General features: G+C 62.4%; 83 protein-coding genes and 2 pseudogenes (2 of these 85 cut by a window edge). 27 read left to right on the top strand and 58 right to left on the bottom strand.

All coding sequences use genetic code 11. The features are described 5' to 3' along the window. The 7 genes and pseudogenes from BCHO_RS06290 to BCHO_RS09785 form a co-directional block, all read left to right on the top strand. Positions 1-2,512 carry the final stretch of a fibronectin type III domain-containing protein gene (locus BCHO_RS06290; RefSeq protein ID WP_024541105.1) on the top strand. It extends 3,476 nt beyond the left edge of the window, so the window shows 2,512 of its 5,988 coding nt (coding positions 3,477-5,988); its start codon lies off the left edge, out of view; it ends in the stop codon at positions 2,510-2,512. Positions 2,513-2,612: 100 nt separating this feature from the next. After that, positions 2,613-4,103, top strand: coding sequence for an AAA family ATPase (locus tag BCHO_RS06285; protein ID WP_024541106.1), 1,491 nt, complete (start codon positions 2,613-2,615; stop codon positions 4,101-4,103). A gap of 130 nt (positions 4,104-4,233) precedes the next feature. Next, positions 4,234-5,460 (top strand): DUF58 domain-containing protein, encoded by a 1,227-nt coding sequence (locus BCHO_RS06280; RefSeq protein WP_024541107.1) that lies wholly within the window; start codon positions 4,234-4,236, stop codon positions 5,458-5,460. 2 nt (positions 5,461-5,462) lie between these two features. Next, positions 5,463-7,991 carry a transglutaminase TgpA family protein gene (locus tag BCHO_RS06275; protein ID WP_162146637.1) on the top strand — a complete coding sequence of 843 codons (2,529 nt, stop codon included), beginning with the start codon at positions 5,463-5,465 and terminating at the stop codon, positions 7,989-7,991. Positions 7,992-8,027: 36 nt separating this feature from the next. Next, on the top strand, positions 8,028-9,215 hold the full coding sequence (locus BCHO_RS08845) for a PP2C family protein-serine/threonine phosphatase (protein ID WP_024541109.1): 1,188 nt from the start codon (positions 8,028-8,030) through the stop codon (positions 9,213-9,215). A 330-nt stretch (positions 9,216-9,545) separates the two neighbouring features. Further along, positions 9,546-9,773: pseudogene (locus tag BCHO_RS09745) on the top strand (variant leucine-rich repeat-containing protein); the annotation flags it as partial. Between the two features lie 132 nt (positions 9,774-9,905). Next, complete coding sequence (locus BCHO_RS09785) at positions 9,906-10,394, top strand: variant leucine-rich repeat-containing protein (protein ID WP_474844304.1); 489 nt, start codon at positions 9,906-9,908, stop codon at positions 10,392-10,394. Positions 10,395-10,934: 540 nt separating this feature from the next. Here the strand turns inward: BCHO_RS09785 and BCHO_RS06255 are convergent. The 5 genes and pseudogenes from BCHO_RS06255 to BCHO_RS06235 form a co-directional block, all read right to left on the bottom strand. Then, positions 10,935-11,720, bottom strand: a complete 786-nt coding sequence (locus tag BCHO_RS06255) for an FHA domain-containing protein (RefSeq protein WP_024541111.1) — start codon at positions 11,718-11,720, stop codon at positions 10,935-10,937. 185 nt (positions 11,721-11,905) lie between these two features. Next, positions 11,906-15,934 carry a DNA-directed RNA polymerase subunit beta' gene (locus BCHO_RS06250; RefSeq protein WP_024541112.1) on the bottom strand — a complete coding sequence of 1,343 codons (4,029 nt, stop codon included), beginning with the start codon at positions 15,932-15,934 and terminating at the stop codon, positions 11,906-11,908. A 53-nt stretch (positions 15,935-15,987) separates the two neighbouring features. Next, on the bottom strand, positions 15,988-19,548 hold the full coding sequence (gene rpoB, locus BCHO_RS06245; protein WP_024541113.1) for a DNA-directed RNA polymerase subunit beta: 3,561 nt from the start codon (positions 19,546-19,548) through the stop codon (positions 15,988-15,990). A gap of 262 nt (positions 19,549-19,810) precedes the next feature. Further along, complete coding sequence (locus BCHO_RS06240; protein ID WP_051354902.1) at positions 19,811-20,530, bottom strand: hypothetical protein; 720 nt, start codon at positions 20,528-20,530, stop codon at positions 19,811-19,813. 117 nt (positions 20,531-20,647) lie between these two features. Continuing rightward, positions 20,648-21,494, bottom strand: a pseudogene (locus BCHO_RS06235) (HhH-GPD family protein). A gap of 261 nt (positions 21,495-21,755) precedes the next feature. Between BCHO_RS06235 and BCHO_RS06230 the strand changes: the two are divergent. After that, positions 21,756-22,355 carry a tRNA (cytidine(34)-2'-O)-methyltransferase gene (locus BCHO_RS06230; RefSeq protein ID WP_237743054.1) on the top strand — a complete coding sequence of 200 codons (600 nt, stop codon included), beginning with the start codon at positions 21,756-21,758 and terminating at the stop codon, positions 22,353-22,355. Positions 22,356-22,429: 74 nt separating this feature from the next. Here BCHO_RS06230 and BCHO_RS06225 read toward each other — a convergent pair whose 3' ends face one another. The 7 genes from BCHO_RS06225 to BCHO_RS06195 all read right to left on the bottom strand — a co-directional run bounded on the left by BCHO_RS06225 (position 22,430) and on the right by BCHO_RS06195 (position 30,256). Then, the gene (locus BCHO_RS06225) at positions 22,430-23,794 is read right to left on the bottom strand and encodes a PFL family protein (RefSeq protein WP_024541117.1); all 1,365 of its coding nucleotides are present in this window, start codon (positions 23,792-23,794) and stop codon (positions 22,430-22,432) included. Positions 23,795-23,859: 65 nt separating this feature from the next. Then, on the bottom strand, positions 23,860-24,132 hold the full coding sequence (locus tag BCHO_RS06220) for an ACT domain-containing protein (protein WP_024541118.1): 273 nt from the start codon (positions 24,130-24,132) through the stop codon (positions 23,860-23,862). A 177-nt stretch (positions 24,133-24,309) separates the two neighbouring features. Further along, positions 24,310-25,440, bottom strand: a complete 1,131-nt coding sequence (locus tag BCHO_RS06215) for a class C sortase (RefSeq protein ID WP_237743051.1) — start codon at positions 25,438-25,440, stop codon at positions 24,310-24,312. A 213-nt stretch (positions 25,441-25,653) separates the two neighbouring features. Further along, on the bottom strand, positions 25,654-26,904 hold the full coding sequence (gene galK, locus BCHO_RS06210) for a galactokinase (RefSeq protein WP_024541120.1): 1,251 nt from the start codon (positions 26,902-26,904) through the stop codon (positions 25,654-25,656). Positions 26,905-26,977: 73 nt separating this feature from the next. Then, positions 26,978-28,237, bottom strand: a complete 1,260-nt coding sequence (gene galT, locus BCHO_RS06205) for a galactose-1-phosphate uridylyltransferase (RefSeq protein WP_024541121.1) — start codon at positions 28,235-28,237, stop codon at positions 26,978-26,980. Positions 28,238-28,242: 5 nt separating this feature from the next. Beyond that, positions 28,243-29,067 (bottom strand): DeoR/GlpR family DNA-binding transcription regulator, encoded by an 825-nt coding sequence (locus BCHO_RS06200; protein ID WP_193345753.1) that lies wholly within the window; start codon positions 29,065-29,067, stop codon positions 28,243-28,245. A gap of 190 nt (positions 29,068-29,257) precedes the next feature. After that, the gene (locus BCHO_RS06195; RefSeq protein WP_081707976.1) at positions 29,258-30,256 is read right to left on the bottom strand and encodes a glycosyltransferase; all 999 of its coding nucleotides are present in this window, start codon (positions 30,254-30,256) and stop codon (positions 29,258-29,260) included. A gap of 246 nt (positions 30,257-30,502) precedes the next feature. Here BCHO_RS06195 and BCHO_RS06190 point away from each other — a divergent pair, with 246 nt between their 5' ends. Beyond that, the gene (locus BCHO_RS06190) at positions 30,503-31,651 is read left to right on the top strand and encodes a quinone-dependent dihydroorotate dehydrogenase (RefSeq protein WP_024541124.1); all 1,149 of its coding nucleotides are present in this window, start codon (positions 30,503-30,505) and stop codon (positions 31,649-31,651) included. Positions 31,652-31,743: 92 nt separating this feature from the next. Here BCHO_RS06190 and BCHO_RS06185 read toward each other — a convergent pair whose 3' ends face one another. From BCHO_RS06185 to BCHO_RS06120, 13 genes are all read right to left on the bottom strand, one after another. Continuing rightward, entirely contained in the window at positions 31,744-32,895 is a 1,152-nt protein-coding gene (locus BCHO_RS06185; protein ID WP_024541125.1) for an NADH:flavin oxidoreductase/NADH oxidase, read from the bottom strand. A 174-nt stretch (positions 32,896-33,069) separates the two neighbouring features. Beyond that, positions 33,070-35,361: a transglycosylase domain-containing protein gene (locus BCHO_RS06180; RefSeq protein ID WP_420306632.1), complete on the bottom strand. Its 2,292-nt coding sequence runs from the start codon at positions 35,359-35,361 to the stop codon at positions 33,070-33,072. A gap of 136 nt (positions 35,362-35,497) precedes the next feature. Then, positions 35,498-36,208: a Crp/Fnr family transcriptional regulator gene (locus BCHO_RS06175; protein WP_024541127.1), complete on the bottom strand. Its 711-nt coding sequence runs from the start codon at positions 36,206-36,208 to the stop codon at positions 35,498-35,500. Between the two features lie 123 nt (positions 36,209-36,331). Beyond that, entirely contained in the window at positions 36,332-37,510 is a 1,179-nt protein-coding gene (locus BCHO_RS06170) for a lipoate--protein ligase family protein (RefSeq protein ID WP_024541128.1), read from the bottom strand. A 10-nt stretch (positions 37,511-37,520) separates the two neighbouring features. Beyond that, the gene (locus BCHO_RS08840; RefSeq protein WP_024541129.1) at positions 37,521-38,363 is read right to left on the bottom strand and encodes a TM2 domain-containing protein; all 843 of its coding nucleotides are present in this window, start codon (positions 38,361-38,363) and stop codon (positions 37,521-37,523) included. Positions 38,364-39,105: 742 nt separating this feature from the next. Beyond that, positions 39,106-40,143, bottom strand: a complete 1,038-nt coding sequence (locus BCHO_RS06160) for a 3-isopropylmalate dehydrogenase (protein ID WP_024541130.1) — start codon at positions 40,141-40,143, stop codon at positions 39,106-39,108. 141 nt (positions 40,144-40,284) lie between these two features. Beyond that, positions 40,285-42,720 carry a S9 family peptidase gene (locus BCHO_RS06155; RefSeq protein WP_024541131.1) on the bottom strand — a complete coding sequence of 812 codons (2,436 nt, stop codon included), beginning with the start codon at positions 42,718-42,720 and terminating at the stop codon, positions 40,285-40,287. A gap of 654 nt (positions 42,721-43,374) precedes the next feature. After that, complete coding sequence (locus tag BCHO_RS09265; RefSeq protein ID WP_152595924.1) at positions 43,375-44,517, bottom strand: hypothetical protein; 1,143 nt, start codon at positions 44,515-44,517, stop codon at positions 43,375-43,377. 910 nt (positions 44,518-45,427) lie between these two features. Continuing rightward, positions 45,428-46,852 (bottom strand): App1 family protein, encoded by a 1,425-nt coding sequence (locus BCHO_RS06140; protein ID WP_024541134.1) that lies wholly within the window; start codon positions 46,850-46,852, stop codon positions 45,428-45,430. Between the two features lie 136 nt (positions 46,853-46,988). After that, a complete protein-coding gene (gcvH, locus tag BCHO_RS06135) occupies positions 46,989-47,399 on the bottom strand; it encodes a glycine cleavage system protein GcvH (protein ID WP_024541135.1) in 411 nt (136 codons plus the stop codon). 197 nt (positions 47,400-47,596) lie between these two features. Next, positions 47,597-48,664, bottom strand: coding sequence for an NAD(+) diphosphatase (gene nudC / locus BCHO_RS06130; protein WP_024541136.1), 1,068 nt, complete (start codon positions 48,662-48,664; stop codon positions 47,597-47,599). Between the two features lie 247 nt (positions 48,665-48,911). Then, positions 48,912-49,781 (bottom strand): alpha/beta fold hydrolase, encoded by an 870-nt coding sequence (locus tag BCHO_RS06125; protein WP_024541137.1) that lies wholly within the window; start codon positions 49,779-49,781, stop codon positions 48,912-48,914. A 56-nt stretch (positions 49,782-49,837) separates the two neighbouring features. Next, positions 49,838-50,473, bottom strand: a complete 636-nt coding sequence (locus BCHO_RS06120) for an NUDIX hydrolase family protein (RefSeq protein WP_033491333.1) — start codon at positions 50,471-50,473, stop codon at positions 49,838-49,840. Between the two features lie 213 nt (positions 50,474-50,686). Here BCHO_RS06120 and BCHO_RS06115 point away from each other — a divergent pair, with 213 nt between their 5' ends. Together BCHO_RS06115 and BCHO_RS06110 are read left to right on the top strand one after the other, a co-directional pair. Then, positions 50,687-51,085 (top strand): thioredoxin family protein, encoded by a 399-nt coding sequence (locus BCHO_RS06115; protein WP_024541139.1) that lies wholly within the window; start codon positions 50,687-50,689, stop codon positions 51,083-51,085. Positions 51,086-51,403: 318 nt separating this feature from the next. Then, positions 51,404-52,462 (top strand): aggregation-promoting factor C-terminal-like domain-containing protein, encoded by a 1,059-nt coding sequence (locus BCHO_RS06110; protein ID WP_024541140.1) that lies wholly within the window; start codon positions 51,404-51,406, stop codon positions 52,460-52,462. Between the two features lie 101 nt (positions 52,463-52,563). On the opposite strand, the gene BCHO_RS06105 is transcribed toward BCHO_RS06110, so the two are convergent. The 5 genes from BCHO_RS06105 to rfbB all read right to left on the bottom strand — a co-directional run bounded on the left by BCHO_RS06105 (position 52,564) and on the right by rfbB (position 58,841). Then, a complete protein-coding gene (locus BCHO_RS06105) occupies positions 52,564-53,037 on the bottom strand; it encodes a hypothetical protein (RefSeq protein ID WP_024541141.1) in 474 nt (157 codons plus the stop codon). A 211-nt stretch (positions 53,038-53,248) separates the two neighbouring features. Continuing rightward, positions 53,249-55,192, bottom strand: a complete 1,944-nt coding sequence (locus BCHO_RS06100; RefSeq protein WP_051354891.1) for a DUF4012 domain-containing protein — start codon at positions 55,190-55,192, stop codon at positions 53,249-53,251. A gap of 191 nt (positions 55,193-55,383) precedes the next feature. Continuing rightward, the gene (rfbA, locus tag BCHO_RS06095; RefSeq protein ID WP_024541143.1) at positions 55,384-56,274 is read right to left on the bottom strand and encodes a glucose-1-phosphate thymidylyltransferase RfbA; all 891 of its coding nucleotides are present in this window, start codon (positions 56,272-56,274) and stop codon (positions 55,384-55,386) included. 11 nt (positions 56,275-56,285) lie between these two features. Then, positions 56,286-57,734 (bottom strand): sugar nucleotide-binding protein, encoded by a 1,449-nt coding sequence (locus BCHO_RS06090; protein WP_024541144.1) that lies wholly within the window; start codon positions 57,732-57,734, stop codon positions 56,286-56,288. An 87-nt stretch (positions 57,735-57,821) separates the two neighbouring features. Next, positions 57,822-58,841, bottom strand: a complete 1,020-nt coding sequence (gene rfbB, locus BCHO_RS06085; RefSeq protein ID WP_024541145.1) for a dTDP-glucose 4,6-dehydratase — start codon at positions 58,839-58,841, stop codon at positions 57,822-57,824. A gap of 108 nt (positions 58,842-58,949) precedes the next feature. Between rfbB and BCHO_RS06080 the strand changes: the two genes are divergently transcribed. Continuing rightward, on the top strand, positions 58,950-59,918 hold the full coding sequence (locus tag BCHO_RS06080; protein WP_024541146.1) for a glycosyltransferase family 2 protein: 969 nt from the start codon (positions 58,950-58,952) through the stop codon (positions 59,916-59,918). Between the two features lie 2 nt (positions 59,919-59,920). On the opposite strand, the gene BCHO_RS06075 is transcribed toward BCHO_RS06080, so the two are convergent. The 9 genes from BCHO_RS06075 to BCHO_RS06035 form a co-directional block, all read right to left on the bottom strand. Continuing rightward, positions 59,921-61,411 carry a flippase gene (locus tag BCHO_RS06075; protein WP_232513826.1) on the bottom strand — a complete coding sequence of 497 codons (1,491 nt, stop codon included), beginning with the start codon at positions 61,409-61,411 and terminating at the stop codon, positions 59,921-59,923. A gap of 10 nt (positions 61,412-61,421) precedes the next feature. Beyond that, complete coding sequence (locus BCHO_RS06070; RefSeq protein ID WP_024541148.1) at positions 61,422-62,315, bottom strand: glycosyltransferase; 894 nt, start codon at positions 62,313-62,315, stop codon at positions 61,422-61,424. Then, on the bottom strand, positions 62,312-63,400 hold the full coding sequence (locus BCHO_RS06065; protein WP_024541149.1) for a glycosyltransferase family 2 protein: 1,089 nt from the start codon (positions 63,398-63,400) through the stop codon (positions 62,312-62,314). The genes BCHO_RS06070 and BCHO_RS06065 overlap by 4 nt, the downstream gene beginning before the upstream one ends. After that, positions 63,397-64,293, bottom strand: coding sequence for a glycosyltransferase (locus BCHO_RS06060; RefSeq protein WP_024541150.1), 897 nt, complete (start codon positions 64,291-64,293; stop codon positions 63,397-63,399). The genes BCHO_RS06065 and BCHO_RS06060 overlap by 4 nt, the downstream gene beginning before the upstream one ends. A gap of 49 nt (positions 64,294-64,342) precedes the next feature. Then, positions 64,343-65,107: a DUF4422 domain-containing protein gene (locus tag BCHO_RS06055; RefSeq protein WP_024541151.1), complete on the bottom strand. Its 765-nt coding sequence runs from the start codon at positions 65,105-65,107 to the stop codon at positions 64,343-64,345. Between the two features lie 11 nt (positions 65,108-65,118). Further along, a complete protein-coding gene (locus tag BCHO_RS06050) occupies positions 65,119-66,003 on the bottom strand; it encodes a glycosyltransferase family 2 protein (protein ID WP_024541152.1) in 885 nt (294 codons plus the stop codon). 254 nt (positions 66,004-66,257) lie between these two features. After that, positions 66,258-67,172: a capsular polysaccharide synthesis protein gene (locus BCHO_RS06045; protein ID WP_051354892.1), complete on the bottom strand. Its 915-nt coding sequence runs from the start codon at positions 67,170-67,172 to the stop codon at positions 66,258-66,260. A 100-nt stretch (positions 67,173-67,272) separates the two neighbouring features. Then, positions 67,273-68,517, bottom strand: coding sequence for a nucleotide sugar dehydrogenase (locus tag BCHO_RS06040; protein ID WP_024541154.1), 1,245 nt, complete (start codon positions 68,515-68,517; stop codon positions 67,273-67,275). A 56-nt stretch (positions 68,518-68,573) separates the two neighbouring features. Continuing rightward, positions 68,574-70,109, bottom strand: a complete 1,536-nt coding sequence (locus tag BCHO_RS06035) for a sugar transferase (protein ID WP_024541155.1) — start codon at positions 70,107-70,109, stop codon at positions 68,574-68,576. 359 nt (positions 70,110-70,468) lie between these two features. Here BCHO_RS06035 and BCHO_RS06030 point away from each other — a divergent pair, with 359 nt between their 5' ends. Together BCHO_RS06030 and BCHO_RS06025 are read left to right on the top strand one after the other, a co-directional pair. After that, a complete protein-coding gene (locus BCHO_RS06030) occupies positions 70,469-70,969 on the top strand; it encodes a hypothetical protein (RefSeq protein WP_024541156.1) in 501 nt (166 codons plus the stop codon). Positions 70,970-71,015: 46 nt separating this feature from the next. Further along, positions 71,016-72,701: an MDR family MFS transporter gene (locus BCHO_RS06025; protein WP_024541157.1), complete on the top strand. Its 1,686-nt coding sequence runs from the start codon at positions 71,016-71,018 to the stop codon at positions 72,699-72,701. A 9-nt stretch (positions 72,702-72,710) separates the two neighbouring features. Here BCHO_RS06025 and BCHO_RS06020 read toward each other — a convergent pair whose 3' ends face one another. The 5 genes from BCHO_RS06020 to BCHO_RS06000 all read right to left on the bottom strand — a co-directional run bounded on the left by BCHO_RS06020 (position 72,711) and on the right by BCHO_RS06000 (position 78,631). Continuing rightward, complete coding sequence (locus BCHO_RS06020; RefSeq protein ID WP_024541158.1) at positions 72,711-74,063, bottom strand: Nramp family divalent metal transporter; 1,353 nt, start codon at positions 74,061-74,063, stop codon at positions 72,711-72,713. 91 nt (positions 74,064-74,154) lie between these two features. Then, the gene (locus tag BCHO_RS06015; RefSeq protein WP_024541159.1) at positions 74,155-74,901 is read right to left on the bottom strand and encodes an HNH endonuclease family protein; all 747 of its coding nucleotides are present in this window, start codon (positions 74,899-74,901) and stop codon (positions 74,155-74,157) included. Between the two features lie 49 nt (positions 74,902-74,950). Continuing rightward, positions 74,951-76,063 carry a LacI family DNA-binding transcriptional regulator gene (locus tag BCHO_RS06010; protein ID WP_024541160.1) on the bottom strand — a complete coding sequence of 371 codons (1,113 nt, stop codon included), beginning with the start codon at positions 76,061-76,063 and terminating at the stop codon, positions 74,951-74,953. Continuing rightward, positions 76,063-77,460 carry a Maf family protein gene (locus BCHO_RS06005; RefSeq protein WP_024541161.1) on the bottom strand — a complete coding sequence of 466 codons (1,398 nt, stop codon included), beginning with the start codon at positions 77,458-77,460 and terminating at the stop codon, positions 76,063-76,065. Before BCHO_RS06005 ends, BCHO_RS06010 begins: the two co-directional genes overlap by 1 nt. A 277-nt stretch (positions 77,461-77,737) precedes the next feature. Next, on the bottom strand, positions 77,738-78,631 hold the full coding sequence (locus BCHO_RS06000; RefSeq protein WP_024541162.1) for a hypothetical protein: 894 nt from the start codon (positions 78,629-78,631) through the stop codon (positions 77,738-77,740). A gap of 677 nt (positions 78,632-79,308) precedes the next feature. Here BCHO_RS06000 and pdxS point away from each other — a divergent pair. Then, positions 79,309-80,184, top strand: a complete 876-nt coding sequence (pdxS, locus tag BCHO_RS05995) for a pyridoxal 5'-phosphate synthase lyase subunit PdxS (protein ID WP_024541163.1) — start codon at positions 79,309-79,311, stop codon at positions 80,182-80,184. Between the two features lie 12 nt (positions 80,185-80,196). Next, positions 80,197-80,847 (top strand): pyridoxal 5'-phosphate synthase glutaminase subunit PdxT, encoded by a 651-nt coding sequence (gene pdxT / locus BCHO_RS05990; protein ID WP_024541164.1) that lies wholly within the window; start codon positions 80,197-80,199, stop codon positions 80,845-80,847. Between the two features lie 85 nt (positions 80,848-80,932). Here pdxT and BCHO_RS05985 read toward each other — a convergent pair whose 3' ends face one another. Next, complete coding sequence (locus tag BCHO_RS05985) at positions 80,933-84,553, bottom strand: thiol reductant ABC exporter subunit CydD/CydC (RefSeq protein ID WP_024541165.1); 3,621 nt, start codon at positions 84,551-84,553, stop codon at positions 80,933-80,935. 259 nt (positions 84,554-84,812) lie between these two features. Here BCHO_RS05985 and BCHO_RS05980 point away from each other — a divergent pair, with 259 nt between their 5' ends. Beyond that, entirely contained in the window at positions 84,813-86,633 is a 1,821-nt protein-coding gene (locus BCHO_RS05980) for an AMP-dependent synthetase/ligase (protein WP_024541166.1), read from the top strand. Between the two features lie 40 nt (positions 86,634-86,673). On the opposite strand, the gene BCHO_RS05975 is transcribed toward BCHO_RS05980, so the two are convergent. The 5 genes from BCHO_RS05975 to BCHO_RS05960 form a co-directional block, all read right to left on the bottom strand. Then, positions 86,674-87,051: a hypothetical protein gene (locus tag BCHO_RS05975; protein WP_024541167.1), complete on the bottom strand. Its 378-nt coding sequence runs from the start codon at positions 87,049-87,051 to the stop codon at positions 86,674-86,676. Positions 87,052-87,426: 375 nt separating this feature from the next. After that, complete coding sequence (locus BCHO_RS05970) at positions 87,427-87,846, bottom strand: hypothetical protein (protein ID WP_024541168.1); 420 nt, start codon at positions 87,844-87,846, stop codon at positions 87,427-87,429. Then, positions 87,843-88,853, bottom strand: coding sequence for a glycosyltransferase family 2 protein (locus tag BCHO_RS09075; protein WP_160271592.1), 1,011 nt, complete (start codon positions 88,851-88,853; stop codon positions 87,843-87,845). Before BCHO_RS09075 ends, BCHO_RS05970 begins: the two co-directional genes overlap by 4 nt. 27 nt (positions 88,854-88,880) lie before the next feature. Then, positions 88,881-89,978 carry a glycosyltransferase gene (locus BCHO_RS09070; protein WP_081707978.1) on the bottom strand — a complete coding sequence of 366 codons (1,098 nt, stop codon included), beginning with the start codon at positions 89,976-89,978 and terminating at the stop codon, positions 88,881-88,883. 2 nt (positions 89,979-89,980) lie between these two features. Then, entirely contained in the window at positions 89,981-91,432 is a 1,452-nt protein-coding gene (locus BCHO_RS05960; RefSeq protein ID WP_024541171.1) for a lipopolysaccharide biosynthesis protein, read from the bottom strand. 256 nt (positions 91,433-91,688) lie between these two features. Between BCHO_RS05960 and BCHO_RS05955 the strand changes: the two genes are divergently transcribed. The 6 genes from BCHO_RS05955 to BCHO_RS09065 all read left to right on the top strand — a co-directional run bounded on the left by BCHO_RS05955 (position 91,689) and on the right by BCHO_RS09065 (position 97,936). Further along, the gene (locus BCHO_RS05955) at positions 91,689-92,834 is read left to right on the top strand and encodes an acyltransferase family protein (protein WP_024541172.1); all 1,146 of its coding nucleotides are present in this window, start codon (positions 91,689-91,691) and stop codon (positions 92,832-92,834) included. Between the two features lie 100 nt (positions 92,835-92,934). Beyond that, complete coding sequence (locus BCHO_RS05950; RefSeq protein WP_237743050.1) at positions 92,935-94,029, top strand: glycosyltransferase family 1 protein; 1,095 nt, start codon at positions 92,935-92,937, stop codon at positions 94,027-94,029. A 33-nt stretch (positions 94,030-94,062) separates the two neighbouring features. After that, entirely contained in the window at positions 94,063-95,175 is a 1,113-nt protein-coding gene (locus BCHO_RS05945) for a glycosyltransferase family 1 protein (RefSeq protein ID WP_029675572.1), read from the top strand. Then, positions 95,168-96,262: a glycosyltransferase family 4 protein gene (locus tag BCHO_RS05940; RefSeq protein ID WP_024541175.1), complete on the top strand. Its 1,095-nt coding sequence runs from the start codon at positions 95,168-95,170 to the stop codon at positions 96,260-96,262. The genes BCHO_RS05945 and BCHO_RS05940 overlap by 8 nt, the downstream gene beginning before the upstream one ends. A gap of 16 nt (positions 96,263-96,278) precedes the next feature. Continuing rightward, positions 96,279-97,373, top strand: a complete 1,095-nt coding sequence (locus tag BCHO_RS05935; RefSeq protein WP_152595879.1) for a hypothetical protein — start codon at positions 96,279-96,281, stop codon at positions 97,371-97,373. Next, a complete protein-coding gene (locus BCHO_RS09065; RefSeq protein ID WP_051354895.1) occupies positions 97,370-97,936 on the top strand; it encodes a hypothetical protein in 567 nt (188 codons plus the stop codon). The genes BCHO_RS05935 and BCHO_RS09065 overlap by 4 nt, the downstream gene beginning before the upstream one ends. A 93-nt stretch (positions 97,937-98,029) precedes the next feature. Here BCHO_RS09065 and BCHO_RS05925 read toward each other — a convergent pair whose 3' ends face one another. Continuing rightward, positions 98,030-99,220, bottom strand: a complete 1,191-nt coding sequence (locus BCHO_RS05925; RefSeq protein ID WP_024541177.1) for an acyltransferase family protein — start codon at positions 99,218-99,220, stop codon at positions 98,030-98,032. A gap of 312 nt (positions 99,221-99,532) precedes the next feature. Between BCHO_RS05925 and BCHO_RS05920 the strand changes: the two genes are divergently transcribed. Further along, entirely contained in the window at positions 99,533-100,993 is a 1,461-nt protein-coding gene (locus BCHO_RS05920; RefSeq protein WP_024541178.1) for a flippase, read from the top strand. Between the two features lie 6 nt (positions 100,994-100,999). On the opposite strand, the gene BCHO_RS05915 is transcribed toward BCHO_RS05920, so the two are convergent. Next, entirely contained in the window at positions 101,000-102,817 is a 1,818-nt protein-coding gene (locus BCHO_RS05915; protein ID WP_051354896.1) for a DUF4012 domain-containing protein, read from the bottom strand. A gap of 151 nt (positions 102,818-102,968) precedes the next feature. Between BCHO_RS05915 and BCHO_RS05910 the strand changes: the two genes are divergently transcribed. After that, positions 102,969-103,793, top strand: coding sequence for a DUF4422 domain-containing protein (locus tag BCHO_RS05910; protein ID WP_024541180.1), 825 nt, complete (start codon positions 102,969-102,971; stop codon positions 103,791-103,793). A gap of 26 nt (positions 103,794-103,819) precedes the next feature. Here the strand turns inward: BCHO_RS05910 and BCHO_RS05905 are convergent, their stop codons facing one another. Continuing rightward, the gene (locus BCHO_RS05905; RefSeq protein WP_024541181.1) at positions 103,820-104,749 is read right to left on the bottom strand and encodes a glycosyltransferase family 2 protein; all 930 of its coding nucleotides are present in this window, start codon (positions 104,747-104,749) and stop codon (positions 103,820-103,822) included. Between the two features lie 137 nt (positions 104,750-104,886). Between BCHO_RS05905 and BCHO_RS05900 the strand changes: the two genes are divergently transcribed. After that, positions 104,887-105,450, top strand: coding sequence for an arsenate reductase/protein-tyrosine-phosphatase family protein (locus BCHO_RS05900; protein ID WP_024541182.1), 564 nt, complete (start codon positions 104,887-104,889; stop codon positions 105,448-105,450). Positions 105,451-105,617: 167 nt separating this feature from the next. Next, positions 105,618-106,724 carry an EpsG family protein gene (locus tag BCHO_RS05895; RefSeq protein ID WP_024541183.1) on the top strand — a complete coding sequence of 369 codons (1,107 nt, stop codon included), beginning with the start codon at positions 105,618-105,620 and terminating at the stop codon, positions 106,722-106,724. Positions 106,725-106,750: 26 nt separating this feature from the next. Here BCHO_RS05895 and BCHO_RS05890 read toward each other — a convergent pair whose 3' ends face one another. The 5 genes from BCHO_RS05890 to BCHO_RS05870 all read right to left on the bottom strand — a co-directional run. Continuing rightward, entirely contained in the window at positions 106,751-107,770 is a 1,020-nt protein-coding gene (locus BCHO_RS05890; RefSeq protein ID WP_024541184.1) for a glycosyltransferase family 2 protein, read from the bottom strand. Further along, positions 107,767-108,813 (bottom strand): polysaccharide pyruvyl transferase family protein, encoded by a 1,047-nt coding sequence (locus BCHO_RS05885; RefSeq protein WP_024541185.1) that lies wholly within the window; start codon positions 108,811-108,813, stop codon positions 107,767-107,769. The genes BCHO_RS05890 and BCHO_RS05885 overlap by 4 nt, the downstream gene beginning before the upstream one ends. Then, positions 108,810-109,742: a beta-1,6-N-acetylglucosaminyltransferase gene (locus BCHO_RS05880; protein ID WP_081707980.1), complete on the bottom strand. Its 933-nt coding sequence runs from the start codon at positions 109,740-109,742 to the stop codon at positions 108,810-108,812. Before BCHO_RS05880 ends, BCHO_RS05885 begins: the two co-directional genes overlap by 4 nt. A gap of 25 nt (positions 109,743-109,767) precedes the next feature. After that, the gene (locus BCHO_RS05875; protein ID WP_033491326.1) at positions 109,768-110,727 is read right to left on the bottom strand and encodes a capsular polysaccharide synthesis protein; all 960 of its coding nucleotides are present in this window, start codon (positions 110,725-110,727) and stop codon (positions 109,768-109,770) included. A 180-nt stretch (positions 110,728-110,907) separates the two neighbouring features. Then, on the bottom strand, positions 110,908-115,343 hold the 3' portion of the coding sequence (locus BCHO_RS05870; RefSeq protein ID WP_081930123.1) for an Ig-like domain-containing protein. The gene runs 376 nt beyond the window's last position; the window shows 4,436 of its 4,812 coding nt (coding positions 377-4,812); its start codon lies beyond the right edge, outside the window — the gene reads right to left on this strand; the stop codon is at positions 110,908-110,910.

The following is a 115,343-nucleotide window of genomic DNA, read 5'->3' as shown; positions in this document are numbered from 1 at the left end:
GGCGCGCGCCGTGCCGTACACGGTCACGAACACCGAGCACGGCATCACGTCGACGGCCTTCATCATGGTGCCCGCCTACGGCGTCTTCCCGCCGCAGCTGCGCCCGAAGGCGCCGCCGCTCAACGTCAACGCCGGCTCGTCGATCACGATCAACATCGCCGACTACGTGCGCGTCGGCGTCGGCAAGACGGCCGTCGTCGGGAAGGACTCGGTCAGCGCGACGAAGGCCGCGAACGACGACCTCTACGTCAACGACCAGACGCTCAAGTTCACGGCGGCGAAGGACTACGGCGGCCCCGCGTCGATCACGTTCACGGTGACCGACGGCAAGCGCGAGGGCAAGGGCAACGTCAAGATCGTCAATTCGTCGGTCATCACACTGCCGATCACCGTCATCGGCCATGAGATGCCGGCGCCGACATTCTCGTCGACGACCGTCGACGTCGTCGCCGGCGAAAGCCCGACGACGATCGACCTGCGCGAGCTGACGCACACGACCGAATCCGATGAGGACGCGAAGTTCAAGTATTCGGGAGGCACGAACTCCGGCGGCATCACGGCGAGCGTCACCGCCGACGGCAAGCTCACCGTGAGCGCCGAGACGACGGCGAAGCCGGGCGCGACGGCGTCGGTGCCGATCTCGATCGCCTACGGCAGCAACGGCGGCGTCGTGCAGGCGGGCGTCACCGCGCGCGTGACGGCGTCGACGCGGCCGCTCGCGCGCGTCAACGGCACGACGACGCGGATCAAGGCCGGCGAGACGAAGCATGTCGATGTGCTCGCCGACGCCTACAACCCGTTCCCCGATTCGCCGCTCAAGATCGTCTCCGCGTCCTCCGACGACGGCGGCAAGCTGTCCGTGTCGGTCGACGGCTCCCGGATCGCGGTGACGGCGGCGAAGGACATCGGCGCATCGTCGACGCGCGTCCTCGTGACGGTCGGCGACGCGACCGGCAGCGCCGACCGTCAGGTGACGGCCACCTACACGTTCTCGGTCGTCGACAGGCCGGGAGCGCCGATCCTGTTCCCGATCACGGGACCGAAGCAGGACGGCGCCGTGACATTGTCGTGGACGCCGGGCGACGCAAACGGCAGCCCGATCACTGACTACGAAGTCAGCTGGGACGGCGGCAAGAAGTTGTGCGGCGCCGTGACTTCGTGTCAGATCACCGGTCTGAAGAACGGCACCGACTATATGTTCACCGTGCGTGCACAGAACGAGGTCGGTTGGTCCGACAGCTCACATGCCGAAAAGGGCACACCGGACAAGACGCCGGAAGCCCCCGAGGTGCACGCCGACGGTGGTCATGACGAGATCACCGCGACTTGGAGCCTGCCGGCGAAATCCACCGGATCGTCGACGACCGCCTTCTACGTGTCACTCGATGATGGAGCCCCGGAAAAGGTGGGGCCCTCCACGACGAAGAAGACCTTCCGCTTCGAGGACATCCCCAATGACGGCGAAACCCATGTCGTCACCGTGCAGGCCGAGAACAAAGCCGGCATGGGCGAGGTCGGACGAAGCAAGAGCATCCAAGTCTATGGTGATGTGGACAAACCCGTCGTTGATGCGAAGCATGACGGAGACAAGGTCAAAGTCAGCGTGAGCGTCGCCAATTGGCATGGAGCAGGCTGCACATCCATCGACGTGTCGCTCAACGGCCAGACCAAGCCGGTGGCGTGCCCGGGCGGATCCACATCGTTCGACGTACAGGATTCGATGTATTTCAACACGTATTCGGCTACAGCCACGGTGCATCCGAGCAAGGGTTCCGCCGTCAGAGCCGAGTCGAAGCCGGTGGAGATCGGCGTGAATCAGGAGAAGCCCGATGTGAGCGTCCATCTGAATGGCTCTATCTGCGAATATGCGTGGGCGGCCAAGGGCAAGGCGGATGCCATGCAGGTGAGCTACGCCGACAAGACCTCGACTGCCCTGAGCGGCAAGGACTCGATTCCGGCCAAGCCATGGAAGCTCTGCCCGGCCATCACGGCCCACTCGTCCTTCAAGAACCATCCAGGTCCGGAAAGCTCCGCTGCAGGCGATGTTGTCTATGAGGTTCCTGCGAAGGTCGGGGACTGGAATCAGGTGAGCGTCATGTGGAACCCCTCGGAACGCAACGAGATCATCATCGACATGAACGGTCAGGTGGACTCCTATGGCGAGAAGACGGACTACTTCGTCACGCTGAATGGCCAGCCCGCTCCCATCGTTACCAACGGAGGCAGAATCACGGTCAAGGCGGACGATCATACGCCGGACGATTCGAACGTCAGGATCACCATCAAGATCGGCAGCAAGGAAACCTCTCAGGACAAGCATGTGACCGGCACACGCAAGGAGGCGGAGAAGAAGGAGGAGGACAAGCCTTCGGATCAGCCGAATCCATCGGAGAGCCCCGACGCGCATCCAAGCGCGTTCCTGCTGCCCGGCACACACTGGGGCAGGATGCCGACGTTCTGGCTCGGGACAAACCAGCCGCTGCCAGCATCGCGGAGCCTGCTGTTCCGCTGATCCGCCCGCAACGCAACACATCATCAACGAGCAACTACATCACAATCCAATCCACACGACAACTCAATCCACCCATCGAACCAACACAAGGAGTCAGCAGATGACGAAGCACAACGAGACACCGCAGGAGCAGGACATCGACGAGGAGACGGTCCTCGCCGGCGCCCATGAGTCGGCCGTCGAGGACGCGGCCGCCGCGAGCGCCGACGAGACGGTGCTCGCCGGCACGTCGATGCCGAAGCCGTCGGTGCCGCATGTCGTCATGCCGGATCTGCCGACGCGCGAGATGTTCGAGCACACGCATACGACGAACGACGGCGACCTCGACGACGAAGGCACGGTCCTCGCCACGTCGTCGGTCTCGACGACGTCGACTTCGACGTCGACCGCGACGTCCGCTTCGACTTCGTCGTCCGCTCCGGTGAGCGTCACCGAGACGATCGTCGCCGCAAGCGAGACGACGACCACGCCGGCCGTGCACACGCCGTCCACGCCGACGACGTCGTCCACGCCGTCCGTCTCGTCGATGCCGAGCATGTCCTCCGCCTCCCACTCCCCCGCGCTCGGCGGCACGGCGTCGACGGTGCACACGCTGCCGCCGATCGGCGCCGTCGCCGACGCCGGCACGGCGAGCAACGAGGAGATCGCCGACTTCCGTCGCCACTTCTCGGCGATCGTCGACAACGTCTCGCAGGCCGTCGTCGGCAAGGAGACGCCGATCCGCCAGTGCGTCACCGCGCTCGTCGCCGGCGGCCACGTGCTGCTCGAGGACAATCCGGGCACCGGCAAGACGCAGCTGGCGCGCGCGCTCGCGAACTCGGTCAGCGTCTCGTTCAAGCGCATCCAGTTCACGCCGGACCTGCTGCCGTCGGACGTCGTCGGCGTCACGTTCTACGACCAGAAGACCGGCGAGTTCAGCTTCCGCGAAGGCCCGATCTTCGCGTCGATCGTCCTCGCCGACGAGATCAACCGCGCGTCGCCGAAGACGCAGTCGGCGATGCTCGAGGTCATGGAGGAGCAGAAGGTGACCGTCGACGGCCATACGCATCCGGTGCCGCAGCCCTTCATCGTCATCGCGACGCAGAACCCGATCGAGCAGCTCGGCACCTACAAGCTGCCCGAGGCGCAGATGGACCGTTTCCTGATCAAGACGACGATCGGCTACCCGTCCACCGAGTTCAGCCTCGACATCCTGCGTCAGGTGAACATCACCGACCGCGCCGGCGAGCTCGCGGCCGTCGCGAGCGGCGACGACATCCTCGCGATGCGCACGATCGCGAACAAGGTCAGGGTCGCCGACGCGATCCTCGAATACGTCATGCGCATCGTCGAAAGCACGCGCCACGACGAGTCCATCGCCGTCGGCTCGTCGATGCGCGGCGCGCTCGCGCTCACGCGCTGCGCCCGCGTCTGGGCCGCCGCCGACGGCCGCGGCTACGTGATCCCCGACGACGTCAAGGCGCTCGCCGTGCCGGTGCTCGCCCACCGCATCCTGCTGACGTCGGACGCCGTGTTCACGTCGAACACGCCCGAGGACGTGCTCACGCGCATCCTCGGCGAGATCCCCGCACCGCAGCTCGACGTGCACTGATCGCCGCATTGTGCACCGATGTGGATTGCGCGGTGGACGCCCGCCGCACACAATCCACATCGCCGTCGCCGTTCCGTCCACCGTCGTCACATCCACCGTCATTTCGTCGTTCCATCGGAAGGTTCATCCCATGACCGATTCCGCACTGCGCGCCAGGGCGCGCAAACGTGCGTTCATACGCGGCTGGAGCCGTTTCACGCGCCGCGTGCGTCACCTCGTCACCGCCTACGTCTCGCCGCTCGGATGGACGGCGCTCGCGCTCGCCGTCGCCGGCCTCGTGCTCTATCTCACGCTCGGCTACGTGGAGATGCTCGCGCTGTGCCTCGTGCTCGTGACGATGCTGCTCGCCGCGCTCGTGCTGTCGATCGGCAACACGTCCTTCGACGCGACGATCGAGGTCTCCGACCGCCGCGTCAGCGTCGGCGACGAAGTCAAGGTGCAGGTCGACATCGCCAATCCGGGCACGACGCCGACGGCGAGCGCGCGCGCCGACCTTCCGCTCGGCGACGAACACGAGCGTTTCCCGATCCCGCTGCTCGCGCCGCACCAGTCGAAGCACACGACGGTCACGTTCCGCGCGATCTCGCGTTCGGTGCTGCCCGTCGGCCCGCTGACGATCCGCAAGGGCGACCCCTTCGGCCTGATGCGGCACGAGCATGAGCTCGCCGACCATTTCAACGTCTACATCCATCCGGACATCGTCATGCTCGACTCGCTGCACGCCGGCATCCCGCGCGACCTCGAAGGCAACCCGAGCGGCGACATCGTCGACGACGACCTCGACTTCTACGGCCTGCGCGAATACGAGCCCGGCGACGACGTACGCCACGTCCACTGGCTCTCCTCGGCGCGCACGCGCACGTTGATGCTGCGCCAGTACGAGGCGACGCGGCGCACCGACACGTCGGTGACGCTCGACGTCAACCCGGACGACTATCTGAGCAAGGACGAGTTCGAACTCGCCGTCAGCGTGCACGCGTCGATCGGCGTGCAGGCGCTGCTCGAAGACCGTCCGCTCTACACGCATGTGGCGCGCACGAACCTCAACCCGCGCAATCCGATGGAGCTGCTCGACGCATGCAGCGCGATCGAGCCCGACTTCCGCGACCGGCGCAATCTCGCGCAGGAGGCGCTCGCCGCGACGCCGGACGCGTCGTTCTACTGCTTCACGGTCGGCCATGCGAAACCGCTCGCCGACATCCGCCGCATGATGATGGCGCTGCCGCCGAGCGCGACCTGCCTCGTGCTGCAGACGTCGCCGACCGAGCCGCGCACATTGCGCCGCTTCCCCGACTTCACGTTGGCGACCGTCAATACGCTCGACGACCTTCCGCAGATCATGGGGGCACTGAGATGAGCATGGCACCGACTTCGCTTTCCGACGCGTCGCTGACGACCGGCGGCACGCAGACGTCGACCGAGACCGGCTCGTGGGCGATGACGACGCATTCGGTCATCTGGTCGACGAACACCGGCTCGCCGTCGCACCGCGTCCTGCGCGAGCGCACCGAGGCTCGCCCCGCGCTCGTCTCGTGCGCCGTCGTCGCCGTCGTGACGCTGTTGTGCGCCGCGAACCTGATCGACGTCTACGGTTCGGCCGGCGCATGGGCGCTCGCCGCCGTGCCGGCCGCCATGCTCGGCGCGCTGATCGCCTTCGCCGGCGTCCTGCCGCCCCTGAGACTGTGGTGGCAGCTGTTCTTCCTCGTGTTCGCGCAGTGGATCGTCGGCCCGGTCGTCTGCCTCAACGACACGACGATCGGCCATGTCATCCCCTCGTTCGAGACGCTGCGGCTCGGCTGGCGCGAGACCTTCGGCTCCTTCAAGTACCTGATCGCGATCGAGCCGCCGGTCGGCAACGCGCAGGGCGCGCTGCTCGCCGTCTGGACGCTGTGCCTGTGGACGGCGGCGATCGCCGGCTTCTTCGCATTGCTCGACGATGCGCGCTGGTCGGTCGCCGTGATCGCGCTCGAGATCGCCGCGATGGTCGCATGCGCGCTGCTCGGCACCGCCCACGGCGTCATGCGCGGCCCCTGCGGCATCGTGTTCGCGCTGATACTGATCGTCTGGCTGTCGTGGCGGATGCGGATGTTCGAATCGGGGCGCTGGATCAGTTCGCTCGTCATCGTCGTGCTCGCCGCGGCCGTCGCCTTCGGCGGCTGCCTGCTGCTGCCGGCGCAGCGCACGATCCTGCGCGACCACTACGAGCCGCCGCTGAGCCCGAGCGACTACACGAGCCCGCTGAGCACGATGCGCGCCTACATCAAGTCGTACAAGGACACGACGGTGCTCACCGCGCAGAACCTGCCGGAGGGCTCGAGCGTGCGCCTCGCCGTCATGGACCGCTTCGACGGCAACGTCTGGAACCTCTCCGATTCGAGGGAGTCGAGGGATTCGGCGAACTACACGCGCGTCGGCACGGCGATCGGCAACGACATCCAGGGCAAGCCGTTCACGGCGAAGTTCACGGTGCGCGACGGCCTCGGCGACGACTGGCTGCCGCTCGCCGGCGCCGCGACGGCGGTGCGTTTCGGCAACGAGAAGAACGCCGAATCCTTCTACTACAACGTCGGCACCGACTCCGGCCTGCTGCGCGGCGGCGTGAAGAAGGGACTGACGTACACGGAACGCGGCGTCATCCCCGACGAGCCGAGCGACAAGCAGATCGCCGAGGCCGAAGCGGCGCGTATCGACCAGCCGAAGGCCGAGGACGTGCCGAACGAGGTCGGCAAGCTCGCGTCGGCGACGGCCGGCGGCAAGTCGCACGGCGGCGAGGCGGCGCAGCAGCTCGTCGCGATGCTGCGCGAGCAGGGATGGTTCTCGCACGGCCTCGCCTCCGACTACCCGTCGAGCCCCGGCCACGGCAACCACCGCATCACGCAGCTGCTGACGCCCGACGGCGCGATGGTCGGCGACAGCGAGCAGTACGCGTCGGCGATGGCGCTGATGGCGCGCGAGATCGGTCTGCCCAGCCGCGTCGTGCTCGGCTTCTTGCCGAAGGACAAGGACGGCGACATCTCGAACGCGCGCACGAAGGCCGACGGCGACGGCACCGTCATCGACTTCACCGGCAACGACGTGACCGCATGGGTCGAGATCAACCTCGAAGGCTACGGCTGGGTGCCGTTCTACCCGACGCCGAAGGAGACGAAGACGCCGGACGACGACCAGAACCTGACGCCGCCGAACCCGCAGAACCTCGTGCGCCAGCCTCCGCTGCCGCTGACCGACCCGCTGCGCGACGAGACGAACACGACGAGCCAGTCGTCCTTCGGCGGCACCGAGGCGGTCGAGGCTCCGGAGCCGTCGAAGTGGGCGCAGGCGGGACGCGTCATCGGCAAGGTCGCGCTGTACGGGTCGCCGGTGTGGATCGTGCTGCTCGCATGCGGCGCGATCCTGCTCGGCAAGGCGATCCAGCTCGCCGTGCTGCGCAAGCGCGGACGCCCGCAGATGCGCATGGCATCGGGCTGGCAGTCGCTCGCCGTGCTCGCGCGGCAGAGCGGCATCGACGCGCACGGCACACGCCGCGAGCAGTCGCAGCAGATCGCCGAGCAGCTCAGGCTCGATCCGACGGCGATGCAGTCCGCGTGCCGTCAGGCCGACTACGCGACCTTCTCCGGACAGGACGTCAGCGACGAGCAGGCGACGTCGTACTGGAAGAGCATCGACGAGCTGCGCGCGGCGATGCTCGCGACGCTGCCGCGCATGCGCCGCTGGCGCACGAGGCTGTCGCTGCGCGGCGTACGGCAGATGAGACCGGTCGATGTGACGGTCGGGTATCATAAGGCCGAGGCGGCCGGCGAACAGCAGACGGCGCCACGTCGCGCCGGCGAGTCCGGATCGGCGAACAGCAAGCACAGGACGTTCCGTTTCCCCCGTGCGCGTCACTGACGGCGGGCACATCGGCAACGGGTAGGAAGGATGCGCATGCAACAGGCAGTCATCAGTGTCGCTGCGCTCACCGACATCGGACGCAAGCGCCGCACGAACCAGGACAGCTGGCTCGCCGAGCGCGGCGTCTACATGGTCTGCGACGGCATGGGCGGCGAATCCGGCGGCGAACGCGCGAGCGCGATCGCCGTCGAGGAGCTCGCCCAGCTCGCACGGGAGGCGACGCGCACGCGCGCGTCGATCGAGGAGACGCTCGAACGCGCGCAGTCGCGCACGCGGGCGCTCGGACTGACGCTCGGTGGCATCGCCGGCACGACGGTCACCGGCGTCGTGCTGCCGCAGTGGTTTGCGGCCGCCGACGAGCTCGAATGCGGCTGCGCGGACGGGGCGACGCATTTCGCCGACGCGCACCGCAAGCCGACGGCGACGCATCATCCGAAGCACAGCGCGCAGTACAACGCGATCGCGACGCTCGGCGCGATCGACGAGCTGCGTCCGCTGTCCGGATTCGGCGACGATTGGGACGCGACGCAGCCCGGCGCGGACGCGCTCGACGCGGCCATCGACGACATGGCCGGCGGCGCGCAGGCGGCCGACGCGAACGCGGCGGCCGACGCGACGTCCGACATGGCGCGCTTCGGCGAGCATCGCGCCGACATCGCGCCGGACGCATGGTCGATCGCGATCCGGCAGCTGCTGCCGGACGCCGAACCGCACATGTGCTACGTCGTCAACGTCGGCGATTCGCGCACCTACCATATGAACCTCGGTTTCGACGGGCATTGGGACGCCGCCTCGCTCACGCAGATCACGCACGACCATTCGCGTCGGCAGGAGGCGATCGAGTCCGGCGAGATGACGCCCGAGGAGGCGGAACGTTCGATCGCGCGCAACGTCATCACGCAGTGCATCGGCTCGCCGATGGGCATCCGGCCGGACCTCTTCATGGCGGACGCGGCCGGACGGTTCATCATCTGCTCCGACGGCTGCCATGGCGAGATCGACGACGCCACGATTGCACACGTCGCCGCGCAGCACGATATGGCCGACGCTGCGGCGCGCGCATTGATCGACGCGTCGCTGGCGGCCGGCGGCGGCGACAACGTCACCGTCATCGTCGTCGACATGCCATGGGACGCGACGCGCACCGAGGCATGGCACTGCGAACGGCTCGAGATCGACGAAGATCTCTCGGATATCGACGATGCAACCGTGCAGACGTGAGTCTGCACGACGGCGGGCGCAGCGCAGCCGTGGGTCCGCACGCGAGTGTACGCAACGCAGCCGTGAGAACGACTGCACGCAGGTGTCGTGAGTCTGCACAGCGGCGCACACTGTGCGGGCATGCACACGGTTGCATGTCGATATGCACTATACTCACGCATACAGGCGCACGCTGGTGTGCGAACGTGAGCAGTACGCGCGCGACGGACGTGAGACGGCGCTCCGTCGGCGGGCACGACAGACGATAAGGTAGGAACAAGGACACGGTTTCGCCACCTCCCGGCGCGTTGTGCGCGGGCCGGGGACGGCGAGGGAAAAGAGGAACACATCATGGTCAGTTACGACGACGCGGTGGCGATCATCCAGGATCCGCAGGCCGACCCGGTCACGCTCGCGAAGGTCGCCTACGAGAATCCGGAATTCGGCGCGAACGTGGCCGCGCATCCGCGCGCTTATCCGGGACTGCTGCGCTGGATTGCGCAGTTCGGCGACGAACGCGCGCGTGCGACCGTCGCGCAGCTCGGCTATCATTCGCAGCTCGGCGCCGTCGAGGACCGTCAGGTCGATGCCGCGGCAATCGACGAGGCCGCCGCGATCGCCGCGGCGATCGACGCCGCGCAGGCGAACGCCGCCTCTCGCCCGACCGCGGCTGCGTCCCCGGCTGTGGACAATGTGGCCGGCGGTCTCGTCATGAACGCCGCGACCGCCGGCGACGAGGCGCAGCCGATCGCATCCCAGACCGGCACCGTCGAATACGCGAGCGTCGAGGCGCAGCCGGTTTCCTTCGAGCCGGCGCAGCAGACCGGCGTCGACATGCTCAGCGAACAGTTCAACAACATCGGCATGGACGCCTCGCAGACGAACATGGACGCCTCGCAGTCCGCAGCGGCCTCCCCCTCCGTCGCCGCGCCCGACATGGCGCAGCAGCCGATGATGGATCAGGCGCAGCCGGCGGACGCCTATGCGCAGATCCAGGCGACGAACCCCTACGGCTTCACGGCCGAGGTCGCGATGACGACGCCGGACACGACGGTCATGCAGCAGATCGCGCAGTACGCGCCCGAACTGCATCCGGCGCTCGCGCAGAACCCGTACATCTATCCGGAGCTGCTCAGCTGGCTCGGCATGCTGGGCGAGCCGGCGACGAACGCGTCGATCGCCCAGCGTCAGCAGCAGTAGGCCCATGCATATGCCTGCGGGCTGCCCCCATCTGCAACAGTTAGTTGGGCGTGGCCTGACCGAGCCCGCGCATATTGCCGGCGGGGCGGGAATCTCACGCGGATTCCCGCCCCGCCGGCATATATGATGCGTCCCACGCCGGTCTGCAATCGTCCTGTATGGGCGATGCACCCGTCACGTTCGCAAACCGACCCTCCAGCGACCATGGCGGGCGCACTGCGTACCAAATACGTTCGCGGATCGCCGCTTTCTGATCGCTCCAGATGTAAAGCCACCCCATCGCGATCGCAAAGCCGCTCCGTTGTGATCGTCCCGGTTGCATCCCCCGCCCCGAATGGTCGCAACGAAGCGACCGCAGGGATGCGATCGGTTGGTTCCGTCCCATTTTCCCACCGATGTCAAGCAACCCGGATGGGACCGGGCTGCTTGTGGTGTCCGACTTTCCTACGGCGGGCAGACAATCCGGACGAAATCGGTCTGCCCTGAGTCCGGGTTCCCCGCAACCTGGGGGTAACCCGGATGTGTCGCCGCATATGCCGACTATTCGGCGGCGTCCTCGAAATCGAAGACCTGGTCGCCGATGCGCACCTTGCACGGCGCGGTGAGCCGCATCGGCGTGCCCTTGACGACCTGACGCTCGCCTTCGTCGTCGATGACGTAGGTGCCGTTGAGCGAACCGTAGTCCTCGATCCACAGCGAGCCGTCCTGATCGAAGCTGATCGCCGCATGGTTGCGCGAGACGGTGCGCGTCGGGTCGACGAGCCGTACCGACTTCGCACCCTGCGGGATGTCCTGCGACGGCTTGCGTCCCATCAGCACGCCCATGTCGACGAGGATGTTCTGCCCAGTGACCTCGTTGACGAGACGGTAGACGTGGCGCGGCTCCTTCTTCATGAAGGCCGTCGACAGCACAGTGCCGTCCCATTCCTCGCTGCCTTCGGCGCCTTCCTCGGCCGTGTATTCGAGATCGTCGCCCAGATGCGCGTTGTAGGAGTCGTCCGGGATAAGCGCCGGCTGTTCCGACGTCGTCGCGTTGACGTGCTCCTCCTCATGGAAGGGCTGCGCGGCCGGTTGGGCGGCGACCGATTCGACCGATTCGGCCACGGCGACCGGCTGCGCGTTCATATCCGGCTGTGCCTGCATGTCCGGCTGCATGTTCACATCCGATGACGGCTGCGCGGCGACCGGCTGCGCCCCATAGGCGTCCTGCTGCGGGTTCTGCTGTGCCGCGGCGTCCTTGTGTTCGGGGACGAGCATATCCGCTTCGACGTCATCGTCGGCGTACCATCCCATTTCTGGCGCCGGAGGATACGGTAATTTCTTCATGGTTCAGTCTTAGCACACCGCCTTGGAAAACCGCGCCGTGCCGCCACGGAATGGATGACCCCGATCTCCTTGTCCGCTCATCCGTGCGAAGACGACGAAGGGCGGCTCCCGTGCATGGGAGCCGCCCTTCGCTCAGATTCGCTCAGTCAGCGATGGCCGGCGCAACCGGCGCCGACGATCGTCGCTCAGAACTTGAAGTCGTCGCCGAGATCGCCGCCGAGGTCCTCCTGACCGCCGTTGTCGTCCAGGAAGTCGTCCGGGTTGAAGTCGTCGCCGAGCTTGAGGTCGCCGAAATCGATGTTCGAGAAGTCGACGTCGGACATGTCGCCATCGCCGAACTCGCCGCCGAGACCGTCCTCGCCGAGACCGAAGTTCGGGTAGATCGTGTCGCGGATCGCCTTGTCCGGCTCGACGACGGCGTTGCGGTAACGCGCCAGTCCGGTGCCGGCCGGGATGAGCTTGCCGATGATGACGTTCTCCTTGAGGCCCTTGAGGTCGTCTTCCTTCTCGTTGAGCGCCGCTTCGGTGAGCACGCGCGTCGTCTCCTGGAACGACGCCGCGGACAGCCACGAATCGGTCGCGAGCGACGCCTTCGTGATGCCCATCAGCTCCGGACGGCCCGCCGCCGGCTTGCCGCCGTTGGCGACGGCCGCGCGGTTCGCCTCGGTGAAGCGCGCACGGTCGACGAGTTCGCCCGGCAGCAGCGTCGTGTCACCGGAATCGATGACGGTGATGCGACGCAGCATCTGGTGGACGATGACCTCGATGTGCTTGTCATGGATGTCGACGCCCTGCGAGCGGTACACGTTGTGCACCTCCTCGACGATGTTCTTCTGGGCGGCGTTCGGTCCGAGGATGCGCAGGATCTTCTTCGGGTCGACCGAACCTTCGATCAGCTGCGTGCCAGCTTCGACGTGCTCGCCGTCCTTGACGAGGAGCGGCGCGCGACGCGTCACCGGATAGGCTTCCTCCTCGCTGCCGTCGTCGGGCTTGATGAAGACCTGACGACCGCGTTCGCTGTCCTCGATCCTCACGGTGCCGGCGACCTGCGCGATCGGCGCCTCGCCCTTCGGCGTACGCGCCTCGAAGAGCTCGGTGACACGCGGCAGACCCTGCGTGATATCCGAGGCCGACGCGACGCCGCCGGAGTGGAACGAACGCAGCGTCAGCTGCGTGCCCGGTTCGCCGATCGACTGCGCGGCGACGATGCCGACCGCCTCGCCGACGTCGACGAGCTTGTTCGTCGCGAGCGACCAGCCGTAGCACTTCGCGCACACGCCGCGCTTCGACTCGCAGGTGAGCACCGAACGGCCCTTGACCTCCTCGACGCCGTGCGCGACGAGGTCGTTGAGCACGTCCATCGACAGCGCGTCGCCGGCGTGGTAGAGCACGGTCTTGCCGTCGGCCGGGTCGATGACGTCGGCCGCGAGCAGACGCGAGTAGGGACCGCCATCGGCCGCCTTGACGAGCACGAGGTTGCCGTCCTCGTCGCGTTCGGCGACCTTCATCGTCAGGCCGCGCTTCGTGCCGCAGTCCTCCTCGCGAACGATGACCTCCTGCGAGACGTCGACGAGTCGACGGGTCAGGTAGCCCGATTCCGCCGTACGCAGTGCCGTATCGGCCAGACCCTTGCGCGCGCCGTGCTGCGAGATGAAGTACTCGAGCACGGACAGGCCGTCGCGGTAGTTCGACTTGACCGGTCGGGGGATGATCTCACCCTTCGGGTTCGCCACGAGGCCTCGCATGCCGGCAATCTGACGGATCTGCATCCAGTTGCCTCGTGCGCCGGACTGCACCATGATGTTCACGTTGTTGTCGTCATGGAAGTTCTCGCGCATCGCCTCGGCGACCTTGTCGGTGCACTCGGTCCACAGGTTGATGAGCTCCTGACGGCGCTCGTCTTCGGTGAGCAGGCCGAGGTCGTACTGGCTGTTGACCTTGGAGGCCTCCGCCTCGTAGCCCTTGATGATCTCCTCGCGCTCCGGCGGGGCGACGATGTCCGAGAAGGCCATCGTGACGCCCGACCACGGCGCACGCGTGAAGCCGAGGTCCTTGAGCGCGTCGAGGACGGCGGCGACCTGCTGCGTCGAGTAGCGCGTCGCGATGTCGTCGACGATCTTCGAGAGCTTGCCCTTCGGGCACTGCTCGTTGATGAACGGGTAGTTCACCGGCAGCGTCTCGTTGAACAGGATGCGGCCGAGCGACGTCGCGAACAGCACGGTGCCGTCGGTGAAGCGCTCCTCCTTGACGACGTCCGGGCTGCCCGGCTCCGGGTCGACGACCTTGACCTCGCCCGGCTCCCAGTCCTTCGGCAGCACGAAGTCCTCGGGCAGGCGGATGAGCACCTTGGCCTGCATGTCGATCTCGTGGCGGTCGAGCGCCATCTGCGCCTCGTCGAGCGACGAGAAGACGCGGCCCTGGCCCTTCGCGCCGTCGACGACGGTGCTCAGGTAGTACAGGCCCAGGATCATGTCCTGCGACGGCATCGTGACGGTGTGGCCGTCGGCCGGCTTGAGGATGTTGTCGGAGGCCAGCATCAGCGAGCGGGCCTCGGCCTGCGCCTCGGCGCTCAGCGGCAGATGGACCGCCATCTGGTCGCCGTCGAAGTCCGCGTTGAACGCGGCGCAGGCGAGCGGCGGCAGGTGGATGGCCTTGCCTTCGACGAGGATCGGCTCGAAGGCCTGGATGCCCAGACGGTGCAGCGTAGGCGCACGGTTGAGCAGGACCGGATGCTCGGAGATGACCTCCTCGAGCACGCCCCAGACCTCGGCGTCGCCGCGGTCGACGAGACGCTTCGCGCTCTTCATGTTCTGCGCGTAGTTGAGGTCGACGAGGCGCTTGATGACGAATGGCTTGAACAGCTCGAGCGCCATCGGCTTCGGCAGGCCGCACTGGTGCATGCGCAGCGACGGGCCGACGACGATGACCGAACGGCCCGAGTAGTCGACGCGCTTGCCGAGCAGGTTCTGGCGGAAACGGCCCTGCTTGCCCTTGAGCATGTCAGACAGCGACTTGAGCGGACGGTTCGAGGCGCCGGTGACCGGGCGGCCGCGGCGGCCGTTGTCGAACAGCGAGTCGACGGCCTCCTGGAGCATGCGCTTCTCGTTGTTGAGCATGATCTCCGGGGCGCCGAGCTCGATGAGTCGCTTGAGTCGGTTGTTGCGGTTGATGACGCGGCGGTACAGGTCGTTGAGGTCGGAGGTCGCGAAGCGGCCGCCGTCGAGCTGCACCATCGGGCGCAGGTCCGGCGGGATGACCGGGATCACGTCGAGGACCATCGCCTCCGGCTTGTTGCCGGTCGTCAGGAACGCGTTGACGACCTTGAGGCGCTTGAGGGCGCGGGCCTTGCGCTGGCCGGTGCCGGTCTCGATCTCCTCGCGCAGTTCCTTCGCGGCGGCTTCGAGGTCGAAGTCCTGCAGGCGCTTCTTGATCGCCTCGGCGCCCATGCAGCCCTCGAAGTAGTCGCCGTAGCGATCCTCCATCTCACGCCACAGGTCGACGTCGTTCTCCATGTCGCCCGGCTTGAGGTTCTTGAACTTGTCGAAGACCGCGCCGATGCGTGCGATCTGGTCGTCGTAGCGCTGGCGGATCGCCGCCATGTCGCGCTCGGCGCCGTTGCGCAGCTTCGTGCGGGCGCTGCCCTTGACCTCGCCGTCGGCCTCGAGCTCGGCCAAATCGGCCTCGACCTTCTTCGCGCGCGCCTCGATCTCGTTGTCACGACGGCGCTCGAGGTTCTTCACCTCGTTGTCGAACTCGTCCTGGAGATCCGGAAGATCCTTGTGACGCTGCTCCTCATCGACCTTCGTGACCATGTAGGACGCGAAGTAGATGACCTTCTCGAGCTCCTTCGGCGCGATGCCGAGCAGGTAGCCCAGACGGCTCGGCACACCCTTGAAGAACCAGATGTGCGTGACCGGCGCGGCCAGCTCGATGTGGCCCATGCGCTCGCGGCGCACGCGGCTGCGCGTCACCTCGACGCCGCAGCGCTCGCACACGATGCCCTTGAAGCGCACGCGCTTGTACTTGCCGCACGCGCACTCCCAGTCGCGCGTCGGTCCGAAGATCTGCTCGCCGAACAGGCCGTCCTTCTCCGGCTTGAGCGTGCGGTAGTTGATGGTCTCCGGCTTCTTGACCTCGCCGTAGCTCCAGCCACGGATGTCGTCCGCGGTGGCCAGGCCGATTTTCAGTTTGTCAAATGCGTTGACGTCCAGCACTTACGTTTGTCCTGTCTGTGTAGGTTCTTGTTTCTCTTGAATGACTCGTGTGATTACTTGTATTCAGGTTCATCAACGATTTGGTCGGCCTTCGCGACGGTGTCCGGGCGGGCGCCGATGTTGAAGCCGAGGTCGTTGGAGGAGGAGACCGGATCGTCGTCCTCTTCCTTCATGTCGATCGCGACGCCTTCGGCGTTGAGCACTTCGACGTTGAGGGACAGGGACTGCATTTCCTTGAGGAGGACCTTGAACGACTCGGGGATGCCCGCCGGCGGCAGGTTATCGCCCTTGACGATCGCTCCGTAGACGCGCACGCGACCATCGACGTCGTCCGACTTCGTGGTCATCATCTCGTGCAGCGTGTACGCGGCGCCGTAGGCCTCGAGGGCCCACACCTCCATCTCGCCGAAGCGCTGGCCGCCGAACTGTGCCTTGCCGCCGAGCGGCTGCTGCGTGATCATCGAGTATGGGCCGGTCGAACGCGCGTGGATCTTGTCGTCGACGAGGTGGTGCAGCTTGAGCATGTACATGTAGCCCACCGAGATCGGCTTCGGGAACGGTTCGCCGGTGCGGCCGTCGAACAGCGTCGCCTTGCCGTCGGGTCCGACGAGCTTGTTGCCGTCGCGGTCGGCCAATGTCGTCGACAGCAGGCCCTTGAGCGTCTCCTGGCGCACGCCGTCGAAGACCGGGGTCGCGACCGGGGTTCCCGGCGCGCCCTTCTCGGCGCCCTTCGGCACGTACTGCTTCCATGCGGCCTCGAGGTCCGGATCGAGCGAGATGTCCCAGCCCGCGTGCGCGACCCAGCCGAGGTGCAGTTCGAGCACCTGGCCGAGGTTCATTCGCGAAGGCACGCCGAGCGGGTTGAGCATGATGTCGACCGGGGTGCCGTCCGCGAGGAACGGCATGTCCTCCTCCGGCAGGATGCGCGAGATGACGCCCTTGTTGCCGTGGCGGCCCGAGAGCTTGTCGCCCTGCGTGATCTTGCGGTGCTGCGCGATGTAGACGCGGATCATCTGGTTGACGCCGTTGGGCAGCTCGTCGCCGTCCTCCTCGGCGTCCTCGCGCGTGATCTCCTTGACGGCGATGACGGTGCCGGTCTCGCCGTGCGGCACGCGCAGCGAGGTGTCGCGCACCTCGCGGCTCTTCTCGCCGAAGATCGCACGCAGCAGGCGCTCCTCCGGGGTCAGCTCGGTCTCGCCCTTCGGCGTGACCTTGCCGACGAGGATGTCGCCGGCCTCGACCTCGGCGCCGATGCGGATGATGCCGCGCTCGTCGAGGTTCGCGACCGCGTCCTCGCCGACGTTCGGCAGGTCGCGCGTGATCTCCTCGGCGCCGAGCTTCGTCTCGCGGGCGTCGATCTCGTACTCCTCGATGTGGATCGAGGAGAGCGTGTCGTCCTGGACGAGGCGCTGCGAGATGATGACGGCGTCCTCGTAGTTGTAGCCGTTCCACGGCATGAACGCGACGAGCAGGTTCTTGCCGAGGGCCATCTCGCCCTTCTCGGTCGCCGGGCCGTCCGCGAGGACGGTGCCCTTCTCGACGCGTTCGCCGTCGTGGATGAGCGGGACCTGGTTGTAGCACGTCGTCTGGTTCGAGCGCTGGAACTTCGCGAGCTTGTAGGAGCTCGTCGTGCCGTCGTCGTTCATGACGCGGATGATGTCCGCGGACACGTAGGTGACGACGCCCGGCTTCTCGGCGAGGATGACGTCTCCGGAGTCGACGGCCGCGCGCCATTCCGCGCCGGTGCCGACGAGCGGACGCTCGGACTTGATCAGCGGGACGGCCTGGCGCTGCATGTTGGTGCCCATCAGCGCTCGGTGGCCCTCGTCGTGCTCGAGGAACGGGATCAGCGACGCGCCGACGGAGACCATCTGGCGCGGGGAGACGTCCATGTAGTCGACCATCTCGACCGGGACGTCCTCCGCCTCGCCGGCCGCGTCTCGCACGAGGGCTTCCTTCTCGACGAAGTTGCCGTTCTCGTCGAGCTTCTGGTTCGCCTGCGCGATGACGTGCTCGGCGTCGCGGTCCGCGGTCATGTACTCGACCTCGTTGGTCACGTGGCCGTTGACGACCTTGCGGTACGGCGTCTCGATGAAGCCGAAGGGGTTGATGCGGCCGAAGGTCGCAAGCGAGCCGATGAGGCCGATGTTCGGGCCTTCAGGGGACTCGATCGGGCACATGCGTCCGAAGTGGGACGGGTGCACGTCGCGCACCTCCATCGACGCGCGGTCGCGCGACAGGCCGCCGGGGCCGAGCGCGGACAGACGGCGCTTGTTCGTCACGCCGGCGAGCGGGTTGTTCTGGTCCATGAACTGCGAGAGCTGCGAGGTGCCGAAGAACTCCTTGATCGTCGCGTTGACCGGACGGATGTTGATCAGCGACTGCGGCGTGATCGCCTCGGCGTCCTGCGTCGTCATGCGTTCGCGCACGACGCGCTCCATGCGGCTCAGGCCGGTGCGCAGCTGGTTCTGGATCAGCTCGCCGACCTGGCGGATGCGGCGGTTGCCGAAATGGTCAATGTCGTCGACGTCCACGCGCAGCTCGACGTCCTTGCCGTCGCGCTTGCCCGGGAACGTCGCGGCGCCGGCGTGCAGCGTCACGAGGTACTTGAGCGTCGCGATGATGTCCTCGCGGCTGAGCGAGCGGTCGTTGTAGTCCTTCTCGAGGCCGAGCTTGCGGTTGATCTTGTAGCGGCCGACGCGCGCCAGATCATAGCGCTTCGTGTTGAAGTAGAAGGAGTCGAGCAGGTTCTTGCCGGCCTCCGGCGTCGCCGCGTCGGTCGGGCGGATCTTGCGGTAGAGGTCGACGAGCGCCTCGTCCTGGCTGTCGATCTTCTCGTTGTCGAGCGCGTCGAGCACGAGCGGATAGCCCTCGAAGGCCTCGCGGATCTCGGAGCGCGACATGCCGATCGCCATCAGGAAGACGATCGCCGACTGCTTGCGCTTGCGGTCGACGCGCACGCCGAGGAAGTCGCGCTTGTCGATCTCGAACTCGAGCCATGCGCCGCGGCTCGGGATGATCTTCGCGCCGAAGATCTCCTTGTCAGACGAACGGTCCTGCTGGCGGTCGAAGTAGACGCCCGGCGAGCGCACGAGCTGCGAGACGATGACGCGCTCGGTGCCGCCGATGATGAAGGTGCCGTGCGGCGTCTGCAGCGGGAAGTCGCCCATGAAGACGGTCTGCGACTTGATCTCGCCGGTGTCGCCGTTCTCGAACTCGGCGTTGACGTACAGCGGCGCCGAGTAGGTGTAGTCCTTCTCCTTGCATTCCTGGACCGTGTGGCGCGGCTCCTCGAAGTACGGGTCGGAGAACGTCAGGCTCATCGTCTGCGAATAGTTCTCGATCGGGGAGATCTCCTGAAAGACCTCGTCGAGGCCGGAGATGTGGGCGACGGTGTGCGTGCCCTTCTCCTCGTCCTCGCGCACGCGCTGCTGCCAGCGTTCGTTGCCGATCAGCCAGTCGAAGCTGTCGGTCTGCACGCCGAGCAGGTACGGCACGTCGATGGGTTCGGCGATCGAGCCGAAGTTCACGCGATCCGACGCTTTGTGCAGGTCGATGTCCCGCTGGTCGGCACGCGCGATGATGGAAGTGGTGTTCGTCGTAGTCTCAGACAATGGACGTTCCTTATCGCTGCTTGTTGTTCGTAACTATGCTCACAGTCAGAAGCGCGGTCACCGGCCGCCATATGCCTGGGTACGCGGGCGCTTCGTCTTCGATAGCATGCCCGCCATATGACACACTAGACACGAAATCAATATACTATCGATTCCAACCATCCGACGCAATCGACATTCCGAAAATATGAGCAATCTCACACTTTTTTGACGTCGCCGTCGACGATGCCGAACATCGACGCAGCCGACGCAGCCGCCGGCGTCAGCCGACGGTGATCGTGACCGGTTCGCTCTCCACATGCGTGTCGCCGTCGATGACGAGCTGCGCCGTGTACGTGCCGCGGTCGACGTGCGGCAGCTCCGCGGACGCCTTGCATTCGTCGCCGGAACGCACCGTGTCCCAGACAATCTTCCGCTCGTCGGTGACGCCCTCCATCATCAGCAGCGGACGGTACGCCGCCTCGCAGGCGTCGGAACGCCACACCGTGTCCGCGCCGGACCTGATGACGAGGACGCGCGCGTCGTCGGCACCGTCGACGAAGCAGCCGGCCGGATCGGTGCCGACGTACGTCATCGTCGCCGTGAACTCGAGCGAGCCGCCGAGCGGCACGACGTCGGCCGCCGGCGTCAGCGTCATCTGCAGGTTCTTCGCCGTGCAGTCCTTCACCTTGCTCTTCTTCGGCGGCGCCGGTACCGCCGAACGCGACACGGCCATGCGGTCGGCGGCGCCAATCCATTCGTGCGCGGCGACGGCGCCGCGGATCAGGCTGTAGACGCACAGCACGCACACGATCAGGAACACGAGCAGGCCGCCGAAGAACACGAGGCGGCGCCTGCGGTACATCGCGCGCTTGCGCTTCGACATCGTGCGCTTGCGCGGACGCACGCCGCCCGACGACGCGCGCGACGTCGACGTTCTCGACGACGGCGACGTATTCGACGAGCGGTTCGACGACGTGCGCTGATGTGGTGGCTTCGGCATGCTCACCATCTTATCCACGCCGCCCGCCCAGAGCGCTGCCGCGCGATGACGACGGCAGCATCGACAGCGGTGACGACGACCAGACCGACGCCCCGCGATGCCGGCAGTGCCGCAGCGCTACGCCGGCAGCCGCACGCCGTGGTCGGGCAGGATCTCGATCAGACCGTCCTCGTCGAGCGACGCGATGCAGCGGTCGAGCTGCACGCCGTCCTTCCACAGACGCGCAGCCGCCTCGTGCGACAATACGCCGCGCGCGTCGGCCGGCAGGTCGCGCAGCGCCTGCATGACGATGCCGCGCACCTGACGGTCGGTGCCGGCGAAGCGCTGCCGCGGCCGTGTGCGCCGCTCCCCCAGATGAGGACGGCCGGCGGCGAAGAAACGGCAGCGTGCGCGCAGCGGGCAGTCGTCGCAGTCCGGTTGCTTCGCCGTGCACACGAGCGCGCCGAGCTCCATGACCGCCTGGTTCCACGTCGCGCTCGCCGACGCATCCTTCGGCAGCACGACGTCGGCGAGCGCACGCTCGAGCGCGCTCGCCGAGCCGCCGAGCGACTCCTCGCCGAGGAACACGCGGCTGAGGACCCGGCGGATGTTCGTGTCGATGACGGCGATGCGCTCGCCGTAGGCGAAACTGAGCACGGCGCTCGCCGTGTAGTCGCCGATGCCGGGCAGCGCCGTCAGCGCCGCGTAGTCGCGCGGCAGCTCGTCGCGGCATTCGGCGGCGACGACGCGCGCGCATTCCTGCAGCCGCAGCGCGCGGCGCGGGTATCCGAGGCGCCCCCCATGCCTCGAGCACGTCGGCACGCGGCGCGGCGGCGAGCGCGGCGGCGTCGGGCCATCGTGCCATCCACGCGTTCCAGTACGGCACGACCCTGCCCATCTGCGTCTGCTGGCTCATGACCTCGCAGACGAGCACGCCCCACGGCGACGTGCGGCCGTCGCGCCACGGCAGCTCGCGCGCGTGCATGTCCCACCAGGCGAACAATGCCGAGCGCAGCTGCGCGGCGAGGCGCTGCGCGGCCTCGGCGCGCGAGACGCCGACGACGTCGCATGGGTCGGCGGGTTTCTTCGTTCGGGTGACCATAGCCACGCCATTGTAGCGGAGCGCCGGCGGCGTGGGAAGCGCGCGTCTCGCCGGGGCAATATCGTGTGTCTCGTGACGAATGAAGCAACGAATCCCGCGGACGCCGCGGCCGCCGGCGCCGATCCCGAGGCGCAGGTGGAGCGGATGTTCGAATACGGCTACCGCAAGTCGAACTACGGCCCCGATGAACTCGTGACCGACGCGCACGGCAATCCGATCTCGGTCGTCGACGCGATGATGTCGGCGATGGAGGCGGCGAACACGCCGACGTCGACGCCGCATCTGTGCTACTACTCCCCGCGCATCCCCGGCAACACCGGCTCGGCGATCCGCCTGTGCGCGGTCACCGGCACGATCCTGCATCTGATCGAGCCGCTCGGCTTCAATCTGCGCGACACGAAGCTGCGCCGCGCCGGACTCGACTACCATGACATGGCGCATGTCGTGCTCCATCCGAACTTCGAGGACCTCGTCGAGTCGATGCCCGATTCGCGCATCATCGCGTTCACGGCGCATGCGACGAAGCTGTACACCGACGTCGAATACCGGCCGACCGATATCCTGCTGTTCGGCCCCGAGCCGGGCAACATCCCCGATCCAACCGACATCATGTTCGGCCCGCATGTCGCCGAGCAGGTGCGCCTGCCGATGCGCCCGAGTCTGCGCAGCCTCAATCTGACGAACTGCGCGTCGATCGCGATCTACGAGGCGTGGCGGCAGCTGGGGTTTGACGGGGGCCAATGAATACCCACCCCAATATGCGAGATGGGCGTGCATCAATCGGTTGATGCACGCCCATCTCGCATATTGGAGTGGGGTCAGTTCTTGAAACTGTGGATCGGCGCGGGGATGCGGCCGCCGCGCGTCACGAAGGCCTCGCAGCTCGCCGTGTTCACCGGCATGATCGGCGCGTAGCCCATCAGACCGCCGAAGTTCGCCATCTGGCCGACGGTCTTGCCGACGACCGGGATGACGCGCACCGCCGTCGTCTTCTGGTTGACCATACCGATCGCCGATTCGTCGGCGATGATGCCGGAGATCGTCGAGGCGGGCGTGTCACCGGGGATCGCGATCATGTCGAGACCGACCGAGCACACGCAGGTCATCGCCTCGAGCTTCTCGATCGTCAGGCAGCCGGATTCGGCCGCGTCGATCATGTTCTTGTCCTCGGAGACCGGGATGAACGCGCCGGACAGGCCGCCGACGTACGAGGACGCCATGATGCCGCCCTTCTTCACCTGGTCGTTGAGCATCGCGAGCGCGGCCGTCGTGCCGGGGCCGCCGACCTGCGCGAGTCCCATCTTCTCGAGCACCTCGCCGACCGAGTCGCCGACGGCCGGCGTCGGCGCGAGCGACAGGTCGATGATGCCGAAGGGCACGCCGAGGCGCTTCGACGCCTCCTGTGCGACGAGCTGGCCGACGCGCGTGATCTTGAACGCGGTGCGCTTGATCGTCTCGCACAGGAACTCGAAGTCCTTGCCGACGGCCGCGTCGAGCGCGCGGGAGACGACGCCCGGTCCGGAGACGCCGACGTTGATGACGGCGTCGCCTTCGGTCACGCCGTGGAAGCCGCCCGCCATGAACGGGTTGTCGTCCGGCGCGTTGCAGAACGCGACGAACTTGACGCAGCCGTAGGAGTCGATGTCGGCGGTCGCTTCGGCGATCTCCTTGATGATGTGGCCGAGCATGTCGACGGCGTTCATGTCGATGCCGGTCTTCGTCGAGCCGACATTGACCGACGAGCAGACGATGTCGGTTTCGCTCAGCGCGGCCGGCAGCGAACGGATGAGCAGCTCCTCGGCCGGCGTCATCGACTTCGAGACGAGCGCCGAGTAGCCGCCGATGAGGTCGACGCCGACGGTCTTCGCGGCGTGGTCGAGCGCGTGCGCGATCTTGACGAAGTCGGCGCTCGTCCTGCAGCAGCTCGCGCCGACGAGCGCGATCGGCGTCACCGTGATGCGCTTGTTGACGATCGGGATGCCGAAGTCGCGTTCGATCGACTCGCCGGTGGAGACGAGGTCCTTCGCGTAGGTCGTGATTTTGTCGTAGATCTTGCGGCAGGTCTCGTCGACGTCGGTCGTCGCGCAATCCATGAGGCTGATGCCCATCGTGATCGTGCGCACGTCGAGCTTCTCCTGCTCGATCATCTGGTTGGTCTCGTGGACCTCCATGATATTCAGCATGCTGGTTCCTTCCGGCTGTGGGCTGTTGCGTTCGCATTGGCGGCCGCGGCGCGGCCGGCATGTGCTCAGACGCGGTGCATCTTCGTGAAGATCTCCTCGCGCTGGCAGCGGATGCGCACGCCGATGTCCTCGCCGAGTGCCTCGAGGTCGTCCACGATCGTCTCGAACGCGACGTCGGCGTTCGAGTAGTCGACGATCATCATCATGTTGAAGAATCCGTCGATGATCGTCTGGGAAATGTCGAGCACGTTCGTGTGGTGTTCGGAAAGATACGTGCAGACGCGAGCGATGATGCCGACGGTGTCCTGGCCGACGACGGTGATGATTGCCTTGTTCATGGATCTCCCTGGGTCTCGGGCTGGTTCGCCCTGAAAAGTACCGGCAAGCCCCAAGTATAGGGAAGAGCTGCGCCAAGTTCGCCGGCGTTTCGCATGTCAGAACCCCGCCGGATACGGCGACGGCCCGCGCCGCGTCCCCTGCCGGGGCGCCGCGCGGGCCGTCGGGGCCGTCCGCTGCTACCGCTTCGCGTGGTGCGTCGGCTGGTTGCGCATGCGCCGGCGCTGCACGACGAACACGGCCACGACCGCGGCGACGACGAGCGTCACGATGATCGCCGTCACCGTGATGTCCTGCGTCAGGCCCTCGTCGCGGTACGGCGTGTGCTGCTGCGGCGATTCGGTCGGGATCCGGTGTCCGGTGACGATGAGGCGGTGCGAGTTGACGCCGTACGGCGTGCAGGTGACGAGGCTCGCCAGGTCGCGCCCGTTCTGGATCGCGAGGTCCTTGATCTGGTTCGGCAGCACCGTGTGCGTCGCCTCGACCTCGTAGGTGAGCACCTCGTCGTAGACGGTGATCGTGAACTTGTCGCCCTTGCCGAGCGTGTCGAGCCCGGTGAACAGCATCGCGCTTGGCAGGCCGGTGTGGCCGGTGAGCACCGTGTGCGTCGACGGGCCGCCGACCGGCAGGCTCGAGCCTTCGAGGTGTCCGGCCGCGATCTGCAGGATCGTCTCGTCGGTGCCGTGGTAGATCGGCAGACGCGCCTTGATCTTCGGGATCGTCACGTAGCCCATGATGCCGGTGCCGCTCACGTCGAGGATCGACTCGTAGACCTTCTTTTCCTCGGGGGTCGGCAGGAACCTGGACGTGCCCTGTCCGACGAGCGACTCGTTGTATTCCTTCGCGCGCGCGATCTCCTTGGCGCGGTCCTCCTTCGACGTGTCGGCGACCTTCTCGATGTAGCCGGCGACGGCGCGCGACGCGACATGGCGGTTCCATGCGTCGGCGACCGTCGGGTACAGGATCAGGCCGACGCCGATGAGCAGCAGCGCGCTCATCGCCGCGAGCATCGCGAAGAACCTGCGGTTGTCCTTCTTGCGCTTGGCGGCGAGCTGCTCCGGCGTCAGCCTCGGCTTGCCCGGCTCGTGCGGGTCGATGATGTCGGCGAAGCCGTCGCCGTCCTGCATGTCGGCGCCGCCGTCCGCGTCGCCGCCCTCCCCCGACATATCGTGCATGTCGTCGCCATGCATGTCGTCGTCGTGCATGTCGTCGTCGTGCATGTCGTCGTCGTGCATGTCCTGCCACATGTCCCAGTCGTCGTGGTCGCCGTCGTGTTCGTCGTGGTTGCCGTCGTCCCACCTGTCAGCCATAGCGCGTTCACCCTCTCGCCGTCCGCGTCCACGCCGCGGCCGTCCCTGCAATCTGTTTGTCCGTTTAGAGCATAACCGCACCGACGCGCATCCGCACGCCGCCTTCCCAAACCTTTACGTTTCGCCTGCACGTCGCGCGCAGGACGGCGCGGACGACGACGTCCCCGCCCGCCGGCGAGGCGGTGCGGGGACGTGTACGACGATCGGCGGCGCTCAGCGCACGCGCTGCGCCGCGGCGGCCGCATGGGCCGGCAGCGCGCGCGGCGCGCGGAAGCCGCGGCGCGCGAACTCGTCGGCGATGCGCTGCGCGATCCGTTCGCTCTCGCCGGCGTCGACGAGCGCGATGATCGAGCCGCCGAAGCCGCCGCCGGTCATGCGCGCGCCGTACGCGCCCTCGGCTCGCGCGACGTCGACGGCGACGTCGAGTTCGGGCACCGTCACCTCGTAGTCGTCGCGCAGCGAATCATGCGACGCGTTGAACAACGCGCCGGCCTCCTTCATGTCGCCGCGCGCGAAGGCGCCGATGAAACGGTCGACGCGGCCGATCTCGGTGACGACGTGACGCACGCGCCTGCGCATCGTCCCGTCGTCGAGACGCGCGAGCACGTCGTCGAGCGCCCGCTGCGGATCGTCGGCGGCGTTGACCTCGTCGGCGACCTCGCGCAGGTTCGCCACGCCAAGGATCGCCGCCGCCCGCTCGCACATCGTGCGGCGTGCCTCGTACTGGCCGTCGTTGAGCTGATGCGGCGCGCGCGTGTCGAGCACGAGCAGCTCGAGGCCGTAGCGTCCCAGATCGAAGGGCTCCTGCTCGGCGCTGCCGAGCGCGTCGAGGCCCGGACGGCAGTCGAGGCGCAGCGCGTGGCCCTCGGTGCAGCGCATCGACGCGTTCTGGTCGAGGCCGCCGGTCGACGCGCCGGCCATATCGTTCTCCGCGCGGATCGCCGCGTCGATCAACGTGATGCGGCCGGCGTCGTCGCCGCCGAAGCCGAGCGCGTGCACGTCGTCGAGCGCGAGCGCCGTCGAGCAGGTCATCGCCGCCGACGAGCTCAGTCCCGAGCCGAGCGGCACGCAGGAGACGAAGGCCGCGTCGAAGCCGCGCACCTGGCCGAAGCCGGCGTCGCGCAGCGCCCAGGCGACGCCGACCGGATAGGCCGCCCAGCCGTCGACGCCGCCGGCCGCAAGGCCGTTGAGTTCGGCTTCGGCGACCGTCTCGGGCGCGATATCGGAGACGGCGCGCACCATCGTGTCATCGCGCGCCGCGAGCGCCACGTAGGTGCGGTGCGGCAGCGCGATCGGCAGGCAGAGGCCGCCGTTGTAGTCCGTGTGTTCGCCGATGAGATTGACGCGTCCGGGCGCCGCCCACACGCCTTCCGGGTCGTCGCCGTAGCGTTCGCGGAACAGCGCGGCCGCCCTGCGCGCGCCGTCGTCGTCGCCCATCGCCTCGATGAATTCCACCTGTGCCATAAGTTGTCTTTCCGTAGTTGTTCGTCTGAGTTGCACGTCGTTGTGTGCCGTCCGATGGTGCCTCGGCCGACGTTCAGCCTTCGTCGGCGATGTCGACCGGGCCGAGCTCGTGGAAGCGCGCGGCGATGAGTTCGGGCGTCGTGTCCGAGATCCATGCGGCCATGCCCGATTCGGAGCCGGCGAGGTATTTGATCTTGTTCGCCGCGCGGCGGAACGAGAAGAACTGCAGGTTGAGCCGGTAGTGCTCGCGGCGCTTGTCATGCACCGGTGCCTGGTGCCAGGCGGCGATGTACGGCAGGTCCATGCCGTTGCCGTCGCCCCTGTCGAAGAAGCGGTTGCCGCGTTTGAGCAGCGTCGAGTACATCTGCGCGAGGTCCCAGCGCTCCTGGTCGTCGAGCTGGTCGAGCGTGAGGACGCCGTCGCGCAGCGGCGCGACGTGCACCTCGAGCGGCCAGCGCGCGGCCGCCGGCACATAGGCGACCCAGCTGTGGTTGCGCATGACGACGCGGTGGCGCGCGTCGATCTCGGCGGCCATCAGGTCGTGCAGCAGGTTGCCGCCGGTGCGCTCGAAGTAGGCCTCGGTGTGCTCGAGCTCGGTCTCGAGCTTCGGCGCGATGAACGGGTACGCGTAGATCTGGCCGTGCGGGTGCGCGAGCGAGACGCCGATCTCCTCGCCGTGGTTTTCGAAGGGGAAGACCTGCTCGATGCCGTCGATCGCGCTCAGTTCGGCCGTGCGGAAGGCCCACGCCTCGACGACGGTGCGCAGGCGCGACACCGGCAGGTCGGCGGGCAGACCGTCCTCGTTCGGGTCGAAGCAGATGACCTCGCAGCGACCGGCCGCCGGACGCACCTGCCACAGCGGGTTGCCGTCGACATCGCCGGTCTCGTCGGGCACGCCCGGCACCTGCACCATCGACGGGAAGCGGTTCTCGAAGATGACGACGTCGTAGTCGGTGTCCGGCACCTCGCCGTCCTGGTACGGGTCGCCCGGCTTGCGCGCGGCGAGCGGGTTGCCCTTCGCCGTCGCGCCGGCACCAGCCGTGATCGGACGGTTCATGCGCGCCGTTGCCATCGGGATCCAGTCGCCGGTGAGCGGGTCGCGGCGCATCTGCGGCGCCTGGTAGCGCACCTCGACGCCGTCGGCGTCCAGATGCGGCGCGAAGCGGTCCGGCAGCGGACGCGGATCATCGAGGCGGCGCGTGCGCTCGCCGGAGACGAATTCTGGCTCGTCGTCGAGGTAGAAGAAGTCGCGGCCGTCGGCGAGCGTCGTCGCCGTGATGCGGATGTGCTCCTTCGCGTAGTCGCCGGGTTCGTAGTGTGCATATCGTGACATCGTCGTCATTCGCTTTCTGTGTCGTCGGATGCCCTGTCGTGGGCGAGTACGAGTTCCTTGACGAGGTCCCTCGTCTTCGTCGCCGAGTCGGCGTCGAGGCCGTCGTCGGTGATGACCGTGTCCACCTGGTCGAAGCGCGCGAACAGCGACAGCGACGTGCTGCTCCACTTCGTGTGGTCGGTGAGGATGATCGTGCGGTCGGCGATGTCCATCATCGCCATGTCGGTCGCCGCCTCGAGCGAGTTCGGCATCAGGAAGCCGCGCGGGATCGACACCGAGTGGGTGCCGAGGAACACGGTGTTCACGCGCAGCGACGCGATGACCTTGTCGGCGATCGGGCCGACGAGCGAGTTCGAGCGCGTGATGACGCCGCCGGTGACGATGACCTCGACGTCCTTCGATTCGAGGGCCTGCACGAGTTCGGCGACCGGGATCGAGTTCGTCAGGATCGTGATGCCGTTCGAGTGCTGCGATTCGAGCAGATGCTGCGCGAAGACGTAGGCGGTCGTGCCGCCGCCGATCGCGATGACGTCGCCCGGCGAGACGTAGTCGATCGCCTGCTGCGCGATCGCGTCCTTGAGGCCGATGTCCATCTGCGACTTGACCGAGAACAGCGGCTCGCTCAGCAACGTGCTCGTCGACACGGCGCCGCCGTGCACGCGCCGCAGCAGGCCCTTGTCCGCGAGTTCGGCGATGTCTCTGCGGATCGTCATCGCCGAGACGCCGAGCTCCTTGGACAGCGCGGTGATGCGCACCGCGCCGCGCGTACGCAGCCGGCTCAGGATGAGATGCTGTCGTTGTGAGGAAATCATGCGAACATTATCGCACATTTCCTCCCACTAGACAACCCGAAACAAACATTTCGGCGTGTTTTCCAAACAGAAGCGAACATACATCGACTATTATGCACACGTATGCAGTGCACGACGCGCACACGGAACGCGCGCAGGAGCCGTCGACGGTTGCGCATGCGGTACATGCGCCGCACGGACAGACCGCGACGCACGGCGCACGCAAAGATCAGTCGACGTCCTCGGCCTCGGCCTCGAGTTCGTCGTTGAAATCGTCGTCGGGCGCGTCGGCGATCTGCCGGCGGGCGGCGCGGCGCTCGAGCTCGCGCTCGCGCGGGTCGTGCAGCTGCCGGTGCATGCGCGAGAACCCCCATTTGGTCACCTTGCGCATCGCCTCGTGCACGATCGCGCCGTCCATCTTCGAGACGCCGAGCGCGCGCTCCGGGAACACGATCGGCACCTCGACGACGACGCCGCCGGCCGCGACGACGCGTCGCGTCATATCGATCTGGAACACGTAGCCGTTGTCGTCGATGCCGTCGAGGTCGAGACGGCGCAGGATGCGCGCACGGTAGGCGCGGAAGCCGCTCGTCATGTCGCGCACCTTGAGCCCGAGCATGAAGCGCGCGTAGGAGGAGCCGGCGCGCGAGATGACGTCGCGGTACCACGGCCAGTTCTGCGTCGTGCCGCCGGGCACGCGGCGCGATCCGAGCACGAGGTCGACATGCTCGTCGTCGCGGATGCGCTGCAGGATGCGCCGCAGGTCCTCGGGGCGGTGCGAGCCGTCCATGTCCATCTCGCAGATGATGTCGTAGCCGCGCGCGAGCGCCCATTTGAAGCCCTCGATGTACGCCGAGCCGAGGCCGAGCTTGCCTTCGCGGTGCAGCACATGCAGCTTCGATCCGGTCGTCTTCGCGTTGACGCGGTTCGCGATCTTGAGGTCGGCGGTGCTCACGTTTGCATCGGACAGCAGCGCTGCATCGTCGTCGTCCTTGCAGAACGCGACGTCGTGCGCGATGTCGTTGCTTTTGATCTCGACGCTCAGCCCCGGCGTCATATGCGTGGCCTTCGCGATGACGTCGGCGAGCCGTCCGGTGCCGTCGGGCGAGTTGTCGTCGACGACGAGCACGTCGACGTCCGGGTTGAGCTCGAAGACGCCGCTGAGCGTCGGTTCGAGGTTCGCGCGTTCGTTGTACGTCGGCATGACCACGCATACACGACCCGTCATATCCGCCTCCCGTCCGTCGGCCGCCGCCGGCCGTCTGCTCCCCGACTTTACCGCATGCCGCGTCGGCATCGCGGAATCGGCGCCGCAGCCTCGGATTTCCGTACCGACTGTAGTCAGCGTCCCGCCAGCGCGCATCCCGTGCAGCCATCGGCAAAACCGCGCCGACGGACGGCATATGCGTCTCCTTTCACCGTTTCCCCGCGGTTCGCACGTGCGTTCCGCGGGCGAACATGGCACAATGGAACGATGGCTTACGTTTCCGAGAACAGCTTGCATGACGCAATCAACAAGGCGACGACCGACTTGTTCACCTGCGCCTACAAGAACATCATCAAACCGCATTTCGTCTTCAACAAGCCGCCGGACCGGTCGCACGCCCAGATGATCGGGTTCTGCAAGGTCACGCGCAACATCCCGCCGCTGATGTGGCTGCTGCGCCAGATGCTCGACTACACCGACCCGATCCTCGAAACCTCGGTCATGGGCGTCGACTTCGCCAACCCCTTCGGCCTGTCCGCCGGCCTCGACAAGGACTGCGAGATGGCGACGCTGCTCGACAACGCCGGCTTCGGCTTCGAGACGGTCGGCTCGACGACGGCGCGCCCGTGCGCCGGCAATCCGCGCCCGTGGTTCCACCGTCTGCCCGAATACGATTCGATGATGGTGCATGTGGGACTGGCCAACGAGGGCTCCGACAAGATCATCGCGAAGACCGAGCAGGCGTGGCGCCGCACGCGCACGATGCAGATGTCGGTGTCGATCGCACGCACGAACGATGCCCTCGTCGGCGGCATCGACGAGGGCATCGAGGACTACTGCGTCTCGATGCGCCGCGCCGCCGGGCGCACGGCGATGGTCGAGGTGAACATCTCGTGCCCGAACACGAAGGTCGGCGAGCCGTTCAACGAGGATCCGGAGGCGCTTGACCGCCTGTTCACCGAGCTCGACAAGATCGACCGCCCGCAGCCGACGCTCGTCAAGATGCCGCTCAACAAGACGTGGGAGGAGTTCCGCGAACTCGTCGACGTGCTCGCCGACCACAACGTGCAGGGCCTGTCGATCGCGAACCTGCAGAAGGACCGCAGCGGCATGACGATTCCGCCGTCGTGGCTCGGCGGCCTGTCGGGCGGCCCGTGCACCGTCGAGAGCACCGAGCTGATCCGCCGCGTCTACCGCGACTACGGCGACCGTTTCGCGATCGCCGGCATCGGCGGCGTCTTCACGCCGAAGCAGGCGTATGAGAAGATCCGCGCCGGCTCGTCGCTCGTCATGTTCGTCTCGGCGCTGATGTACCGCGGCCCTCAGCAGATCACCGTGCTCAAGCGCGGCCTCGCCGAGCTGCTGCGCCGCGACGGCTTCGCGCATGTGTCCGACGCCGTCGGCGTCGACGCATAGGCGATCGGCCGAACAGACACGCGCATATGGGGAGGCCCGGGCGTCATCGACGTCCGGGCCTCCCCGCGTTCATACGGCGATCGCCGCCGCGATCACCAGTTCTCGCCGTCGCGCCATGCGCCGCGCACGAGCTGCGGCGGATAGTCGATCTCGTCGCGCGCCATGCCGAGCTTCGCGGCGGCGCGCAGCGGCCAGTACGGTTCGCGCAGGCCGGCGCGGCCGATCTCGACGGCGTCGGCCTGCCCGTGCGTGAGGATCCTGAGCGCCTGACGCGGCTTCGTGATCAGGCCGACGGCCGTCGTCGCGATGCCGGCCTCGTTGCGCACACGGTCGGCGAACGGCACCTGGTAGCCGGGACGCACCGGGATCGTCACTTGCGGCAGCACGCCGCCGGTCGAGACGTCGATCAGGTCGACGCCGTGGTCCTTGAGCGTCCTCGCGAGCGCGACGGCGTCGTCGGCGCCGAATCCGCCCTCGGCCCAGTCAGTCGCCGAGATGCGCACGAACACCGGCATGTCGTCGCGTACGACGCCGCGCACCTTGTCCACCGTCTCGATGAGCATGCGCGCGCGGTTGCGCGGAGATCCGCCGTATTCGTCGTCGCGCACGTTCGTCAGCGGGTCGAGGAACTCGGAGAGCAGGTAGCCGTGGGCCGCATGGATCTCGATCGCCTCGAAGCCGGCCTCCTGCGCGCGCCATGCGGCGTCACGGAAGCAGTCCTCGATGTCATGGATCTCGTCGACGCCGAGCGCGCGCGGTTCGGGGAAGTCGCCGTAGGCGACCGGCGACGGAGCGACGGTGCGCCAGCCGCCCTCGTCGGGAGCGAGGCTCTCCCCCGGCACGCCGATGCCGAAGCAGCCGGTCGACGCCTTGCGTCCCGCATGCCCCAGCTGGATCGCCGGCGTCGCGCCGGCGCGCTTCATGCCGTCGACGATCCACCGGTAGGAGTCGATCTGCCCGTCCTCCCACAGGCCGAGGTCGCATGGCGAAATGCGTCCCTCGGGCGTGACGGCCGTCGCCTCGACGATGATGAGGCCGAATCCGCCGAGCGCGCGGGAGACATAGTGCTGGTAGTGGAAATCGGTCGGCCTGCCGTCGCACGCCGTCACCGAGTACATGCACATCGGCGGCAGCCAGATGCGGTTGCGCACGCTCGTGCCGCGGATCGTCATCGGTTCGAACAGGATCGGAGTCGCCGACGGGCGCTTCGCTGAGGTCTTCTTCTGCTTCTTTGCTTTGCCCATACCGCGCACTGTAGCACACCTGAACGGGCGTTCCGGACGCCTGCGGCGCCCCACCGGGCATCGGCGCATATGCGGCCCGCATGACGGCATACGACGGCATACGAAAAGGGGCGCCTTTCCGCTGGAACATGGCGGGAAGGCGCCCCTCGTCTGCCGCAAGCCGCGGAAGACCGGCTACCGTGTGGTCGTCGTGTTCTGCTGCTGCGGCTGTGTGTTCTGCTGCGGCTGCGACTGTCCGGTCATGCCGTTCTGCTGCAACTGGCCGTTCTGCTGGCTGCCGGGCGCCCCGGTCACATGTCCGGTCGAGTGCATGTATTTGTCGACCGGCTTGCCGTAGTCGTTGTCCATCGGCAGGTTCTTCTTCTCCGCGTAGCTGCTCACGGCCTTGCTGAAGGCCGGGGCCGCGATCGTGGAGCCGTCCCAGTAGCCGTGGTAGTTGCCGTTGATCGCGATGTTCTCGATCGGATGGTTCGTCGGGTCCTGCACGTCGCCGACGAGCACGAAGGTCGCGATCTGCTTGGGGATGAAGCCGCCGGTCGTCACGTACATGTTCTCGTTCGTACCGGTCTTCGCGAAGGTCTTGCGGTTGTTCGCGAGCTTCGCCGAGCCGGCCGCGCCGTCGGGGCGCGTCACGCCCTGGTTCATCGTGTACGCGAGCGTCTGGATGATGTCCTTGTCAACCGCCTGATGGCAGTTCGCCTTCGGCACGTCGAGCTGTTCGCCGTCGGTGTTCTCGACCGACTTGATCGCGATCGGCGTGCACTGCACGCCGTCGGCCGCGTACGTCGCGTACACGTTCGCCATCGTCAGCGGCGAGACCGACGTCGTGCCGCCGATGAGCAGCGCCGGATGCATCGAGATGTCCGAATAGACGTCCTCCTGGCCGATCTTCGCGTTGTGGTAGCCGACGGACTTCGCCGCGTCGGCGACCGCGCACAGGCCGATCTGCGCGCCCATCGCCGCCATCGTCGTGTTGTGCGAGTGGACGAGGCCGAGGAACGGGCTTTCCGGCGAGACCGTGCCGTTCGTCAATGCGTTCGTCACATGCCAGTTGTCGGTGCCGCCGACATAGCCGTTGCAGTTGAAGCGGCTCGTCAGGAAGTCGGTCGGCGCGACGAGCATCTCGTTGATCGACCTGCCCTGCTGCATCCAAGCGACGAGGTTGATCGGCTTCCACGACGAACCGATCGGGAAGCCCTGGCCGCCGCCGTCGACCTGGTCGACGGCGTAGTTCATCGACGATTTCGTCGGATCGGTCGCGGCCGCGTCGGTCGCGTCATAGGTGCGGTTGAGGCCGAATCCGAGCACCTCGCCGGTCCCCGGCTTGACCGAGGCGATGACGATCTCCATGCCGGAGGGGTCGTTCGCCGGGATCGTCTGGTTCGCCGTGTCCATCATCGCGTTGCTCGCGTCGAGGTCGAGCGTCGTGACGATCTTGAGGCCGCCCTCCTGCAGCAGCTTCTCGCGGTCCTCGGCGGTCTTGCCGAACTCCGGAGAGTTCTCGATCTTGTGCACGACGTAGTCGCAGAAGAAGCCGGTGTTGTACTTCGCGGCCATGCATCCACGGCTGACATCGGTCAGGTGCAGCGTGTCCTTGAGCGGCGTATTGACGGCCTCGTCGTATTCCTGCTGCGAGATGAACTTCTGGTCGAGCATCAGCTTGAGCACGATGTTGCGCTGCTTCTGCGCCTCCTCCTGGTTCTCCGGGATCGACGGATCGTACTTCGACGGGTTCTTCGTGACCATCGCGATCGTCGCCGCCTGGACGACATTGAGCTTGTCGGCGGTCGTGTTGAAGTAGCGTTCGGCGGCCGCCTGCACGCCGTAGAGCGAGTTCGATCCGAACTGCGCGATGTTGAGGTAGCCCTGCAGGATCTCCTGCTTCGAGTACTTCTTCTCCATCTGCACCGACAGCAGCATCTCGCGCAGCTTACGCGCGATCGTGTCCTCGGTCGCATGGTATTCGCCGATCGGGTCGTCGCTTTCGCGCGCCTTCGTCGCGAGCACGTTCTTCACGTACTGCTGCGTCAGGCTCGAGCCGCCCTGCTGGTCGCCCTTCTTCATGTACGTCTGCACGAAGGCGCGCATGACGCCCTGCACGTCGACGCCCGAATGCTCCCAGAAGCGCTTGTCCTCACGGGCCACGACGGCCTGCATCATCGGCTTCGAGATGTCCTTGAGCGGCACGACCTCGCGGTTCTGCGCATAGAACTCCGCGATGACGGTCTTGCCGTCGTTCGCGTACATCGTCGATTTCTGCGGCAGGTTCGTCACGTCGAAGTCGATGCCTTCGACCTCCATCGACGGCGACACCGCGCGCGCCACGTTGTTCGCCCCCATGACCGCGGGAAGGAACAGCAGGCACGTCGTCGCACCGCCGGCGACGCACAGCGTGATGAACGCCAGCGCGAGCGCAAGAATGCGCACTCCACTCAGGGATTTCTTCTTCTTCGGCATGCGCACCATTCTATGTTGTCGGCTCTACCGATTCCAGAGGCGCAGGCCGTGGCTTTCGCCACATTCCGCGGCTGAGCATGACGGGCGCCCAGTGATTTCACACGATATTCACAGCGCGCCGCCAGCATCGCGGAGGCGGCTGCGCTCAGCGCTGCGATCGGCGGATGAGCTTGCCCGGCTGGTAGATGATGATCGTGCGCCCCTCGCGCGCGATCCATCCGCGGTTCGCGAAATCCATCAGCGCCTTGTTCACCGTCTCCCTCGACGAGCCGACGAGCTGCGCCATCTCCTCCTGCGTGAGGTCGTGCGGCACCTGCAGCCCCGCCTCGACCGGCTTGCCGAAACGCGACGCGAGGTTGAGCAGCGTCTTCGCGAGCCTCGCCGGCACATCCATGAACACGAGGTCGGCGATGCGTTCGTTGTTCGCGCGCATGCGGTGCGCGAGCACCTGCAACATGTCGACGGCGACGCGCGGGTATCGGTCGAGCCAGCGGAACAGCGCGTCATGCTCGAGCCAGACGAGGCGCGTGTCGTTCATCATCGCGATCGCCGACGCCGTGCGCGGGCCGCCGTCGGGGTCGAAGACCGGGATCTCGCCGAGCAGTTCGCCGCGCGTGTGGATGCTGAGCAGCTGCACGCGGTCGTCGACCGACTTGCGCGTCAGCTTGACGCGGCCGGACTCGATGACGTACATCCGGTGGTCGGTGTCCCCTTCGCGGAAGATGCAGTCGCCCTTCTGCACGGTCTCGTGGTGCAGCGCCGGCAGCAGCTCTTTGGCCTGCTCGGCGGAGACGTGCCTGAACAACGCCGCCTGCAGCAGCGGATTGTCCTTCCCGTACGTCTCGTCCGATGCCATGACCACCTCATTTCACGGTTGTTTCACGCGGCCGTGCGGCACGCGCACCGTCGTCCATTGTACCGTCGTCGCCACGTCGCCGCCAATCCGGAGCGCGGCGCCGACGACCGCCACGCGCGCCGTCTACGAGCCGAAGGAGGTGGCGACCCTCGCCATCGTCGCAACGACGGCGTCGCGCGTCATCGTCGTCTGCGCCGTCATCGGCTCGACGCGCCGGCGCGCCGATTTCACGGCCTTGTCGGACATCTTCTCCGGGTCGACGATGAGCACGTCGCCCATCGCGGCCGCGTCGATCGCGTATGCGAGCGTGACGTGGTGCAGCAGGCAGCCGGGTCCGCCGCCGTGCGCGGGGACGCGCATCTGCGCGGCGCCGCCGATCTTGCCGCCGACATGCGCGGAGCCGTCGGCGTCGACGTGCACGGCGGCGATGTCGTTGAGCCCGGCGTAGCAGGCGCGTACGCCGCAGGCGGCGAGCGCCTCGAGCAGCCACGCATCGCACAGCTGGTAGGTCTGCACGGCGTCGAGTCCGTCGGCGAATCCCAGCGGCGCATACAGCGAATAGGTGATCGTGTCGGCCGGTTCGATGAACATCGCGCCGCCGCCGGTGCCGCGGCGCACGATGTGCACGCCGCGTGCGTGCGCCTCGGCCACGTTCACTTCGTCCTCGATCGACTGGTAGCGGCCGCAGACGACGGCCGGCGCCGCCCATTGCCAGATGCGGACCGTCGGCTCGCGGCCGCCGTCGGCCACCTGCCACGCCCATCGTGGTTCGAGCGCCATCTGCTCCTCGGGCAGGCGCGGCCGGTCGACGACGACATGCGGGCGCAGCGCCGCCCAGCGTGCACGGATCTCGGCATCCGTGATGCGCAGAGGCGACGGCGTCGGCCGATGCTGCGCCGCCTGCCATGAGCGGCGCACGCGCGCCATATGGCGTTCCTCGAAGGCGCGTGCGGCGGGGCTGCCGCCGGCGGCCGCGCGCAGCGTCGCCAACGCGATCGCGTCGGCGTTCGCGCCGATGAGCCGGTCGGCGAGCACGTCGTCGATGCGCCGCACCGTGCGCCGGTACCATGTCTGCACGGCGCGCGCCGTCGCGTCGGCATCGACGGCGTCCGCCGGCGCGCAATCGGCGAACGTCGGATCGAGTTCATGTGCGGCGTCGGCGATGACGGATTCGATGGCGCCGATGATGGCGCGGGCGTCGCCGTCGGCGAAGAAATCGCCGTCGAGACGCGCGCCGGCGGCAAGCGTCACACGGACGAGCTTGCCGCCGGGCACTTTGACGGAACCGGAACGTTCGGTCATCGGCGTGACGTCAGTCCATCAGTTCGACGCCGCGCGCGTCGCGATGTTCGGGCGTGCCGTAGTCGGAGGTGAGGATGCGCACGCCTTCGATCCACGACCAGATCAGCGCGGCGAGCGGTCCAAGGCCGAGCGCGATCCAGCCGAGCACCGTCAGCAGCAGCTGGGCGATGCCGCGGCCGGTGTAGCCGAGGTAGAAGTTGTGGATGCCGAACATGCCGAAGAAGAACGCGAGCAGGCCCGCGAGGATCTTGTTGCGCGCGACGTAGTAGGTCGTCGGCGTCGCATAGGACGGCTGCGGCTGCGCGCCGTAGTTCGGCTGCTGCGCGGAGTTTGCGTCCGGCGCCGCGTAGGCTCCCATCGGCATCGTCGGGGCGCCCGCGCCGTATGCCGGCGCATGCTCGTACGGGCTCGACGTCGACGTCGCCGCATACGGGTTGCCCATCGAATCGACGACCGGTTGTTGTGCGGCGGGAGCGGGCATCTGCGCGTAGGCGGCCGGAGTCGTCTGCGCATAGGCGGCGGTCGACGCGTCAGCGGTCGGCGCGCCGAAGTCGGACGGATTGTCGAAGGCGTACGGCTCGGACGGCATACCGACATTCGTCGTGCCGGCATCAGCGGCCGTGGTGTTCTGAGCCGCGGCATCCGCGGAGGATGCGACGCCCTCGATCGTCTCGGTCACCGTGTCGCCGGTCGCCGGATCGGTCACGCTCGTCTGCTCGAAGGCCACCGTCTGCGGTTCGGTCTGCGGATCCGTGTTCGCGTCGTCCGGGTTGGCCGGAATGGCCGGGTTGATCGGATCGGTTGGATCGGTCGGGTTGGTCGGGTTGGTCGGGTTGGTCTGTGGCTGTGTCATGGTTCCTCGATTCCTCATCGGCATGCGCGCGCACGCCCATGCCGTTGTCCTTTGGCTCTGTTGCCAACGATAGCCGTCCCCGATGGGAGTTGGCTGCAAGTTTCCCGACTTTCAGCGTAACGCACCACGCCGCCGCGCGCCGCAGCTCCAGCCGCCCGTCCCGCTCCCCTTCAGCGGCACTACTCGCGTACCTCACCCACAACATGCCGCCGCACTCCACAGCAACGGCATTATTTAGGTAATCTCACCCACAACATGCCGCCATGCGCTCCAATAACGGCAGTATTTAGGTGGGGCACCCACAACATGCCGTTCCGCATCCCCACAACGGCATTATTTAGGTAACCACACCCACAGCATGCCGCCGCTGGCCGCCTACGAAAAACGGGCGTCCGCACATAGATGCGGGCGCCCGTCGAAAACGTTGAATCGACGCGCTCAGGCGACGTAGACCGGGCCGTACTCGCCCGGGACGTGGGTCGTCGCGATGTACGGGCCCGCGGTCGGACGTGCATAGGTCTGGAAGCCGTTGCTGTAGTTCATCGATGCTTCTTCACAGTTGCAGCACATGATTACCTCATTTCATACGACACATGGAGTGCCGTGATTCGTTACGGGAACCGCTCGCGCGGCTCTTTGCACATACGACGCCCAGTCTACAGCCGAGTGCCGAAGAACGGCCGGTCGTGTTTACGCATCGCGCAAACACGACCGGCCGCATATCCATGCTCCCCGACGGCGCTCAGATGCGCGCGAGGATGTCGCGTCCGACCTCGTCGGTGGAACGCGTCGTCGAACCGAGTTCGGCGATGTCCGCCTCGACGGCCGCGTCGATCCTCGCGGCCGCGTCGTCGAATCCGAGGTGGCGCAGCAGCATCGCGGCCGACAGGATCGCGGCCGTCGGGTTCGCGATGCCCTTGCCGGCGATGTCCGGCGCCGAACCATGGATCGGCTCGAACATCGACGGATATTCGTCGATCGCGTTGATGCAGCCGGACGCCGAGTAGCCGACGCCGCCGACGACGGCGCCCGCCTCGTCGGTGAGGATGTCGCCGAAGAGGTTGTCGGTGAGGATGACGTCGAAGCGCTGCGGATCGTTGACGAGGTAGATCGTGGCCGCGTCGATGTGGTTGTAGTCGTGCGTGACCTCCGGATATTCCTCGCCGACCTTGTCGACGATGCGCTGCCACATGTCGCCGGCGTTGACGAGGACGTTCTTCTTGTGCACGAGCGTCACGTGCCTGCGGCGCTTCATCGCCAGTTCGAAGGCGTAGCGCACGACGCGCTCGACGCCGTAGGCCGTGTTGATCGAAACCTCGGTGGCCACTTCGTGTTCGGTGCCCTTGCGGATCGCGCCGCCGGCACCGCAGTACAGGCCTTCAGTGCCTTCGCGCACGACGACGAAATCGATGTCGCCCGGTTCGGCGAGCGGCGACGTGACGCCCTTGTACAGCTTCGACGGGCGCAGGTTCACGTACTGGTCGAGCGCGAAGCGCAGCTTGAGCAGCAGGCCGCGTTCGAGGACACCCGCCTTGACGCGCGGGTCGCCGACCGCGCCGAGCAGGATCGCGTCGGTCTTCTTGATGGCTTCGAGATCCTCATCCGGCAGGATCTCGCCGTCGCGCAGATAGCGTTCGGCGCCCAGGTCGAAGGGTTCGTAACTGAATTCCGCCACGTCCGCGGCCGCCTTCTCCAGTGCCTGCTGCGCCCACGGGGTGACTTCCTTGCCGATGCCGTCGCCGGGAATGACGGCGATCGTGTACTGCTTGTGTTCGCTCATGACATGCGAGCGTACACGCGCGCGGCCGCCGCGCACGCGGCGCCGTTCATTCCGTGGACAGCGCCGCCATTCGATTCCGCATAGTGGAATTCCGACTGAGACACGGCGCCGGCAGCCTCGCCTCCGACGCCGTCCGCCGCGTCAGCGCACGGCCGATTCGAGCGGTTCCTCGGCGCCCATCGCCTCCAGGCACCACGCGTTCTCGTAGCAGACGTCGCGCCACTGCTTGTAGCGGCCGGTGCCGCCGCCGTGACCCGCCTCGACCTCGATCTTGATGAGCGCGTCGAGCCCGGCCGCCTGCAGCCGCGCGACCCATTTGAGCGGCTCGACGACGAGGACGCGCGTGTCGTTCATCGACGTCGTCACGAAGATCTTCGGATAATGCGCCACGGCCTCGCCGTCGCGCCACACCGCGCGCGTCGCGCCGTCGGCCGCCGGCTCGGGCACCGGCGCGTTCTCGTACGGCGAATAGTCGCGCATGTAACGGTAGGCCTCGGCGTCGTGCAGCGGGTCGCCCCACTCGTCCCATTCGGTCACCGTCAGCGGCAGCGACGGGTCGAGCATCGTCGTCAGCGCGTCGACGAACGGCACGTCCGCCTCGATGCCGGCGTAGCGCTCCGGCGCCATGTTCGCGACGGCGCCCATCAGCAGGCCGCCGGCCGAGCCGCCGTTCGCGACGGTGCGCGCCGGGTCGGCGAGGCCGCAGTCCTGCAGCGCGGCCGTCACGTCGACGAAATCCTCGAAGGTGCGCTTCTTGCGCAGCCGCCGGCCGTTCTCGTACCATGCGCGTCCCATCTCGCCGCCGCCACGCACATGCGGCACCACGTACAGCACGCCGCGGTCGAGCAGGCTCAGCCTCGCGATCGAGAATCCCGGGTCGGAGCTGATCTCGTAGGCGCCGTAGCCGATGACGAACATCGGCATCCGCCCGCGCATCGCGTCGCGCCGGTAGACGAGGGAGACCGGGATGCGCTCGCCGTCGCGCGCCGTCACCCACACGCGGCGTTCGGCGTAGTCGCGCGGGTCGTAGCCGCCGAGCACCGTCGCCTCCTTGAGCAGCACGTCGGAGCCGTCACGCGTGTCGAGCTCGTGCAGCTCGCCGGGACGCGTGTAGCTCGTGAACAGGTAGCGCATGCGCGGCGCGTCGTACGACGGGTTGCCGCTCGTGCCGATCGAATAAAGCCGCTCGGCGGCGCCGTCGAAGCCGTCCAATGCGGGTGCGGGCACGTCCTGCGGCGTCCAGTCGCCGTCGAGCGCCGGCGGCGTGACCGCTTCGAAACGCCACGGCCTGCCGTGGAGGAAGTCGTCGGCGGCCGCCGCCTTGCCCATGACGGCGAGGCGCGGCAGTCCGTCAGCGCGGTAGGACAGCGCGACGAAATGCCGGTGCAGCGCGATGCCGTCGATCGCCAGGCCCCGCACGCCGCGCAGCAGCTGCGGATTGCGCGGATCGTCGAACGGCGTGCCGACCGGCATCGCCGACGCCCCGTCGATGACGGCGTCGCCGAGTTCGCAGCCGTACGGCGAGCCGCACGCGATCATCGTGCCGTCGCCGAGCATGTACGGCGCGCCGTGCTCGCGCATGTCGATGACGTCGATCTCGAAGTTCGGGTTCGTCGCGTTGTGGTAGACGACGGCGACCGGCACGTCCCCGCCGTGCTCGCCGGCGCCTTCGAAGGTCGCGAAGCTCACGTCGTATTCGACGCCCTCCTTGCGCGGGATGAACGTCGTGAACTCGCCCTCCGGGTCGCTCACCGGCAGCATCAGCACCTCGCTCGTCGTCTTCGAACCGGTGCCGATGACCAGATGCCGTTCGTCGAAGGACACGCCGATGCCCGCCCAGAACCGTTCGTCGTCCTCGCGGTAGACGTCCACGTCGTCGGCGACGGCCGTGCCGACCTTGTGCCGGCGGATGAGCCACGGCCGCTGCGCCTCGTCGAGCACCGTGTAGAACACGTAGCGCGCGTCCGGCGTGAAGCAGGCGGCGGCGATGCCCGCGAAGCGCTCCGGCAGTTCACGGCCGGTCGCGATCTCGCGGATCGTGAAATCGTAGCGTTCGTCGCCGTTCGTGTCGACGCCGAGCAGCATCCAGCGGCCGTCCTTGCTGATGTCCATGCCGCCGATGCGGTAGAAGTCGTGGCCTTCCGCCTCGGCGTTCGCGTCGAGGACGATCTGCTCGCCCTCGAGCTGCCCCGGCCGCGTCGCCGCGTCGATGACCGGCGGATCCCAGTCATCCTCGTCGTGCACCGGAAGCCGGCACTGCACCGCGTACTGCCGGCCCTTCTGTGTGCGCGCGTAGTACCAGTAGCCGTCCATGCGCGTCGGCACCGACATGTCGGTCTCCTGGACGTGCGAACGGAACTCCTCGAAGAGCCGTTCGTGCAACGGCGCGAGATGCGCCATGCGCGACTCGGTATAGGCGTTCTCGTCGGCCACGTACTGCTTGAGGCGCGGCGACTCCTTGTCCCTCATCCACTCGTAGGGGTCGACGAAGACGTCGTCGTGGAAGCTGCGTTCGCTGTCGATCCGCGCGGCCTGCGGCGGCCGCATGTCCATCTGCGCGTTCTGCTCGTTGGTCATGCGCCGATTATACGCACGCGTCCGTCCGCGGTCTGGCCCGTCCTTGGGAGCCATGCTTCAGGCAGCGCTCCATGGGCGACCCGTCGCCGCGCCCCGGGAGAGCCATGCGGAGTCCATCCATGTTGCCATCTGCAGCCCACGACGGATGCGATCGAGAACCAGGCGGAATCCAACCATGCGGAGGCGGCATGCGACGAGCCCAATCTCCGGGCGTTGCTCCACGAGGGATCCATCCATGCGCTGGCGGCGCGCCAGTCCCGGCATATCCGCACTGCAACCTCCGGCGACGAGTCCATCCGCATCGAATGGGATGCATACATATCGGCATCCAGCAGCCACGTCGGCATATGAGCGCATCGACATGGGACCATCTGCGCTGAGGGAGAGCAACATCTCGGACTGGGACGAGTATGCCAATCCGTTTCCGCCATTTTCCAACACCCCAAATCCCATATACTCGGCCCAAACCGAGATGTTGCTCTCCCCCAACGCAGATACGGCATTCCATCGTCCCCATGACGCTCCGAAAGCATTGCTCCCTAATACAGATTTAATAAATCTATGTAATAAAGATGCACCATGCAGACATTTCTGGCTTTTCGCACAATCCAGCTGAATCAAGACGCCACGCATGTCCCACTCCGGCATCCGCCTTCATCGTCTTTTCCAGCCCTTACGCCGCCCATCCGCCACCGCACGCAGATCGAAGGGCTCGTCTCGCAGATAATCGTTTCCCGTGCGCTCCTTGAGGTACCGTGCGACGAGTTCCGCGATCTGCCTGCAAGCGTCCTTGGTCGCAAGGGCCTCATCGGTCACCTGCACATACGCCCAGCCGGCGAGTTCTATCGCCAACCGCCGCTGTGCGTCCTGCGCCCATTGGTTTTGGTGGAAACGACCGTCATATTCCACATCCACCCTCGCATCGGGAAAAGCGATGTCCAGAAACACGAGCGTCCCGTCCGGCAGCACAAGCGGATAGTTCACCACCGGCCGCGGCAGTCCGTATCGGATGAGCAATAGACGCAGGATGCTCTCCCGCACGGAATCAGTCCCCTCCTCCATTAGCGCCAGTGCTCTCCGGCAATTGCGTATTCCCTTCGGAGCTCTCATCCCATGCTCCGAACCATAGCGCTCAATCCGACAGAGGAGATCCTCGAAGCTCTCCAGCGTCACCTGATCATGCAGGGCGTACCGCCGCATCATCGCATCACCGAGTATCACGAGTTCTTCCAGATCGATGAATCTGGCAAACATGAACCATGTGAATTCCGGCGTCGTGCATGTCACTCCGTCCGCCACCTCAACCGTCTCGATGGGAATTCCGCTGGTGAAGAACGTTGCCGGGTATCTTCCCTGTCGAGTCCCCGGCCGTTGCTTCGCCAAACGGTCACGGGGCTTGTTGTTTTTGTCGCCGACCACCACTTGCAGCAATTCCGCGCCAAGACGCCACCACGGTTTCACCGCGGTGAGCGGATCCCAATCGACTCCAAGCAGCCGTATCGCCGTCGTCAACGTGAATATGCACGCCTCGCCGCGGCCGCAGGCCGCTTCGGCGTCCAAACATCGACTGACGGCATCAATCTGTATATGGGCTATATGCTCCCGCCCTTCCGAACCATCCATGTCCTTGCCGCCCCGTCCCTCATACCTATTTGTCCGATAAACGTTGCACATGGCCAACGAATGTATCGGCTCTCCCCCTCCGATGCATCCCGCATCGAAAATAATGTGGAAATGTGGATAAAGGCTTCGTCCGCCGTCGCCACCATTCGGCGGCCGATCTTTCAGCCAGCACATACAAAGGTCCGTCCCGTGCCATTACGCTTCGGCATGGTTCGCTTCATGCTACGAGACATCCAGCTATGCAGGTTTCCCTTCCAGAACCGGGAAAAACAGCAGCACACCAACGAACCTACGGCTCGCACCGGATTCCCCATCAAGAACCGAATAAGACCAGTAACCATCGCTGCCCCGCGCATCATTCACCTATCCGTGCTGAGGGGGAACCATCCCAAATTCCAGAATCGGACATCCGCCTATGTTCCCCCCCTATCCGCGCTGAGGGGGAGCAACATCCCGGTTTGGGGCGAGTATGCCGATCCGTTTCCGCCATTTTCCAACACCCCAAATCCCATATACTCGGCCCAAACCGGGATGTTGCTCTCCTCCAACGCAGATACGGACGCCGAAGCCCATACCGGCCTCAATCACCTCCCGTACGCGTGCCGACGCGACATGAACACATCCGGGCCGGCGGCGATCGCCGCGTCACCTCCCGTACGCGTGCCGACGCGACCGGATTCAAGGACGTTTGAAACCTATTCCGACCTTGCTCACCTCCCATGCGTGCACCAACACGATACGATGCCCTCGACGACCACATCGTCGATGCCGTCATCTCCCGCGTATGCACCCACGCGGCCGGATTCAAGGAAGCTGAAGTCCGCCCCGGTCTCGGCTGCCCCGCATCGTCCCGGCCACCACGCAATGACGGGACGATGCGGCAACACGCCGTGAGGCCATATGCGAAACGCCGTGTGAGAATGCCACATAGCAAACACGAAAAGACGGTGCATCGTATGCCCAATGCCATAACGATGCACTGTCATCCGATCGACGCATGGCAGCCATACGCGCAACCGTCGGAATCGGCGTATTCCCGTTCCGCAGGAATCGCACCCATACCCGCCCTGGAAAGAGCCCCGCTTCAGACGAACTGCTCGAGATACGGCAGCATCGTCTTCATCATGTTCGCGCCGGTCGCGCCGGTGAACACCGGCACATCGGTGTCCGGCACCGGCTGCGTCGTCGCGAATCCGCTCATCGAGACGAGGCCGCCGCTCGCCTCGCGCGGCGACAGCTGGCGGATGCCGATCGCGATCACGCGCCCCGGATACCGTTTGACGATCTGCGCGTAGGTCGTCGGGTCCTTCTGCCCGTCGTCGCCGAGCAGGATGAACTTCATGTTCGGGAAGTCCTCCATCAGCTGTTCGGCGTACTCGAGCTTGTGCTGCACGCCCGAGGGCACGAAGGTCTTCGGCCTGGGGTCGAGGTCGCGCAGCAGCAGCGGGCCGTCCGGGAAGCCGTAGTCGGTGATGAAGCCGCGGATCTGGCTTTCGACGTTCCACGGCGACGTCGACAGATAGAAGAACGGCGCGTTGGGGAACATCGTGCGGATCTTGTTGTACATCACCGCCATGCCCGGCACCGACGCGCGCTTGTGCGGCGACAGCAGCAGCATGTTGTATGCGGCCTTCCACACCGTCGGCACCTGCGTGACCATGATCGTGTCGTCGACGTCGGAGATGACGCCGACCTTCGTGTCGCTCGGTATCGTGAACAGCTCAGCCTCGACCGGAGGCCTGCGCGGCACCATGCAGCTGATCGTGTGGACGCCCGGCTGCAGCCGGTGCTCGGCGAGCAGGTCGAGGTATCCGGACGAGTCGGAGACCGAGTAGTCCATCGTCTGGCTGCGCGCCGGATCCATCGGATCGTAGACCTCCATCGTGCCGACCTGCACCGTCTTGAGCGGCACGTCGTCGATGTCGATGCGCACGCGCTCGTGCGCCGCCGGCACCTCGAGCATCGCGTGGATGCCGCGCATCGGCGTGTGCGGCTTCGCATGCGTCGGCGCGTAGATCGTGCGGCAGACGAGGCGCGAGTACTCCTCGGTGCCGTATCCGACATACGATTTGACGCTCGGGAACCAGTTGAGCCTGCGCACGAGCGACGTCGAGACCTTGATCCACACGCCGAACACGGCGATGACGGCCTTGCGCATCAGCGCCTTGATCGGGTTCGTCACATGCAGCCGGCGGCGGCGCACAAAACGCCGGCGCGGCACACCGGTCGCGATCTCGCCGAGCGGCACGGCGACCGTCGGCATGTCGTCGCTCGCCGTCGCCGCCGACGTCGTGCGCAGTGCGACGGCGGCGGAGGCGGACTCGCCGTCCTCCTGCGCCGCGGCCGGCGCGAGCGCCGCGTCGTCCTCGACGGGTTCGGCGCCGGACCTGGCGGTGCCACGCACACGCCGCAGCCCGATGCGCCCTTCGCGCTCGACCTCGTTCAACGCGTGGTCGAGCAGCCGTTTCGTCGTCTTCAGCCGCCGTGCCGATGCATCCGGATCGCTCATGTCAGCTTCCTTCATTCCTCAGGTTATGCACGTACTTCGTATATGCACGTATATGTGCACCGCGCCCCGTGCATGCCGCATGCATACGGCGCGGCATCCGCGAACGGAGCACGGCCGTGCCGCGCGCCTTGTTCCGCTACTTCCTGATGATGGCTGCGTATTCGTCCGCGTCCAACAGTTCGGGGAGGTCGTCGTCGAGCTCGACCTTGACGAGCCAGCCTTCGCCGTAGGGGTCGTCGTTGATGATCGCGGCGTCGTCCTCGGCTTCGTGGTTGACGTACTTCACGGTGCCGGCGACCGGGCTGATGACCGGTTCGACGGCCTTCGCCGATTCGACCTGCACGAGTTCGTCGCCGGCCTCGACGCGCGTGCCGACCTGCGGCAGGTCGACGAACACGATGTCGCCCATGTGTTCGGCCGCGTATTCGGTGATGCCGATGACGGCCGGTTCGACCGAGTCGTCCACCCACACATGGTCCTCGCTGTACTGCAGATGACGCGGGATGTCGAGCCTGTCCGCCTGTCCCGTCTGTTCCTCTTGTGCCATGATGCTCCTCGTTTCCTTGGGTTGCCGTTTTTTGGATTGTCCTATTGATGCCGTGCCGCCGTGCACGCCGGCGCAGTGTCGGCCGGATGCCGAGGCGGACGGATGCGTTGACGCCATTATGCCAGCTTCCGTGCGTCCGATGGGCGGGGCCCGCCCGTCGGACGCCTACGCGCCGGCCATGTTCGGATCTGCCGGGTTCAGATCTGCCGGCCGTACCATTCCTCGATCATGACGCGCGCGATCGTCGCCTTGCCCGGAGCCTCGATCTGCCCGGTCACGAGCAGGTCGGTGTATTCGTCGCGCGTCACCCACCGTGCGTCGCCGACCTCCTCGCCGTCCACCTGTATGTCGGTGCTGAGCGCCTGCCCCTTGAAGCCCATCATCAGCGAGATCTTGTACGGCCACGGCTGCGAGCCCAGATACTTGACCTCGCCGACGCGGATGCCGGTCTCCTCGAACGTCTCGCGCCTGCAGGCGTGCTCGAGGTTCTCCCCCGCCTCGACGAATCCTGCGGACACCGAATACAGCAGCGGGTTCTTCCATGCCTTGTTGTGCTGGATGAGCAGCCGGTCCTGCGCATCGACGACCGTCATGATGACGGCCGGCTCGACGCGCGGGAACAGCAGCCGGAAGTCGTCCTCGGAGTTCGTGCAGCGCTGCGCCCATCCGCTCATCGCCTGCTCGACCGGGTATCCGCAGTGCGGGCAGTGCCGCTGGTAGGCGAACCAGTTCGACAGGGCGAGCATCGTCGTCGCCTGTCCGATCTCCCGTGCCGACGCGCGCGGCGCGAATCCGCGCAGATCGACCCAGTCGAAGCGCGCGACCGCCGACGCGAAGATGCCGTCGTGCGTGTCGTGGCCGCCGTTCGCATCGTCGAAGGCGTCGTCGACATGCCGTGCGGCGTCCTCGGGCGACTGATGCGCGACGTCGGTCAGGTCGAGCGCGACGACGTGCTGCGGCGCGGCGCCCGCGTAGGAGCCGAGATAGATCGCCTTGACCTCCGGATGGTGCGGCAGCGCGTCGGCGACGTACTGCCCGGGCAGCATCGCGAGCCGCATATGCGCCGTCGACTGCCGTGTGAGCGCGCGCTGTCCGAAGGGCACGGCGAGCAGTCCGGCGCGTGTGAGCACGACGCTCGTGCCCGCCTCGCGCAGCACGTCGTCGATGAGATGCGGGTCGGCGCGCCGTTCCACGCCGTAAGCGATATCGCCCTGGACGAGCGGCAGGTACGGCAGCGCCTGCGTCAATGCGAGCGATGAGAACATCGGCATCATCTCCTCGGGACCGTCTCCGGTCGTCGTCTGTTCCGTCAAGTCCGTCGGACCGTACAGCGTGCGGCCCTCCCTCCACTGTAGGACACGACGCCCGATGACGCCGCCGCGCCGGCTACGCGTTGCGCGATACGATCGGCGCCGCCGGCCGAGATTCCGCCATCGGCCGCATGCCCGTACGACCGCGGCCGGCATCCGCGAATACCGATTTCAGCCGCCGCCTATGGCCGCCGATTCCCGACTACCGATCCTCGTCGACGCCGCGCGGCACGCGTGCGACGAGGTCGAGCAGCGCATCGGCGACGATCTGCGGCCGCTCCCATGCGCTGAAATGCCCGCAGTCCTCGATCTCGGTGAACATGACGTCGGTGCCCGTCATCCGGTCCGCAATCGGTCGCATGACCTTCGGGCTGCTCGACGGGTCGTCGACGCCGCAGATGACGGCCGCCGGCACTTCGACCCGCGCGAACTGGTCGTTGAGGTCGGGCCGGCCCGCCGCCATCAGCTCGCGCCATGCGATGCCGGCCGGCTGCTGCTCGCGGATCCAGGTACCGAACTGGTCGATGTAGGCCTGCGAACGCTTGACGCTCGAATCCTCAGGCTGCACGTCGGTGAAGAACATGACCGGCTCGGTCGTGTGCCGTTCGACGCATTCATGTGCGATGCGTATACGGTTCGCGCGCGCCTGAGCACTGTCGGCGTCGCCCTTCGTGTCGAGCAGCGCGACGCCGGCGATCGCCTCGGGGTGCCGCCGCTGGATGTCGAGGACGACGTATCCGCCCATCGACAGCCCCGCCCAGATCGCCTGTCGGTAGCCGGCCGCGTGCAGCAGCTCGACGTAGGCGTCGGCGACCATGTCGAGCGCCTGCGGATACGCGCCGTCCTCGGCGATCCGGCCGCTGTCCTGCGGCTTCGGCGTCGGCGAGGCGCCGGCTCCCGGCATGTCGGGCGCCCAGATCGGGAACTGCGCGAGCTCCTGCGCGTCCGTCGTCTCCATCAGCGCCGTCGCGCAGCGATCCCACATCCTGTGGTCGACCGGGAATCCGTGCACGAGGACGAGCGGCATCCCCTCGCCGTCCCTGTAGATGTGGTTTTCGATCGTCAGCGTCATCCTTCGCCTCTTCTTATCCGTGTATTCGTCCGCAACCATTCGCCGTCCGCGGCCGCTCACAGCCCGGTCCATGCGAGCGCCTGGCGCACGATGTAGTCGTGGCCGTCGCTCATCTGCCCGAGGAATTCGTCGAACGCGGCCGACCGCGGATCGACCCATTCGACGTCGAGTGTCTCGTCCTGCGGCTTGCAGTCGCCGGCGATCGGCACGATGTAGCACAGCGCGATCGCATGCTGACGCTCATCGTGGTACGGCGAGACGCCGGGCGTCGGGAAGAACTCTGCGACGGTGAACGGCGTCAGGCCTTGCGGCAGCATCGGCAATGCGATGTCGCCGAGGTCCTTCGCGACGTTGCGCGCGATCGCCTCGCGAATCGTCTCATGGTAGAGCACGCGACCGGCGATGAGCGTGCGTTCGATGACGGCGCCGCCATCGGAGACGCGCAGCAGCGAGCCGATGCTCGTCACGCGGCCGAAGTCGTCGACGCGCACCGGCACAACCTCCACGTACGCGACCGGCATCTCGCGACGCACACGTCTCAGTTCGTTCTCGTCGATCCATCCGGGAGGCGTGACGCGGCCGGAGCCGCGCGACCTCGTGAAGTCCTCCGGGGTGATGTGGTCGAATTCGCCACGACGGCGCCCCGCATCGTAATCGCCGTCGTCCGGCACTTCGTCATTCAGAACTGGCATGTACCCATTATCGATGCGCATGGGCCGCGGGCGGAAGCGGCGTGTCGGCGCCGCGTCGCATGCGACCGGCGGTATCCCAAGGCCGCCGCGGGCGCCGCGATTCCCCCGCTGGCTGATTCGGCATCGCTTCCGCGTGTTTATGGAATGCTTGAGAAGGCGATGCGGTTGTGCATGACAGACCCATCGAGAACGAACGTCATTAAGGAGACCACCATGGCAGTTCAGGAAATCACCACCGAGACCTTCCCGCAGGCAGTCAAGGACCATCAGCTCGCGTTCTTCGACTTCTTCGCCACCTGGTGCGGCCCGTGCCGCGCCTTCGGCCCGATCTTCGAGAAGGCGAGCGAGGCGAACCCGGACGTCTTCTTCGGCAAGATCGACATCGACAAGAACCAGGACCTCGCCGCGCAGGCGAACGTCCAGGCCGTGCCGACGCTGATGATCGTCAAGGACGGTCACATCATCTATCAGGAGCCAGGCGCGCTGCGCGCGCCGGATCTCGATGACATCATCGACCAGGCGAAGAAGCTCGACGTGCAGACCGCGCTCGAGGAGGCGCAGAAGAACGGCGAGGATCCGCATGAGATCCTCGAGGAGCACGAGGACAAGTAATCCGTCCCGGCGGCAGGCCCGTTCCGGCCAATCGGTCGGAACGGGCCTTTTCGTCTCCTTGGTCTCTGGCCCTTCCCCTCGATTTGTGGCGCGCGCATGGCATGCCGGGTCGCCGCCGTCTGCGATCGACGTGTGGACATCGATGTCCGAACTGTGAAGATATAGACATTCCCGAGGCCGCGCGAAGGGCGTGCGATATACTGTTGTTCAGTGTGCATTCCGGCGGCGGCCATATGCGACCGCACGCACCGCGACGCCCCTGCAGGACCAGGGTCGCGAATACCGCCGAGGATTATCGGACGTACGTTGAGGAGCACAATGGCTACCCATCACAAAGCAGACCAGCCGACGCTTCGCTCGCTCACCAAGAGGCAGTGGATCCGCATCGCCTCCGTGTGCGCGGCCGTGGGTCTGGTCGTGGCTGGAGGTGCGGCCACACGAAGCATCTATTCCCATGCCGATGCCGCCCCCACCGCACAGCCGACCGCCTACTCGATCTCGGACGAGCACGCGGCCTCCCGTGGCAACGCACGTGACGCGCTCGACGGCGAGCCGACCTACGTGAACGTCACAATCAATGGCAAGACACGCACCGTGCTCGGCACGAACTTCACCGATGTGAAGTCGGTGCTCGACGCCGGCGACATCACCTTGGAGAGCGGCGACACCGTCGAGCCGTCGCTGAAGACGAAGGTCGACGAATCGACGACGATCACGATCAACCGAGCCGGCGCGAAGATGGAGACCGAGGAATCGAAGATTCCGTTCAACACCGTCAAGAAGGAGACGTCGTCGCTGCCGAAGGGCACCGAGAAGGTCGAGACGGAAGGCCAGGAGGGCATCCTCGAACGCACGAACCTCGTCGAACGCAGCGGCGACAGGATCATCTCGTCGAACACCTTCGCCTCATGGGTGAAGAAGGCCCCGGTCGAGAAGGTCGTCCTCGTCGGCACCGCGAACCCGCAGCCGGCCGCGCAGCCGGAGCCGACGCAGGACACATCGGACAAGGCCACGTCGGATTCGGGCAACGCGTCGAAGCCGGCGTCGAACAACAATATCGGCACGACCGCCCCGGTCGGCGAGATGCAGCAGTGGGCACATGACTATCTGCTCGCGAACGGCGGCACCGAGGCCGACTTCACGGCCACCGTCTTCATCATCTCCCATGAATCCGGCTGGTCGGTCACGGCCACGAACCCGTCCTCCGGCGCCTATGGCCTGGCGCAGGCGCTGCCGGGCAGCAAGATGGCCTCGCACGGCGCCGACTGGGCGACGAACTACCAGACACAGCTCAAGTGGTTCTGGGACTACTGCAAGGGCCGTTACGGCTCAATCCAAGGCGCATACGCGTTCTGGCAGGCGAACCACTGGTACTGATCCGAAGATGAGTCCCGAGTTCGGCGGTTCCGTCCTCCGAACAATATTGAGCCCCCATGGTGCACCATGGGGGCTCAATATTGTATGACGCGCTGAAACAATCAGGCGGCGTGCTTGGGAGCCGACGCGTTCCCGGACGCGTTGTAATCGACGCCCTTTTTGCGGCCGCGCTTCTTCATGACGCCCTGACGGCAATCACGTACGTCGAAGATGACCGTCTTGTCCTCCGGGAACGACGTGCCCTTGAGCTGCGCGAAGGCGACCTCGTCATCGGCGACCTCAGGGAAGTCGAAGAACCGCAGTACGGCGTTGAGCACGACCAGGCTGTTCAGCGTCACCGATGCGGTCTTATGGTTCGGCTTGACGAATTCGATGGCGTTGGCATCCGTCTCCGCGCATTCATGGATGGCGACCTGCTTGGTATGAGGATTCGTCAGAATCTGCACATAGCGGGGAGCTTCCAATTCCTGCACCGTGTTCTTGTTGAAACGCATGTACCGGGGCGTCACCGTGAGCACGGATTTGCCTGCGGTGCTGGCAGGATTGACGGGCTCAAAACCTTGTAAAACCGACATATTCAAACTTCCTTACGTCGAGATTTTGATTACTTGCTCTTAAACTATATAACATATATCGTACTTTTAAAAATCGAAGTGTCGCGCATTGCAGAGCGATCAGCCGCGATAACCACGGATGAATAAGCGAAGGGGCGGAACGAATATTCATTCCACCCCATATCGTCGCCCATTGCGACGCCGTCATCGCACCGTCAGCGCCGCGTCATCGTCACTGCACGCGGCACAGCTTCGTGTAGGTGACGTCCGGCTTCGACGATGTCGTCGGCGTCTCGTCGACGCCGAGCTTCGTCGTCGCGTCCGGCGACACCGTCACGTCGAAGGAATAGGTGACGGTGCTTTCCGGCTGCACCTGCGTCATCGTCGTGTAGATGAGCCTGAAGTTGAGCGAATCGGCGACCGGATCCGCGCCGTTGCCACTGACCTCGAAGTTGCTCATCGTGCCTCCCGCCGGCGGCATGAACATGATCTTCTCGAAGCTCGTGCCGTGGCTGTCGGGGTATTCGGCCCTGACGCCGGTGATGTACGGCGGCAGCGTCTTCGATTCCTCATCGGTCATCGTGTTGCGGATCGTGTATTCCACATGGTACTTCGCCGGGCCCTCCTCACCGCAGTCGAGCTGCGTAATCTTCGTGGAGCGCTTGATGTACCAGCCGATCTTCGACGGGTTGTTCTCAGTGATGTAGATGCCGATCTCCGGTCGCGCCTCGTTGAGCGGCACCGTGGAGGTCATGCCCAGACTCCACAGGATCTGCTGCATCGTCGGGTCGAAGGAATATACGGACAGGTGGCGGTCATGCGCGAGCGTGTGCATCTCGGAGACGAGGCTCGCCATCTTGCCCATCTGCAAATCGCCCATCAGACGCTTGACGCAGGACTTTGCGACGGTGCCGAACATCGCGTCCGTATCCTCGGGCGCATACTCCTTATAGGCGGTGTTCAGCAGGAAGTCGGCGGTGTTCGTGCCGTCGAGCACGGTGCCGTCGGGCAATGTCACGTCGCCGAGCACTTTGACGAGGCCCTGCACCATCAGCGGATCGGCCAGGATGACGCCGTCGAGTTCGGTGTGCTTGCCCATCGCCGTCTGGTCCCAGATGTCCTTGAAGTATTCGGCGACGCGCACGTTATCCGGTGAATTCGCGATGTCTCGAAGATCGTAGTTCAGACGCATCGGACCCTCCTCCTTGTACAGACGGTATTCGTCCTCGGAGAGGTTGCGTGCCGTGATCTTGTATCCGGAGAATTTCGTGTTGCTCGTGAAGTCCCCGATCTCGATCTTGCCGTCGTCGATCGTGACGGTGCCGACCGCACCGATCAGGCCACCGCTGGCGCGCATCTCATCGGGCGTCATCGCCAGGATGGCATAGGTCTGCTTGCCGTCGTAGCCGAGCCATTCGGGCAGCTTCGGCGCGAATTCGTGAACGCCTTCCTGCAGGTATCCATTGGCCTTGTCAAGCATGCCACGGCTGCTGTTGAGCGTGTTCGCAACGATGCCGATGCCCGGTTCGGGGATCTTGTTGAGTTCCTCGGTATAGTGCTGCAGCGACTGCGCGGCCGTGTCGAGCTCCGGCAGCGCCTGCATGATCGGCTCGACGTTGATGCGTCCGTTCTTGTAGATCGACTTGACGTCGATCCGCTGCGCGACGTCGACGAATTTCGGCGCCGTGTCCTGCGCCATGTCGTCGACGACGTCGGTCATCATGCGCACGACGCGCATGCTGCCCTTGATGCCGGGGATCTTCTCGGTGAACGACCACAGGCCGCCGTCCGTGATGTCCCTTGCGGCGCGCGTCTGCCGCTGCACGTCGGCGACGACGCCGTCGAGGTCGTTGAGGCGGTTCTTCTTGACGGCGTCCTTGACGACGGCGATCGCCGCCTCCTCGTGATGCTTGACGAGCAGCGCCTGCGTGCCGACCGTGCCGACGAAGGCGACGATGACCGCGGCGACCGCGATGAGGATCCATCCCCACCAGCGCACGCGCCGGTACCATGCCGGCTTGTCCTGCCCGTCCTCGCCGATGCCGTCGCCAGCGTCCGTCGTAGCCGTCGTGTCCGCAGCAGCGTCGTCCGCCGTATCGACACCGTCGGCGTCCTGCGCCGTCACCTCGTCCGGTGTGGTTTCGATACCATGTTCGTCGTCGTCACGTGTGGGCATAACGATTCCTCTCGGTGATAATCCTCAACATCAAATCAACAAATGCATCGTGATGCCGTCCACGTCCACCGCTGTGTTCGCCGGATCGTCTGACGGACGGCATGGCATACCGGTGCGGCGCGCAAGGGGCGCTCACGCCGGTATGCCATTGTAGCCGCGCATGGCGAACTTGTCCGGGTCAGCGCATCGGCTCAGTCGTCATGGCCGAGCATGATCTTGTCGTCGGCCACGTCGAGCAGATGCTGCCCGTAGGGGCTCTTGCCGTACTTGTGGCCCGCCTCGATGAGCTGCTCCTTCGTGATCCAGCCGTTCTCGTAGGCGATCTCCTCGATGACCGAGATCGGCATGTTCTGCGCGCGCTGGATCGTGCGGACGAACTCGCCCGCTTCGAAGAGGCTGTCCATCGTGCCGGTGTCGAGCCACGCATAGCCACGGCCGAGCGTCTGCACATGCAGGCTGCCGTCGTCGAGGTACATGCGGTTGAGGTCGGTGATCTCCAGTTCGCCGCGCGGCGACGGCTTGACCTGCTTCGCGAAATCGACGACGCGGTCGTCATAGAAGTACAGACCGGTCACCGCATAGTTCGAGGTTGGATGCTCCGGCTTCTCGACGATGCTGACGGCCTTGTGGTCCTTGTCGAATTCGACGACGCCGTAGCGTTCCGGATCGTCCACATAGTAGCCGAAGACGGTCGCGCCGTGCTCGAGCGCGGCCGCGCGGCGCAGCTGGCGGCCCAGACCGTTGCCGTAGAAGATGTTGTCGCCGAGCACGAGCGCGCAAGCGTCGCCCCCGATGAACTCCTCGCCGAGCAGGAAGGCCTGGGCGAGCCCGTCGGGGCTCGGCTGCACCTTGTAGCGCAACGAGACGCCGTACTGGGAGCCGTCGCCGAGCAGCCGTTCGAAGTTCGGCAGGTCCTTCGGCGTCGAGATGATCAGGATGTCGCGGATGCCGGCGAGCATCAACGTGCTCAGCGGATAGAAGATCATCGGCTTGTCGTAGACCGGCAGCAGCTGCTTCGACGTGACCGTCGTCAGCGGGTACAGTCGCGTGCCGGATCCGCCGGCGAGGATGATGCCCTTCATGTCTGGTCCTTTCAGGCCTTCGCCGCGCGCACGTAGTCGTGCAGCGACGTACGCCAGTCGGTCGTCTCGTATCCGGCCGTCTCGATCTTCGCGAGGTCGAGCGCGCTGTTGGTCGGGCGCGGGCTGACCGGCGTCTTCGCGTTCGCGAAGTACTGTGCGGTGCTGATCGGCCGCACATGGTCGCCGTTGCCGTTCGTCTCGGCGAAGACCTCCTTGGCGATCTGCGCCCAGCTGACCGCATCGCCGGAGCCGGTCAGATTGTAGGTGCCGTAGGGCGCGTCCGTGTCGAGCAGGAAGAAGATCGCCTTCGCCATGTCGTCGGTGAAGGTGAGGCGGCCGAGCTGGTCGTCGACGACCGTCACCTCGTCCAATGCGTCGTCGCCGTCGGCGACGCGGTCGGACAATGCCATCATCGTCCTGACGAAGTTATGGCCGTCGCCGATCACCCAGCTCGAGCGCAGGATGTAGTGTTTGTCGGCCGTCGCCACGGCGATGTCGCCGGCAGCCTTCGACTGCCCGTAGACGCCGAGCGGCGCGAAGGGCTCGTCCTCGCGGTGCATCTCGGTCGTGCCGTCGAATACGTAGTCGGAGCTGACGTGGACGAGCGTCAGATGGTGGCGCTGCGCCATCTGCGCGAGCAGCGCCGGGCCTTCGGCGTTCGCCTTCCACGCGGCTGCACGGCCATCGGGCGTCTCGGCCTTGTCGACGGCCGTGTAGGCGCCGGCGTTGATGATCGTGCCGTACAGGCTCCAATCGATCTGTGCGTAGGCCGCCGGATCGGAGAAGTCGAACTCGTCGATGTCGGTGAATTCGAAGCCCTTGAGACCATGCGCCTCGACGTAGGCGCGGATCGCGCGGCCGAGCTGGCCGTTGGCGCCGGTCACCAATGTGCGCTTCGGCTCCATCGGCTTGGCGTCCCGAAGCATCGGATGGTGCAGGTCAGCCGCGCTGCGCTCCGACTCCTCGAGCGGGATCGGCCACTGGATATTCAGCTCCGGGTCGGCGAGGTTGACAAAGGTGTAGGTCTTCTTCATCTCGAGCGACCAGTGCGCGTTGACGAGATAGGTGTAGGCGGTGCCGTCCTCGAGCGCCTGGAAGCTGTTGCCGACGCCGCGGGGCACGAAGATCGCGCGCGAGGGGTCGAGGCGCGTCGTGAAGACCTGGCCGAAGGAATCGCCGGGACGCAGGTCGACCCATGCGCCGAAGATCTCGCCGGTGGCGAGCGAGATGAACTTGTCCCATGGTTCGGCGTGGATGCCGCGCGTCACGCCGCGCTTGGCGTTGAAGCTGATGTTGTTCTGCACCGGCTCGAAGTCCTCGGGCAGGCCGAGCGCCGTCATCTTCGCCTTCTGCCAGTTCTCCTTGAACCAGCCGCGGTTGTCGCCGTGCACCGGCAGATCGAGGACGAGCAGTCCGGGGATGTTCGTCGTCGTGACCTTGAGTTCCTTTTCGAATTCCATCGTGTTCCTTTTACGCTGTTGTTGACGGTTGCCGTATCGACGCGATGATGGGCCCCATCCACGCTGACGGAGCCCATCATCGGCGAATCACTGGCCCTGGGCCTTGTACTTCGCCTCGGTGGCGGCCTTGGCCGGCTCCCACCACTGCGGGTTGTCCACGTACCACTGCACGGTCTGGCGCAGTCCGGATTCGAAGTCGGTGTGCGTCGGGCGCCAGCCGAGCTCGGTCTGCAGCTTCGTCGAGTCAATCGCGTAGCGGCGGTCATGGCCCGGGCGGTCCTTGACCCAGTCGAAGGCGTCCTCCGGCTGGCCCATGACGCGCAGGATGTCCTTGAGCACCGTCAGGTTGTTGCGTTCGCCGTTCGCGCCGATCAGATAGGTCTCGCCGATGCGCCCGGTCGTCAGGATCGTCCACACGGCGCTCGAATGGTCCTCGGTGTGGATCCAGTCGCGCACGTTGAGGCCGTCGCCGTACAGCTTCGGGCGGATGCCCTCGATGATGTTCGTGATCTGACGCGGGATGAACTTCTCGACGTGCTGGTACGGCCCGTAGTTGTTCGAGCAGTTCGAGATCGTCGTGCGCAGGCCGTAGGTGCGGTGCCATGCGCGCACGAGCAGGTCCGAGCTCGCCTTCGTCGACGAATACGGGCTCGACGGATGGTACGGAGTCTCCTCGGTGAACTTCGCCGGATCGTCGAGCGCGAGGTCGCCGTACACCTCGTCGGTGCTCACGTGATGGAAGCGCACGTCGTATTTGCGCGCCGCCTCGAGCAGGCGGAACGTGCCCTCGACGTTCGTCTTGAGGAAGGGCTCCGGGTTCGCGATCGAGTTGTCGTTGTGCGATTCGGCCGCATAGTGCACGATCGCGTCATGACCGGGCACGAGCTCGTCGAGCAGCTGCGCATCGCAGATGTTGCCGTGCACGAACTCCACCTGGTCGCCGAGCAGCGGCTTGATGTTCTCTAGATTGCCGGCGTAGGTCAGCGCGTCGAGCACCGTCACATGGGTCTCGGGATGGTTGTTCACCACGTAGTGCACGAAATTCGACCCGATGAAGCCGCAGCCTCCGGTCACGATGATGTTCTTCGGTTCAAACGCATCAGTCATATCGACCAGCTTAGCAAGCGGGCGCTATCGTGACGTCCGCCGCTATCCCCATACTGTGGTGCCGGAGTATCGTGGGTATCACCACTCACCGGAGGAAAGAACGCATCCATGCAACCTGACATCGAAATTCTCATGGCCACCTACAACGGCGAGGAATACATCGAACAGCAGATCGCGTCCATCCAACAGCAGACCTTGCGCAATTGGACGCTCAGCATTTCCGATGATTGCTCCACCGATGGCACGCTCGACATCATCACACGTCTGGCAGCGCAGGACGCGCGCATCCGCATCGTCTCCCACGATGTGCGCCATGGTTCCCCGCAGGCGAATTTCAATGCGCTGATGGCACAGGCGTCCGGGCGATATGTGTTCCTTGCCGATCAGGACGACCTGTGGCATGCCAACAAGCTGGCGCTGTTCATGCAGCGCATGCATGCCGCCGAAGCGCAGTACGGGTCGGATACGCCGCTGCTTGCCTTCTCCGACCTAGTGGTGGTGGATGCGCACAATGATGTCATCGCACCGTCGTTCCTGCGGTTCATCGGCCGTGATCCTCACCGCGCCCAGCTGAATGAACTGCTTGCGCAGAATCTCGTCACCGGCTGTGCGAGCGCGATGAACTCCACATTGCGTGACGTCCTCCAGTCCATCGTGACGCACGGCGACGGCGACCGCATGATCATGCACGACTGGTGCTACGCGCTTGTCGCCGCGGCATTGGGCCATGTGGTGTATGTGGATCAGGCGACGGTGAATTACCGGCAGCATGGCGACAACGCGATGGGCGCGCACGGCTATTCGGGTCTCAAAACGCTGATGAGCCTTATCGTCCATCGCGCCCCGATCCGTCGGCGCCGCGTGGCGCGCATGCATCGCATGATCGATCAGGCAGCCTATGTTCGCGACGCATTGGCCGCATATGCCCGACCGTCCGGTCTCGAGACGCTCGACGCCTACTGCGCACTGCCGCAGCTGCCGCGGCGCCGACGTGTCCGTACGGTGTTCAGGTACCGGTTCTGGCCGAAGAAGCTCACTGACCGCCTCGTCGAGCTTTCGACGGTACGTGCACTGTAGTCTCAGCGCTTGCGCTTCACCATCGCGGTGAGGAACGATTCCTTCGTCAGCATCAGTATGCCTCCATCGGCACCGCAGAACACGAGCGCCGTGAGGATGATCTGCGCGAACGGATTCCATGTGCGTATCAGGTAATACACGCCTGCGGCGAGCAGGAACGCCACCACCCAGGCGAGCACGATCTTCCCGTAATCGGTGTATCGACGCACTTGTTTCATGAAATCACGCAGGATATAGGTGCGGATGCAGTAGACGGACAGTTCGGTGAGCACCAGTCCGAGCGCCGCGCCGTCGATGCCCCACAACGGGATGAGGATGCATTCGAGCACAATCGCGATGACCAGACCGACCACATTTGTATAGGTGTAGGTTTTTTCCTGGTCGGAGGCGACCATGTACTGCGATTGCATCGATCCGATGGAACCGAGCAGAACCAGCGGCGCGCCGATCCGCAACGCGGCGTTGCCGGGAAGGTAATCGCCGCCGCCAAGGATCATGATCAACGGGTCGGCGCAGATGACCAAGGCGGCAATGATGGCCAATCCGAGCATCAGCAGAAAATTGAAGTTCTTCGCCATTAGCCTGGTCGTATGGTCATGTCCTTCCTGCGCCTCGTAATACGAAAGCCTTGGAAGCATGACACCAGTGACCGATCCGCCTACACCGGTGCATATATTGCGGATTTTGAATACGAGCTGATACAGGCCCAATGCATAGTTCGAGCTGAAGAAGCCGAGCAGCAGCATGTCGATCTGCCCATACATGCCCGCCGTGATGCTGGAGACACTGAATGCGAACATCGGTTTGAAATGCCGGCGGATACGCATCGGACGGTGCCGGGAGAACGTGACGAAGGAACGCAACCGGAGGATGTTGAGGATGTTCGATCCGGTCGTGCCGAGGACGGTGACCGCCGCATAGGCCGGATAATCGTTGGTCCGATGCACGAATATGAATAGCAGCACAATGCTGGCTATCTTGAACAGGATGTTGCGTACGGTGATGTATTCGTATTGTTCGATGGAACGGTAGAACCATTCCGCACCGCATGCCGAAAGCCATATCGAGGTGCCGACGATGAACATCAGCGGCAGCTCGTCGCGTGTGCGCGGCAACGCGAAGACGAAGGCGATGAACGCGATGTATACGATCGTCGTCGAACAGATCAGAATGACCAGCAGCTCCTGAACGACCGCGCTCAACCGTTCGCGGTCGTCCCTGAGCTTCGCGCATTCCCTCGTGCCGTACATGTTGAATCCCAATAACGCCACCAGCGAGAAGTAGCCGACGAACGTAAACGCCCACGACACGATGCCGTTGTTGTCCGGTCCCAACACGCGGGATACGTATGGCACCGTGATCAACGGGAACAGGAATGTGGACGTGGTCAGGATCGTGTTCATAACCACGTTGAATTTCACGGAACGTATCTTGGGTTGTTTAAGCTGTGTATCCATACGAGCACCGTTGGTATTTGGTATGTTGATGGGCAATCCGTTCGGTTCATCGCGCCGGAACGTAGCGGTCCAGCACGTTCAGCGAGCGCACGTAGTTGCGCAACGTGAAGATCATCCTGCGCCGTTCGTCCTGCGGCAATGAGCGGTCGGTGGAGACGTCCTCGGCATGGCGCACCGTCAGACGCTTGTCGTAGAGCATCGTCAATCCCTGCCGACGGCAACGCATCAACAAGATGTCCTCTTCGAAATACAGGAACGTGCCCGGATCGAAGGGGTGCTCGAAACGCCGGACGAAGACCGGCGTGAACACCAGACATGCACCATGCAGTTTGTATGGCCTTCCCTCGATGGCGTCCGCGGTGCGGTTTACATGTTCGGGAAGCGCTTCGGTGTCCGCATGGGTCAGTTTCGCCTTCAGTCGGGTGAGCGGGCCGAACAGATGCAGATGCAGCAGCAGCAGGATCACACGGAACCGTCTGATCTGCCTGCGCACTTCCGCGCGCGTATCGACCATCGCATAGATCGGGTTGGAGTGCGATCCGTTCCTGCCGGAGACGATGTCCGGGCCGATGACGCCTGCTTGTGGGTGGGCCTGCGCGTCCTGAACGCATACCGTCATGAAATCATCATCTACCACCGTCGCATCGTTGTTCATCGTTACGATGAAGTCGCAGTGCAGCGTATCGCGCGCATAGGCATACCCTACGTTGTTGCCGCGCGCGAATCCGGCGTTCGTCCGGTTGTGCAGCAACGTCACGGCCGGATCGTCGCCGTAGCGTTGCTGCAGCCGCTGGTAGCTGCCGTTCGCGGAGTTGTTGTCCACGACGATGATGTCGGCTCCCGCACAGTGCCGTCTGATGGATTCGATGCATTGCCCGGTCGCGTCGTCGGCAAGATAATGCAGCACAACGAAGCCGAATCGAGGCGTGTCCGTGGTCATGATTGCCCTCCTTGACATTGACGCAGACCGATGGCGCTCGCAGCCGCGGCACGCAGCACGGGATTGCGCATCATCGTGTATTTCAATCGGATCGGCGCACTGAGCACCGATGTATCGATGTCAGTGAGCCGCTGGCGCAGCTGCCGCACACGCTCGTTCGCCGCCGCCACCCGCTTCCCGGACGGCGCCAGCATGATCGCAGCCTTGTATTCCTGGAAATACAGATTGACTTGTTCTTCCTGCCATGCTGCGTAGAGTTGCCGATCCTTATCCAATCCGTATGCATGCATGAGCCGCGCACGCGCGTCGATGGCAGGATGGTAGAGCCCCTGCGCATGGTTGCGGTAGGTGCGCTCCCCCAATCCGCCCACGCGGTAGCGGTATTCGGCCGCGTCGATGTAGACGATGCTGCGCGCCGCGGCGAAAGCCTGCATATTGAAGATGTTGTCCTGCATGCGCGGCAGTTGCGGGTCGAAACGCAGCCGCTGCGCTTTCAGGAACGACCGGCGGTACAGCTTTCCCCATGGCACACCGATCGCCGTGACGAAGCCTTTCGGTTGCGCATACGAACCATCGATCAGCTGGTGGTACAGTGGTCGTTTGTGTTCGGCATCGGAGGCAGTGAAAGGCTGCGGGAAGAAATGCTGCCGTTCCTCGCCGCCCGTGCCGCATGCCACACACGCGCTCATGACGATGTCGGTATCCTCATGTGCGGCCGCCATCAACGTCTCCAGATACCGCGGTCCGACGGTATCATCCGGATCGATGAAGCAGACCCACTCACCTCGCGCGTCGGCGAGACCGTGGTTGCGCGCAGCCGACACGCCCGCGTTGGGCTGTGCGAGCAGCGTGATCCGCGCGTCCCGTTTGGCGTATTCCACGGTCTCTGCGGCCGATCCGTCAGTGGAGCCGTCGTCAACGACGATGATTTCGACATCGTCATAGGTCTGCCGTGCGATTGATTCCAGGCAGTCGCCGATATACGCCTGCTGGTTGTAGACCGGTATGACGACCGACACCGCCGGCGCGGCCGCCTGATCATCCGGATGCGTCGCGACATTGGCGTCGACGTTGCCGTCGGTCATTTGCGATACTCCTCGATATGCATGCGCACGCCATCGCGGATGCCGCGGCAGTATGCGCTGAGTTTGGCGACGCGGTGGCCTTCGAACACCAATGACAGCACCATCAGCATCGGAATCTCCGTCAGTCCTTCCAGACCGGTCCACCGATGGTACTTCTTCCAGAAGATGACGCGGTTGCGCGCCTGATAGTAGCAGCGTATCGGACCGTAGCCGAGTTTGTACAGCGGCTGCCACACGATCTTGTCGCCGGGACCGCGTCGCGGCACCCTGACGAAGGTCTTCTCTGATTTGCCTTTCTCATGGATCAGGCAGGCGCGGTTGTCCTTGACGATCGTGTATCCGTTGAGCAGCAGCCGTTCGTTGAAATCGAAGTCAACATAATCGATGAACAGCGCATCGTCGAAACCACCGACGACGAGCGCCGCCTCAACGTCGTTGAGCGTGCCGGAGGTGATCGCGCCGTGCTTGGCCGCGTGCGTGAGCCGTTCGAGCGGCGGCATCGTCATCGCGCGGTATTCCTCCATCGTCATGCGGTTGCGGTCGAGGATGAAGGGGCTGACCATCGCCACGTCGCCGCTCAGATGCCGTTCGAGTTCGTCGCACATGCCTTCGGTCGGCACGCTGTCCTGATCGAGCATCAGGATATGTGCGTATCCGCCGTCATGCGCGGCCGCGAGCAGCTGGTTGAGCGCGAACGCGATGCCGCGGTTCTCGGTGTCGGCGATCACATGCACATTGTCGAATTCGCCTTCGCACAGCGCACGCACGTCCTGCGCGTTCGCGGAGCCGTTGTCGTAGACGAACACCTGCCGCACCTGCGGCGCGGTGGCGCGCAGATTCGCCCGCAACCGTTCGATCTCGGGGTTGAAGGCGACGATTCCAGCACAACGCATCAGCGTGGTTCCTCGATTCTGTGAAGACTGTTTGGGCCGCTCGCGGACATCAGATCCTGTGCAGATACATGAGCGATTTGACGCGCGACCTCAGATTCGCCTTCCATGCCGTTTCGTCCGGCATGTACACCGGGTAGCGTTTGACGTTCAGCTGCTGGGCGTCCACCCAGACGTTGAGCAGACGTTCGGCGAGGAAGCCGTACAGACGCCTGTTGTAGGCGTCGTATCCGGAGACGTCGAGCATCGCTCGTGCCTCGTCGAGAATGCCGAACAGCCATGTCATGTAGGCGTCGAAGCGCGGTGCGGACATGACGAACATGTTGTAGCAGCTCAGGTCGTGCCTGCGCATCAGCGCGTCGAAGGCCGGCACGAACTGGGGCGTGCGGCGGTTGACGATCGCGCGGACTGTCTTGAGGTCGTCGATGTTGTGGAACTGCGCGAACTGCGTGCCGATCGTCTTCGTCAGCACCCACGGCTCGGGCAGTATGATGTCATACCGCTGCAGATCCTGCGAGAGCACCGATGCGGGGACGATCCGTGTCTTGTGGTGGTCGGTGTAAAAGTAGCGGCGGTAATGCACGAATCCGACGTTGTCGTCGCCCAGATTCGCGTTCTTCCACACCCAATACTGCGCCGTCAGTTCGCAGAACTCGGGATTAAGCGCGGAGATGTTGTCGCCCGTGTCGTCGCGCACCGCGATCGACGCAGTGTTGTTTGCGGCGCCGGCCAGGATCGGCGTGTAACCTTCCAGGTTCGGGGCGTCGAAGTCCTTGTGGGAGACAATGTACATCTGGGTGGGTTTCAGCTCCTGCATCGGTCGTCCCCTCATGCGCGACGCGCCGCGCGTTTGGCGTCGATCTTGCCTTTGCGGTTGCCGACATAGCGGAACACGCAATCGATGAAGAACGAGCCCATGTCGATGATCCTGCCTTGGGCGAGCAGTCCCTTCATCGTATGGCCCACCATCGCGAAGCCTTCGCCGGTGATCGGCGCCGAGCCGAGGATGTCGCGGTGCTTCTCCATCTCCACGCCCTGCAGATAGTTGCGCTTGTACTGCTGCCGCCATGTGAAATTGTGCGAATGGATGACCGCCGCCTGTGCCTCGTAGACGACATGCCACCCGGCATGCAGCAGGCGCGCCGCGATGAACATGTCCTCGTTCGTCAGCACCGGGTTCTCGAAGCCGCCTACCTCAAGATACGCGGTGCGCCGGTAGGCGGCGCAGACGTCGGAAGCACGGAACGCGTTGATGCCCAGACGCCGCACATCCTGCGGCGTAATGGTGAAGGAACTTGGCCCATAGGTGAATTCCCTGACGAGCGTCTCCGCCGGGCGCGCATCGGCGCGTGGTATCTGACGGCCGTAGACGAGCGCGACACGCTCCTGCTTGAACGGCGCGAGCACGGCATCGATGTATTGGTCGCTTTCGGGAAGCGCGTCCTGCGTAAGGAACAGCACAAAATCGCCGCTGCTTTCGCGTAGGGCCATGTCCCTCGTGCCCCCGTGGTTGAAATCCTTGCGGTCGATGACGATGAGACGCACTTCGGGATGACGGCGCACGAGGTCACGCGTGTCGTCGTCGGAGGAGGAGTCCACGACGATGATTTCGTCGGGCACCCTGCGCTGATGCTCCAAGCTGGTCAGCAGATCGTCAATCATCGTTCCCGCATTCAGCGTGGGGATGATGACTGAAACATTCGTCTGAGGCATCCTGGATTCCTTTCGGGAGCACCTATCACTTCTGCGCGCACCGATTGCGTATTCGTCCTGTACGTCACCAGTGTAATCAACGCACGGTATGCAGCCTGCGTATCGCCATGAGCATGGCGGCGAGCCTTTCAGGCGATGATTACGAGTGGCCATCGTAGCACACGAAGCTCGAATGCCTCCATGCCGGCGGCTTCGTCGGCATATCCTTGGCATATTGTGGGCACATCGTCAGCACATGGGAAGCGCCGTATCGTTCACAGCGTGCCGTCGAGTACCGCGCCGTACACGGTATGCGCGGCGGGAATCCGCTGCACGTTCTTATAGGAGAGCTTGTACGCATAGGTGTCGGCCGGCAGGTCCACGCTCGCATCGGCGAGCTTGCCCGCAAGATATAGTCGATGCAGGTTGTTGACCGGCTCCGCGTCGATCATCGCGCGCACCTGTGGGATATGCGTATACGCGGCGGAGAGCATCACGTCGATCATGAAATAGTCGGGGATGTGGTCGGTCAGCCCATACAGCGCGACGAAGGCCTGCAGCATATAGGAGAACAATGGATTCCCCTGCTTGCCTCCCATGAAGTAGCCGGTCCAGTTGCGCGTGGGCGCGTTCTGATGGTTCGGAATCGAATAGAACGTGTATCGCCTGACGTCGTCGGACAGGTCGGCGGTCAGATACATCGTCGCGTCCATCCACATGCCGCCATGCTCCTTCAACACGGCGAAACGGACGATGTCGGACAAGGTCGTGATCGTGATCTTGCCGTCGTGCACCTTGCGCATGATCGACGGATCCAGCGACGCGTACTGCTCGACCGTGTCCTTCGTGATGAGGCGGACCTCGCGCCCGCTGGCGTGACGCTTGATGCTGTCAATGCAGGCGCGGACGATCGGGGGCTCGGAGCCGTCCAGACCCTGCCACCACATGACCCATATGGGTCCGTCATTGGTCGCGGGCAGTGTGGCGATCGCGTCGGCATCGAAGGGGATGTCCTCCATGAAGCGGTTCCATGACGCCTCGACGAGCTTTTCATAATATGCCCCGATATTACGATGCGCCAGATGATGCAGCAGGCTCGTCATCCCCATCCGCGGCCCGAACAGGCGGGTCGCGCTGCACACGTACTGCAGCTTCGTGCGGATCTTCCCCATCGTCGACGACCATCCCATCGCGTTCCCTCGAATTACGTTTACATTCCAACAGCAAGATGCAAGATGGATGGACGCCACGCGTTGACCAACACTCGACGTCCATCAGCTGAATCACAGCTCAATCGCGCTTGAACAGGTCTCGCGTATAGACCTTGTCCGTCACATCGTTGAGTTCGTCGTTCCAACGATTGGCGACGATGATCGTCGCTGCGTCCTTGAACGCGTCGAGATCATGCGTGACCGGGCTGCCGAAGAACTCCTCGTCTTCCAATGTCGGCTCATAGACGACGACCGGGACGCCCTTCGCCTTGATGCGCTTCATGATGCCCTGGATGCTCGACTGGCGGAAGTTGTCCGAGCCGGACTTCATCGTCAGGCGGTAGATGCCGACGGTCGGCTTCTCGGCTCCTTCGATCTTCGACAGGATCTGCTCGGCGATGAAGTCCTTGCGCGTGCCATTGGACGCGACGATCGCCTCGATGAGGTTCTGCGGCACGTCCGCGTAGTTCGCGAGCAGCTGCTTCGAATCCTTCGGCAGGCAGTAGCCGCCGTAGCCGAAGGACGGGTTGTTGTAGTGGCCGCCGATGCGCGGATCGAGGCAGACGCCGCGGATGATCTCGGCCGTGTTGAGGCCGCGGGACTCGGCATAGGTGTCGAGCTCGTTGAAGTAGGCGACGCGCAGCGCCAGGAAGGTGTTGGCGAACAGTTTGATCGCTTCGGCCTCGGTCGTGCCGCAGACGAGTTCAGGAATACCAGTCGTGCCGTCGGCGTTCACGCGCTCATGTTCCTCCGGCGCCGCACCCTGCGCGAGCAGGTTCGCGAAGACGTGCGCCGCCTCGACGGCCTGCGGATCGTCCATCGGCGCACCGACGACGATGCGCGACGGGTGCAGGTTGTCGTACAGCGCATGGCCTTCGCGCAGGAACTCCGGCGAGAAGATGATCTTCTCGTCGCCGGTCCTCTCGCGCAGCTGCGCCGTGTATCCGACCGGGATCGTCGACTTGATGACGATCCAGCAGTCCGGATCGTATTCGCGGATGGCCTTGATCGCGGCCTCGACGCTCGACGTGTCGAAGTAGTTCTTCTTCGGGTCGTAGTTCGTCGGCGTCGCGACGACCGCGTAGTCGGCGCCGGTGTAGGCCACGGCCGGATCGGTCGTCGCCTGGAAGTCGAGTGCCATCGTGCCGTCGCGCTTGCCGTCGAGGAAGCGCGTGATCTCCACGTCCACGATCGGGCTCGTGCACCGGTTGAGCATCTCGACCTTCTCCGGCACGATATCCAACGCATGCACCTCGTTGTGCTGCGCGAGCAGCAACGCCACGGACAGACCCACATAACCGGTTCCAGCGACGGCAATCTTCATCACGTTCTCGATTCTTCTAGTTTCGGTTGGTTTGGCTGATTGGTTGAATGCTGTGCTCAGTACGCGCCGTGCGGGTGCACGACGATGCCGATCGTGCGCAGGATGTAGACGACGTCGCCGAGGACGCTCCAGTCCTGCACATAGCTCACATCGAGCTGGCGGCTTTCCTCCTCGTTCAGGTCGTTGCGGCCCGAGACCTGCCAAGGCCCGGTGATGCCCGGCTTGACAAGCAGGCGCGTCGCGTAGACCTGATCGTATTCCTCGACTTCGAAGTCGCGCTGCGGACGCGGTCCGACGACGCTCATCGAACCGGTGAACACGTCGAAGAACTGCGGCAGCTCGTCGAGGCTCGTCTTGCGGATGAAATTGCCGACCTTCGTGATGCGCGGATCGTGCTTGAGCTTGTAGCGCGCGCCCATCTCCTGTCCGTTCGCCTCGAGCACCTCCTTGAGGTGCTTGTCGGCGTCGACGCGCATCGAACGGAACTTATGGATGTAGAACGGTTTGCCATGCAGGCCGATGCGTTCCTGCTTGTAGAAGACCGGGCCGCCGTCCTCGAGCTTGATCGCCAATGCGACGATGAGCATGATCGGCGACGACAGGATGATCGCGATCGACGAGACGACCAGATCGAAGATGCGCTTCTTGATGCGCGACGCCGGCGAATACTGCGGCAGACTGATCGTCATGATGCTCATGCCCTGGATGTTGCGCATCTGCGTCGCATGTTCGGCGATGTCGAGCGCCGACGTGATCAGCGCGATCTCCAGGTTGAGCGCCTCCATCTGCACGGCGAAGGTGCTCAGGTTGTCGGAGAAGCGGTCGAGCACGTCGGTGACCATGACGGTCTGCGCGCCGGTCTGCGCGATACGCGCGGCGAGGTCGTCGCCGTAGGTGATCGGCTGGATGAAGTCGCCCCACGACTCCTCCACCTCGGCCTTGAGGAGGTTGCGGTCCGGATCGGCTTCGATGAGACCGGTGGCCGGGTTCACGCGGATCGGGCAGACGCGCACCGGCTTGTAGTTGAGCTGCTTGCGCTGGTTGAGGAACTTGAGGATCTGGCCGATTCCCTCCGGCGAGCCGACGATGACGGTCGGATAGGCGTATTCGCCTTTGCGGTGGCGCACCGTCAGGAACATCCTCGCGATCATGCGCACGATCATCTCGACGACCCAGACGCACAGGCAGGTCACGGTGACGTCAGCCAATGAGATGTTCGTCTGCATGATGTAGTTGACGGCGCAGATGCTGATCCAGCTGATGCAGGTCGCTTTGAACAACAGGACGTTGAGCTGGTAGCCGTCGGCGAACACATGGCGGTGGTAGACGCCGGCGACGCGCGCGCAGAACACCCAGATGATCGCGCACACTGCCGCATACAGATACGGGTTGATCGTGACGTTCCACTGCAGACGGGTCGTGAAGACGCGCATCTCCTTGTACATCGCCATGACGCCCAGATTCACGCAGAAGAACACCAGCGCGTCGAACGCCATGAGCGCAAGGTTCATGACGAATCGCCACTGCAGCACCTTGGCGGATTGACGATCGACCTGCTGTGCCAGCTGCGCGTCGCGCTGCGTTCCGCTCATCGCTCTCCCTCTGATGAATCCGACATTGCCATCCGATGCGTAAAACGGCGTCGCATCACCGCGCGGATCGTCCGATCTGCGCGCATACGAACATTCATCATAACGCGGACCATGTTCAGCGATGGCGTGTTCCACACAGCATCTCCACGGTCGCCCCGCCCCGCCGCCGTTTCTCGAATAGTGAATAAGGGAGTGCCCTCTGTCTAATATTGAGACAAGGTATCTCAACTACGCCGCACATCCGGCGGCATCCATGCGTCCACGAGCACCCATGAGCGTCCGCGCACCGTGCGCCTTCATCAGCCCCGTGCCCATACGTCCCACGCATGGCGGCGGATGTCGATTCGAAGGAGGCCACTATGGCAGCACAGACGGAGCATGTCGAGGATGGGGACGACGTGATCGAGGAGACGACGGTCGTCACTCCGAGCGAGGAGGACGACATCCAGACCGGCGAGATCGATGCCGTGACCACGCAGGACGAGGTCGACGACGACATCGAGGACGACGAGCTCCATCAGTTCGAACGCCGCATCGACGAGATCCTCGCCACCGGCGAACTCGACGAGACGCTGCGCGTCATCGATGAGAAGGGCGTCGCGCAGGTGCTGCCGGTGCTCGACACGGAGCCGATCTCGCACCTGCTCGAGGGCATCGAGGAAATCGGCGGCCGCGCGAACGTCTTCGTACGCACCGCTGACGGCATCGCCGTGCTCAACGTCGCCGAATACAGCCCGCAGCATCAGGACGATGCGCTGTCGGCCGACGACACCCCCACCGGTGAGACCCCGGTCGTCGACGACATCACGGCCTCGACGACGATCACGACCATCGAAGACGACACCACCGCAGAAGACTGAGCAAACCGCGGCGCGAGCGCCGCATCCGACGAGAACCCAGGAACGCATGGCAGCACACGGACAACAGGAGCACCCACAGCACGAACAACCCGGCGACGGAGGAGGCGCACCGGCCATCCGCCCCGGACGTCCGTACACGCGCGAGGTGCACCACGAACCGGAACCGGATACGGCCGCGCACCGCGGGATCGCCGGTCTGTCCGCCGTCCTCACCCGCGAACACGCGTACCGGGGCGGCCATCTGACGCGTCCGGCGTTCGTCTCGCTCGCGATCCTGACCTTCATCACGTTCGTCGGCAACTTCACGCAGCTGCAGCTGAGCGCTGCGTTGCCAACGCTCGTCGACGACTTCGGCATCTCGGTGACGCTCGGCCAATGGATGACGTCGATCTTCCAGCTGACGATGGGCGTCATGGTGCCATTGACCGCGTATCTGACGCGGCGCTTCTCCACACGGCAGATCGTCATCACGTCGATGGTCGTGTTCACGGTCGGCTCGGTGCTCGCGTGGCTGAGCCCGTCCTTCCCGCTCGCGTTGTTCGGCCGTTTCCTCGAAGCGGCCGGCACCGGCGTCATGTGGCCGGTGCTGCAGATCACCGTCTTCTCGATCTTTCCGCTCGACCGGCGCGGCATGGCGATGGGTGTCGTCGGCATGGCGATGGCTGTGGCCCCGGCGGTCGGCCCGACGCTCGGTGGCCTGCAGACCGATATGAACGGCTGGCGTTCGATCTTCCTGACGCTCACCGTCATCGGCTGCATCTCGGTGCTGCTCGCCGTGTTCGGCCTGCATGACTTCGGCGAATCGGACAGGACGGCGCACGCGGACTTCTTCTCGGTGGGACTGTCGATCATTGGCTTCGGCGGTCTCATGTTCGGTTTCACGAACATTCAGGCCTATCCGCTTACGGCCCCGGTCGTCTGGCTGCCGATGGTCATCGGCGTCGCCGGCATCATCTGGTTCGTACTGCGGCAGATCCACAGCGAGAAGCGCTTCAAGGCGGGCAAGACGGGCCGTCCGGCGCTGCTCGACCTGTCGGTGCTGCGCAACGTGCATTTCTCGATCGGCACGCTCATCGCGTCGCTGAGCTTCTTCGCGTTCAGCTCGCTCGTCGTGCTCATTCCGCTGTACATCCAGAACTGCCGCGGCTATACGGCCACAATCAGCGGCCTCGTCATGCTGCCGGGCGCCATCGCGCAGGCGATCGCCCAGTTCTTCGGCGGCCGCGCGCTCGACCGTTTCGGCGCGCGTCCGGTCGCGATGGTCGGCACGATGCTGCTGTTTCTCGGCACCGCGATGATGAGCATGATCGGCATGCACACCTGGATCTGGTACATCTCGATCTGTCAGTTCATCCGGCAGATCGGCATGGGCTTCGTCATGATGCCGGTCACCACCTGGTCGCTCAACTGCCTCAAGCCTTCCGAAGTCTCCGCGGGTTCCGCCGTGACGAACACGGTGCGGCAGATCGCCGGCGCGATCGGCTCGCCGGTCATGATCCTGACGATGTATTCAATCGCCGCCGCACAGCTGTCCGCAGGCCGTTCCGAAATCGCATCGAACATCATCGGCATCGAATGGGCGCTGCGCATCAGCGCGATCATCAACTTCGTCATGATCCTGCTCGTCGTCTTCGGCGTCAAGGGCGAGGATGCCGGCTCCACCCGCGAAGCGGTGCGCCGGGCACTGCACCATGAGCAGGACGGCAAAGCCGCTGCAGCCTCTGCGAAGTAGCACGGCTCGCTACGCCTTGCCCATCGCCGTGAGCACGATGAGCACCAGGTTGAGCAGCACGATCACGGCGCATACGGCGAGGCAGATGATGTGCTTCACCGTGCCGTCGGCGTATTTGCCCATGATCTCGCGGTCATGGGTGTAGCGCATCAGCGGGATGAGCGCGAAGGGGATGCCGATCGAAAGCACCACCTGTCCGATGATCAGCGCCTCGGTCGGATTGTTCGCGAAGGCGAGCACGACGAGTGCCGGCACGAGCGTCACGATGCGGCACGCCCACATCGGCACCTTCACCCGTAGCAGCCCCTTCATGATCTCCGAGCCGGCGTAGGTGCCGACCGACGTGGAGGACAGCGAGGACGCGAGCAGCCCGATCGAGAAGATCGTGCCGATGGCCGGGCCGAGCATCTGCGTGATCGCATGCTGCGCGCCTTCGATCGTGTCGGTGCCATCCATCCCGTACAGCGAATTCGCCGCAATGACGAGCAGCGCGATGTTCACGGTGCCGGCGATCGCGAGCGCCCAGACGACATCGATGCGGCTGCCGTGCATCATCTCGGGCACGCTCGGCCGGTCGATGCCTTTGCCGAAGTGGTCGTTGACGAGTGTCGAATGCAGATAGATCGCGTGCGGCATGACCGTCGCACCGAGCATCGATGCGGCCATCAGCACCGAGGAGCCGTCCGAGAAGCGCGGCACGAGCCCTTCGGCCACCGCGAGCGGGTTCGGCGGGTCCATGAACAACCCTGCGATGAAACCGAAGGTGATGACGAGCAGCAGTCCGATGACGAGCCGCTCGAAGATCTTATGCGTCTCACCGCCTTGGAAGAGCAGCAGCAATGTGGAGACGGCGCCGATGATGCACCCGCCGAGCAGCATCGGTATGCCGAACAGCAGGTTGAGCGCGATCGCGCCGCCGATCACTTCGGCCAGATCGGTGGCGATCGCGATCACTTCGGCCTGCATGAAGAACAGAAAACGCCCGGTCGTCCCCATGCGCTCGCCGAGGATCTGCGGCAGGCTTTTGCCGGTCACGACGCCGAGCTTCGCCGCTTGGTATTGGATGAGCACGCTCATGCAGTTCGCCACGACGAGCACCCAGACGAGCATATAGCCGTATTTCGCACCGGAGGTGAGGTTCGCGGCGACGTTGCCGGGGTCGACGTAGGCGACCGCCGCGACGAACGCCGGTCCGAGCATGCTGGCGAGCGCATGCGTCGCCTTCTCCGGCCTGCCTTCGTCCTTGCGTGCGATGGCGATGTCCTGTGCGGCCTCCGCGTCGAGTTCGAGCGTATCGATGTCCACCGGCTCCTGAACGCCATCCGCCGTGCCATCCGGTTTCGTTTCGCTTCGCCGTGCCATCACCGCTCCTCGTCGCCTCGTCCTATCAAGCAGTCCTAGAGGACCAACATAACGAATCGGCGTCTGTTCGCGGCTCGCTCAATCGTCGTCGTCATTCCTCGGGCACCGCCTGCCCGGGGCAGCTGTGCAGCACGCCAAGCATCGCGCGTTTCTCCTGTGTGGTGACCGTCAGCCCGTATTTGTCCTTGACGCCGATCTGCCGTGCGACGTACTCGCAGCGGTATCCGCTGTTCTCCGGTAGCCAGTAGGCGGCGGACGCCGAGGATTTCTCCTGGTTCGCCGCACCGTCCACGGCGATGAGGTTGTACATATCGTTGCCGAACTCGTAGCGTTTCTTCGCGCTCCATGCGTTCGCTCCCGACTGCCATGCATTCTGCAACGCCACGACGTGGTCGATCTGCACGGCCGCGCTCGTGTTTCGGCCGCGCTGGAAACGGATTTCGTCGCCGGTGTATGGGTCTTCGAGGACGCCCGACTGGACCTTGCAGCTGCCGCGCTGCGTGTAGCGCACGTCGTCGAGGTCGCGGCCCAGCACGTCGTCGCGCACGTCACAGCCGTTGCCGTCGACGTCGGTCTGCCGGTAGCCGAATTTCTCGCGGTCGTAGCCGCGCGACGACGGATGGTCGTCGACGGCGAGCGAGTCGAGCGTCTGCGCAGCCGTACCCGTCGCACGGTATCTGCCGGTCATCTCGGCGAGCTTCGGGCTGACGCGGGGCAATACAAGGCCGATCGTCACACCGATGACGATGAGGATGACGAGCAGGATGAGCATACGTTCGAACAGGCCGGCGCCGTTGAGGTACTTGCGGCCGAAATGCTGGGAGCGTCTGCGTGTCATGCCATTACGTCTACGCGTTCCCGTCCGCGAACGCAAATCGCCGGCCCCGTCATCGCCGCGCGGCCGCGCGCACCGACTGCCGCACGATCAGATCGGCCGGCGCGAGCCCGACGCCGTGTCTGGAGATCGCGTACCCCGGCTCGTCGCGTTCGCCGAGCAGATACAGGATCTCCTTCATCGCCATCGTGCCCAGATCGTCGAAGTCCGGCCGCACCGTCGTCAACGGCGGGTAGAGGTTGTCCACGCCGGGCATGTCGTCGAAGCCGGTCACGCTCACGTCGTGCGGCACGCGCAGGCCATGCTCGTACAACGCGCGCATGACGCCGATCGCCATCACGTCGTTCGAGCATACGACGCAGGTAGGCAAGCGTCCGCCGTTCGAGCCGATGTTGTCGAGGATGTGGTTCATCCGCCGGTACGCCGCAGCCGACTCCCATGCCCCGCACTGCACGGTGATCGAGTTGACGGCGCGGGCGACGCACAGCTTGTTCCATGCGGCGAGCCGAGTCGCCGCGTCGCGCCAGTCGGTGTCGCCGGCGAAGAACAGCACGTTGCGGTGCCCGTAGTTGCGGATGAGCTCGATCACCGACGCCATGCCGCCCCATTGGTCGACGCCGGCGATCGAGATGCGCCGCCGTTCGCGCACGCCCGGCAGCCGCAATCCCTCCTGGACGCTGACCGCGCCGTGCGTCGACGTGACGATGACGCGCGGCTGGCGCACGCGGGCTCGGCATGCCGCCTCGAACATGCCATCGGTCGGCGTGAGCATCAGGAAAGCGTCGACGTCCTGCTGTTCGAAACCGGCGCACAGTTCGTCGAACTCCCGCTGCGTGCATGCGGCCTCGTGCACGAGCGCGACCGAGATGAATATGCCGTGGGCGCGAGCGACCGTTTCGATCGCCGACATCGCCCTGACGGCGCCGTAGAAGCGCTGACCCCCTGCGATGAGCCCGATCGTGCGCGAACGGTGGGAGGCGAGGGCGCGTGCCGAATTGCTTGGCCGGTAGCCGAGTTCGGCGATGGCGGCGTTGACTTTCGCGCGCGTCGCATCGGCGACGTTCGGCGAGTCGTTGATGACGCGCGAGACCGTCTGATGGCTCACGCCGGCGAGTTGCGCCACGTCGAAGATCGACGGACGCCTCGCCCGTGCGCGCGCGGCCATCAGCGTCCTTGGTATTCGATGGCGAGCGCGTCGAGCCGTACACGGAAGCGCGGCCAGTCGGTGCGCATCGCCGTGAGCAGCCTGTGGTCGGGCACCTCGTCGATCGGCACCCATTCGATCTCCATACTCTCATCGTCGTTCGCCTTCGGATGCACGGTGTGTCCCGGCTTTTCGAACGCGAAGACCGTCGTGTAGGACCACGGGCCGTGGTCCTCGCAGTAGGAGCCGACGACCTCGATGTCCTCAGGCGTGATGTTCGCCTCCTCGTTGGCTTCGCGCAACGCGCCCTCCAACGTCGATTCGCCGTCGGCGATCGCGCCGCCCGGGATGCCCCAGGTGCCGCCCTCCGCGCTCCATTCGGCGCGGTGCTGCATGACGATGTGCGTGACGTTGCCGGTTTTCTCGTCGCGGCGAGCGAGCAGCACGCCGGCGGCGCCGTTGAGTCCCCAATGCCTGCGGCCGCATGCGCATTCGACCCAGCCGTCGCCCGGTTGGCGCACGTTTGTCTTCGGCGCCTTCGCCGAGGATTCCTGGAATCGCTCGTCTCGTGTCACGTTCCACAAATCGGTCCATTCGACGCCCATGCGTTCGACGAGTTCGCGCGCCAACGGCAGACTCAGTCCGATGATGCCGCTCGGCGCGCCGGTGATCGAATCGATGAACGCGCCGCCGAGACCGTCCAGTGTGAAGGAGCCGGCCACTTCGAGCGGCTCGCCAGAGGCGATGTAGCGGTCGATCATCGTTTCGGTGAACTCGCAGAACGCCAGCGTCGCCATGCTCGCCGCGGTTTCGACACGCCCGGTGGCGAAGTCAATCAATGTGTGCCCGGTCCACAGTTCGCCGGTCGCGCCGCTCATCGCCCGCAGGCGTTCGCGCGCGACGGCTTCGGTGTGCGGCTTGCCGTACGCGTGGCCGTCGAGCAGGAACATCGAGTCGCAGCCGAGGATAAGCGGACCGACCTTGCGGTCGGCGAGACCGCCGGTCGTATCGATCGGTTCACATTCGGTCGGGATGTCGACGCCGGAGAAATCGCGCGTCTGCGCCGACGCGATGGCTTCGGCCGTGTATTCGGCGGCCGGCGACCCCGCGTCGGTCACCATCTGCTCCGCGGCCACTTCGAGCGGACGGCCGATGACGCGTTCGCCGGTGGCCTCCGAGGCTGTGCGCACGACGTTGCGGTAGATCTCATAGACGGCCATCGCCTTCGCACGGGACAACGTGCACACTTTGTCGGCGATCGGCAGCTCGTCCACGCTCACGCCCTGCTCCCGCGCCCTGCGCTCAAGCACGGCGTCCTCGTCGACATGCGACACGCGGATCGTCGGACAGATGCCGGCGTTGAACAGCACATCGCGGCGCGGCTGGGACTTGGAAGCGAGAATCAACGGAATGCTCATGCAGTCCACCTTACTGCACTACCCATATTGGAGCTCCCTCTCCCCACGCATAACTCAATATTTCAGCGATACTCTCGCGACGTGCAACGAGCCCACTCCCCTACTCTCACCAATCCAAGAACTCGCGATCAAACATGATGCTTCCTGCGTAGTTCTTTACTCGTTTTGCGCGCTTTTGTGCTATTCCTTCTTGATTTGGACACCTCGACCCATCCCTTCCACTCCCACCCCACACATATCTCAGCATTTCTCCCAAAATACTGAGATATGCGCCTTCTCACACACCTTTCCGTCCCGCGCGCCGCGGATCTGCAATCCGCGCATAGGTCAACCTAGTGATCTGCGGCTGGCCGCCGGTCTGTCTCGCAATCACGCACATGATACGCATCGCGAGCCGATCCAGCGCTTCCTCGGAATTCAAATCATCCTGCGTCACCTCGAACACCCGCCAGCCTAACGCGGCCAACGCGCCGAGCTTGTCGCGGTCACGCCGGTACTGCCTGTAGTCCGAACGATGCTGATCCCCTTGGTATTCCAGCCCAATGCGATACCGCTCGAGCGCAAGCCGACACCGATGCTTGCCGTGGAAAAGCTGCGCCTCCACGAACGCGCGCAGCTCGTCGAGCGTCGCCAACCCGTAGCGTTCCATCGATTCAGCAATCTGGATGAGCTGCAGCATCGTCGCGTCCATCGCGACTGACGCCCACGCGGCCGCAGGTTTCAGGCAGCATATGCCGTTCGCGAGCAGCTGCACGCAGTCATCGGCCAACCCGTTCCACACATGCATGCGCACACCCGGCAACGTGCGTCGTTCGCCTGCCGTGCGAACGATGACGTGCAGCACATCCGCGTTCGTCCGCCGTTTCGATTGCCTTCCTGGTTTGCACGGCACTGCATTGTCCCACGCATTGCCCGGACCCGCCAGATCTTCTGGCGTCTCCACGCCGAGCAATCTCAACGCCGTCGATTTGCAATATGCGTATGGAAGATCGGCCTCCTTGCAGCGGCGCATCATCTGCGACGTGCGCTCCCGCAGATTGGCGCGCAGCATCGGATACGAACGCCGTCCTCCGTATCCGCGCTGCACGAGACCTTCATCCATCGGCACAGCGTCCCATGGATACTCATCCTCCGCATATTCATCATTGGCGCCGAATGTAGCGAACCCCATGCCTTCTCCTTCCGTCTGTTTACGCACGGGATACCTGATTCCTCCCGCGAGTTCGCCCACCGTACGCCCTGCCATTCTTCTTCGGCAAGCCAGCTCATGATTCCTGTGGAGATGTGGATTTCCCCTCCGATCTCCGCACCGCCTGTGCACAACATTGTGGATACGCGCATGCATGAAATTACGACGCCACCCTTCAGCGCCCCCGCCGCATCCACCCCCACTCCGCATATCGCCCACCTAACCGCGCTTCGTGTATTCCTCACCCGCCCACTGCCCCGCATAACTCAAGAAAGGTCCTGTATTCTCGATCTATGCGTTCATGCGCCGTCGCGGCATGCATAATGACTCCACCAATACGCACATTTACGAACATGGCACATGTCAACCATACCAATTTCTCACAAAATCAATGATTTTCGATCACTCCCCGTGCGCTCACACCATCCCCCGCTCTCTCCGTGGGTGCATAACTCGATATTTCAGATGAAATATCGAGTTATGCACCCACACACCTGTTCATCTGCCGAACACCACCCCGACCCATTCATGTTCCTGTGCTATCTCTCAAGAGAGGCCGCGCGCCAGCGCACGCCGAAGAGGAGTCCCACGCCGTAGTCCGCGCACATCCGCGCACCTTCGACGGCGTACCATGCATCTACAACCCAAGAAGGTCATCGATGGAAACCACGAGAAACGAACTCAACAAGAACCTCGCACAGATGCTCAAGGGCGGCGTCATCATGGACGTCACGACGCCCGAGCAGGCGCGCATCGCCGAGGACGCCGGCGCATGCGCCGTCATGGCGCTTGAGCGCATCCCGGCCGACATCCGCGCTGCCGGTGGCGTGAGCCGCATGAGCGACCCGGCGATGATCAAGGGCATCCAGGAGGCCGTCTCGATCCCGGTCATGGCGAAGGTCCGCATCGGCCACATCGCCGAGGCGCGCATCCTGCAGGCCATCGAGATCGACTACATCGACGAGTCCGAGGTTCTCTCCCCCGCCGATGACGTCTACCATATCGACAAGAACGAGTTCGCCGTTCCTTTCGTCTGCGGAGCGAAGAACCTCGGCGAAGCGCTGCGCCGCATCGAGGAGGGCGCCTCGATGATCCGCACGAAGGGCGAGCCGGGCACCGGCGACGTCATTCAGGCTGTGCGCCATATGCGCACGATGAACAAGCAGATCCGCGAGCTCGTCTCGCTGCGCGACGACGAGGTCTACGAGTTCGCCAAGCAGCTCGCCGTGCCGTATGAGCTCGCGAAGTTCGTGCATGACAACGGCCGTCTGCCGGTCGTCAACTTCGCCGCCGGCGGCGTCGCGACCCCGGCGGATGCCGCGCTGATGATGGAGCTCGGCGCTGAGGGCGTCTTCGTCGGCTCCGGCATCTTCAAGTCCGGTGACCCGGCGAAGCGCGCCGCCGCGATTGTGCAGGCGACCGCGAACTGGCACGACGCCGACCTGCTCGCCCGCCTGTCCGAGAACCTCGGCGAGGCGATGGTGGGCATCAACGAGGACGAGATCGAAACGATCATGGCCGCCCGCGGCGAGTGACGGGCATCATCCATGGTTGTTGACGTTTCCTACATCTCCAAAGAGCATTCCGACGGCGTCGATGCCGTGGCGCATGGCGTCACCGGCATCCTCGCCGTGCAGGGCGCCTTCGCCGAGCACGCCGCGATGCTCGACCGTCTCGGCGCGCCGTGGAAGCTGCTGCGCGCGGCCGAGGATTTCAACGATTCGATCGACCGCGTCATCCTTCCCGGCGGCGAAAGCACGACGCAGGGCAAGCTGCTACGTTCCACCGGCCTGTTCGACCCGATCGCCGCGCACATCGCGGCCGGCAAGCCGACCTTCGGCACCTGCGCCGGCATGATCCTGCTCGCCGAACGGCTCGACAACGACCCGAACGTCTATTTCGGCGTGCTCGACGCGGCCGTCCGTCGTAACGCGTACGGCCGTCAGCTCGGGTCGTTCGCCACGACCGAGGACGTGCAGACCTTCGCCGCCAATGGCGATCCGAGCGGTGTCATCAGCGATTTCCCGCTTGTGTTCATCCGCGGTCCTTTCGTGGCCGAGGTGGGTCCGAGGGCCCATGTCATGGCGAGCACCGGTGGCAACGCGGTCGCGCTGCAGCAGGGCAACATCCTCGCGACCGCCTTCCATCCCGAGATCACCGACGACACCCGCATCCACGAGTATTTCCTGAGTCTGTGATTTCAAGAACTACGAACGACTGAGGGCGGTTCGCGCATTGTATGAACCGCCCTCAGCGCTTTTCACCGTTCGGTGAGGCACGTCCTCACACCACGCGCACTTCGTCGGCGATCTTCATCGTTGATTCCCGGTGCGAGACGAGCACGACGGCGGCGCCGCTTTCCTCGACCAGACCGTTGATCGACTGCAGGATATAGGCCTCGTTGAGCGAATCGAGGCGACTCGTCGGCTCGTCGAACAGATAGAGCCGCGCATCGCGCAGGAACATCCGCGCCAGACCGATGCGTTGACGCTCACCCTCCGAAAGCCGGCCGCCGAGTTCACCGACCGAAGTCTCGACGCCCTGTGGCAGACTCTCGACGAGCTGCAGCGCCGACGCCTTGCGCAGCGCCTCGCGAATCTCATCATCGTCCGCATCCGGCTTCGCGATGCGCAGGTTGTTCGCGATCGATCCGTCGAACAGATACGTCTCCTGACTCATCATCGTCTGCAGTCTGCGGCGCGTATGCGCATCCACCGACGGCAATGCGTCCCCGGAGAGCGTGATAACGCCCGATTGCGGATCCCAGTACCGCATCAGCAGCTTGAGCATCGTCGACTTGCCGCGCCCGCTCGGCCCTTGCAGACCGAGGATGCCCGAGACCGGCACGTCGAGCGTCACGTCGTCGAGCACCGGCGACGCGGCACTGTCATACGCGAAGGTCACATCGTCCATCCGCATACCGTCGTACTGCGGCGCGAGCGTGCCATGTTCGACGACCGCAGGCGTCTCATCCATCAGCGCGAACAGACGCCGCGCCGACGCGAAGGTCTGCGTCAGACTCGCCGGCAGCGCGCTCAATGCGAGCGTCGGTCCGAACGAACTGACGACGAGCACGAGCGCCGTCACCGCGGACGCCATGTCGGCGTTCGTCGTCAACGCCAGCGCGAGCGTCAGGAACGCCGCGCATGCCGAGACGAGCACGATGATGACGTGGTCGAGTCCACCGTAGGTCGCGTTGCGTGCGCTGAGCTCGACGCGCTGCGCCCACAGCGCACGCGAGCTGCGCTCGATCCGCTTGAGCTGCGCCTCGCCCCGTCCGAAGCGGATGATCTGCTCCAGGCCATGCATGTCGTCGAGCACGATGTCGTCCAATCTGGCCGATTCCTTGCGGATGCGGCCGCCGACGCCGTGCAGAGCCCCGGCGAACAGCTTCGGCACGACGACTCCGATGAACAGATGCGCCACGACGAGCAGCAGCGCGAACCACGGGCTGAGGAACAGCAGCGCGACCGTGTAGATGAGAGTCGTGGAGATTGCGATGACGGTCGGCGAGATCGTATGCGCGAAGAAGATCTCGAGCAGCTCCACGTCGGTCGTGACCATCGAGACGAGGTTGCCCTTGCCTTTGCCGGCGAGCTTCGCCGGCGCGAGCCTGCGCAGCGCCGCGAACATCTTCGCGCGGAACAACGCGAGCAGCCGGAACGCCAGATTGTGGTTCATGTACTGTTCGCAGTAGCGCATCGCGCCGCGAACGAGTGCGCAGACGATCATCAGCGCAAGCGCCCAGCCGGCGCTCATCCCCCATACCGGCTTGTCGAAGGCCGCGAACAGCGCCATCGTACCGAAGACCGGCAGGAAGGTCGCGGCGACGTGGCCGAGTGTGCCGAAGACGCAGGCGACGATCATCAGCGGTCGCAGCGAACCGACCTGACCGAGCAGCCGCGCGACGAGCCGCATCGTCGACATCTCGCGCGGCGTATCCTTCTTTGCCGACTTATCCGACGTTGACATCGACGCGATTGCCGACGAGGCAGGACCGGCGCCCTTCGTGACACGAGTCTGTTCCGTCGGCTGCGCCGCCACGCTTTGCGCATACCGGATTCCCGCGTGTCCTGTGCGCTTGCCGACCCGTTCGACGTCCGTCTGCGCGCGGAACATCGTCGCATACACGCCGTCGGCGGCGATGAGCGCGTCGTGAGCGCCGGTCTCCACACAGCCGCCGTCGGCGAATACGGCGATGTCGTCGGCGGCGACGGCGTCGGCGAGCCTGTGCGTGATGAGCAGCACCGTCTTATGCGCCGCGAGCTTGTGCACCGTCTCCATGATGAGCCGTTCGCTGTCCGCGTCCACCGAACTCGTCGCCTCGTCGAAGATCATGATCGGCGTGTCGCGCAGCAGTGCACGAGCGACGGCGACGCGCTGGCGCTGGCCGCCGGAGAGGTTCGCCGCGTCCTGTCCGATCCGCATGTCCAATCCGTCGGGTTGCGCGTCGATGAAGTCGAGGATGTGGGCGTCCGCGAGCGCGCACCGCAGTTCCTCGTCGGTCGCGTCCGGCTTCGCCATCAGCAGGTTGTCGCGCAGCGTGCCGGCGAACAGATGGCTGCGGGCGCCGACGATCGAGACGGCGCGCATCAGCGCGTCCTCGCTGCAGTCGCGCAGCTCGACCGTCGCGCCGCCGTCGACGAACCGCAGCGAGCCCGTATATCCTTCGAGTTCGCCGGCGACGAGCGCCGCCAATGTCGATTTTCCCGATCCCGATGCGCCGACAATCGCCGTCAGCGAGCGCGCCGCCATCGTCAATGTGACGTCATGCAGCGCCGACTTGGCGGTGTCGTCGCTGCCGTAGGCAAATCCGAGCGCTTCGGCGCGTACGCCGAGATCGGTGTCGGCCGGCAATGTCTGCGTGCCATAGGTCGGCCCGGGTACGTCGAGCAGCGCGAAGATGCGTTTACTGGAGGTCATGCCGTTCATCGCGACATGGAAGTACGAACCGAGCTGGCGCAGCGGCAGGAAGAAGTCGACGGCCATCAGGATGACGAAAAGGACGCCGGACAGGCCGAGCAGCGGATCGGCGAGGCGCGGCTCCGAGCCGAACAGGTCGCCGAAGGCCTGATTGCCGCCGTGCATGAACTGCCAGACGGCCACGAAGATGCCGGCCGCGGCGCCGCCGTAGGCTACGACGTCCATCGCCGTCAGCGAGCGCAGCTGGATCTGCAGCACACGCATCGTCATGACGCGGAACTCCTCGGCCTCGCGGTTCATCTTCTCGGCCGCGCGGCCGTCCGCGTCGAAGGTCTTGAGCGTCTCGAGCCCCTGCAGGTCGTCAAGGAACACGGCGCCCATGTCCGTGTATTTGCCCCAGTATTTGCGGAAGGTCTTCGCCGTGCGCATCGCGATGAGGCCGACGATGATGACGATGAGCGGCGCGCAGACGAGCAATGTGACGGCGGTCGGCATGTTGATCGGCGCGATGACGGCGAACAACGTCAGCGGCGCGAGGATCGCGAAGCCGAGCTGCGGCAGGAACGATTCGAAGAAGCTCTGCACCTGATCGACGCCTTCGCCGGTGAGCTGCACGACGTCCGACGTGCGCGTGTGCTGCGCGTACGACGGGCCGAGCGACAGCATCTTCCTGTACAGCGCCGAGCGCAGGCCGAGCTTGACGCGCTCCGCGGCCAGGGTGCCGAGCTTCGTCGCGAACCTATGCGCGACGAAGCGCACGACGGCGATAACGAGGAACACGACGACCGACGGCCAGAACTCCGTGACGTCCACCGCAAACGCAAGATCGTCGCCGGCGTAGCGGACGAGCGGCGCGACGATGCCGACGACGCTCGCTGCGAGCGCGATGTCCGCGAGCAACCCGATCCACAGGAAGACAATCTTGCCTATGACGAGTTTCCTGACTCCCGGTACGAGCGTGAAAAGCCGCTTGTCGACCATCGTTCCTCCTGAGCTTCGATTGTTCGTTCCTCGGCGCGCGATGCGAGACCATTCGTCAATCTAGCAGCATCGCGCCGCGCTGAACAGAGGCGCTGTGCGACTTTTTCGTGACGCTGGGCACGTTCCGGGCGCCGCAGATCACTTGTCCATTCACACAAAGTGGTTCTCGCGATTCTTGTTTCTTCGTACAATGCCGCGCCACGTGCATGCCGGTTACGATGGCGTAGCTTACGCGAACGTTTTCAGGACAGGACCCTCCATGCTTACCGAATACACGACGCCCGGCGCGGCGCTCACCGTCTCCGATTCCGCAACCGTCTATTCGATGCTCACCGACCGCATCGCCAAGACGGGACCTGACCTTCCACTCGCCGAATACAAAGACAAGACGGGTACATGGACGACGATGACATCCGGCGATTTCAATGCCCGCGTCCGCGCAATCGCGAAGGGGCTGATCCAGTTCGGCATCGCGAAAGGCGACACCGTCACGATCTTCTCGGCGACGCGCATCGAATGGGGACTGTTGGATTTCGCGCTCGCCGCGATTGGTGCCGTGACGGTGCCGATCTACGACACCGATTCCGCCGCGCAGGCGCAGCGCATCCTCAACGACGCCGACGTGAAGCTCGCGGTCGCCGACAATCAGCAGCGTTTCGACGCGCTCGATTCGGTGATCGACGCCTGCCCGACGCTCGAACGCATCCTGATGCTCGACGCGAAGGCGCTCGAGGCGCTCGAAGGCCTCGGCGTCATGATCTCCGATGAGGAGCTCGACGAACGCATCGCCGCTGTACGCGCCGACGATCTGGCGACGATCGTCTACACGTCGGGATCCACCGGCACGCCGAAGGGCGTCGAGCTGACGCATAGGAACTTCACGAGCATCACACGTTCGGCGCAGCAGTGCATGCCGAAGGTCATCGAAGGCGAGGCGCGCCTGCTGCTGTTCCTGCCACTCGCGCACTGCTTCGCGCGCATGATCCAGTATTTCACGATCGCCTCCGACGAAGGCGTCGTCGGTTATCTGGGAGACACGAAGACGCTGCCCAAGGACATGCAGGTCTTCCAGCCGACCTTCGTGCTCGCCGTGCCGCGCGTGTTCGAGAAGGTGTACAACGCGGCGTCGCGCAAGGCCGGCACCGGTTGGAAAGGCCGCATGTTCCTCAAAGCGGCGGATGCGGCGATCGATTGGTCGAGGATGGAGCAGGACGGCGTCAAGCCGATGCTCAGGCAGCGCGCCGAACATGCGAAGTACGAGACGACCGTCTACCGCACGATCCGCTCGGCCTTCGGTCCCCGAATCAAGTATCTCGCGTCGGGCGGCGCGCCGATCAGCGACGACCTGCTGCATTTCTTCAACGGCATCGGCATTCCGATGATCCAGGGCTACGGCATGACCGAAACGGCGGCCCCGTTCGCGTTCACGCGCGTCGAGGACCTCGCGATCGGTTCGGTCGGCCAGCCGGTGCCCGGCTCGTCGGTGCGCATCTCCCCGGACGGCGAGCTCGAAGTGCGCGGGCAGAACGTGTTCCGCGGCTACCACAACCTTCCCGAGAAGACGGCCGAAGCGCTCACCGAAGACGGATGGCTGCGCACCGGCGATCTCGCGCGGATCGACGACGACGGTCACATCACGATCACCGGTCGCGCGAAGGACATCATCATCACGGCCGGCGGCAAGAACGTCTCCCCGATTCCGATGGAACAGCAGATCAGCGCATGCCCGATCGTCGAATACGCCGTCGTCATCGGCGACGGACATCCATTCGTCTCCGCCCTCGTCACGCTCGACCCGGAAGGCGTGGCCAGCTGGCTGCCGACGCAGAAGCTGCCGGCGGACCTGACGATCGACGAGGTCGCCGCGCTGCCGGAAACGGTCGCCGAGATCCAGCGCTACGTCGACCTCGCGAACGCCGACGTCTCACGCGCCGAATCGGTCAGGAAGTTCGCCGTGCTCCCCGTCCAGCTCACCCAGGACAACGGCTGCCTGACACCCTCGCTCAAAGTCGTGCGGCCCAAGGTGAACGAGGCGTTTGCGGAGGTCATCGACAAGGAAGTGTATGCGGGGAAGCGGTGAACGCGCAAGGCGCGGCGTCAATCGTTGCCAGAAGAGTTCATCAGCCTTCTTCAATGGCTGATCCCTTCGAGTGCTTCGCGCTCGATTTTCGGGATAGTCTCGATTCGACACGAGCATATAGCTTCTCGAACCATTTTCCTGCATGCCTGTCGATCGTCATCCTAAAGAGCGTTTGGCGAAGCAGATCCAACGCAAGGCACGCCACAAACACTCCTACGACGATTGCGGCGCCCTGCAAGATCGGATGAGCCGAGGTATATGCCTCTTTCAACGGGAACCATCCCGTCCACATTCGGAAGATTCCCGGCTGGTAATGAATCAGGTACACACCGACTGCAGAAGCCGCCAAATAATTCACGAAGCGATTATGGAACGGATGGCGGTAACAGAGAACGAACAAGCCGAAGCCGATCATCATCGACGGTAGCTTCCAGCCGTCGAAGATGAAGTTCTGTAGTCTAGGTTTCTTGCCAGTGGACTCAAAGAAAACGGTTGCAAATGACCAATAAATAAGTTCTATCAAAAGACCAGAGACTATCAATAGAATAGCTTTTTTCGAAGAGATATTTAGATACCATTTATAGTAAGATAACAAAATAAACCAATATATAAATACAAACACATTATGGGTACTAATATTCAACACAAAAGACGGGAAGGGTACCATAGCAAAAACTCCCCATAGCACAAAGACAGCAATAGCTAATCGTTTATGATTATTATGCCCTATAGACTTAACACCCTCAGATAAGAACGGCAAAAATACCAAGAATAACGCATAACTTGTCGGATATCACCACATACTCGTCAGTAGCGGAAAGACAGTTTTTGGCACAAGCCAGAAAACACTTTCGCGGTACACACCTTCATGCTTTGCCGCAATCAAAACAAGCAGTAAAACAAAACTCCAGAACAAAATCTCACGTTCGAGGAGCCACACTCTCCTCAGACTATCTTTAAGAGAGAGATCACGATCCAACAAAAAATAAATCGATATAGTAAAGAATATGAAATTTCCTACCCATCCTCCACCCATAATGATGAATTGGTAAACAAATTTTGTGAATGATGTTTCCTGATGAAGAAGCCAGCCCATATCCGGATTACTGATAATGTAATGAAAGCCAACAATCATCAGCATTGCATATAAGCGCAACAACTCAACACTCGAGTTACGAATACGCTTCCGAGACGTCATGTCATTCATCATCATGCAGACCCCTTTGCCTTCATCGCAAGATTCGCCATTACATATCCGCATGACACCGCCGTATACATCAGCTTCCCCTTTATCGGATAGTCGGACGTCCACATAAAAGGCACCGCGGAGAGAAGACCCCGGTGAAATCTTTTAAACACAGCCCGACGTTCCCGTTTCGCAATCACGCTGGACGTACAGGCTGACATGCACGCCTGCTGCTTACTACGCAGTAAATCAAATCGGACCAGTGGCTGCAGCTCCGGATACCGACGTTTGATAAGAACAGCCACTGTCTCATGCACATCGACAAAATCACAAAGATCCCGTTCACTTTTGCTGTTTTGCAGACTTCCTTTTCGCGAGACCGTATATGAATAATGAATATTTGGTACATAAGCTACAGTACGCGCATTAGCAATGGCTGTCATGCACGGAACAAAATCCGAACACGTACGCTGCAACGGAAAACGATTGCCCTCAAAGAGCTTCGCAGCAAACGCCTTGGCCCACAATGACCCCAGAACCAAGTCGGATTGCAGAACCAAGGCACATACACTCTCCGGAGTCAATCCTTTAGCCACTTCCGAAGTCCCCGACAAACTCATCGGCACAGTTTTGCCCGGCCGACATTCCCACCAATCTGTAATCAGCACATCAGCCTTCGTATTTACCGTAGCACCACGCAATGCCGCAACATAACCATCACTGATATCATCGTCCGGATCAACAAAGCAAATATACTCACCATGAGCAATATCCAACGCAGCGTTGCGCGCCGCGGCAACACCTTTATTCTCTTGGTGCCTGACGACGAAATGAGGCTGCTGAGCGACAGCATCAAGCAACTCGCCGGAACCATCCGTTGAGCCATCGTCAACGAACAGCACTTCAGCCTGAGTAAGATCCTGCTTCTCCAACGAATCAAACAATCGAGGCAAAAAGTTTCTTACGTTATGAACAGGTACTATAACGCTTATCTTTATATTCGTTGACTGGTGTTCCTCTTCAAACTCATTCACAGCTACTGAATCCTCCTTCAGACATCTTTACTCATTAAATAGTTCAGCCCATTTATTCAATACTTGGTCTAAGCTGAAATCCTTCACTCGTTCAAGAGACAGATCGCTATAGCGCCTCCGCAAATCGGCGTCATCCGTCAGCTCACCCAACACCTCCCCCATTCGTGTCGTATCTCCCAACGGAACAAGGAAACCGTACTGGCCATCATCTGTCACCTCACGCATTGCAGGGATGTCAAAAGAAACGAAAGGAAGGCCCCTGCTCATGGCCTCAGCAGCCACAAGCGGGAAACCTTCCCACCTGCTCGTACTTAGAAAAATACTGGCATTCGCATAATGCTCATCTAAAGCATCATCGTCAAGGGCCCCGCACAGCGTGAGCTTGCCTGCTAAGCCCTTATTCTCTATTTCAGACTGCAACCATCCACGATCATCACCGTCACCCGCCAAGGAGATCTGCCAGCCATCGGGCACAGACTCAGCCACAGCCAACAGATAATCAAGCCCTTTTTGTTCTTTGACCAAACGCGAAGTAGCCGCAATCGTCTTTCCCAGAAGAGAAGAACGGTGACCTTGATCATCTAAAGTCAACGGATTATATATAAGATGAATGTTTCCATTCAACTGCCTCCACCGTTGAGCACTATATGATTCAAGACATATAATGCCGTCAGATTCTCGCACCGCATGTTTCAGCAGCTTCAACTGTTCCTTAAAGTATTTATCGACATAAATATCGTAATTATTATGCATCCATAAAAGAATTTTTGATTCTGGGTGCAATTGTCTTACAATATCATAAAACACAAAAAAATCAGGATTTAATATAATATAATCATATTTTCCTTTTTTAAATTGAGAGCGAATCCAGGGCTCCCATGTATAGCCATGGTCATCACCACAAAAAACATAGCTTATCTTTCGTTTTATGCGCCACCAATTATACGAGAGCCACCCAGGCCTCAAATGCCTCTGGGTGCGCACAGGAAAGAACTCTTTGCGATGCGATAGGTTCACGAGCGTCACATCAAACCCGCGCGACGCTAGACCATTAGCTATCGTAGTGGTCACACGTTCGATACCACCCATACTCAATGACGAAACCGCAAAAGCCACACTTACCATATTCACGCCTTCTTTTTGATAATTCGCAATAATTGCTTCAGATCCCCGGTAGCGAAGAACACCGCACAGAACAGCACGAGATAAATTATAGAATACAACAATAAGTCAAGAGCATTGTTATCAAAAACAAACCTTATCTTGTACCGAAGCACTAACTGCGGTATAGCAATCAATGTCGCAATGCCAATGATGCGTAGCACAGGATAGAGGAAGTCTTTCATGGAACGGTCAAATGCCTTAACAGCCGTATAGTACGCAACAGTGAACAACTGAAGGAAGAACGCAACACTCACACATATCGTCAGCATCGTCAGATTATGCCCCATCGCGCCAACAAAAACTAGCAGCAGCATCGCCGCAGTCGCCAGCAGTCCCTGCCGGAACAACAAATCGGTCCGCCCGGCACTTTGTAGGATGCCACCGGTCACATTCATCACCATCTGGAATGCGATACTACATGACAGTATAAGAAAGAGAGGCACGCAGCTACTCCACTGCGGTCCATACATGATACCTACAATATCCGATCCACATAATATGCAGACGAACATGAACAGACTTCCAGACAAGGCCAGAAAACGAACCAGCAGCATCTGATAATGGAATAACTTCTCCTTATCATTTTGATATTCAGAAAGATAAGGCTGCAGAACAGTGCCTAGAATACCCGGCACGAACTGAATCGGATAAGATGTCAGTTTATACGCCTTATCGTAGAGCCCCAGAGGCGTCGACCCAAAAAAGCGTCCGATGATGAGGTGATCCGTGTTTCGCGAGAAATAGTTAATGATGCTGAAACCCGCTTGATACATTGAATACCGCAGCACCTTATGCACCGACTGGAAGATATGGATTTCATGGAATGTCAGCTGATCATGAATCGTAATGTAGTTCCAAACGAAAACCAGAACGGCGGTCACATTCAAATTCCACACCAACGCCGCAGTTCCCAAGCCACGGTAAGCCAAAAAGATTGCTACCGCACCACCGACCACGGTAGAAACGATGAGACGGATACCTATGGACATGAATTTTTTGTCTTTGAGCAACAATCCATTGGGCACCATGTTCACGGCATTGAAAAAAATCGATATCACCGTCAACAGACATAGATACTTGTAGGAATCGTCATGGAAAAACCATGCTATCGGATAACCTAATAACGCGAATGCGGCAGACAAAACGACACCGATTCCTATCGAAAACAGGAAGATGCCACCATAGTCCCTTTTCGTAAGATCCTTGAACTGAATGATCGCCGGCCCGAATCCCATGTCAGCCAGAATGGAGAACAAGCTGGTGAATATGGTGATCCCAGCCATCACCCCATATTCTTCCGGACTCAGCAATCGAGCCAGAATCGCAGTCAAAACCAGCTGAATAGCCACATTCAGATACTTCGAAGCGAACTGAATCGCTGATGCCTTCAGGAAAGATATGCTTTTCTTCTGCACCGTACCTCCGAACCGTGGGAAACGCATACCAGCATAAAGCTATGTTCAAACAAGCGTGCCCATCATAGGCATGTCTTTAATGCCTTGTTGCGATGCCCCTATAGCTGCTCACCTCTATAGGAGTCAGCGCTCATGCCTTTTCAACGTCATTCATCCATCAACTCCGATATGATACTTCTGTTCAATCACTACGTAGGAAAATGACAGGACCATACGCCTGAAGGAACGAGTTGAAGCATTGATAGATACGCAAACGATGAACCTGCAGCAAATGCAGGGGACGACAGCCAAAAACGCCCGTCGTGTCTTGTGGATCGACGCAGCCAAGGGTATTGCGATGCTTCTGGTGTTCTACGGCCATCTCGGCGGTGCCGGAGACAATCCATGGTTCCCGAATCTTACCGGCAGCATCTGGGTCGTATATCTTTTCCATATGCCGTTGTTCTTCATACTCAGCGGCCTCACTTTCAATCCGAACAAAGATTTCAGGACGTTCTTCGTTTCGCGGTTCAAACGGCTCATCATCCCATACTTCTTCTTTTCCATCTACGCATTGGGCAAGATCCTCCTGCTCATCATCGCCCCATCGGTGGTAGGCAGCTTCCACGCAGGCGCAATGGGCACCCCACTGAAGGAATTGGGCAACATTCTGTTGGGCAACACCAATGGGCTATGGTTCTTCCTTGCGCTGTTCTGGGGTGAACTCGCCCTCTATGGGCTGCATCGATTAACGAAGAATTCCAAATATCACCAATCAATGTTGCCGATCATCCTCGCTTTTTCCGGCCTCATCTGGTTTGCCGTAAGCTTTCTAGGAACATACAAATATGTCCCCTTCCAGCTTCTCCATGCCACCGAGGCCATAGCCTTCGTTGGGCTGGGGTGGATGCTTGCTCCTGCAATCAAAGCATGCGATAAGCAAAAAGCAGTGTATTCGCTTATCCTCTCCACCGTTGCGTTCATCGCGTTCGCCTTCCTAGCTCGCCGTACCGAAACCCATAATGTGGGTTGGTGGATCCTCCTTGCCGAATTGCCATACCTCTGCGCCGCCGTATTCGGATCCTTCATGACTGTATTCGCTGTCCGGTTGCTTCCGTCGTGGCGATGGCTGACCTACATAGGGCGCAACACGATGATCTTCTATGGCCTGAATGGTCTTTCGATGGCGATTGCCCGCAAGCTGGTATTCACGCTGATCGCCATCCCCTTGGTTGTTTCGCACCTCGCCCTGCAGATCGTCGTCGGTCTCATCGTCATTGCCGTCGCCTGTCTTATTTGTGCCATCGCCACGCCGATACTCAACCGCTGGTGCTGGTGGGGCGTCGGACTGCCTAAGCCTCGTTTCTCCAGAACACCCACTCAAGCATCGGCCGACGAACCAACGAGCATAGGCCGACCGTAATCACTAGACCAACGCATGCACTATATTGAAGAGAGATAGGAATGACTTAGAGGGGGGGGGATCACTCATCGTGCACAAGCCGATACATGTCGCTCAAATCATGGGACGTATGATGGGAGGCGGAGTCGAAGCCACCATCATGAATCACTACCGATTCCTCGACCACGAACAAGTTCAGTTTGATTTCATCGTGCAGGATGATTCCGACAACATTCCCGTTAAGGACATCTCCAAGGCCGGCGGTCGTATCTACACCGTGCCTTCCTACAAGAATCTCCCACGATATATCGCATCTTGCGAGAAATTATTCAGCAGGATTCATCCGGATATCGTCCATTCCAATATGAATGCGCTGAGCGTATTCCCATTACAGGCCGCCAAACGAGCGGGGATTCCCATCCGCATCGCGCATAGCCATAGCACCGACAATCCCAACGAGTTCGTCAAGACCGCGGCGAAGACATTCCTCCGTCCGTTTTCTCGAGTTTATCCGACGCATCTCGTAGCTTGCGGTTTTCTTTCCGCAGAGTGGCTTTTCGGAAAGAAAACCGTACATGACGGAGACGTGCATTACATACGAAACGCCATCGATCTACAGCGTTTTGTTTTTACCGATACGAAGCGTGATGAATTACGCAAATCCATCAACGTATCCAAAAACCAATTTGTCATCGGGCAGATTGGCCGTTTTAGCACACAAAAGAATCAGACATTCTCGATAGACATTTTACAGCGTTTACTGCAAATCATTCCCGATGCGGTATTGGTGTTTCTTGGTATCGGCGACACGATGGATGCTGTCAAGGAAAAAGTCGCGAGACTAGGTCTTGAACATCACGTGCGCTTCATGGGACTGCGTCATGACGCAAATTCCTGGTACAGTGCCTTCGACGCCCTGCTGTTCCCTTCACTATATGAAGGATTGCCGTTGACCATCATCGAAGCGCAGGCCGCCGGACTGCCGATTGTCGCCTCCGACCATGTCACCAAAGAGGCTTTCGTCAACAAGCAGTTGATCACCACCGTGGCCCTCAAGTCATCTCCCGAAGTATGGGCGAGAACGCTTGCCGATACCTTCAACAAGACAGGCAAACGTGCCGGCATCGACCATACGACCGTATTGAAGGAAGCGGGATACGAAATACGAGACAGCGCTCGCGACATGCAACAGTGGTACCAGCAAATCATGTCCTGATCTCGCGCTCACCAACTGAAAGGAATCCTTCGTATGGAACGTGTCCTTAACCTCATCACCAGCTTGGATCGCGGCGGTGCGGAAACGATGATCATGAATTACTACCGCCATATGGATCGCAGTAAGGTGCAATTCGATTTCCTCGTGAATCGTGAGCAAATCGGAGCATATGAAGACGAAATCCAATCCTTGGGTGGTCGTATCTACCGCATGGGGCCTATGTATCCGGGTCAGTTCGGCAAGTATAAGCGGGACTTCCGCGCATTCCTGCATGAGCATCCAGAATTCCGGATCATCCATTCCCATCTGGAGGAGCGCAGCTACTTCCCGTTGCGTATCGCCAAGGAGGAAGGCATACCGGTACGCATTGCGCACGCTCACAACGCCTACCGTGGCTTCAATGCGAAAACGGTATTCCGCGATTACTTCCGCTTGCGCCTTCCGTCATATCCGACCCATAAGTTCGCATGCTCCAAGGAAGCAGCTTTATGGCTGTATGGTCAGGATGCTGTAGACCATAACAAAGTCACCATCATTCATAACGCCATTGACGCTGCCCGATATTCGTTTTCCGAAACCGTACGCGAGAGCATGCGTCAGCAGTTGAATCTTAAGGACGCATTCGTGCTCGGCAATATCGGCAGGCTTGTCGAGCAGAAGAATCAAGCATTTCTCATCGACATTTTTGCTGCCGTCAAAAAACGCCTTACCAACTCCAAACTTCTCATCCTCGGCGAAGGAGACCTCAAGCAGAGTCTGCAAAAGCATGCTGCCGAAAAAGGCCTCGCCGACGATGTGATCTTCACGGGTTCCGTCCCCAACGTTCCCGACTATCTGCAGGCGATGGATGCATTCCTGCTTCCCTCGCTATTCGAGGGACTGCCGGTGTCCCTCATCGAGGCGCAGACTTCAGGACTTCCTTCATTCGCGTCCGACACCATCACCCGTTCCGCCGACGTTTCCGGACAGGTGGATTTCCTCCCGCTGCAGAAGGGCGCAGATTTCTGGGCGACACGGATTCTTGATCACCCTACCGAATCCCGGCATGTTCCGAACGACATGCTCAAGCGGCATCACTATGACATCACGCATGAAGCGGCGCAACTGCAGCACTTCTATCTCCACAGGCGGTGCATCAATGGCTAAGACCAATGTAGCTTTCTTCATCAATGACATCACCTCGAGCGGCGGAACGGAACGCGTCACCTGCATGATCAGCAATATGCTGCAGGAGACCGGTGATTACAATATCGTCATAATATCGTTGAATGAATGCGGCGGAAACATCAAGTTTCCACTGAACAGCCGAGTGCAAACAACGAAAATCAACGAGACACCAAAGTCCGGCATCTATCGGTTCCCCACCGTATGCACAAGATTGGCGCGACTTGTTCGTCGATACAAAATCGATGTTCTCATTGACGTTGACGGCATTCTGGATCTGTATTCTGTTCCAGTGAAACTGCTTACTCGTGTGAAGTTCGTGTCCTGGGAACATTTCAACTTCCATCAGAATCCTGACGTGCCATATCGCAAACTGTCACGCCAGCTGGCAGGCATGTTCTCCTCCGCCATCGTAACGCTGACCGATCAAGACCGACAGCTGTACGAAGAGAACCTGAAGGTGCGGCGCGCCAGAATTCTCACCATCCCCAACCCGATGAGCATACATGAGCCCACCGTTTACGACTCGGGTTCCAAGACCATTGTGAGCGCAGGACGGCTGACCTACCAGAAGGGATTCGACATGCTTGTCGATGTCGCCGCAGCTGTGCTGCCGCAACATCCCGACTGGACGTGGCTCGTTCTGGGTGAGGGAGAGGACCATGACAAGATTACGGAACTTACGCACGCCAAAGGTCTTGACGCGCAGTTGAAGTTCCCTGGACGAACCAGCCATCTCAACACGTATTTCGAAAAAGCGGCCTTCTTCGTAATGACCTCACGATTCGAGGGACTGCCAATGGTGCTTCTGGAGGCGAAGGCCGCCCAGCTGCCGCTGGTCAGCTTCGACTGCGAAACCGGCCCCCGCGAGATTATCGAGAACGGCGTCAACGGCTTCGTCATCCCTTGTTTTGATACGGCCTCGATGATCGAGCACATCGACAAGCTCATCGACTCCCCTTCGCTGCGCAAGGAGTTTTCAGCGAACAGCTCTTTAGGAAACAGCAAGTTCTCCCCCGACAGCATTCGGGATCAATGGATTGAACTTCTCCGCACGATCATCAAGTAAGGCATTGGAGCTTACTGTGAACACCCAAAGACGGAAAACCACACTCCTGATTTTCACCTTTGTTGCGATGATTGTGGCAAAGATACTTGTCCTGAACCTTCCGGGAAAGTATTTTTACGACAATACACGAATTGTCTCAATGGTAAACAAAGACGGCCTAATTCCTTCATGGACCGGATCATATGAAACCACCGCCAACATTTTCACATTTCTCAATGTGTTAAATTTGCGTACGATGACAGAGTGGAGCCTTATCCTCGGCATAATCCTTACCTCCTTTGTATCTGTATTCATCTTCATAAATACCAATCTCGACTTTTACCAAGAGTTATTTTGGCTATGCTGTATTGTCCTACTCAATATATATGTCTTCAACATAGGCAAGGATTCCATTCAGTTCTGCTTCTTCCTTCTTGCTTTCATTTTTGCAAAAATGAAAGCTTCAAAAACCATTCGAATAGTATGCATATCAATACTCTTCTATATTGAAAGTGTCTACTTCAGATCGTACTTCGTTCTGGTCGCTGTCTTCTTCATCGCCATTTCGATTCTCACCTTCCATATTCAGGAATCCACGACCAGGATCAAACCGATTTCATACTACCTGTACATTCTGCTCGTCGTATACATGTTCCTCATCGCCGCCTCCGTCTTGTTCCCCGAACAGTACGATGATGTCGCCAACGTGCGTGCCGGCGTCAATGAAGGCCGTGAAGGTGCAGCTGACGCCGCGACGCTGATATCTAATCTGATTCCGGGAGAGTCGTTGCCGATTGCGCTCGTAAATTATCCCATCAACGCGATACGCATGCTCCTGCCCCTGGAGCTCGTTTTCAAAGGCGTCACCTACATACCCTTTGTCGCGTTCCAGCTATTCGCCACCATCTATTTGGTATGGTACTCAAAAGGAATCCTCAATCGTACCATCACCAACAGTAGTTGCATCCTCTCCTATGCGATCTATCTGGCTTTCCTACTCACATCGTTCTTCTTTGAGCCTGACTTCGGATCATGGGTGCGTCACGAGATGGCCGCCTTCCCCGTGTTCCAGTATTTGTTCTTCTCAAAATACTGCAAATTTGACACTCACCGAAAGGAAGTCTCTGCATGATCGTCACAAAGCAGGATTTGAAAGAATACATCGCCGCTGATCTCTCTGTCCAACCTGCACCTAAATCGCCTTTCAAACGTCATAGGCGCAAGCAGATTCGAATGAAAATCTTCCTTCGAAAGAGCGAATATCATTACAACAATCGTAATAAATCAATTATCCATAAACTGCTTTACCTCTACTGGTGGTCTCGCTGCAAACGTGTACAGGATTCTTTCTGCACGGAAATCTGCCTCAACGTCTTCGGCAAGGGTCTTACCATATGGCACGGCGAACGGATCATCACCAATCCGAACGCACGCGTAGGCGACTACTGCAGCATCACGTCTGGAGTGGTGATTGCGCAGGCCCATGACGAGCATCCTGTCATCGGCAATCATGTCGAACTTATGATTGACTCCAAGGTACTCGGCGGAGTAAGTGTAGCCGATCATGTTCGCATCGGAGCCAATGCCCTCGTGATCAAGAGCATTGATGAACCTGACACGACGTGGGGAGGGGTGCCAGCCAAACAGATTAACGATAAGGGAACCATCGAAACGCCAGTCCCTATCTGCTATTAGGTTCTGCGCCCTCTCTCTTTGCCAAGCTGCGATGCTTCGGCGAACAAATCGGTGGGGTGCATCCGTTATTCCGGATGCACCCCACTGATTCTCTTATCTGGCAGCGGAAGACACATCACTTTGCGAGGAAACAACACCCAGCCTATCGAGAAGACTGACACCCCGATCGAGCAGCTTTTCCGCCGTAGCGGCGATCCATGCATTCTGCGGCTGCACATTACGGTCTATCGACCAACCGAACATCCAATGTCTCAGCATATCGAGCATCAGCGCCACCAGATAGACAAGCAACGCCAATCCCACTAGCTTCGTGACGCCGACAAAGCCCGAAGGCTCAGTGGCCACCAGCGGCACAAGCACCAACGCCGCGCACGGATGCGTGCACACCAGATAGACCGCGAGCGTCGAAGCCGCCACATAGTTCACCGATCGACTGTGACGCGGTCGTGCAGTCGTCGCCAGAACAACAATGCCCAGCGCAACGCATATCGACGAAATGCATCGAGGCGAGTTCATCCATACAGTCCATATGGCTCGATTGGGCATGATGCACTGAACAATCAACTGGCTTCCCAGTCCGAGAATCAAACCGAAAATAAGCAGACGATACCCGATTCCTTTATTGGCGACAAAGTCAGGCATATGCCACTTCACATAGCACATCAGAATATACAGATAGACGAACAACACTATTGAGTAAATCATGTTCAGCGGGAATATGCTCGCAGGTGTCCAGCCAAACATGAGTAGCAATCCTACACATAGCGCGGCGTGCCGTGCACGCGGTAACGCGCGCAGACCGCGAGTCAACAAAGGACAGACCAGAAGGAAGAGCATGTACGAGGTTGGATACCACCACATGTTCGCCGCAAACGGGAAGATGGTTTTCAGACCCAGCGCAGCAAGTGGTTTACCCTCTGGCGTCGTTCCGCGCATATGCCAAATAGTCAGACATCCGGCGAAAAGCACAACCGACCAGAACCACAGCTGCTTCTCAAGATGCCAACACCTCGAGAGGTTCTTCCTGTAGCTTTGCCGTTCATCGCATAGGAACCAGGCGCTGATCACAAAAAACAGGCAGTCTCCTACGCCTCCCCAATTACTGAGGAACGAAACAAACAGCGTCGGTCCAAGACGTTGCACATACCCGGCATCGACATCCACATAATGCAATGCGTTCCACGGCGCATGATTCAGCACAATCATCACCATCGCAATGAGCCGCACCACTTCCACGTTGGAGTTGCGTATCTTCGTGGGCTGCAGCTTCCCATGCGTTGTCATTTTTGCGTTCCTCTCCCATGCACTATGCAATACATCGCACCCCGACACTATTCGTCGGTCTCTCGATAACGAAAGTAGCATCCTCCCCTCACCTTCGCCACCCATGATCATTTGGCTACGATGGAGGACACTGTGACCCCTCCATGTCCTGTTCCAAACGTCAGACTCTGCGCAAGTACGCCGCGAACGTTCCTGCGCAGTCGCCCCCTATTCCCCGTCTGATCGCCGACTACACTGGCTACAGGTAAACGGATACACGCACAGTGCGCATCCCACGCGGCACGGCATAATCAGGTATAAGCGGGAGCTCCCATGTCCAAGCAGACGCGCAAACCGGTCATACGGTCGGTCAAGTTCAACGTCGTCATGAACGTCATCCTGACGGCCTCCGGATTCATCTTCCCGCTCATCACCGTCCCTTACGTGTCCCGGGTGCTGGGCCCGGCAAACAACGGCATCGTCTCCTGGGCCTTCACCTTCGTGGGCTACTTCACGCTGGTCTCGCAGCTCGGCTTCAATATGTACGGCACGCGCGAATGCGCCAAGGTGCGCGACGATAAGGAGAAGCTCAGCACGGTGGTGCAGGAGCTGCTCCTTATCCTGCTGTGCAGCACCTTCATCGTCTACCTGGCGTACATCGGCTTCATACTGTGCATACCACGCACACGTGAGCAGCTCCCCTTGATGTTCATCGCCAGTGTGATGCTCTGGCTCTACAATTTCGGCGCCGAATGGTTCTACCGCTCCATCGAGCAGTATGAGTACATCACCGTTCGCAACATCGCTTTCAAACTTCTCGCGCTGGTGCTCATGTTCATCTTCGTGCGGCAGACCGGCGACTATCTGGCCTACGCCGTCATCAATATCATCGGATCGGCTGGCTCGAACGTGCTCAACATGCTGCGCATCCGCTCGTTCGTCACGTTCTCCCGCAGGTACAAGATGAATCTCCGGCGCCATTTCAGGGGAATGCTTGCGTTCAGCATCTCCAGTATCACGTCCGGAATGTACTCGCAGATCGACATGCTGCTGCTCGGCTTCTTCTCATCCAACTTCGCGATGGGCCTCTACCAGCTCGTATTCAAGATCCGCAACCTGTGCACCAGCGCCGGATCCGGCGTCACCTCCGTCATGCTCCCCCGCATGTCCTATTACGAATCCAACGGCGGCAACAGGGACAAGACCACGGCGCTCGTGGCCAAGAACCTCAACTTCCTGCTCATCCTCGGACTGGCCATCATCACCGCCCTCGTCATCTGCGCGGAACCGATCATCCGTCTCCTCGGTGGCGATGACTATCTTGGGGCCGCAAGCGCCCTAAGGGTCAGCGCACCCATTGTGCTCATCACATCGATCAGCTCGATGCTCTCCCAGTACATGATCGCCGCCGATCATGAGAAGGCCCTCACCATCACCAACGTCACCGGTCTTGTGCTGGCCATCGTGCTTGAATGCGCGTTCATTCCCCTTCTGGGCATCTGTGGCGCAGCGCTCGGCCTGCTCCTCACCGAACTGATTGTCTACGCGATGCGCGCCTACATGCTGCGCGACTATCTGAGACAGGTACGCAAGCACACCGACTATGGCCGTATCCTCATCGCCTGGATCATCGCGAGCGCGGCCACCGCAGTCATGTTCTGGTTTATCCGCGAATCCAATCCGTTCTTCTCGATTATCGCGGCCGCCGCCGTATTCGCACTCGTATACGGCGCACTGCTCATCCTGTTCAGGGAATCGTTCATGATGAGCATGCTGCACAAGGACCGCGGCTGATTCAGCTCATCCGACCGGACACAGATACGTGTACCGCACGTTCGCGGTCTGCCGCCCGGTCGGCGTCTCATCCACTTCGAGCTTCTGGGTGGCGTCTTCGGACACCACCACATCGAACGAGTATGTGACCGTCTGCCCGGGTCGCAGCTGCACGTATGTGCGGAACACCTCAGCCCATTCGAGCGCGCCGGTCGTCGGCGCCGATCCGCCGCCGGTCACGCTGAAGTCCTTGAGCTGGCCACCGGCGGGCGGATAGAAGACGATGGTCTCCATGCCTGAACCCCCACGGTCCGGATATGCGCCCCAATCACCGGTCACATAGCTGGACAGTCCCTTCAGCTCCTCTTTGGCGAATGTGTTCGTGAGCGTGTACTCCACATGGTATGTGGCCGGTCCCGACGATTCGCAGTTCGTCTGCTTCACCGTCGTGGAACGTTTGATATACCACCCGACCTTGGAAGGGTTCTTCTCGGTGAGATAGATGCCCACCTGCGGCCTTGCGGCATCGCGGGGCACGTTGGCCGTCAGTCCGAGCTCGGTGAGCACGGTCTCGAGCGACTTGTTGAACGAGTAGGCGTTGAGGTGCCGGTATCTGGTGAGTGCGGGCAGATCCTTGACGAATGAGGCGAATGCACGCGGACTCGCGCCTTTCATCATCCTGCTCACGCAGTCCCTGGCCACTGTGGAGAACACGCCGTCGGTGTCGTCGGAGGCGTGATCCTTGTACACGGTGTTGAGCAGGTATTCCGCGGTGTTGTCGCCGGTGAGCACCTTCCCGTCCTGAAGTTTCACATCGCCCAGCGCTTTGACGAGCGATTGCACGAACACCGGGTCGGCGAGCACGACGCCGTTAAGCGTCACGCCGTCGCCAAGAGGCGACTGGTTCCAGATGTTCCGGAACAGCTCCGCCACGCGCTTGGTGGACGGCGCGTTCGTCACGTCGCGCACGTCGTACCGCAGATGGATCGGCCCGTCAAGCTGGTAGAGCGCATACTCGTCCTTGTTCACGTTCGTGGCCTTGTAGTCGAGCAACTCCACGTTGGACATGAAATCGCCGATGGTGATCTTCCCATGGTCGAACGTGACGGTGCCGATCGACCCGACCAGACCCCCGCTGCCGCGCATCTCCGCCGTGGTCATGGCGAGCACGGCGTACGTCTGGACCTTGTCATATCCAAGCCATGTCCTGATGTTCGGCAGCACGGTGTCCGCGGCCGTCGTCGTGGCCTTCTTCGCTGCGGCCAGCATGTTCCTGCCGCTGTCGTATGCGCCAGCAACGACGCCCATGTGCGCTCGTTCGATGGCGTCGTATTCCGCGATTTTCTCGTTGAGCGACTTGTTCGCTTCGGCAAGCGCAGGCTCGAGCTCCACAAGCGCCTCAGCGTCGATTCGTCCGTCATGGAACAACGTCCTGAAATCGAGTTGACTGACAAGGTTTGCATACCGGGGCAAAGTCTGTTCCGCAAGATCGGCGATCACTCCGGTCATCCGCTGCATCACCTGCACATCGTGGCCGACTCCGGGCAGTCCGGCCGCCGCATTCCACCATCCATTGTGTGCGATGTCGCGCGCCGCGGCGGTCTCCTCCTGCATCTGTTCGACGGTTGAGTCCATATCGGTGAGCTCACCTTCGGATATTGCGTGTTTCACGGCGTCAACGGCCGTGTTCTCATGATTGCGGATCTGCACCGCCTGCACTGCGTACACGCCGGCGATGGCGGCCAGGCACGCCACAATCGCGATGATGAGCCACTCCCACCACCGTACATGCTTCATGCGTGCCGTAAGCCGATTGCGCATCGTCAGAATCTCGCCTTCCGTCATTGCCGTTCCATCTTTCAATGAGTGTCTCGGGCAGTAGTCCGGGCACCCTCCTCGCAATGAGTCACCTCATTGTACCGATATCTCCTGCAAACGCTGTCTTCGTGATTTCAAGCCCGGTTTTCGTCTCTCTCCTCCGGTATCTTCAAGTATTGTGGGAAAGGCAGAGGAAGTACCCGAAAAGGGCATTACCATAGGCATCGCCATGCATAAACCGGCTCCGATTCCTCATGGCCGCGCATACCTTCCCATTCATGTAGGCGCCGCCCTCCATCCGGACGTACTCACCGACATCCAGCAGGATGATACCGGAGACAACATCTCCGAACTCAACCCGTATTACTGCGAGCTCACGGCACTGTATTGGCTGTGGAAGAACAACGACAGCGACTACAAGGGACTCGTCCACTACCGCCGGCTGTTCGCCACCAGAAACTTCTTCAAAGGACGCGGCCGCAGCAGCGACCCGCTCGCCCGCGTAATCAACGACGACGAGCTTGCACAGACGCTCGCTAAGCATTCAGTCATCATGCCAACGAAGCGCTACTACGTGATCGAGACCATTCACTCACACTACGTGCACACCATGTATGCCGAGCAAATCGACGTGGCTGAAACGGTGCTCGCCCATATGACTCCTCAATATATGTCTGAATGGAAGAAGCTCATGAAGCGGCGCAGCTCACGCTTCTTCAACATGATGATTATGGATCGCGAGCACTTCGACGCCTATTGCGCGTGGGTCTTCCCCATTCTCGCCGAAATTACACGCCGACTGCCGCCGGACCAGTATGAGGCGTTCCACGCACGTTATCCGGGACGCATCAGCGAGATGCTGCTCAATGTGTGGATCGACCACAACAACATCGACTTCGGTGAATTGCCCACCGTCCACACCGAATCCATCAATTGGTGGAAGAAGGGGACAAGCTTCCTCAAAGCGAAGTTCTTCAAGAAGCGCTACACCGGCAGCTTCTGATTCCCCTCTGCCGCACCGCGAGTACTTCAGCATTTCGGATAGTATCTGCCGTACTTCTTCTCCGCTTCCAGCACATACCTGAGCGAATGCATATGATGTCTGAGTATCGCACGTTTCTTGGCGCGTTCATTCCCCGCAGCAGTCCCCGTGCTCACACCACCGGCATGGGTCACCTTCAGCTTCGGCGTATAGAGAATCCGGTACTGCTTGCGCATGCAGTACTGGAATAGCAGATCCTCCTCATGGTAAAGGAATGTTCTGCCATCAAGCGCTTCGGTTTCCTCCCGAACGAAGCGGTTGGCAAAGATGAGGCAAGCCCCGTGGAGCTGTACCTGCTCATGCTCATGCTTCGAGAGTTCAGCACTCGCATCCCATCGTGCATCCCCTGCAGTGGTGGAGGCACCGCGTACACGCTCATAGATTCCCGGCATCACCGCATACGCGGCACGAATCGCCGCATACTTGAGATAACTCTTGCGGTAGTTTGGCTCCGGTACCTGCGGATTGGTATGGGTATGGGTCTTCATGGTGACGATGTCCGGACCAATGACGTCATATCCTCGCTTCGCAACCATCTCGAGTTGTTCGATGAAGTCCCGCTGTTTCACCACGAGGTCGTTGTTCATAAGCGCAATGGCAGAGGCACCGAGTTCCTCACGCGCATACCGGTAGCCCGTGTTCATGCCGTTCGCGAAGCCGAGATTGCGTTCGTTATGGAGAAAATGCACATGCGGCTTCTCGGGCAGATCCAAAAATCGCTCATAGGAGCCGTTGCCTGAACCGTTGTCCACGATCACTATGGTCACATCGGCACCATAGGTAGGCAACGCCTCAATCGAATCAACGCAGGCTTTCGTCTCCTCGAAGTTCAGATAGTGGAGAATCACAAATGTTATCTTCATTCCAGTGGCCATACCTCGTTCTCCCATCAACTTCACGGTGTCCGCCATCTCCATGTCCCGCAAGCCATCGTCATTCTATAGGTATAAAGAGACGCTGGTTTAACCATTGGTATGCCGCTCCCTTTAGAATGAACGGTTGGTTCCTGCCCGGAAGGAAACCTGCGAGCGCATTGAGTCGAAAGGATGGCCCGATGAAGGTACTGTTCGTATGCACCGGCAATATCTGCCGTTCACCAATGGGCGAGCTCATGTTCCCACTGTTCTTCCACAGCGATGCCGTCGAGACAGACAGCGCAGGTGTCAACGGCCTCATCGACCACCAGATTGACCCGTCCAGCAACAAACTCCTGAAACTTGACGGTATTGACGCGAGCAGCTTCCGTTCAAAGCGGATCACGCCCCAGCTCGCGCTTTCCTCCGATCTCATCCTGTGCTTCACCGAGGCGCAGCGCGGCAACATCGTCACGCTCGCCCCACGCGCCCGTTCCCGCACGTACACGGTGAGCGACTTCGCCAATCTGTGCAGATACTGCGCTGAAAACGGCCTCATCTGCGGAGACACAATCGAGGACCGGCTCGATTCAATCATTGCCAACGCTTCGATGGTGCGCCCGATGCTCCCTGCCTCGCAGGACATCAAGGATCCGTATCGCAGGGAATTCAAAATGTTCCAGAATGCCCACGATCAGATGGGCTACGCCTTTGCAGACATTGCCCAAGCGCTGGAGCCGTCACGCGCGTCTCATGCGGCCTGATTCCACTCCCAATGGGCAAGAGAATCCATATCCCCTCGTTCTACCGTTTCCGATATAATCGCCTTCGTGGGCAGAATCAACGGAAAGAGGGGCGACGGCCGCTGCCTCATTGCACCTGCACCTGCGCCCTCTGGCAGACCTTCCATGCGAAACGGAGCCGATAACCGATGACCGCCTACATCATCCTCATTGCGCTCTGCATATTTACTGATTTCATCTGTCGCATCAAATCCGGACAGCTCGCCCGAAAGACGCTGCTGGCCCTATGCTGCCTCAGCATAGCCGTGCTCACCGGCTTCAGATACGAGGTTGGCGCCGATTACGAACATTATCTTGAAGTCTATGACTACATCAATTCGCCGTACATCGAACGCGACTATGAGGAAATTGGCTACCGCCTTCTCAATAAGGCCGTGGATGCCGTCGGCTGGGGTGCACGCGCCATCTTCATCATCAGCGGAATCCTGCTCGGCATCGCCTTATACATATTCGTTTCCCAGGTAGTCGCGCAGTACTCCTGGGGTTTCTTCATGTTCCTGTTCGTATGCGGAGGCACCTTCTTCTCATCGCTCAACCTCATGCGACAGTACATGGCGCTCTCATGTTGCCTAGTGGCCTACGTGCTCTGGAAACGACACCATTCAATCTGGGCCGTACTGCTGCTCGCACTCGGGGTGTCCTTCCATAGATCCATTCTCATCGTGCTGCTGCTATTCCCTCTCAGGTTCTTCCTGCGCCGTAGCCGGAATATGACGATTCTAATCATGTACATCGTGAGCTTTACCGTCCTCATCTTTGGCATGGACTCGATCATCAGCACCATTGCGAGAATCGTTCCATCGTGGAGCGGCTATGCGAACGTCGACACCAATGAATCTCGTAACACCATAGCTTTGCTCAAAGCCATCGTGCCGAACATGCTGCTGTTCTACGGCTTGTCCAAGTCGCGCACACTGTTGCCGAACAGCGAACTGGCTGCGGATACGAACAATGAACGCTATTCTCAGCGCAGCTTCATGCTCACCGGCACCATTACGTTTGCGGCCATGTCCATCTGCTTCGCCGGTGTCATGATTCTCACGCGACTTACTGAATTCTTTGCACCGCTGTACTACGTGTACCTGTGCAGGCTCATTCAGGATGAGAACCGTGAAATGAAGCCGCTGCTCAACTATGCGATCTATCTGTACTATCTGGTGCTCACCATCGTCACAATCTTCGTCATGAACAGCAATGACGTGATGCCTTACCAAATGGCTTGGAAGGTCTGGTAGCTCCTCCGCGGAACCGGTTTCGGAAATCAACCGAGCTGCTTATGCCTCACCGAACAGATGCACTTCATCACAGCATAAGAGCGGTGCCGCAAAGCCATGACGGACATACGCTTGCCAAAGCCGAATGACTTGGTGCTTGCATGACGAATCGCATACGCATGGGCTGGTTCATCCAGCACCTGATTAAACGCCTTCCGACGTGCCCCGTCAGACCAGCCGTTCGACTCGTTAAACACATAGTGGAGCATGAGCAACAGCGTGTAGAACACCACATGCTGGAGATAAGCATCCATAACGCGCTGCTCGCCGACACGCGTCACCTCCTCCCGTATCGTATTGAGAGCGCGCTCAACGAGGTCGGCATAGTCCTCATGAAACTTCATGACCTGTGAGCCCTCATGACGCTGGTACACATATACGTCCACCGGCACAAAACCGATTACCTGCGCACGGGACACGGCGTCGAACACGAACAGTGTGTCCTCGTCTACCGAAAGATCGGTGTTGAACCGCACGCCCGAATCCACGAGGAATTCGCGATTGTAGAGCTTGGACCATGCCATGGCCACGCCGCGGTCCACTTCGAGCGTGGCGGCCATGAACTCCGTATGGCCCTCATCACCGGTGTAGATTGCCTCAGAATTGGCAAACGAGCAATGCTCAAGTCGTCCGTTCGATTCCTTGTAGTAGCTCCCCTGCGCGATCTGACAGTCATGGGAATCGGCGAACCGCATGAGCTGCGCGACGCCATCACCCATGAGACGGTCATCGGAATCAAGGAAGCAGATCCAACGGCCATTGGCCTCGTCGATACCGGCATTGCGCGCCGCCGAAACGCCGCCGTGCTCGATTTGCACTGCGTGCGCGCAATCATCGGAAAATTCATCGACGACGTCGATGAGCCCTGACTCCGGCTCACCATCGAACACAACGATGCACTCGTGCGGCATCGTGAGCGCGGTCGTGCTCGTCAGGGCAGCGCGCAGACGCTCCACGGGCGTGCGGTAGACGGGAATGATGATGGTCAGGTCGATGGTGTCGCTCATAGCGCCTCCAGTCGTACGGCGAGCTCTTCGAGACCCGTATAGGAGGCGTCCGAGACACGGTCAAGGTTGCTCACTCCGCCGTATTCACTGGCGAACGCGGCGAGCTTGGCGCGGTATGGAATCGGATGCACATCACAGCCATACTGCAGACCGAGGATGCATGCATGCATACGGCCAGACAGCAGGAAGCCGGTGCGGTTGAGCAGGTCAATGAACGCCGGCAACTCCAGACCGGTGCGTGCTTGTGCGTCGAGACCGCGCGCCACGAACTCCTGCGCCACCTGCTCCGGATAGTCCTCGGAACTCACCGTGGAGGTCACAATCACCGGCGTGTCAGCGGCCTTCTCCGACCGCAGCTCAGTCGCCATATAGTCCATGTAGGCATTCTCATCGGCCAGATGGAGCGTGTTATAGCCGGCAGCGTTCAGATGCACCGGTATGCACAGGCTTGCGTCGTGCGGCAGTTGGTGCACCGTGTCCGGAAAGATGCGGGTGTAACTGAACACGACGTCCGGATGACAGACGGCGTCCACGCCGTAGTCGTCATGCATCATACGTTCGGTCGGCAGATCTCGCACCGAGATATATGCGCAGGTACGCAGCGCCTGTGCGAATCGTTTGGCGCTTCTGCCGGGCCGGAAATCGCCGCTCACACCGGTAACGAAGACCGGAATGCCGCGTTTGGCGAGCTCCTCGCACCAGATGGGGAACGCCGAGGCGAAGCCACGATGGCTCGCGGCCAGCAGTTCGCCTCCGCCGATGACGGCAGCATCGATGTACTCGGCATCCTCCATGCGCTCGAGCAGTGCACGAATGCGATTCCTATGCCAATGGTCCATGAGCGCGGGCATATGGCGGGCCGCACGCGGAAGGATCTCCCTGCCGTCAAACGCGAGCTGGATGCGTCCCTCCACGTATTCCTCATAGGGCGCGCTCGTCACGTCGAATCCGCGAGAGCGCAAGAACGTGCTGAGCACGGCGTCAATGGCCTGATCGCCGATATTGTCCGTATGCCCCTGATTGAGCAGAAGAATGCGGCTCATGCGGCCACCTCCTTATGATTCAGCAGTCCCTCCGCATTGCTGGCGATGGCGTCGTCGATAGTCTGATACAGTTCCACAGACTGAGGAAGATTGAACTTCCGTGCGAAAAGGATGTCCGGCGGCTCGAGATGCCTGATATCCGCCGTCGTAAGCACGCGCGGTGAAGAATCCTGTGCTGAGACCCATTCCCATTCGATATAACGCAGATTGGTTGTTCCAGTGATCGTCTTCTCAAGCGGCGTGCCGATGAGTTCACTTACCAGGAATATCTCATCGCAGCAGTAGGTCCATCGATAGCGTTTCGTAATTTCGTCTTTCCTGCGCACAAGTTCCGCCACCGCCTCGTCGGTGATACTCACCCACTGGATGGCACGCTTCATCTCGTGTCCCTTGAACCGCCGCACACCGACAAGTCGCTGCGCATAACAGGAGGCGAAATCAATGTATTTCCACAGATTGCGCTTCTTGCCTACGAACTTCTCCTGAAGGAAATGGTACTGGTCGAACTTCATGCGGAAACGGTCGAGCTCGGGCTCGATCTGGATGAAGTTCTCACCGTTATGGTGTTCAAAGTAGTCGTGGATGTACTGTTGGGACTTCACGGGATAATCCACTCCGGACAGCAGATGATAATAGCGGAAGCCGCCGTCCTTGTAAGCTGCCTCGAACAGACGCAACTCGGCATCCACAATGCTGCCGCCGCCCCAGGCAATCGCCTTACGGTCGATAAGCGTGACCGGACTGTGTTCGGTCAGGTGGGCAAGTGGACGCACGTCCATCGTGGATTTAGCATCGACATGCATATAAATGGCGTTATCCGGATAGTCAAGTGCACGAATCAGCCTCTGCAGTTCCTCAGGCCGGTCGTGCGCGATGATCAGATATGCATGCCGCATTGACGCTCCCATTCTTTCCCTTTCCTCATCCATCACTATAAACTGAGCCCTTGCCGGACTATTTCAGTTGTTCCATAACCGCGAGGAATCGGTCCAAATCGTGTTCGGATTCATGCAAATTCGTCTTATAGATCCATGTGCCGGACTCACGGCACCGGTTCACAAGCGTGCGCCCATCCAGGGAAGACTGCCCGAGGACCCACACCATCGGCTGTTCGCACATCACGTTGTTCGCCGACACGCGCGTGTAGGAATCACGCACCGCGGGGACCGTACGGGCAAGTCTCGAGAGATAATATGTGAGGAAGTAGTCGACGCGCGTGTCGAACCGCGTCCAATACTCTTCGGTGAGGGCGAGCATGACGCGGTTGAACAGCGCATGCGGCTGCGCAGCCATCATGTACACCTGCCAATCAAGACCGTCCGGAATGGCGGCCGCGTACGGGTACGGCTCAAGTCCTTTGACTGACCAAAATGGCACGCCAAGCACGCGGTCAATCGGGATGGGGGCAGTCTCATAAAGCGAGAGGTCCATCCACACGCCTCCGTAACGTTCAAGCAGCAGGAAACGCAGATAATCGGAAAGGTGCGCGCCAGTAAGCGCGCCTTCACGGTAACGCTGTTCAATAATCGGTGGGATGTCCACGAGTGTTTGGATTTGCTCGAGGTCCACGATGCGGATGTCCATGTCCGGATTTTGTTTTCTGATGGAGCCAACGAATGGTTCCGCAGTCCGGGGCAGTTCGTTTGCGCCCTGTAGCCACATCATCCAGATGGGTGCCTCGTGTACGTCAACGAACGGTTGCGCGCTCTCCGGCATGTCCTTCCATGTACTGAGGGCGCCGGCGAACTCGTGCGCAAACCAGTTCTCCATCAGAAGTACACGCGCATGATTAAGACGTCCAAGTGTGTGATTGTCCATGGAAACCACGCTTTGCAACGCAAGGCGTGCGAGATTGACGGCGCTATAGCGCATGCCGACACGCAGATCCAGCATCGTTTTCCTCAGTGCGTTCATCCCCGCACCCTCCTCATGGCATCATGACATCGCCGTGTGCCCATCATTGCATGAATGACGCCATATTGTACAAAACGTTCGTAGGCGCCTCCGAAAACCAGCATCATTATACGTGAAAAGGGCACGCTACGGAGCGAGCCCTCTTCACACGGTCATATATGACTATAACCGTCATGGCCATCAGCCGAGGTGGGTGTCGAGACGGTGCAGGAACGCTGCCATCTGCTCGCGCAGCGCCGAATCGCCACCCGAGAACTTGCCGTCCTTGCCGTTCACGATGCCAACACTCGCACCCCACAGAATCTCACGAGCCGCGAACGTGCCACGATTGACATCCGAGAACCTCGCATAATCAGCAGCCGACGGCGCGAACGACTTCGCGCCCGCATCACCCTCAACAGCCGCGAAACGGCACAGGAACGTCACCATCTGATCACGCGTCACCGCCGCATCACCACCGAACGAGCCATCCGCACGACCCGTCGTGATGCCCTTCGACGCCGCCCACAGGATCTGCCTCGCACCGAACGAATCACGATCCACATCCGGGAACCTCGCATAATCAGCAGCCGACGGCGAATAATTCGCGGCCTCCTTGTCACCCCGCTGCACAGCCAGACGATGCAGGAACACCACCGTCTGCGCACGCGACGTATCCTCCGAAGGACGGAACGTGCCGTCACCGAAACCGGTCGTCACGCCAGACGACGCCAGCCACTCGATATCCGCATAGAAATGATGCGACTTCGGCACATCCGAAAAACGAGAATCAACAGGATCGACCCTACCGGAAACCGTCAGCAACACCGAATCGGAATGGCCACCGACCTCCACCATGATCATCGTCAGACCCTCACTCTTGGCCGTCACCTTACCATTACCATCAACAGTCGCAACCGAATCATCCAACGACGACCAAGTAGCGCCAGCCACCGACGCATTCGACGGCGTTGGCACCGCCGTGAGCTTCCTGTTCTCGCCAACTTTCATCGTCATCTCGCCCCCCGCAATTCCGGAACCGGAAATCGCGATAGACTGCAACACCGGAACCGGAGCACCATCCTTGACAGTGACGGTGATCGAGGCGGACTTGCCGCCAGCCGTCGCCGTGATGCCCGCACTACCTGCCTTGAGACCACGCACGTTGCCATTCGCATCAACCGACGCAATCGCAGCATTCGTCGACTTCCACGCCACCGTGCGATCGGTCGCATTCGACGGCGCGACCGTCGCGTTGAGGCTCAGACCAGCGCCGACATTGATCGTCGCCTTGCCACCCGACACACCGGTACCCGAAATCGACACCGACTCAACCGGAACCACGGTCTGCTGCTTCGTCACCGTCACCTCGACCGACGCGGACTTGCCACCCGCCGTCGCCGTGACCGTCGCCGAACCGGCCTTGACCGCAGTCACCTTACCCGAAGCGTCCACCGATGCGACCGACGCATCCGACGACTTCCAACTGATCGCACGATCCGTCGCATTCGACGGGGAAACAGTCGCCGAAAACTGCTTCGAAGCACCCTCGGTCAGCGAGAAGTCGCCACCGGCAATCGACACCGACGACACCGGAACGGTCACCGTGCACGGAGGGTTGTCAACGGTGAGCTGGCCGCTCTTGACGAGCAGCGACTCGCCGGTGCCCTTGTAGTTCTTCTCGCCGTTGTTGTCCCACTGGCCGGCGCCGTTATTGAACACGAACTCGACCTCGTCCTGATCGGGGTTGTCGATCGTGTACTTGACGTAGCCGTCGCAGGCCGCTTCCATCTTCACGCCCGGAACGGTCGTCCACGTACCCGCGGCACCGCCCTTGTTCACACGGTAGTGCAGATAGGTGGAGTTCGCGCCGAAACCGGAGGACGGATAGTAGACGGTCGTCGTCGTCGGGATCACGAGTTCACCGGTCACGGTGATCGTGATCGTGTCGGTCTTGTCGCCGGCCTTCGCCGTGATCGTCACGGTGCCGGCCTTGTTCGCCTTGACGTTGCCCTTCGAGTCGACGGTTGCGATCTTGTCGTCGGAGGAGGTCCACGTGACCTTCTTGCTCGACGCGTTCGACGGCGCGACGGTCGCGCTCAGCTGAGCGGTGCGGGAGACGCCGAGGTCGATTGACATCGAATCACCCTGATTGATGGTGACGGAATCGACCGGAATCGTGATGACCGGGCCGCCGGCGGCGCCGATGCGGGCGAGCGGAGCGGAGTAGGAATCATCGTCGGACTTCTCATAGGAGTTGTTCTCCTGGGAAGTCGTATCCGGAAGATCGGCGTTGTCGTTCGCCGCAAGATCGTACGGCAGCGAGTCCATGCCGGACAGGCCCATTGTCGCGACGATCTGCACGCCGACACCGGTCTTCGCGACATCATCAGCCGTGATGCCGAGCTCCTCGAGAGGAATCGACATCTCGTAGTTCACATCCTCCGCAGCGGAGTTGTGGCCCTTGCTGTTGAACTCGACCCAGTTGGCGTTGTCATTCTTCATATCGCCAGGGACACGGTTGTGAGCTGTTCCCCAGCCACCGTCGATGCCCCAGACTTCCTTGCTCAGGATGCCCTTGCCATACTTGAACTTCATGTTCGTCTTCTGGGTGCCGGTCTTAGGATCTGCGCCTGGACCCCAGATGGCCGCGGAGCTTAGACCGTTCTCATCGCCGCCGTACATCCACGGGCCGTTAGCGCCGTTGTACGAGATGGCGACGAGGTTGTTGATGCTCTGCTCCCACTGGTTGTTGGAGGCCCAGATGGTGCCGCCGGTCGTGAGGTTGAGATTCTTGCCGATCTTGTTGTCGGAACGGCCAGTGTCCAGAACGATCCACACAGGGCAGTTCAGCTCGCCGAAGAGCGGACGGCCGATTGGGTAATTGTCACCCGGATCGACGTAGTCCTGAACGTTCGTCATCTCCCACATCAGGTAGAGATTAGTATCGTCCCAAGTGCCATACAGCGTGTAGAGATCGATAGGGACCTCATACATCGAGTTTTCGCGGTAGACACGAGGATCGTCATTCGCGGCGCCCTGGGCGATGATCATAGAGGAGTCCCAATCATTGACGTTGCCATCAACGGTGATCGTCTTCTTGTTCTTCTGACCAGTCAGATTCGTCGAATAGTACTTGGCCAGATTCTGCGCCGCACGCTCAGTCTTCTCGTAGGTGTACTTGACGTTGAAGTCCTTCTGCGTGGTGCCAGTGCCCTTGCCGGTCAGCGTCAACGTGATGACATCGCCAATCTCAGCGCCAGCGCCGATGGTGATTGTGGTGCCATCCTCAATGGAGCCCGACTTGCCGTCGGAGGTCGAGTACTGCGCGTTGGTGACGTTCTTCATGCTGATCTTGACGTCAATGCTGTTGCCGGTGAACGTCGTGCTGCCCGGGGCCGCGCTGAGGTACTCGACATCGCCGACCTGGCCGCCGCCGTTGAAGAACACGGACACGGAGCCGCCCTTGGCCTGACCTGAAACGATTTTGCCGTCCTTGACGGTGATGGAGCCGCCATGCACCTGATCCTTGTAGGTTCCGTTGTCAAGCACTACGGCGGTGCCGTTGAGATCACGGTCTCCACCGGAGTTGACCACGGTCACGCCGTCGTTGTTGTCGGCGCCGTCGGAGACGTAGCGCTGAATCATCAGGCAGGAATCATCGCCGCAGTTGGCCAGATTCTCCGGAGCGCCTTCCATCGCGTTGCGGAACTTGTTGACCGCGACCACTTCCGGGCTCTTCCACTCGTCATCGCCGGCGGAGCCGAGCTGCGTCTGCTCGGAGAACTGCGGGTTGGAACCGCCGGAGCCGACGGGACGGTTGAAGAACAGCGGAGCTCCACCGGCGCGAGAACCAATGATGCCCCAGCCCAGACGGATCTGCTGGGCGGTCATGCCGGTGGATTCGCGGTCATCATTCGCATAGTTGTCATGCGACTCGACCCAAGTGACGAGCTGGTTGTCCTTGACGCCCTGACCCTGCAGGTTGCGCAGGGAATTCGCGTTCATGCGGCCGCTTCTGACGGCGCCTCGCACGGCCTTGCCGTAGTTGGAGCCGGTGTTGCCGCCGCCGTTCGACGAATACTTGTCGAACAGCGCCGGATATGCCGCGACGTTCAGACCGGTGTCGCCTTGAAGGACCTCGCCATACTGGTACTGCGCGCCATTCGGCAGGATCGTATCGAAGTACGGCGAATGCTGCTCGAACTCATCCGGAAGCTCGATGTGCTTCGCGGCGTCATAACGGAAGCCATCAACGCCGTCAGCGACCGCCCGCGTCAGGTAATCCTTCATGCGGTTGCTGACTTCCTGGCTCTGCGTATTCAGATCCCACAGACCGAGCAGGTGGCACTGCGTGACCTTCCAGCGGTTGCTGTAGTCGATCTGGTCGCCGTCCTGGCCTCCGCAGATGCCGTTGCGGGTGTGGAACAGGTTCTTGTCCTGCCAGTTGCTCTCGATGGCGTTCCAGTCGGAGGAGAAATGATTGATGACGGCGTCGGCGATGATTCGGATGCCGTGCTTGTGGGCTTCCTCGGTCATGGCCTTGATCTCAGCTTCGGTGCCGATGACCTTGTTGCCGATGCCGGTGCCGGTCGGCTGGTACACGTAATACCAGTTCTTCGTGAACTTCATGCCCT

The sequence above is a fragment of the Bifidobacterium choerinum genome (assembly GCF_000741135.1).
GTDB classification, from domain to species: domain Bacteria; phylum Actinomycetota; class Actinomycetes; order Actinomycetales; family Bifidobacteriaceae; genus Bifidobacterium; species Bifidobacterium choerinum.
Note: the sequence above shows the minus strand (reverse complement) of the source record. Positions and strands in the feature narration are given on the sequence as shown.

Excerpts from the sequence above, each read along its gene's own strand:
- BCHO_RS05980 (WP_024541166.1), top strand. The coding sequence starts at position 84,813 with ATGCTTACCGAATACACGACGCCCGGCGCGGCGCTCACCGTCTCCGAT.
- BCHO_RS05940 (WP_024541175.1), top strand. The coding sequence starts at position 95,168 with ATGGCTAAGACCAATGTAGCTTTCTTCATCAATGACATCACCTCGAGC.
- rfbA (WP_024541143.1), bottom strand. The coding sequence starts at position 56,274 with ATGAAGGGCATCATCCTCGCCGGCGGATCCGGCACGCGACTGTACCCG.
- BCHO_RS05875 (WP_033491326.1), bottom strand. The coding sequence starts at position 110,727 with ATGAACGCACTGAGGAAAACGATGCTGGATCTGCGTGTCGGCATGCGC.
- BCHO_RS08840 (WP_024541129.1), bottom strand. The coding sequence starts at position 38,363 with ATGACACAGCCACAGACCAACCCGACCAACCCGACCAACCCGACCGAT.
- BCHO_RS06175 (WP_024541127.1), bottom strand. The coding sequence starts at position 36,208 with ATGGCATCGGACGAGACGTACGGGAAGGACAATCCGCTGCTGCAGGCG.
- BCHO_RS09785 (WP_474844304.1), top strand. The coding sequence starts at position 9,906 with ATGAACGCCGCGACCGCCGGCGACGAGGCGCAGCCGATCGCATCCCAG.
- BCHO_RS06115 (WP_024541139.1), top strand. The coding sequence starts at position 50,687 with ATGGCAGTTCAGGAAATCACCACCGAGACCTTCCCGCAGGCAGTCAAG.
- nudC (WP_024541136.1), bottom strand. The coding sequence starts at position 48,664 with ATGTTCTCATCGCTCGCATTGACGCAGGCGCTGCCGTACCTGCCGCTC.
- BCHO_RS09265 (WP_152595924.1), bottom strand. The coding sequence starts at position 44,517 with ATGTGCTGGCTGAAAGATCGGCCGCCGAATGGTGGCGACGGCGGACGA.
- BCHO_RS05895 (WP_024541183.1), top strand. The coding sequence starts at position 105,618 with ATGACCGCCTACATCATCCTCATTGCGCTCTGCATATTTACTGATTTC.
- BCHO_RS06070 (WP_024541148.1), bottom strand. The coding sequence starts at position 62,315 with ATGACCACGGACACGCCTCGATTCGGCTTCGTTGTGCTGCATTATCTT.
- BCHO_RS06020 (WP_024541158.1), bottom strand. The coding sequence starts at position 74,063 with ATGGCACGGCGAAGCGAAACGAAACCGGATGGCACGGCGGATGGCGTT.
- BCHO_RS06105 (WP_024541141.1), bottom strand. The coding sequence starts at position 53,037 with ATGTCGGTTTTACAAGGTTTTGAGCCCGTCAATCCTGCCAGCACCGCA.
- BCHO_RS05950 (WP_237743050.1), top strand. The coding sequence starts at position 92,935 with ATGGGACGTATGATGGGAGGCGGAGTCGAAGCCACCATCATGAATCAC.
- BCHO_RS06275 (WP_162146637.1), top strand. The coding sequence starts at position 5,463 with ATGGCACCGACTTCGCTTTCCGACGCGTCGCTGACGACCGGCGGCACG.
- BCHO_RS06080 (WP_024541146.1), top strand. The coding sequence starts at position 58,950 with ATGCAACCTGACATCGAAATTCTCATGGCCACCTACAACGGCGAGGAA.
- BCHO_RS06285 (WP_024541106.1), top strand. The coding sequence starts at position 2,613 with ATGACGAAGCACAACGAGACACCGCAGGAGCAGGACATCGACGAGGAG.
- BCHO_RS06155 (WP_024541131.1), bottom strand. The coding sequence starts at position 42,720 with ATGACCAACGAGCAGAACGCGCAGATGGACATGCGGCCGCCGCAGGCC.
- BCHO_RS06140 (WP_024541134.1), bottom strand. The coding sequence starts at position 46,852 with ATGAGCGATCCGGATGCATCGGCACGGCGGCTGAAGACGACGAAACGG.
- BCHO_RS06050 (WP_024541152.1), bottom strand. The coding sequence starts at position 66,003 with ATGCCTCAGACGAATGTTTCAGTCATCATCCCCACGCTGAATGCGGGA.
- BCHO_RS06030 (WP_024541156.1), top strand. The coding sequence starts at position 70,469 with ATGGCAGCACAGACGGAGCATGTCGAGGATGGGGACGACGTGATCGAG.
- BCHO_RS06035 (WP_024541155.1), bottom strand. The coding sequence starts at position 70,109 with ATGAGCGGAACGCAGCGCGACGCGCAGCTGGCACAGCAGGTCGATCGT.
- gcvH (WP_024541135.1), bottom strand. The coding sequence starts at position 47,399 with ATGGCACAAGAGGAACAGACGGGACAGGCGGACAGGCTCGACATCCCG.
- BCHO_RS06120 (WP_033491333.1), bottom strand. The coding sequence starts at position 50,473 with ATGCCAGTTCTGAATGACGAAGTGCCGGACGACGGCGATTACGATGCG.
- BCHO_RS06065 (WP_024541149.1), bottom strand. The coding sequence starts at position 63,400 with ATGACCGACGGCAACGTCGACGCCAATGTCGCGACGCATCCGGATGAT.
- BCHO_RS06195 (WP_081707976.1), bottom strand. The coding sequence starts at position 30,256 with ATGACGGGTCGTGTATGCGTGGTCATGCCGACGTACAACGAACGCGCG.
- BCHO_RS05890 (WP_024541184.1), bottom strand. The coding sequence starts at position 107,770 with ATGAGCGACACCATCGACCTGACCATCATCATTCCCGTCTACCGCACG.
- BCHO_RS06180 (WP_420306632.1), bottom strand. The coding sequence starts at position 35,361 with ATGGTGCGCATGCCGAAGAAGAAGAAATCCCTGAGTGGAGTGCGCATT.
- BCHO_RS05880 (WP_081707980.1), bottom strand. The coding sequence starts at position 109,742 with ATGGATGAGGAAAGGGAAAGAATGGGAGCGTCAATGCGGCATGCATAT.
- BCHO_RS05900 (WP_024541182.1), top strand. The coding sequence starts at position 104,887 with ATGAAGGTACTGTTCGTATGCACCGGCAATATCTGCCGTTCACCAATG.
- rfbB (WP_024541145.1), bottom strand. The coding sequence starts at position 58,841 with ATGACTGATGCGTTTGAACCGAAGAACATCATCGTGACCGGAGGCTGC.
- BCHO_RS06170 (WP_024541128.1), bottom strand. The coding sequence starts at position 37,510 with ATGACCGAACGTTCCGGTTCCGTCAAAGTGCCCGGCGGCAAGCTCGTC.
- BCHO_RS06185 (WP_024541125.1), bottom strand. The coding sequence starts at position 32,895 with ATGGGCAAAGCAAAGAAGCAGAAGAAGACCTCAGCGAAGCGCCCGTCG.
- BCHO_RS06160 (WP_024541130.1), bottom strand. The coding sequence starts at position 40,143 with ATGAGCGAACACAAGCAGTACACGATCGCCGTCATTCCCGGCGACGGC.
- BCHO_RS06000 (WP_024541162.1), bottom strand. The coding sequence starts at position 78,631 with ATGGGGTTCGCTACATTCGGCGCCAATGATGAATATGCGGAGGATGAG.
- BCHO_RS05905 (WP_024541181.1), bottom strand. The coding sequence starts at position 104,749 with ATGGAGATGGCGGACACCGTGAAGTTGATGGGAGAACGAGGTATGGCC.
- BCHO_RS06200 (WP_193345753.1), bottom strand. The coding sequence starts at position 29,067 with ATGTGCGATAATGTTCGCATGATTTCCTCACAACGACAGCATCTCATC.
- BCHO_RS06045 (WP_051354892.1), bottom strand. The coding sequence starts at position 67,172 with ATGGGATGGTCGTCGACGATGGGGAAGATCCGCACGAAGCTGCAGTAC.
- BCHO_RS09065 (WP_051354895.1), top strand. The coding sequence starts at position 97,370 with ATGATCGTCACAAAGCAGGATTTGAAAGAATACATCGCCGCTGATCTC.
- BCHO_RS05970 (WP_024541168.1), bottom strand. The coding sequence starts at position 87,846 with ATGATGATGAATGACATGACGTCTCGGAAGCGTATTCGTAACTCGAGT.
- BCHO_RS09070 (WP_081707978.1), bottom strand. The coding sequence starts at position 89,978 with ATGGTAAGTGTGGCTTTTGCGGTTTCGTCATTGAGTATGGGTGGTATC.
- pdxT (WP_024541164.1), top strand. The coding sequence starts at position 80,197 with ATGGTTGTTGACGTTTCCTACATCTCCAAAGAGCATTCCGACGGCGTC.
- BCHO_RS06125 (WP_024541137.1), bottom strand. The coding sequence starts at position 49,781 with ATGACGCTGACGATCGAAAACCACATCTACAGGGACGGCGAGGGGATG.
- BCHO_RS06280 (WP_024541107.1), top strand. The coding sequence starts at position 4,234 with ATGACCGATTCCGCACTGCGCGCCAGGGCGCGCAAACGTGCGTTCATA.
- BCHO_RS06240 (WP_051354902.1), bottom strand. The coding sequence starts at position 20,530 with ATGCCGAAGCCACCACATCAGCGCACGTCGTCGAACCGCTCGTCGAAT.
- BCHO_RS06190 (WP_024541124.1), top strand. The coding sequence starts at position 30,503 with ATGGCTTACGTTTCCGAGAACAGCTTGCATGACGCAATCAACAAGGCG.
- galK (WP_024541120.1), bottom strand. The coding sequence starts at position 26,904 with ATGGCACAGGTGGAATTCATCGAGGCGATGGGCGACGACGACGGCGCG.
- galT (WP_024541121.1), bottom strand. The coding sequence starts at position 28,237 with ATGTCACGATATGCACACTACGAACCCGGCGACTACGCGAAGGAGCAC.
- BCHO_RS05925 (WP_024541177.1), bottom strand. The coding sequence starts at position 99,220 with ATGACAACGCATGGGAAGCTGCAGCCCACGAAGATACGCAACTCCAAC.
- BCHO_RS06015 (WP_024541159.1), bottom strand. The coding sequence starts at position 74,901 with ATGACACGCAGACGCTCCCAGCATTTCGGCCGCAAGTACCTCAACGGC.
- BCHO_RS05985 (WP_024541165.1), bottom strand. The coding sequence starts at position 84,553 with ATGGTCGACAAGCGGCTTTTCACGCTCGTACCGGGAGTCAGGAAACTC.
- BCHO_RS06060 (WP_024541150.1), bottom strand. The coding sequence starts at position 64,293 with ATGCGTTGTGCTGGAATCGTCGCCTTCAACCCCGAGATCGAACGGTTG.
- BCHO_RS06025 (WP_024541157.1), top strand. The coding sequence starts at position 71,016 with ATGGCAGCACACGGACAACAGGAGCACCCACAGCACGAACAACCCGGC.
- BCHO_RS08845 (WP_024541109.1), top strand. The coding sequence starts at position 8,028 with ATGCAACAGGCAGTCATCAGTGTCGCTGCGCTCACCGACATCGGACGC.
- BCHO_RS06225 (WP_024541117.1), bottom strand. The coding sequence starts at position 23,794 with ATGCTGAATATCATGGAGGTCCACGAGACCAACCAGATGATCGAGCAG.
- BCHO_RS05915 (WP_051354896.1), bottom strand. The coding sequence starts at position 102,817 with ATGACGGAAGGCGAGATTCTGACGATGCGCAATCGGCTTACGGCACGC.
- BCHO_RS06215 (WP_237743051.1), bottom strand. The coding sequence starts at position 25,440 with ATGGCTGACAGGTGGGACGACGGCAACCACGACGAACACGACGGCGAC.
- BCHO_RS06010 (WP_024541160.1), bottom strand. The coding sequence starts at position 76,063 with ATGGCCGCGCGCGCACGGGCGAGGCGTCCGTCGATCTTCGACGTGGCG.
- BCHO_RS06230 (WP_237743054.1), top strand. The coding sequence starts at position 21,756 with ATGTTCGAATACGGCTACCGCAAGTCGAACTACGGCCCCGATGAACTC.
- BCHO_RS06255 (WP_024541111.1), bottom strand. The coding sequence starts at position 11,720 with ATGAAGAAATTACCGTATCCTCCGGCGCCAGAAATGGGATGGTACGCC.
- BCHO_RS05920 (WP_024541178.1), top strand. The coding sequence starts at position 99,533 with ATGTCCAAGCAGACGCGCAAACCGGTCATACGGTCGGTCAAGTTCAAC.
- BCHO_RS06055 (WP_024541151.1), bottom strand. The coding sequence starts at position 65,107 with ATGCAGGAGCTGAAACCCACCCAGATGTACATTGTCTCCCACAAGGAC.
- BCHO_RS06110 (WP_024541140.1), top strand. The coding sequence starts at position 51,404 with ATGGCTACCCATCACAAAGCAGACCAGCCGACGCTTCGCTCGCTCACC.
- BCHO_RS06005 (WP_024541161.1), bottom strand. The coding sequence starts at position 77,460 with ATGAGCATTCCGTTGATTCTCGCTTCCAAGTCCCAGCCGCGCCGCGAT.
- BCHO_RS06100 (WP_051354891.1), bottom strand. The coding sequence starts at position 55,192 with ATGCCCACACGTGACGACGACGAACATGGTATCGAAACCACACCGGAC.
- BCHO_RS06090 (WP_024541144.1), bottom strand. The coding sequence starts at position 57,734 with ATGGAATTCGAAAAGGAACTCAAGGTCACGACGACGAACATCCCCGGA.
- BCHO_RS05975 (WP_024541167.1), bottom strand. The coding sequence starts at position 87,051 with ATGATGATCGGCTTCGGCTTGTTCGTTCTCTGTTACCGCCATCCGTTC.
- BCHO_RS05885 (WP_024541185.1), bottom strand. The coding sequence starts at position 108,813 with ATGAGCCGCATTCTTCTGCTCAATCAGGGGCATACGGACAATATCGGC.
- pdxS (WP_024541163.1), top strand. The coding sequence starts at position 79,309 with ATGGAAACCACGAGAAACGAACTCAACAAGAACCTCGCACAGATGCTC.
- BCHO_RS06040 (WP_024541154.1), bottom strand. The coding sequence starts at position 68,517 with ATGAAGATTGCCGTCGCTGGAACCGGTTATGTGGGTCTGTCCGTGGCG.
- BCHO_RS05945 (WP_029675572.1), top strand. The coding sequence starts at position 94,063 with ATGGAACGTGTCCTTAACCTCATCACCAGCTTGGATCGCGGCGGTGCG.
- BCHO_RS06220 (WP_024541118.1), bottom strand. The coding sequence starts at position 24,132 with ATGAACAAGGCAATCATCACCGTCGTCGGCCAGGACACCGTCGGCATC.
- BCHO_RS05955 (WP_024541172.1), top strand. The coding sequence starts at position 91,689 with ATGAACCTGCAGCAAATGCAGGGGACGACAGCCAAAAACGCCCGTCGT.